The following is a 111,984-nucleotide window of genomic DNA, read 5'->3' as shown; positions in this document are numbered from 1 at the left end:
GTTGGGTGAAGAGCACCTATTTTACTGTTTTTGTTCAACTGTATGAGCCTGCCCTGTTAGCCGACCACAAAATGCAAACATCACAAAAAAATTGTATAAAAAAATGTTTTTACATGGGAGTTCAAAAAGGGAATCAACATTATTATTTAATGGAACGTTTCTTTAAAGAATTTAGCTTCTGATGAATTTGACTTAGCCTTTTTTCTTCTCCTGATTCTTTTGGTTCATAGTAAACAGCGCTCTTTAATTCGGCTGGTAAATACTCTTGATTGACCCAACCGCTTGGATAATTATGAGGATATAAATACTCTTGACCATGACCTAGCTTCGCAGCCCCTTGATAGTGAGCATCTCTCAAATGCATAGGTATATCACCCGTTTTTCCTTTTCGAACATCATCAATCGCCTTGTCTAATGCTTTGTAGGCTGAGTTACTTTTTGCAGATAAGCATAATTCAATGGTAATGACAGACAATGGGATACGTCCTTCAGGCAAACCCAAACGCTCAACAGATTCTAGTGCGGATAATACTCTTGCACATAATTCGGGATTTGCCAAGCCAATATCTTCGTAGGCAGTCACCAAAATACGTCTGCAAATCGAAATAAGGTCTCCGCCTTCTAATAACCGGGCTAGATAATGAAGGGCTGCGTCTACATCGCTCCCTCTGATGCTTTTTTGAAGACTTGATAATAAATTGTAGTAAATGTCGCCTTTTTTATCATGAGAAAAACCTTTATTCCCTATGCATTGCTTTACCGTCTCTTCTGTTACAATTGTATTGTTTTTTTCGTCTTTTTCAGAGGCCCATACGATATCCTCTAGCAAATTTAGAGCTGAACGACCGTCCCCTGTTGTTTGAGCAATTAATTTAAGAGACTCATCCGATATATGAATGTTCATCTTTCCTAAGCCATCAACACTGTTCTCTAATGCTCTTTTTAGCAATGTAAGAATAGCTGACGAAGGTAAGGGTTTAAGCTGTTTAATTTGTCCGGTTCTAGAAAGAATAGCCCCTCTAACGCTATGGTATGGATTTTCTGTAGTGGCACTAATAAGCGTAAAGACTCCTTCTTCAAGAGCTTTGAGAAGGGAGTCTTGCTGAGTTTTATTTAACAAGTGAATCTCATCAATAAAAAGAATAGCATTGCGTGTTAATCTTGCTTCTTCAATAACATCTTCTATATCTTTTTTTCCTGCCGTTGTAGCATTCAAAGCATAAAAATCTTTTTTGGTCGAACCTGCTATTGCAAAGGCAAGAGAGGTTTTTCCTGTTCCTGGTGGTCCGTATAAAAGCATAGATGGAACATGTCCATTTTGAATCATACGATAAAGAGCAGTATTAGGTCCTATGATATCTTCTTGACCTACTATCTCATCAACGCTTTTAGGCCGCATACGATGAGATAAGGGTTCGGTTTGAAACACATGAAAAACTCCTTTCAAAATACTAAAGCAAAATTCATAAATAAATTTTTCACTAATAGGCTAATCACCTTTATTAAAAACAATATAAAAGAGAAGCACTGAGAATTCCAATGGATTGCTTTAATCTGTGCTTCGTTTTAGAAAAGGGAACCAGAAAGCTGATAGAAATAAAGGATAATTTCGAATGGAGAAAACACACTCATAAACACTTGGAATTGCTGCATGAACGGGTCGAACTGTTCAGCGGGAACACCTGTGTAATGCCAAGGATATACTTGAACCTCTGACTGCATCATATCGGCCTGGAGCAGTATGTAGACAGGACGCTAGAGAGGAGCAAAGGAGTATTAAATGCGATATTAGAAGAAAAAGAACGTTCAATCTGCCAGTTTTGTGCAGAATTTTATGCACAAATCTAGTCTGTTCCGAGAGAGGAAATATCGGAAAATCAGCGTTGCATAAAATTCTGTATAAAAGTTTTAGTGAAAATCGCTGAAAACATGGTAAGAAAGGATATTCAGGAGGAGGAGTGACTTTTGACTTTGAGTGTTATATCAACTCTTTCTGTAAATATTATTCATTTTTAAATATCGTAATGGGCATGCCATTTTCATAATGTTCGTAGAGCACATCCCAGGCCGTATCAACAATCTTTCTGATTTCTTTTCCAAAATGAGTAAAAATGAATACAAATGCCTCGTCGTCTTCCAATAGTTTCCCTTCTGGTCCTTCAAAAAAAAGGAGTTCATAGGATACATCAATACCACCTTCAAACCCATCGATTCCGAAACCTCGGACATCGAAATTTACATTCAAAACTCCGGTACATTCGCTGGTGTTGCGAAATTCAAATGTTAATGAATAAGAAGCAATGTAATCATCCCATGTTTCTTTTTGATATCTTTGTAGGTCATCAGTCAAACAAATTTTTAAGTTCGTCATACTTTTTCTCCTGTTCGCTATACGTATGGAATTTGGTCTTTAGGAAGATTCAAGGAATACGGCAACGGTTTGCTGTCCTCAAAGGTCTCTGATTATCTTCTTATATCCTTCATCTGTTATGCCGTGGAGGTTTTCCGTATTGTCTCCTTGGTATAGTTAATTTCAGCATTCTTCTTCACGTTCTTCGATAAATTGAACATACTTTTGGACGGTGGGTGCATCCAGATTTGTCTCCTCAACTATTTGAGGGATGGTTTTTCCTTGTTCGTAACGTGGATAAATTATCGAAAACATTTCTACTGCTTCTGAATAAACTTTCTTATCATGCTCTCGCTGAAACTTGCCGAATGGTCCGCTGTATCTGCTTTCTTCTTCCTCAATTCTGTCAATAAGCTTAACAATTGCTTGAACGGTTGATTCGTCCATCTCGGTCTCTTCAACAATTCGAGGAATTTTTCTTCCGCGTAGATATAGCCGTGCGACCAAAATAGTCTGCTTTCTTACTTCGTATGTTATTTTTCTGATAAGGGCATCGTCAATTCCTTGATAATCGTTGATATCCATCTCTAGTCCCCCCATGTTTATTATCTTGATTTAGTTGCAAACTGACGGAGAAGCACAGATATTGTTTCTCTATTATAACGCCTCTAATTAAAATAATATATTCTTATAGATAAGCTTCGTAAGAAGCCGTAAATACCTCAAAATTTTAACTTCAACAGAGTATTTCGACCATTATTTGAGCTGGTTCCAATTCTTAGACGTTATTCAATATTCGAATGACAATACAACTGTAAGTAAAATGATTATCGCTAGCTGTCTATTATTAACGGAAGCGGCCTATGATAGCCCTAGATTATCGGGATTTTCCAATTGGGGAATTTACCAAAATTAGCAAGAGTATGGAGGGATTAGATTGGATAAAAAGACTGAGAAAATAATTGTAAAATCATTTTTCACAAAAAGTCTCCAAGACAGGGTTTTGTTTGAATTGTCTTCGGCTAAAAAACACAAAGATGTCTAAGACGTCTTTGTCATTCCTATAGAACAATTCTTCGTGAAGAGTATGTGTTTGACATTCCAAAACCAAATTTAGACTCCGTAGAAATAGCAAGGTTGTTAAAACAAAATGGTGCTGGAGACCGCTGTTATATAATTTCCTGGGATGAAGAAATTGATGGCAAGGAGTTGTCATTATTAACTGCCTTAGAATACGCTGTTGGGATGGGAATGCCGTCAATAGTTTCCTGTATATCAGATAAACTCGCGTATTTCGAAGCTGAACAAGAAGTTCTTCCTTCACCAAGGTTTTTATTAAAAAGGTAGCAGTAGATAAGGTAATACACAAAATAGGACTTCTAATTTTGGGATTCTATTGTTTGATAAAATATCAACCTTAATCTTTAACGGAGCCAAATAAAAAAATATCCCACCTAGTCAATTGTTTGAGATAGGTGGGGTTTTATTAAAAATCAATATCATCCAAGACACTTTTTTGTTTAATTTTTGATGAACTAAGATGTAAAATTCTATCTTCCACACTTGTACTTTCGGATGCTAAGCTGCGGCTTTTTAGCGTGTTTATTCTATCAAATGTTTCAATAGGGTTTTCAGATAACATACTTGTTAGTAATTCTTCCACGATAGGTGTTCGCGTTTTTCCAACTGTCAATAAATTAGTTAATGGGATTTCTTTGCTCATACTTAGTTCCATCCATTGGAATAGTGTTTCTTGATAGGAGTTAGCATTGTCTTTATACTGACTACTCTTTGATTTTTCTTTTTTCAAAAGTTCTCTAACTTCAATTAATTCTTTTTCTAACCTTTTACATTTTTTGATATATTGTTGTAACTTTATTTCATTTATCTTTAAAGCGCCAATTAATTTCTCTTTATCGCTCTTTTTTCCAGTAAAGAATTTATTAACTGTATCTTTAGTATTGACTAGGGATTCATCTTCCTCAATTTCGCTAAGAATATCGTGTTTCATCACTTGATTTGCTTTGTCAATGGCTGTTCTGCCTTCACCTTTTCTCCAGAAAAACTCCCCAATATTATGGTCGATTTCCTTATTATTAAATAATTCTTTAGAAAAACGATACATATCCATATATCTTATTTTTCCAGTTGTTTTTTGTTCTTTGGCATAACGATAGATGATATTTTGTATAAGGTCTGGAGGGAATTCTTTTTTTGGTCTACCTCTTTTATTAGCCATAATTACTCGACACCTTTTAGCATAATTGATAGATTAGTAGAAAAATTGAGCGCTTTATGCATTTTTTCATCTAATTGCTTCTTTGAAATAAATAAGTCTTTATTAATTTGAGGATGCCACTCTGCAAAATCTATTTCAACCGCTTCCTTTAAGATGATGCTGTATAAATTGCTCATTGTCTTAACTAACTGTCCAATTTCATTCTTGCTTTGCTGTAATTCTTTATCAATTTCTTTTCTTTTCAGTAAATACTCTTCTTGGCTTATTCTCCAATGGTCACAAAAATAACATTTGCTTACATAGCAATGCATATTCGGGTCAGTGCAGTATCCAATTTCTACATCTATTTTTACTGGCTCATTATTACTTTTTAAGACTTTCTCTCTTATAAATTCATCATCAAGATGATAACTATGGTTGCCAGTTGAGTAATCATTGTTCTTATTTATTTTTTTTTGAAAGTTAAGGCGGTGCATTAGTTGAAGAGTTTCCACATCAATCCAATATTCTGTGTGCTGCTGATAGTGATACTGAGCTTGTAGAGATGTATGACCACCTAGACGGGCAATTTCAACAGGATGATATCCTTGCCGCATTAAATTTAGAAAAGCGAAGTGACGAGTATCCCCAAGGCGTATTCTTTGCATATAGTCCATTTCATATTCTTTTTCAATTACTTGATTATAAAATTCCTCTAAAAGAAAATGGAGGTTATTATAGCGAAACCTATTTTCAAAATGTATTTTTCCTTTGGTTGCTTTTTTACTTTTGATAGAGGGATAAGAGATAAGCGTTTCTGTAGTGCCAAATGAATCAGTGCTCAGAATGTAATCTTGTAATTGTGCATAAAGCTCTTGGGGAATAGCTATTTTATCAACAATTTGTACTTTATGAGAATTGTTTTTCTGTTTTATCCTGGGTAATTTAATATAATATCTATTGTTTTCTTCACTTAAGGTATCTCTTTTAATAGCGCAAAATTCAGAAGGCCTCATTGGAATTAAAGTACTTAACGACCACCAAATAAATATGGGATAGTATTTAAAATAAAAATTGTTTTTCTTATTATTTTTTTTAAAAGAATCTTCAAGGACCCAGGAAAAAGTTAAAACATCGTGTGGAGAGGGAAGTTGCCGAACCATCCCGCTGACTTTTTCCATGTTTATAGATTCTTTTACATCTAAGAGCATTTTTTGATACGACAGTCCAGAATTAATTTCTGCAAAAAAGTCGATAAAGTTTAATATAGGAACACATAAATTCCAGCGTGTTCTATCATCACATTCATGGGTTAGGTAAAGCTGAGTCTTTTCCAAATATTCTTCATTGAAAATTTGGGAAATAGATAAGAACAACTCTACATATTTATAATATTTAAGAACCGATTCAATCGAACGGTAAGGAAGTAAAGTAGCAATCCAACACTTTAAAGAGAGGACGATGAGCTCATCATCTGCTTTCAAAAAAGTCAACTTTTTTCTTATATCTTTGAAATTAAAGTAGACTTCTGTATAACGAGTATCACAAATGAAGCGCCACTCATCACTATCGAGGTCACCTTTGATTAAAAGCTTCTTTTCTCTCTGCTCAGCTAATATCTCATTAGCTTGTTGACTGATGTCTTCTACATTAAATTGAAAATCATTAAATATTTCAATCGGTTCTTGTTCTGATTTCTTTTTTATCATCGACTTTTTGAACTCCTTGCTTAATATTTGGAATTGTTACATATTCTTTCATGCTTGGCAGTAAGGACAGCTCTTGCTTAACACTCTCTAACCCATTTTCAAAAAAAGGAGAGACAGATTCCTTTCCAAATTTTTTAACTGCAATGCTAATCAAATGAAGGTAGCTATACAAGTTATTTGCTAGCCGGATTTTCTCGCCATTTTTACTGGTTAAATTAAATTTTGTTTTAAATTCGTTTAGCATTAAATAAAATTCTTCGCCTAACTGTGATAAAGCATGGAAATGGGGGATTACAAAAGGACATTTCTCACAGTCTCTCAAAGGAAACCGACATTCTTGATACAGGCATTGAAACCCATCTTTTTTAGCCGGTTGCTGCCCGAGCTTTATTAAATCAAGCAGTTCCTGTCTTTTTTCTAAGGAAAAGCCTTCTAGTACACAGCGTACAATATGTTGTTCTTCCGCCAAACGGTTTAAATAGTGAGCCATTTGTTCAATTTGATAAACGTCGCCAAATACTTTTTTAACTATTAGAGAATATTGTGTTCTATTTTTTCTATCAGTTGGGGCTTCAGGTAATAGCATTTCACTCAAAGTGTCATATATATAACCAAAGTGGCCTAAATCAAAAAGTTGGTCGGTAATAAAATCTAATTGTTCTTGTGGGATATCAATATAAATATTCGTTGTTTCCTCGCTAACGTGACTGCGTACATGTTTTGTTACTTCTAATGGATTCCGGTGTGTTTTCTTTTTAATAACACTATAGATATAACTTATTAGGGTACGATTCATTTTTCTTGACTGAAAATTAAAATCTGAGTCAAGTTCTTCGAAGAAAGCCTTTTTTTGATTTTCTTTGAAAATGTGGTTCTTTGTTTCGGTTCCAAAATTAATTAACGTTTCAGCTAATGGTTGGCATATACGGCAACGTAACTCGCATAATATTAAAGAATGAACCAAAGCCTGTTTTAGCTCTTTTGAACAAAAAAAATGACGTTTTTTCTTGGTTTTAGAGTGAATAAATGACATAGCTCTTACTTGAGCAATAATAGCCTCGATTTCGTTCTCATTTAATGTGTTGTTATCTAGCCAATCTAATGCTTTATTAGGCTCCATTTCGTCAATTCTCGTTTGCTTTAAATTAATACGAGGGAAAATGGTAATGTCGTAATGTCTCCAAGCATTAGTAAGATGAAGCAGTATATAAAGCCAAGCTGAATCTCTAGATGCGTGGTTAGCTCCTTTGATTTGTGAATTAATATCTTCAATAGCTCTTTTTTTATGGTATTGAATATCTTTTGAAAATTCTAATAAACGAATATACTCGTCAATAGAGTAGATTACTTTTTCTTTTGAAACACTGATTGTTTTCTTATAAATGTTTTTAAGCCGGTTAAAATTATAATTAATTGATAAGCCGGCTTTAGTACGGCTCTGAAAAATAGACTTTAAAAATTTATACATTTCCAATTGAATAGACCAATTCACGTTCGAGTTAAATACTGCTAAGTTTAATTCTCTGTCAGTATAATCATATATTTCTTTTAGGTTTGTTAATTCTTTTAAAAGGTGTGTTGTATTAAAAAAAATTCTTGCGTCTTTCTTTATTGATTTATCGGACGCTGTGCTCTTAGCAGCTTTTCGATGTATATATTTGAACCAATACTCTTTAGTTCTTTCAGAATTTTCACTAAATTGAACGTTTGTTTCATTAAGTAAAGTTTTTAGGATATGAAACGCATTATTGGAATTGGATTGATGGATAAGGTTTTCTATGACTTTTTCTCTTTGTCTTTCTTTAAGAAGCAAAAGAACATCTTCTTTTAAATAGATTTTTTGACGACCAGTTCGAAAATTAATGTTGTCTCGAATTACATAAAGGAGCGGGGGAACATAAATTGTCTTTAATCTATTTTGGTAATGTTTTTGGCGAAATCCTGAATAAGTTATATCTAATAAGTTAACAACTTCTTTGGCTGTTAGATAATCATTACGTATTTGTTTCCATAATTCATTTTGTTTCGCGATAAGCAACTCTACATCTTCTTTTGTGAAGTAGGTTAAAGGAGAATTGTTTTCTGTTAAGGGAATAATGTTATATGCCTTTGCTGCCTTGTCTAAACTAGAAGCAGTTATCCCCAAGATTTTCGCTGTTTGTTCTTTTGTAATGTAATGAGCCTTTGTTTTTTCCAGTAGAAACGATTTCCAATCTTTTTTATTAATGTACCTAAACTCTGAATAAGATTTACTGAATTTGATGATATCTTTTGTGTATTTCTTCATCCACTCTTGTTGAAAGGTGGCTAGGGTAACACCAGCTTCATTTGCAGCATCTACCCATGAAATATGCTCATTTATAAATCGTTGTATTTCATTTTTTAGAATGAATACATTAGAATACTGGATTTTATGGTCTAGCAAGATAGTTTTTAGATAACCATCATTATGTAATTTCAAAAATTTTTCCTCGTGAACGTGTTGATATAAGTAATTAGTTTGTTTATCATAACCAAACTCTTTTAAGGCCTCGGGAACAGTATAAAAATTCTTTTTTAATTCTTCATATGATAACTGGTATTTAGCTAGAGAATAGAGAGAGTATAGTAACCGTCCATTAACTTCTTTTTTTAAAATTATTCCTTCATCGCCTAAGCGCTTGATAAATTTAATTCCAAAGTAACCTAGTAATTCAGGATTTTCTGTTTTAATTCTATTCCTTGTTTTATAAAGATTTTTATAATGCTCCAATTCAATTATACGCTTTTGGTATCCTTCAGTATGCTGAACAGCTTCCTCTATAGAAATAGGTTTTAGTTGCATTCTTTTCAATCTCCTAAGCTAAATTTTGCTGTGATTTTTTTGTCAATTGTTGCCTGTTGATTTTCTGCAGCCATTCGAATATCATCTATAGCTTCTTGAGTTAGTTTCACGGCGTTTTTTTCTTCTACATAGCTCATTACCGAGCTTAAATTTTTATCACCTCTTGCTATTGCTATTTCTGGAATACTGGCATCCATTTCAAGAAGAAAATTCGTGAAAATACCTCTTCCAATGTGTGTAGACCATCTTTTATCTGTAAGGAATAGGTAATCATCTATTCGTTTTTCCTTGCTTAAGCTTTTCAGAAACATTGATTTTACCTTGTTAAATTGTTCTTTGTAAGTTTTTCCTGACATTGCTTCACCTGTTCTTTTTGTAATAAATAGTGCGTCATTGTTTTTAATAATATTTCGGTTTTCCAATCTTTTTAAAAACAGCTTATGTTCCTTATAAACTTGAGAAAGAAGAGGGTTAGTAAGGAGGGCCTGATTGCGAGGTCTCTTTACCCCTTCATGCTGAAGATTGTTTTTACCCTTAAATAATTGTTGGTGTCTTTCTCTGACTTGTAGAATAAATTTGTTTTCACCAAATCCCTTATCATCCCAATAATAGGGTGAAGTTATTGCGTCTTTAGTCAAATTCACAACTTCTCCAGTCCTCAACCCTCCAAAAAACTGAAAGCAAACGCCCAGTACAATGTCTGGAGAAACATCTTGAGCTACTTTAATAAATTTCTCCACAAGTTCATTTCGATTTTCACCAAAATCCACTAATTTCTCTGGAAGCTTTTCGTTTCTTCCTGGATAGATGGTTCCTAGCTCCAAATCATCAAATGGGGAGCCCTCTTCTACACTTATCTGCTCCTCAATAATATGGTTAGCAGCCAACCACAGATAAAAGCTTAATATGTATTTCTCTATCCGATATACATATTCTGAAGAAAGTTCTTCTTGTCTCGCTCTTAGGGATAAGAAAGTTATGTATTGAGCAGCATGAGCACGCTTTAAGCCAAAGAGGCCCTTAGTGCTTAGTATTTGGAATTCAATGTTGCCATTTTCAGTTTGTTCTCTTACGAAATTCAAAAACTTTGTGAGCTCAGATGCTGCATTCCTTTGTGAACTTAAAGATTTTGATTTACTTCTATACTTTCCTCTTATGAAGTTGGTAAGAGGGGAAGGGAAAACTTTCCCTGTTATTTCATCTTTTATTCCAATGCCAATTGCTTTCTCACTAAAAGTCTTTCCGTTTATGTAGTGGTATGTATTGTACTCTTTCACTACAAATTTGTAATTCGTAACCAGCAATCTAGTCAACTCCGGTCTCTTAGGGTTTATGTTCAATTCACAATTAGCGTAGCAAAACTTTGGTTTGTAAACAACACCTTTTTTACCTGAAATATCTTTTTATGGATAAAAATTTTATATTTTACTATATAAGGATTGAACTACATAAAAACATATATTTTTAGTTAATTATTAATATCGTTATACAAAGTTTTTATTCTGAAAAATATATTTTTTTCTTCATTATTATTAGTGCTTTTTTTAAAAAGCAAAATTTCATTCTCTATAGTAGAAACGTTTCTGCTGGATACTGTATTTGAGAATAAAAAAATCCCTTCTTTAATGAAGGGATTAACTGGGCATACTTTATAAGCGTGTTATTTTGAACCAGATAACATATTTAAACCAGATACCGTTATACAAGTACTTCATCTAAAAGCAAAATGACAGTTCCGGACATTTTCGCTTCCGCTGCGATAATTTCCATATCTTTTTTGTTGCTGGTCACGGCATTGAGCATGCGAAACGCATACTGTGTGGTGCCTGCAATGGCACTTGCAATCGACGTTTTGCCAGTTCCCGGCGGGCCGTATAAAATCATCGAAGACAGTTTTTTAGCTTCTGTCATCCGCCTGATGATTCTGCCTTCACCTGTTAAGTGTTCCTGGCCGGCTACCTCATCAATCGTGCGCGGTCTCATTCGGTAGGCGAGCGGCTTCATATGAATCCCTCTTTCTCATTTGGTAGATTCACTTTATCATATCCCGAGTATTCCGGCATGTTTTTTGTTCCTATAAAGTGATATACTATACGGATAATTGGATTAAAGAAGAAATGAGGCACAAATAAATGAGAATCTCAACCAAAGGAAGATACGGACTGACGATTATGATTGAACTGGCCAAACGTCACGGCGAAGGACCGACTTCCCTTCGTGTGATTGCCGGGGCTCATGATTTATCGGAACACTACCTTGAGCAGTTGATTGCGCCGCTTCGCAATGCAGGTTTTGTTCGCAGTATCCGCGGTGCTTACGGCGGATATGTATTGGGACACGAGCCGCAGGACATTACAGCAGGTGATATTATCCGGGTACTGGAAGGACCGATTACGCTTGTTGAAGGAATTGAAGAAGAAGAACCGGCTAAACGGGAGCTTTGGATCCGGATTAGCGAAGCGATCAAGGGTGTGCTAGAGAATACAACACTCGATGACCTGGCAAACCACACTGTAACTGGTGAATCTGATGCATATATGTTTTATATTTAACGGGGTGTCAATATGGAGCGAATTTATTTAGATCATGCAGCGACATCGCCGGTTCATCCAGAAGCGGCCGCAGTGATGGCAGGCATTTTAACTGAGACTTATGGAAACCCATCTAGCATTCATTCGTTTGGCCGGGAATCGCGCCGGGTAGTCGATGAAGCAAGAACGGTTATTGCTGGCACCATTCGAGCTGGATTTAATGATATCATTTTTACAGGAAGCGGCACAGAAGCAGACAATATGGCCATTTTTGGTACAGCACGTGCTAAAGGGGCGGGTCACATTATTACAACCGTTATTGAACATCACGCGGTTTTGCATGCATGCGAGGAGCTTGAAAAAGAAGGCTTTGATGTAACATATTTACCCGTAAATGAAGCGGGCGTAATATCGGTTTCGGCAGTAGAAGCGGCTCTGCGCGACGACACCATTCTTGTTTCTGTTATGTACGGTAATAACGAAACAGGGGCGGTCCAGCCGATTGAGGAGATCGGCCGCTTACTTGCCGGCCACCCTGCTCTTTTTCACACAGATGCGGTACAGGCATATGGCATTTTACCCATTGATGTAAAAAAGTTAAACGTTGATTTTCTCGCCGTATCAGGGCACAAAATCAACGGACCAAAAGGGATTGGCGCTCTTTACATCAAACCGGGCACTGTTATTGCTCCGCTTTTGTACGGAGGTGAACAGGAACGGAAACGCCGTGCAGGAACAGAAAACACAGCGGCCATTGCTGGTATGGCGAAAGCGGCTGAAATCGCAGAGAAAACGCGGGAAGAGCGAGCAGTCCGTTACCTGGAAATGAAACAGCGTTTTATCGAAACACTTGCCGAGCAGGGGGTTTCGTTTGTTGTAAACAGTAAAGTTGAACAATCGCTTCCGCATGTGCTAAACTTATTTTTTCCCAAAACAGATGTAGAAGCATTTTTAGTGAACCTCGATATGGCCGGTATTGCAGCATCAAGCGGGTCAGCTTGTACAGCCGGTTCGATTGAGCCGTCGCATGTGTTGACGGCCATGTTTGGAGAGGATTCACCTAAACTTCGCTCATCAATCCGATTCAGCTTTGGGTTTAACAATACAATGAAACAAATTGAACAAGCCGCGCTAGAAACCGCGAAAATCGCGAGGCGGCTTCAATAGAAAGAGGATGAAGCAATGAAAGCACCGAAAGACACCCGTGTTGTCGTCGGTATGTCAGGAGGCGTTGATTCTTCAGTAGCAGCGCTTTTATTAAAACAACAAGGGTATGACGTTGTCGGCATTTTTATGAAAAACTGGGATGATACAGATGAATTTGGTGTATGCACTGCTACTGAAGATTATGACGACGTGATCCGTGTCTGCAACCAAATTGGCATTCCTTATTATGCAGTGAATTTTGAAAAACAGTACTGGGACAAAGTATTTACCTACTTTTTGGATGAATATAAAGCGGGCCGGACGCCGAATCCGGATGTTATGTGCAACAAAGAAATTAAATTCAAAGCCTTTCTTGACCATGCGATGAAGCTGGGCGCTGATTACCTGGCAACCGGCCATTACGCCCGTATTGACCGTTCTGGCGATGAAGTGAAAATGCTTCGTGGTGTAGACAACAATAAGGATCAAACATACTTTTTAAATCAGCTGTCTCAAAGCCAGCTGGAAAAAGTCATGTTCCCGATTGGGGAGCTTGAGAAAAAACGGGTGCGGGAATTGGCGGCAGAAGCAGGGCTTGCAACGGCTGCAAAAAAAGATTCAACGGGTATCTGCTTTATCGGCGAGCGAAATTTCAAAGAATTTCTAGGCCAGTACCTTCCGGCTCAGCCGGGGGATATGGTGACATTTGACGGCCGCAAAATGGGCCGTCATGATGGGCTCATGTACTACACAATCGGACAGCGTCATGGTCTTGGTATTGGCGGCAGTGGCGAACCGTGGTTTGTCGGCGGCAAAAACTTAGAAACAAACGAGCTGTATGTTGTACAGGGCTTTCACCATGAATCGCTTTATTCTGATTCACTCGAAGCCGTACAAGTTGGGTTCACTACAAATGAACCGATGCCAGAAACGTTCCATTGCACCGCGAAATTCCGTTACCGTCAGGCGGATACAGGTGTAACGGTTACACAAACGGGTAACGGCACAGCGCGAATCGTTTTTGATGAGCCAGTTCGTGCCATTACACCGGGTCAGGCGGTTGTACTGTATGACGGAGATGTTTGTCTTGGCGGCGGAACAATCGATAAAGTATATAAAGAAAACAAACAGCTCGATTATGTCGGCTGAATGCAGTCCGCTCCTCTCTACGTGGAGCGGTTTTCTTTGTTATAATAAAGAAAAAATGGGAGGCTTCATATGGATAAAAATCAGCAGGGTATTGAATTGTTGCAGGAAGGAAAATGGGAGGAAGCACTAAAGCTTTTTACCGAGCAAATTGAAGAAAAGCCAGAAGATCCGGCTGCTTATATTAATTTCGGCCACGTGCTGGCAGAAATGAACGATGCGGAACGGGCGTTGAAATTTTATCAAAAAGCGGTTGAAGTCGCTCCTGATTCGAGTGCAGCCCAATATGCACTTGGCTCTTTTTGTTTTACAAATGAGCGTTTTGAAGAAGCAGCACAGCGTTTTGAGAGAGCAATTCGGAGTGGAATGGAGGAAGCGGATGCTTACTTTATGCTGGGCCTGTCTTTTTTATATTTAGATCAAACCGTTATGGCGCTGCCCTATTTAATGCGTGCAGTAGAGCTGGACGGAGAAGATGTCGAAGCGCGTTTTCAGTTTGCGCTGGCACTTGCGAAAACAGAGCAATACGAAGAAGCGGAAAAAAATCTGCAGCAAGTCGTAAAACAGGACCCGGATCATGCCGATGCTTTTTATAATCTTGGTGTTTTATATGCAGGCCATTATGAAGAAGCCGAAAAAGCAGCCGAGTTTTTTGATCGGGCGTTAGAGATTCAGCCGGACCATATGCTGGCGGGCTACGGGAAAAAAATGCTGGAAAAAACGGAATAAAAAGAGGTGGTCAGCACCGTGCAGGAAAAACGGGATTTATTTACAGAAGGAGAGCAGTTTTTAAAAGGCCGGCATATCGTGACGATTTTTCGGAATAACGAAAACTTTTATACTGTTCTTCGCGTCCGCGTGGCTGAAACGGATGGCACATACGATGAAAAAGAAGCAGTAGTAACCGGGTACTTTCCTGCGGTTCATGAGCATGAAATGTACGAATTTCGCGGCCACTTCAAAGACCATCCGAAGTTTGGCCGGCAGTTTATTGCCCGCACTGCCCAAAAAGAAATGCCGCAGACGAAGCAGGGGCTTGTGGCTTATTTATCTGGGGACTTGTTTAAAGGCATCGGCAAAAAAACGGCCGAGTCGATTGTGGAGACGCTGGGGGAGCAGGCTATATCTAAAATTATTGCGGACAAAAGCTGCCTGCAGCAGGTTCCGCGTTTGCCGGCTGAAAAAGCAGAAGTGTTATACGATACGCTGATGAAGCATCAAGGACTCGAGCAAATCATGGTTGCATTGAATGAATTCGGCTTTGGCCCGCAGCTGTCCATGAAAATTTACCAAATGTACTATGAGGAGTCATTAAACGCCATTCAGGAAAATCCATATCGGCTCGTAGAAGACATTGAAGGGATCGGTTTTATCCGGGCCGATGAAATTGGTGCTCAAATTGGCATTAGTGGAGGGCATCCTGACCGGTTGAAGGCGGCCATTTTATACTCACTTGAACAGCAGTGTCTTCAAGATGGACACTGCTATATAGAAGCGGAAGATCTGTTGAAAAACGTTAAGGAGCTGCTTGATAAAAGTGCAAACGGCACAGCTGAATTTGAAGCGATTGCCAAACGGCTGATTGAGCTTGAGGAAGAAGGCAAGGTGGCGGGAGAAGAGCAGCGGGTTTATATGCCGTCTCTTTATTTTTCAGAAAAAGGGATGGTCACAAATGTGCAGCGGATAATGAAGCAGGAGTCTCACTCGTTTCCTGAGTCGGAGTTTTTGCTTGCGCTCGGTGAACTCGAAGACCGGACAGGCATTTCCTATGCACCCTCTCAAAAGGAAGCCATTCAAACCGCTCTCACCTCACCGGTCATGATTTTAACTGGCGGTCCTGGAACGGGAAAAACAACAGTCATTAAAGGGATAGTAGAGTTGTATGGTGAACTTCATGGCTTATCTCTGGACTCAAAAACATACGATAAAGACAATCCTTTCCCCATTAAGCTTTGTGCACCGACAGGCCGCGCAGCAAAGCGAATGATGGAATCTACCGGTCTTCCTGCTGTGACCATCCACCGACTTCTTGGATTTAACGGACAGGAAGATCCAGAAGAAGAAGGCAATGCAATTGGAGGACGTCTTCTTATTGTAGATGAAACATCAATGGTAGATATATGGCTCGCCCATCAGCTGTTTAAAGCGGTGCCGGATGATATGCAGGTAATATTGGTAGGGGATGAAGATCAGCTGCCATCAGTTGGGCCGGGCCAGGTGTTAAAAGACATGCTGGCATCCGGCGCGATTCCATCCGTGCGGCTGACTGATATCTATCGCCAGGAAGAAGGCTCTTCCATCATCAGCCTGGCGCACAGCATAAAAGACGGCGTGGTCCCAGATACGCTGACAAATCCACAGAAAGACCGCTCCTTTATCCGCTGTGGAACCGGACAAATTGCTGATGCGATTGAGAAAGTCGTCAAAAATGCGGCGGGAAAAGGATATGAGCCGCGCGATATTCAAGTGCTGGCACCTATGTACAAAGGACCTGCCGGAATCGATAAATTAAATGAGGTTTTGCAGCAGGTGCTGAATCCGAATGAAGATGGCCGGCGGAAGGAACTCGCGTTTGGCCCCGTTACCTATCGAATTGGCGACAAGGTGCTGCAGCTTGTCAACCAGCCGGAACAAAATGTATTCAATGGTGACATTGGCGAGATTGTGTCTATCTTTTATGCCAAGGAAAACACAGAAAAAGAAGACATGGTTATTGTTTCATACGAAGGCAATGAAGTAACCTATACACGCAATGATTTAAATCAAATTACACATGCGTTTTGCTGTTCGATCCATAAATCGCAGGGAAGTGAATTTCCAATTGTCATATTACCGGTCGTTAAAAGCTATTATCGCATGCTGCGCCGAAACCTGCTGTACACCGCCATTACAAGAAGTCGTCAGTTTTTAATCTTGTGTGGCGAGGAGGAAGCGTTTCGAATCGGCATTGCCCGTAACGATGACCTGGTACGGAAAACAGGTCTTGCAGAGCGTCTTTCCGGGAAAGAAACACTCGATAAAGGTGCGGGAGAGCTGACAGAAGATACATGGATGTCGATTGATCCGATGATCGGTATGGAAAACGTTACTCCATTTGACTTTATGGTGGTATAAGAATCTGTTTTTGCGGACATACTGATGGCAAAAACAGGAGGGATCATCGTGCAATCATGTCCGAACTGTGGAAGCCGGGAAGTAGGTCGTATCGGTTCTGATCATTATTACTGTCATGACTGCTGTGTAGAAATGTCTGAGCTTGAAGGCGGCCTTGTGATTCACCAGGTAGAAGAAGATGGGACACTCGTTCAAATTGATGACTGGTCTTGAGTCATTGACAAATGTCCTATTCCTTTTTATAATTCGGGTATATGAATTGTGACAAATCGAAGAAGGACAGGAGTACATCATAGCCCATCCAAAGAGAGAAATATTCATGGCTGAGAAATATTTCGGATGAAGAATGATGGAAAGCTGGGTCCTGAGTGCAGCAAACACTGCCGTATGCCGCGTTAAGGCGTTTTGAGAGGCCGATTTCTTTTATGAAATTAGCAATCAGGGTGGTACCGCGAACAAGCTTCGTCCCTGTTAGGGGATGGGGCTTTTTTTGCTGTCTTTTTTCGGTTGCATACATACGATAAGGAGGATTTTAATCATGAAAACATTAACTGGAGCGGAGATTCGCCGCCTCTATTTAGACTTTTTCCAGGAAAAAGGGCACCGTGTTGAGCCAAGTGCACCGCTTGTACCGATTGATGATGCAAGCTTGCTCTGGATTAACAGCGGGGTAGCGACATTAAAAAAATACTTCGATGGACGTATTATTCCAGACAATCCACGTATTACGAACGCGCAAAAATCCATCCGCACAAATGATATTGAAAATGTCGGTAAAACAGCGCGTCACCACACATTTTTTGAAATGCTCGGAAACTTCTCAATCGGTGAATATTTTAAAACGGAAGCGATTCACTGGGCGTGGGAATTTCTGACGGATAAAAAATGGATCGGTTTTGATCCAGAAAAACTGTCTGTTACGATTCATCCAGAAGATGAGGAAGCGTATCTTATTTGGAAAAATGAAGTGGGTGTGCCCGATGAACGGATTATTCGTTTGGAGGGGAATTTCTGGGATATCGGTGAAGGTCCATCCGGTCCAAATACGGAAATCTTTTATGACCGTGGCGCCGAATATGGAGATGATGAAAACGATCCAGAACTTTATCCCGGCGGTGAAAATGACCGTTATTTAGAAGTATGGAATCTTGTATTCTCTGAATTTAACCATAATCCGGATGGCACGTATACGCCGCTTCCAAAGAAAAATATTGATACAGGTATGGGTCTTGAGCGGATGGCTTCTGTTGTCCAAAATGTGCCGACTAACTTTGATACGGATCTTTTTATGCCGATCATTCGCGAAACAGAGCGGATTTCAGGTGAACAATATGGAGTAGATGCTGAGAAAGACACAGCATTTAAAGTGATTGCTGACCATATCCGGACTGTAGCATTTGCGATTGGCGACGGAGCATTGCCTTCAAACGAAGGCCGCGGCTACGTACTTCGCCGTCTGCTTCGCCGTGCTGTACGCTATGCAAAACAAATTGGTATCAATCGTCCATTTATGTACGAGCTTGTACCGGTTGTTGGTGAGGTGATGAATGATTATTATCCGGAGGTAACAGAAAAAACGGCATTCATTCAAAAAGTCATTAAAAACGAAGAAGAGCGTTTCCATGAAACGCTAAATGAAGGACTGGCAATTCTTTCATCTGTTATCCAAAAAGCAAAAGCAGCAGGTTCCGATACAATTGACGGCGCAGATGTGTTCCGTTTGTACGATACGTATGGCTTCCCCGTTGAGCTGACGGAAGAATATGCTGAAGAAGAAGGCATGAAAGCAGACCATGATGGTTTTGAGCGTGAGATGCAGCAGCAGCGTGAACGTGCCCGTGCCGCCCGCCAGGATACTGATTCTATGCAGGTGCAGGGTGGCGTGCTGTCGTCTGTGAAAGAGGAAAGTACCTTCACATATGACCGGCTGACTGTAGAGACTACAGTAGCGGTTTTGATAAAGGACGGCGACCTGACTGATGAAGTCCATGAAGGCGAAGAAATTCAATTTATTTTAAAAGAAACACCGTTTTATGCGGAAAGCGGCGGTCAAATTGCCGATAAAGGAATTATAGAATCGGAAACAGTGCGCATCATAGTAAAAGACGTTCAAAAAGCGCCAAACGGCCAAAACATACACAATGCAGTGGTTGAAAGCGGAACATTGTCAGTCGGCAGTGCTGTTACGGCAAAGGTGGATGTGTTGTCACGCGGTAAAATTATTAAAAATCATACAGCTACACACTTAATGCACCAGGCATTAAAAGATGTGCTTGGCGCGCATGTAAACCAGGCGGGTTCTCTTGTTGAAACAGACCGCCTTCGTTTTGACTTTTCTCATTTCGGACAGGTAACAGCAGATGAGATTGCTCAGGTTGAAACGATCGTAAATGAAAAGATCTGGCAGGGCATCGCAGTGGAAACAGCATTTAAGCCGATTGCAGAAGCAAAAGCGATGGGAGCAATGGCCCTGTTCGGCGAGAAATACGGCGATATTGTCCGGGTTGTTTCAGTTGGCGATTACAGCCTTGAGCTTTGCGGCGGATGCCATGTTGTGAATACAGCGGAAATCGGTTTGTTTAAAGTTTTATCTGAGAGCGGCATCGGTGCAGGAACCCGTCGGATTGAAGCCGTGACAGGTGAAGGTGCATTCCGCTTCTTGAATGAGCAGGCAGCCATTTTAAAAGAAGCAGCAGCGAAGCTCAAATCCAATCCGAAAGATATTCTAACAAAAGCAGAGAGCCTGCAGGCAGAAATGCGCGAACTGCAGCGTGAAAATGAATCACTTTCAAAGAAATTGTCAAACATAGAAGCAGGCAGCCTCACGGATAACATTCAAACAGTCAATGGCGTGCAGCTTCTGGCAGCAAATGTACAGGCGGCTGATATGAATGCTCTTCGTACAATGGCAGATGAGTTAAAACAAAAAGTTACACCAGGTGTGATTGTACTGCTTGCCGAAGCAGACGGCAAAGTAAATGTTGTGACAGCTGTTACAGGCGACTTAACTCAAAAAGGCTTCCATGCTGGGAAACTGGTTAAAGAAGTAGCCGGATGTCTTGGCGGGGGCGGGGGCGGCCGTCCAGATATGGCGCAGGCAGGTGGAAAAGACCCATCGAAAATTGACGAAGCATTGCAAATTGCCGCAGACTGGGTTAAATCCATTTGAATATGTTGTCATTTGTTGTACAATGAAACATATCGTACAGAAGCGGATATCAAGAATCCGCCTGAAGTGAGGTGCTGACAGTGAGTTCTTTTGACAAGACGATGCGGTTCAACTTTCCTGAAGAGCCGTATGAGGAAAATGTAAGAGAAGTGCTGCTGAAAGTTCATGGCGCGCTGGAAGAAAAAGGGTACAATCCGATCAATCAAATTGTCGGCTATTTGCTTTCCGGAGACCCGGCTTATATTCCGCGTCACAATGATGCAAGGAATTTAATTCGCCGGCTTGAACGGGACGAAATTATTGAGGAACTTGTCAAAACGTACCTGAAGGAACAGCAGGAGGAACCTACATCATGAGAACAATGGGCCTTGACGCCGGCACAAAAACAATCGGCATTGCCATCAGCGATGCGTTTGGCTGGACAGCACAAGGCATTGAAACGATAAAGATTGATGAAGCGGCAGGCGAATTTGGTCTTGAACGGATCGGCGAGCTTGTGCAGGAGCATGAAGTGAGCAAATTTGTTGTCGGCTTTCCAAAAAACATGAATAATACAATAGGGCCACGAGGAGAAGCTGCAAAGATGTTTGCGGGTCTTTTAGAAGATTCCTTTGGCCTTCCGGTTGTACTCTGGGATGAGCGGCTGACAACCATGGCAGCAGAACGAGTGCTTATTGATGCGGATGTAAGCCGGAAAAAAAGAAAAAAAGTAATTGATAAAATGGCTGCGGTGATGATTCTACAAGGATATCTCGACAGTCAAAAATGATGAGGTGACCATTAATGGAACATGGTGAAAAGCAAATCACAGTAATTGACGAAAACGGTAATGAACAGCTTTGTGAAGTTTTGTTTACTTTTCACAACGATGAATTTGACAAATCCTACGTGCTTTATTTCCCGGTAGGTGCAGAAGAAGATGACAATGAAGAAATTGAAATTCACGCTTCTTCTTTCACACCAGGTGATGAAGGCGAAGATGGTGAGCTTCAGCCGATTGAATCAGATGAAGAGTGGGAAATGATCGAAGAAATGCTTAATACATTTCTTGATGACGAAGAACAAGAATAATGAGCAGGAACAGGCGGCAAAATAAGCGCCTGTTCTTTTTCTTTTAGGCATCATTCTTGTATACTATAAAAAGAAAATGGTGTCGAAAGGGGATTTTTATGTCGAATGATGTTTTTCTGCCGCCTTCAGGACGTAAAAGGCGGTTGAAAAGAGCGGTTTTAACAATGTTTTTTGTCCTTCTGCTGCTGGCAGCAGCACTGGCGGCTGGGGCTTACTATGTCTGGCAGAGCGCATCAGGTCCTGCTGATGCAGGAAATGATCAAAAAGTAGAAGTGTCGATTCCGCTTGGATCAAGCCTGTCTTCTATTTCGCAGATGCTGGAAGATAAAGGGATTGTAAAAAATGCGATGTTGTTTAAGTACTATGTAAAATACAAAGGCGAAGGTGATTTTCAGGCGGGAGAATATGTGTTGTCGCCTTCTATGACCCCTGACGCTATTATGGCCTCCTTAAAAGAAGGGAAAGTACTGGGAGAGGGCAGCTTAGCCATTCCGGAAGGCTATCAGCTGGTTCAGATCGCGGAGCTGATTGCCGCTCAAACAAACCGGGAAGCAGAAGATGTACTGGCTGTACTAAACAGTGAAGCCTTTATCAATAAAATGATGACAAATCATCCGTCACTTGTAACAAATGAAGTGATGAGTGAAAAAATCCGATATCCGCTTGAAGGATATTTGTATCCGGCGACATATGATGTTGAGGATCCGGAAAAGCCGGTTGAAGAGATTGCAGAAGAAATGATTGCCAAAATGGACGAAGTCATACAGGGTTATTCTGCACAGATTCAAGCATCAGGTATGACCGTTCACCAATTCTTAACATTTTCTTCGCTGGTAGAGGAAGAAGCAACAGGCAAAACAGACCGGAAAAAAATTGCCAGTGTGTTTTATAATCGAATGAAAGCTGATATGCCGCTGCAAACAGATCCGACAGTGCTGTATGCGAAAGGAGAGCATAAAGACCGGGTTCTATACGCAGACCTCGAGGTGGATTCTCCATATAATACGTACAAAGTAAAAGGCTTAACGCCCGGTCCGATTGGCAACAGTGGAATTGACTCGATGGAGGCCGTGCTGTCACCAGAGCAAACAGACTTCTTTTACTTCCTTGCTTCACCGGCAGGAGATGTATATTATTCGAAAACACTCGAAGAACACAATAAATTAAAAGCAAAATATATCACAAACGCTCAGTAAAAAAGCGCACATAGATTTTCCGCGCTTTTTATGATAAAATAGTTCGGGCGCAAAAAGACACGGGAAAGCTTTCATAGCTTTCTCTTTTTCTTAGAAAAGAGGGTATTACTACCATGAACGACAATATACATGGCTACATTGAGTCCTTGCTTCAGCCACGGACCGGCCTGCTCGCAGAAATGGAGCAATATGCGGCCGAGCATCACGTTCCGATTATGGAGCCGGTTGGCATGGACACGCTTTTAGCAGCGATGAAGCTGCAAAAACCAGGCCGCCTGCTTGAGATTGGCACAGCGATCGGGTATTCGGCTCTGCGGATGGCAACAGCGGTTCCCGGGCTTCACATTACAACGCTTGAGCGTGATGAAGAACGATTTGATAAAGCCACTCAATACATCAGCCAGTCAGGCGAGCAAAGCCGGATCCGAATCCTGTTAGGCGATGCGCTTGAACTAGCGGAACAGGCAGCGGAAGACGGACCGTTTGACGCCATCTTTATCGATGCGGCAAAAGGACAGTATCGCCGCTTTTTTGAATTATACGAACCGATGCTAAAGCCGGGCGGCGTTATTTATTCAGACAACGTGTTGTTTAAAGGGTACGCTGCTGGAATAGAGGCACCGTCGAAACGACTTGAGAAAATGGTACAAAAAATTACAGATTATAATGAATGGCTGATGGCTCATCCTGGATATGATACATCCATTATCCCGGCCGGTGATGGAATTGCCATCAGCATAAAACGGAGTGAAGAAAAATGAAAAAACCAGAATTGCTCGTAACACCAGGCAGTGTTGATGAACTGGTCAAACAAATAAAAGCAGGTGCGGATGCTTTTCTTATTGGAGAGCAGCGTTATGGACTGCGCCTTGCAGGTGAGTTTACCCGCGAAGAGATTAAGGAATCTATTCGTATTGCACATGAACACAGTAAAAAAGTGTATGTGGCGGTTAATGCAATTTTTCATAATCATATCGCGAACGAACTGGACGACTATGTAATGTTTTTAAAGCAAGCAGGTGCGGATGCGATCGTGTTCGGTGATCCGGCAGTGATTATGGCGGTTCGCGAAACAGGCGTGGAAATTCCCCTGCACTGGAATCCGGAAACAACGGCGACCAATTATTACACAGCAAACTACTGGGGCAAACGAGGGGCGGCCCGTGCCGTGCTTGCACGGGAACTCAGCATGGATGCAGTCATTGAAACAAAAGAACAGGCGGACGTTCAAATTGAAGTGCAGGTTCACGGGATGACATGCATGTTTCAATCAAAGCGGCCCCTTTTAGGCCACTACTTTGAATATATGGGTAAAAACCTGGAGATCGAAAAGCGGCAGGGTGCAAAAAATATGCTGCTTCACGACCCAGAACGCAGCAACAAATATCCTATTTACGAAGATGCTAACGGAACCCATATTATGAGTCCGAATGATATGTGCATCATCGATGAACTACAGGAACTTGTTGAAGCAGGCATTGACTCTTTTAAGATTGACGGCGTGCTTCAAACAGAAGAATACCGCCTTGAAGCAACGAAATTGTATCGAAAAGCCATTGATTTGTGTGTTGAAGACCCAGACCAATATGATGAGGAAAAGAACAGCCTGCTTGAGGCAGCAGAAGCACTGCAGCCAGAGCATCGCCCACTTGACTCAGGCTTTTTCTTTAAAGAGACGGTTTATTAACAAAGGAGGAAACGGAAATGAACGGATTGATAAACGATGCGATCTCCGAGATTGTTGACGGCAAACGGGTCATTGTGAAAAAGCCAGAGCTTTTGGCACCGGCTGGAACACTTGAAAAATTGAAAATTGCCGTCCGCTACGGAGCAGATGCGGTATATATCGGCGGACAGGAGTATGGCCTTCGCTCAAATGCTGGTAACTTTACATTTGAAGAAATGAAAGAAGGCGTTGCGTTTGCTAAAGCTTACGGAGCAAAAGTGTATGTAACCACCAACATTTTTGCCCATAACGAAAATATCGATGGCCTGGAAGACTACCTGCGCGGGGTTGGCGAAGCAGGTGTGACCGGTATTATCGTAGCAGATCCGCTTATTATTGAAACATGCCGCCGTGTAGCACCAAATGTGGAAGTTCATTTGAGTACACAGCAGTCTCTTTCAAACTGGCGCGCAGTGAAATACTGGAAAGACGAAGGTCTTGACCGTGTTGTACTTGCCCGTGAAACAACAGGGGAAGAAATGCGCCTGATGAAAGAAAAAGTAGATATTGAAATTGAAACATTTATTCACGGAGCGATGTGTATTGCTTACTCAGGCCGTTGTGTACTAAGTAACCATATGACTGCCCGTGACTCCAACCGCGGAGGCTGCTGTCAGTCTTGCCGTTGGGATTATAACCTGGTAGAAATGGAAGATGGCACAGAAACAGCAATCACCCAGGAAAGCGATTCACCATTTGCGATGAGTCCAAAAGATTTGCGTCTGCTGCAGTCTATTCCGGGTCTGATTGAACTTGGTATTGACAGCTTGAAAATTGAAGGACGTATGAAATCGATTCACTATGTAGCGACAGTCGTTGGGGTATATCGAAAAGTCATTGATGCATACTGTGCAGATCCTGAAAACTTTACCATTAAAGAAGAATGGCTTGAAGAGCTGGAGAAATGTGCAAATCGCCCGGCAGCACCAGCATTTTTTGCCGGAACACCAGGAGCTGACGAACAGCTTTTCGGTATTCACGGTAAAAAAGCATCCCATGACTTTACGGGACTCGTTGTAGATTACGATGAAGAAACACAAATGGTCACATTGCAGCAGCGTAATTTTTTCCGTCCGGGAGATACAGTAGAATTTTTTGGTCCAAAATTGGAGACATTCCAGCAGGTAGTAGGCACGGTTATGGACGAAGACGGAAATGAACTGGATGCAGCACGTCACCCGCTTCAAATTGTTCGTTTTAAAGTAGACCGTCCTGTTTCAAAAGATGACATGATGCGGAAAGGGCTGTGAGGTTGATGAGTAAAAAGCCGATCATTATCGGCGTTGCGGGCGGCTCTGGCTCTGGTAAGACAAGCGTTGCCCGTGCGATTTATGACTTTTTTCAAGGTGGCTCAATTATGATGATTGAGCAGGATTACTATTACAAAGATCAATCGCATCTTACATTTGAAGAGCGGTTGAAAACGAATTATGATCATCCGCTTGCATTCGACAATGACTTACTGATCGAGCAGGTAAATGAGCTGATCAAGGGCCGCCCGGTTCAAAAGCCGGTATATGATTATGCAAAGCATACGCGTTCCGCAGAAACGATTCGCCTTGAGCCAAACGATGTCATTATTTTAGAGGGCATTCTTGTTCTTGAGGACGAGCGGCTGAGAGACCTCATGGATATCAAACTATTTGTAGATACAGATGCAGATTTGCGTTTTATTCGCCGGTTAACGCGTGATACAAAAGAACGAGGCCGGTCACTGGATTCCGTTGTAGAACAGTATACAGAGGTAGTCCGCCCGATGCACAATCAGTTTATCGAGCCGACAAAGCGATATGCAGATGTGATTATTCCTATTGGCGGAGAAAACAAAGTTGCCATTGATTTATTAATTGCAAAAATACAAACAATTCTTGAACAAAAAGACATTTTATAGTATGTTTTTAGAAAACAGGCATACAATGGGAAAAACGCGCGCCTTCTCTAAAGTAGAAGGGGCGCGCTCATATTTAAGTGCTTTTTTTGGTGAACATTAAAGGAGTGGAAGAAGTTGTCGAACGAAAAAGTATACCCGATGACACGGGAAGGTAAAGAAAAGCTGGAGCAGGAACTTGAGCATTTAAAATCAGTTAAGCGTAAAGAAGTAGTGGAGCGTATTAAAATTGCCCGCAGCTTCGGCGACCTGTCAGAGAACTCTGAGTATGACTCAGCAAAAGAAGAGCAGGCGTTTGTGGAAGGACGAATCGGTACCATTGAAACAATGATTCGTAACGCAAAGATTATCGAAGCGAGTGAAATGAGTGCTGATGAGGTATCGCTTGGCAAAACCGTAACATTCATTGAACTTCCTGATGGTGAAGAAGAAAGCTACACGATTGTCGGAAGCGCGGAAGCGGATCCATTTGAAGGGAAAATTTCAAACGACTCACCGATTGCCAAAAGCATGATCGGCAAACGAGTGGGCGATAAAGTGATTGTTCAAACGCCTGCTGGTGAAATGAACGTAAAAATCATTTCCATCGATTAACATAAAAAAGCGCAAAAGGCGCAGGCCTTTTGCGCTTTTTTGCGTAAAAACATTTATCCGTTAAACGAGACATGTTAAAATGAAAGCGGAATGAGGAGGAGAAGCAAATGGAACAATCGTCGCGTGCCGAGCGCAAAACAAAGCGGAGAAAAACAAATCGCATTTTAAATACAGCTATTGCGGTTGTAGTATTGCTTATTGTCATCGTTGGGTTTACCATCTTTGCAGGTGGAAATGACGAGGAAACGGCAGCGCCGGAAACAGCGCCGGAAACAAAGCAAGATCAATCAACCGCGGTTTCCGATGAGGAAACAGAAAAAGAGCAGGCTGCTGATACAACGGAGGAACCGGCTGAAACAGAGGAGCCGGTGGAGGAAAAAGAACCGAGTGAAACCGAGAAAGAATCAGCAGACGAAGAAAAAGAAGTAGTGGTTTCTGAAGGTACGGAACCGAATGTGGAAAAAGAGATTGTGGATCCGAACTGGGAGGGTGTAGGTACAACTCAATCGGGTGCGCATACATCTTCATTTGAAATGGATTCAACTGACTGGGAGGAAAAAGAACAAGCCCTGGCTTATGCAACAGGTATTCCACAGGAAGACATGACTGTATGGTACATTAGCGGAAACGGCCCTCAAGGAGCAATTGGAACAGTATCGCCGAAATCAAACCAGGATGAAGCGTATCGCGTATATATCGAATGGGTAGACGGTGAGGGCTGGAAGCCGACAAAAGTGCAAGAGCTTGAAGAAAATGATAAAGGCCGCTAAAAACCCGCTTTGCCGGCGGGTTTTTTTACGGATTTTATAAAGGGAGTGCAATGAAATGAAAGCAGCGATTATTGGAGCAATGGAAGAAGAAGTAACGATTTTACGCAGTAAAATGCAAAATACGGAAGTGACAATGATTGCCGGCAGCGAGTTTACGATTGGCCAGCTCCATGGTGTCGAAACAGTATTGCTTCGCTCGGGGATCGGCAAAGTAAATGCGGCGATGACAACAGCCGTATTAATTCATGAATTCAAACCGGATGTGCTCATCAATACAGGTTCAGCCGGTGGTTTGTCTCCTGAACTGCAGGTAGGGGATGTAGTGATCTCAACGGAAGTCCGCCATCATGATGTAGATGTAACGGCTTTTGGTTATGAATACGGCCAGGTGCCACAGCTCCCAGCCGCATTCGCAGCAGACGAACAACTAGTTGATATTGCCTTTAAAGCATCCAAAGAGGATACGGAGCTAAAAACAGTAAAAGGACTTATCGCAACAGGTGATTCCTTTATGAATGATCCGGTGCGTGTACAGGAGATTGGAGAAATTTTTCCTGGCCTTCAAGCCGTTGAAATGGAAGCGGCTGCCATTGCGCAGGTGGCTCACCAATTTGGCGTGCCGTTCGTTGTGATCCGGGCGCTTTCAGATATTGCAGGAAAAGAATCCAATGTTTCATTTGAACAGTTTTTGCCAAAAGCGGGGCTGCATTCTGCTAACCTTGTGATGAAAATCGTGGCGCAGCTTCAAAACGAGCAATAATCAAACAAAAAAAGTATATTTTATGTTAAAGTATTTGTAAGAAACAAGGCGGATGAAAAAGGAGAGATGTAACAGTGATTATGATGATTATGGGGCTTCTTTTAGCTACGGTGACAGGTGTTATGATCTCTGTTTCAATCGATTGAGGAAAAGTGATTCGAAGGGTGCTCCATATCTTTTGGAGCCCTTTTTTGTTTTGCTTGAAGCCGTTTAAACTCCTGCATCATTTTAGCCAGAGCTCTTTTCTCGATGCGGGAAACATAGCTTCTTGAAATATTCATTTTAGCTGCGATTTCACGCTGTGTTTCATCCTGATCGTTCATTAAACCGTAGCGCGCAGCAATGACAGACAACTCCCGTTCATCAAGAACAGAAAGGCACTTTTTCATTTGCTCAATATCCATTTGAAGGGACAGGCGGCCTGCGACGTCCTCATCCTCAGTTTTAAGTAAATCAAGAAGGCTGATCTCATTTCCTTCTTTGTCACGGCCAACGGGATCGTAAAGAGAGACATCCTTTTTGGTTTTCTTAAGGGAGCGGAAATGCATGAGAATTTCATTTTCGATGCATCTTGCCGCATATGTCGCCAGTTTGGTCCCTTTTTTGCCGGAATAGCTTTCGATGCCTTTAATTAAGCCAATTGTTCCGATAGAAATTAAATCCTCTGTATCATGGTGTGTTTTTTCAAATTTTTTAACGATATGAGCTACCAAACGCAAATTATGCTCAATCAGCTTGGCCCGCGCGTTGCGGTCGCCCTGTTCGTGAAGCGCTAAATACTTTTGTTCTTCTTCTGCACTGAGCGGCTGAGGAAACGCGTTATGCTTCACATAAGAGACGAAAAAAACCGCTTCTTTCAGTAAAAAAGAGAGAGCGGCTGCTAGTTCAATCATGATGATCCCTCCTTTATAGGCATCATATTCGGAGGGGGAGATGGCTATTCCTTTTTAGCACCTTTTTGCGACTGGATAGCCCGTCGTTTCATTTCTTTTTCCATTAAAGCCAGAAAGTCATCGTTTAATTTTAGCTTTGCAGCTTTTTTATAAGAAGAAAGAAGCAAGTGATCGGATAATGAGTGCATAATCTGTCATCTCCAATGTCATTAATAATTATTTTTTTTAGTTTAACAAAAAAAACCATTAAGAACAATTGTTCTTTTTTCCACAGCGTTCAGTGGATAAGTGAGGATAATGAATGGAATAACTAGAGTAAGCCCTTGAAACAGCTGTGTTAATTTGTGAATAAGGTTATCCACAGGTTAAGATAATAAGAAATATGTCGAAAAGTTTTTGTTCTTAATATTACTTTGTCACATATGAAAAAATCGGCTATGATAGGAGAAGCAAACGAATAGTAGGGGTGTACATTGTGCTGAAATTATTTTTGCCGAATGAACAGGTAAAAAGTGTGCTCGAAATCCAGCCCGAGCGTCTTAAACAAAAAGGAATAAAAGCGATCATTACCGATCTTGACAATACGCTTGTTGCCTGGGACAGACCGGATGCAACGCCTGAGCTTTTAACTTGGTTTCAAAAAATGCGTGAAGCGGGCATTAAAGTGCTGATTGTTTCAAACAATAATCAAAAGCGGGTCAGCACGTTTTCAACGCCGCTTGATTTGCCTTTTATTTTTGAAGCGAAAAAGCCGATGGGTCGTGCTTTCAGAAAAGCGATCAAGCTTTTAAATGTCCGAAAAGAAGAAACGGTTGTAATTGGAGACCAGCTGCTGACAGATGTATTTGGCGGCAACCGAAGTGGAATTTATACCATTTTGGTTATTCCGATTGCAGCGACAGATGGATTTTGGACGCGCATTAACCGGAAAGTAGAAAGACGATTGATGGCTTTTTTCCGGCGTAAAGGTATGATTCAATGGGAGGAACGAAAGCAATGAGTGAAATAATAACATGTGACGGCTGCGGCGTTCATATTCAAACAGCTGATCCAAATGCACTTGGTTATGCGCCGGCGGCTGCGCTGGAAAAAGAAACAGTTGTCTGCAAACGATGCTTCCGTTTAAAGCATTACAATGAAGTGCAGGATGTGGAACTTACCGACGATGACTTTTTGAAAATCTTAAATACAATCGGTGGAACGGATTCATTGATCGTAAAAATAGTTGATATTTTTGATTTTAATGGAAGCTGGCTGCCGGGACTGCATCGTTTTGCTGGCAAAAATCCGGTACTGCTTATTGGGAATAAGTCAGACCTACTGCCGAAATCCGTGAAAAAAGAGCGGGTTATTCATTGGATGCGCCATGAAGCAAGCCAGCTCGGATTAAAGCCGATTGATGTTCTGCTGACAAGCGCGTCAGAAGGAAAAGCGATCCGTGATGCAGCGGATGCCATTGAGCATTATCGAAATGGCCGCGATGTATATGTAGTGGGTTGTACAAATGTTGGAAAATCAACATTTATTAATCGAATCATACAGGAAATTACAGGAGAAGGGGACATTATTACAACGTCTCATTTTCCGGGTACCACGCTGGATATGATTGAGATTCCGCTTTCTGATGGCCATGCGCTTATTGATACACCGGGAATTATTAATCGTCATCAAATGGCGCACTTCGTCGACAAAGAAAATTTAAAGTATTTGCTGCCAAAGAAAGAAATTAAGCCAAAGGTATTTCAACTAAATGAGGAACAGACTTTATTTTTCGGCGGATTGGCCCGTTTTGATTATTTGTCTGGAGGACGTCGTTCATTTATTTGTCATCTTTCGAATGAAATTGATATTCACCGTACAAAGCTGGAAAAAGCAGATGCTCTGTATGAAAACCATGCCGGAGAATTGTTGAAGCCAGCCGGACATGGTGGAGCACCGCTTGAATTTGTTCGCCAGGAATGGACCGTTAAAGAGGCGAAAACGGACATTGTTTTCTCTGGGCTCGGCTGGATTACAGTAAATGAGCCAGGGGCAAAAGTAGCCGCATATGTGCCAAAGGGAGCCGCTGTTACTTTACGCAAGTCGTTAATTTAGGAGTGGGGGTTGTCGCGTGAAAAAGCTATATGGGGTTATAGGCGATCCAATTGGGCATTCTATGTCGCCTGATATGCATAATGATTCATTTAGTGCGCTTCAAATTGATGCGCACTATCAGCCCTTTCATATTAAAAGTGAAGATTTAAAAACAGCGGTTGCAGGCATGAAGGCAATCGGTCTCTCAGGCTTTAACGTGACCGTACCGCATAAAACAGCCATTATGCCGCTTTTAGATGAGATAGACCCGCTTGCTCAGGCAATTGGGGCGGTAAATACAGTTGTGCGAGAAGAGAACCGCTTCATCGGGTATAATACAGATGGAGAAGGGTTTGTTCGCGGACTGAACGAGGAGTACGGGAGCTCTGTGCTCGATAAAAAAATTGCAATCATTGGCGCGGGCGGTGCGGCACGGGCGATCTATTATACACTCAGTCAGCAGGGATCCATACGGGTAGATATCGCTAATCGAACCCCGGAAAAAGCGGAAGAACTGAAAAATCGGTGTCCATATCCGGTTGAGACGGTTCTTTTATCTCTGGAGGAGTTAGAAAAGCAGCTCGGTCATTATGATATTCTTATTCAAACAACATCCATTGGTATGTCACCGAAAGTAAGCGAAACGCCAATCAGCGTCGCAAATATTCGGCCAGATGCCTTTGTATCAGATATCATTTACAATCCAGCAGAAACCATGATTATGAAAGAAGCAAAGAAGCAGGGCGCCCGTGTGCAAAACGGTTTGAAAATGTTTGTTTATCAAGGCGCGCTTGCTTTTGAAAAGTGGACAGGCGTCCTGCCTGATCCAAAACGTATGCAAAAAATAGTAGAGGATAAACTTGGAGGTACATCATGTTAACAGGAAAACAAAAACGATTTTTACGGGCGGAAGCGCATCATTTAGACCCGATTTTTCAAGTGGGCAAAGGCGGCGTTAATGAAAATATGACAACGCAGATTGCAGAAGCACTTGAAGTGCGTGAATTGATTAAAGTGAGTATTTTACAAAACAATGAAGATGATAAACATGAGGTGGCAGAGGCATTGGCGAAGGGAGCAAAAGCAGAACTTGTTCAGTTGATCGGCCACACAGTTGTGCTATACAAAGAATCAAAAGAAAACAAAAAACTTGTTTTGCCGCGATGAAAAAAGCAGGTATTTTAGGCGGGACTTTTAATCCGCCGCATGTTGGCCACTTAATTGCTGCTAATGAGGTTTTGCATGCACTTGATTTAGACGAAATTCGCTTTATGCCAAATTCACTTCCGCCGCATAAAAAGCTGGCTGGACATGTTGAGGATGAACATCGCCTGCATATGACAGAGCTTGCCATTGAAGAAAACCCGTCCTTTCAAATCGAAACGATTGAAATAGAGCGTGCTGGCGTATCGTATACGATTGATACAATGCGGGAATTGATAAAGCGAGAACCGGATACGTCGTTTTATTTTATTATTGGAGCGGATATGATTGAATATTTGCCGAAATGGCGGGACATTGATGAATTAAGCCGGCTTGTTACCTTTGTGGGCGTCAAGCGGCCTGGTTATTCAACAAACTCTTCTTATCCGGTGCTGTTGATTGATACACCAGAAATTCATTTGTCATCGACGATTCTCCGGGAAAAAGCAGCGTCCAGCCAAACGCTCCATTATCTGATGCCGGAAACAGTCATTCGGTATATAAAGGAGAATGGCTTATATGGAGCGTAGCAGAGCACTTGAGCTTGTGAAAAAGCAGTTAACGGATAAGCGGTATATGCATACGCTGGGTGTAACAGAAACAGCTATCCAGCTGGCGAACCGCTACGGGGCAGATGTTCAAAAAGCAGAGCTGGCCGCTATTTTTCATGATTATGCAAAATTTCGTCCGAAAGAAGAAATGAAGCAGATTTTAATAAACGAGAGAGAAGACGAGCGGCTTCTTGCGTTTCACCATGAGCTTTGGCATGCGCCAGCGGGAGCTGTACTGGTGCACAGAGAAGCAGGAATCGAAGACAAAGATATACTCTCTGCTATCCGCTGGCATACGACAGGAAAACCGGGTATGACCTTGCTGGAAAAAATCATCTACCTGGCAGATTACATTGAACCAGGCCGGGCATTCCCGGTTGTGGAAGAAGTACGGGCGATTGCAAAGCAAAGTTTGGACGCGGCCGTTTTAGCAGCTGTAAAAAATTCAATTCTTTTTTTAATGAGTAAAAAACAACCGGTTTTCCCGGTAACCATGGATACGTATAATGATCTTATTCAGAATGGAGACGATGGTTAATTGACAGAGCAACAGCAATTATTACAGGTAGTAACGAAAGCAGCAGATGATAAGCGGGCGGAAAATATTACAGCCCTTAACATGGAAGGCATCTCACCAGTCGCAGATTACTTCGTTATTTGTCATGGTAATTCAGATAAGCAGGTACAGGCTATTGCCCGTGAAGTAAAAGAAAAAGCAGAAGAGCTTGGCTTTGATATCCGGCGGATGGAAGGGTTTGATGAAGCACGCTGGGTATTGATTGACATTGGTGATGTAGTCGTTCATGTTTTCCATCGTGACGAACGGGTTTATTATAATCTGGAACGCCTCTGGGGCGATGCACCACACGTTGATGTGCTGATGTCATGAGTTACAACCGGTTTGCTTCTGTTTACGATGCTCTCATGCATGATGCACCGTATGATGAGTGGGAAGCGTATTTACAAGGAGAAGTAAAGGGAGGTTCTCTTCTTGATGTCGGCTGCGGGACAGGTGAACTGGCCGTTCGTTTTGCCCGGACAGGATTTCAAGTAACCGGAATTGATCTTTCTGATGATATGCTGGCTATCGCCCACGAAAAAGCGGCAGCAAATGGGATGAACATTCCGCTGTTTCAACAGGATATGCGCGAGCTTGAGGGGATTGGTTTATTTGATACTGCAGTCATTTTCTGCGACTCGCTCAACTACTTGCAAACAGAAGATGCTGTGAAACAAACATTTCAAGCAGTATTCGATCATTTAAAAGAAGACGGTTTATTTTTATTTGATGTTCATTCGTCTTTTAAAATGAATAAAGTTTTTTTAGCGCAGACTTTTGCAGACGCGGCAGAAGATATATCCTTTATATGGAATTCATTTCCGGGAGAACATCCAAACAGTGTAGAGCATGAATTAACATTTTTCGTGCAAACGGAGAGTGGAGATTACGAGCGCTTTGACGAACTGCACTATCAGCGTACTTTTGGCACGGAAAAATACGCCCAATGGCTTAAAGAAGCCGGTTTTACTGTGGAAGCGATCACGGCCGATTTTACAAATGATGCACCGACATCGGAATCTGAGCGTATTTTTTTCAAAGCAAGAAAGAGCAGTCGTTAAGCTGCTCTTTTTTTTTGTTAAGATTGTGTAAAGATAAAAGGAAAAAGAAGAAATATGTCGAAATTAATCCATAATGCCAAATGCGGCAGATGCCTCTTTTCTATCTTCAGCAGCTTTTTGCTGTGTCATTCTGCAAAGCGATGCGAATAATTCGCCAGCCTCTGATTCAATTACCGTAAGACCCCGTCCTGTTACCCCTCCTTTTGCAGCTGTTCGTTCTGTTAACATTTCCAGCGTCCAATGTTTTTGTTTCAACAACTCCCCCAGACCAATCATCATGTGAAACGCCAGTGTCTCTGCCTGGCTTTTTGTTAATCCATATGTGACAGCCTCATCTGCATACATGACTGCCATTTTTGAAAAAAAGGCAGGTCCGCATCCAGTTAAATCGGAGGCAGCCCTTATAATGTTATCATCTGTTTCAAGCGCAACGCTGGCAATTTGGTTTAACAGCCCCGTTACTGTTTGCTGCCAATCAGTTTGGCAGGAGTCTCCAAAAGAATACAGTATCCCTCCAGAAGCTGCCGTATTTGTTACAGAAGGAATGACCTTCCCACAGGAGCAGGGAATAATGGATTCCATTTGCTTCGTTGAAACAGCGCTTGCCGTGGAAAGAACACAATGTGACTTCGTTAAAAAAGGAGCAATCGATTCAAGAAGAGGTTTTAAATCAGGCTGCCGAACACAAACAAAAATCAACTCGGCTTTTTGAATCACTTCTTTTGTATTCTGGCATACCTGCACGCCCGGAAACATGGCTTTTAAATGCATGGCTTTTTCCATTGTACGGTTATAAAGGATAATATTTTCGGGCTCGGCAGCAGAAGCAAACATGAGCGCTTCTGTCAAAACGGTGCCAATACTTCCTGTACCAATAATTCCAATGTTCATGCTTGCATTCACCCTTTCTTGTTCATCTAAACACTGTATGCGTTCTATTAATAATTATGAAAGTGAATTGGAGGAGAATGAATGAATACGCAGGAAATCATAAAAAAGTATAAAATTCCCGCTGCAGCAGGGACCGTGTTAGCCATTGCTTTTTTGTACAGCTTAACAAAAGAAGAACCTGCCCCCCTTCCTCCAGAACCGGCGGCACTTGTAGAAGAAGCAAAAGCAGAACCCGAGGCTCAGGAAGCAGCTTCCGCACAGGCCCAGCCTGTTGAGGTAGCCATCGATGTAAAGGGAGCTGTATCTATGCCAGGTATTTATGTACTGTCTAGTGATCAGCGGGTTAATGATGCCATCAACAGAGCAGGAGGACTTACTGAAAAAGCGGATGTCGATGCCATCAATTTGGCACAAAAAGTACAGGATGAAATGGTGGTCTACGTACCGGCAGAGGGAGAGGAGGTGCCGGCTGTTCAGCAGCCTCCTCTTTCATCTGCGCCCTCAGGCAATGAGACCTCCAGCGATTCAACGGCCATTAATATCAATACGGCAGATTCTTCGCTGCTTCAAGAACTGCCAGGCATAGGGGAATCTAAAGCGCAGGCCATTATCGATTTTAGAGAAACAGAAGGGGCTTTTACAGCAGTGGAGGATTTAAAGGAGATAGCAGGCATTGGTGATAAAACATTTGAAAAGCTGGCACCTTTGATTACGGTTCAATGAAGGTTTGACGAATAGAAGCGTCTATCGATAAACTAAAGAAGAAACGGGTCACAGACCGGAAGAAAAAGAAAAGAGGTTTTGAAGATGGAAAGAAAAAGCTGGGATGATTATTTTTTAAATATAGCAGAGGTGGTGGCTACTCGTTCAACCTGTAATCGGCTTCATGTAGGCTGCGTTATTGTAAAAGACAAACATATTGTGTCTACGGGCTATAATGGCTCCATTCACGGGCATGAACATTGCCAGGAAGCAGGCTGCCTATTATCAGATCAAGGACGGTGTATTCGCTGCCTGCATGCCGAGTTGAATGCAGTGCTTCACGCAGAGCGCGATAAGCTGAAAGGGGCGGCTGCTTATGTCACGCATGAACCGTGTGAAAACTGTGCAAAAACACTTGCTCAGGCTGGTGTGGCGCGAATTATCTATCGAAATGCATATCCGAACAAGTGGAACAGCCATTTTCTAAAAGACATTGAGGTTATACATGTTCCTGCTGAGTAAAGGATGATAATGTATGCTTTTTCTGCAAATGAGTACGGCAGCGCTCGCGGCGATTTTGCTTTTCACACAGCCACCGTGGCCTGCGTCTTTGCTGGTTATGTCAATAAGTGTTTTATTAGCTTTTCATGCGGACAAGCGTACATGCTTTTGGATGCTCGGTACGTTTGCACTGTTTTGCTGTACTATGTCATTTCAGGAAACAAGGAATCAGTCTGTTTTTACAGGGGAAGAAAAAGATTGGATCATTTCTTTTACGGATGATGTGCGTATCGATGGTGACCGGCTAATTGCGGGTGTAAGTGAAAGTCGATCTCAAGAGATGCTCCGGTTAACGTACCGCATCGAATCAAAAGAGGAAAAAGAGCTTTTAAAAAGTCATCTGGTTCCCGGTTTAACCTGCCGAATTCAGGCGGATGCAGACTTTCCAAACGAAGCCAGGAATCCGGGGGAATTTGATTATCGATCTTATCTTGAGTCAAGCCGGACCTTTTTTGTTCTTACCCCTGAACGAATTCCTCTTGATCAATGTGCCCTGGATCAATCGCTTCGCTATATACCTGCTGCCTGGCGCACGGCTTCTATCAGCCACATTCATAAATTTTTTCCTGAGCCGCTTTCCCATGTGGCAGCCGCCCTATTGTTTGGCGATCGTTCAGCTGGGTCAGAAGAAACAATAGAGGACTATGAGCGCCTCGGCATTGTTCATATTTTATCGATTTCCGGTTTGCACGTGACACTCCTGACAGGACTTCTTTTTTATATATTGATTCGTGCAGGTGTGACCCGGGAGCAAGCGAGGATTTTTTTATTAGCCGCACTGCCGCTTTATGTACTCCTGGCGGGTGCTTCTCCCCCAGTCGTGCGTTCTTGTTTAATGACAGGAGCCATTTTGCTTACTTCTTTTCGGACAAGAACATTATCTGCTTCTGGGGCTCTTGGCGTTTCTTTTTTGATTATGACTCTTTGGAATCCATTTGTAATCTTCCAAGCCGGTTTTCAGCTTTCTTTTCTTGTTACCTTTGCTCTCGTGTTATCTACTGGCGTTATTTTAAAACAAGCAAGAAATTCGATTGAGCTTTCTTTGTACGTTTCTGTTTTATCCCAATTAGCTGCCCTGCCAATCCTGTTGTTCCACTTTGCAGAGCTTTCCATTATTTCGCCCTTGGCGAATCTCCTGTTTGTTCCGTTTTATTCCTTTCTTATGCTGCCTGTGCTTCTTCTGTTATTTTCCCTTTCTTTTTTCATTCCTATTTCCACTGTCGCTTCCCTTACAAATAAAGGGCTGCTTGTCATGGACAAGCTGGCTGCCACGATGTCAGATTGGCCGTTTGCTGTACTTGTAACGGGGCAGCCAGGAATGAAAGCCGCCGCTTTTTTTGCCGCCGTCTCTATCCTCTCTCTTTTTTTATGGGAGCAGATGAAAAGCATGAAAGCAAGTCTTATTGTATGTAGTGCAGTATTAATCGGTTTTGTTTTATTCAATCGATATTCGCCGCATGGACAAATCACATTTTTGGATATTGGGCAGGGAGACAGTATTTTTATTCAACTACCGCACAATGAGGGCCATTACTTAATCGATACGGGCGGTCATATACCATTTGAAAAAGAAGAGTGGAGGAAGCGGAAGAAAGAATTTTCAGTAGGAAGGGATACGGTCGTTCCCTTTTTAAAAAGAGAAGGCGTGGTGAAACTCGATAAACTCATTCTTACACATGCAGACGCTGACCATGCCGGTGCAGCTGCAGAAGTTCTTCGGTCTATTCCTGCAGAAGAGATTATCATTTCACCAGGATCAGCAGAAGTAGACGTAATAGCAGATATTATTGGAGCCGGTCTGAAAGTGCGGGAAGGGATGGCGGGAGAAAGTTGGGGGACAGAAAGTGCTGTTTTTCAATTTTTAGCGCCGGATGATCGTGAATATGAAGGAAATAATGACTCGCTCGTCCTTTACGCTGAAATAGGCGGAAAAAAATGGCTGTTCACGGGGGACCTTGAAAAAGAAGGGGAAGCTGAGCTGATTGAGCAGTACAGCTTCCATGTTGACTGGCTGAAAGTAGGTCACCATGGAAGCAAAACCTCTTCCTCTGCTTCGTTCGTGCAGGCCATTCGGCCTCAAATTGCTGTTATATCGGCAGGACTGAATAATCGCTATGGACATCCACATAAAGAAGTTATTGATACGCTGGAAAAAGAAGGAGTTGCGGTATATCGTACAGACCAGCATGGGGCTGTAACATATAGATTCAAAGGGACAAAGGGAGAAATTGAAACCGTTATTCGAAAGCCATAAAAAAGCCCCGTCCTCTTAACAAGAACGAGGCTTTCGTGAATCAACCAACCAGCTGAATCACAGTGGCAAGGATAAACATCGTAGCAAAAAAGCCAAATGAAACAATAAAGCCTACACCAGAATCTACAGCATCGTTACGCTTTGATTGAACATTTTTCTCGAAATCGTTCACCATTATCCCTCCCATTTTCTTTTAAGTATAGACAATAACAGTCCAAAAATCTATATAATGCCAATGCTTTTCAATCGGCTGCAAGACAATGTTTAAAGAAGCTCCATCTTGCGTATTAGATTTATTTTTTCTAAAATGAAAACAGAAATAGAATGGAGTCGAGTGAATGGATGTATTAAAAGAATTGAAGAATGGCCGGTTTCGTTCCGTTTATTTGCTATATGGACCGGAGCAGTATTTCATAGAGGAAGCGCGCCAGCTGCTCCTAAAAGGAGCCCTGGACGGGGAAGATACGGATTTAAATGTCACTTCCTTTGATATGACAGAAGTGCCGGTAGAAGCGGCCATTGAAGAAGCGGAAACATTGCCGTTCCTGGGAGACAGGAAGCTGGTGTTTATTCAGAATCCGATTTTTTTCACAGCTGAAAAATCAAAAATAGAGCATGATACCAAAAGGCTTGAACAATACCTGCAGGACCCTGCTCCTTTTACAATTCTTGTTTTTCAAGGAAGGTTTGAAAAGCTGGACGAGCGAAAAAAATTAACAAAGCTCATTAAAAAACAGGCCGGCATCTTGGAAGCAAAACGTCCAGCTGAACGGGAATTGTCCGGCTGGATTAAAGGAAGAGCAGCAGAAGAGGGTGTCATGATAGAAGATGCAGCGATTCATCAGCTTCTGGCTATTGCCGGGTTTAATTTATCTGTTCTGTCGATGGAAATCATGAAGCTTGCTCTTCATGCTGGACGTGGAAATGAAGTGACGGAAGCGGCAGTAACCACTCTGACCGCCCGTACGCTGGAAAGTGATATCTTTCGGCTGGTAGACCGTATTGTCACAGGGCATTTACCTGAAGCGCTGCGCATTTACTATGATTTAATTCGTTTAAATGAAGAGCCGTTAAAAATTCTCGCTGTGATAGCGAGTCAGTTCCGGCTTATTTACCAGGTAAAAGAATTAATGAAAAAAGGCTATGGACAGCAGCAAATAGCCGCACAGCTGAAGGTGCATCCTTTCCGGGTAAAAATAGCGGGAGGGCAGGCCCGGGCATTTTCAGAGAGCCAGCTTGCTGTCGTTGTGCAAATGCTTGCAGAAAGTGATTATGAGATGAAAAGCAGCGCAATGGATAAAAAAATGATTGTGGAACTGTTTTTTTTCCGGCTGCAGACGCTTGTACAAGCAAAATAAAAAAAGTGTCCAGTTTGGACACTTTTTTTATTAGTTAGCCAGCTTTTTCATAAGACGGCTTTTTTGACGGTTCGCAGCGTTTTTGTGGATAAGGCCTTTTGCTGCAGCTTTATCTAGTTTGCTAACTGCTTGTACAAGCAATTCTTTTGCGTTTTCGTCATTATTAGCAGCTGCTGTTTCGAACTTTTTCACCGCGCTACGCATAGCAGATTTCGCTTGCGTGTTGCGTGCTGAACGAATTTGAGCAGTTTTTGTGCGTTTGATGGCAGATTTAATATTTGGCATTTACTGTCACCTCCTAAAATGGATCGAACTTTTATTCGTACCCGATTATCAATCATTATTGAATTAAACAACAAGAAGTATTTTAGCAAAGGAATAAAAGAAATGCAATAGAAATTCGCTGTAAAGGAATAAACTTTTACACGCATGGGCAAACTGTGAAAAAAATGGAGGGTGATGCAAATGGGAAAATGGTCTCCACGCACAGATTTGGCCATAGAATCCGCTTTAATTGCTGAACAGCAAACAGGAAGCAAAGTGCCAGGAATTGAAATGAAAGAAGAAGAAAAAGAAGGAACAAAGGTAACAACGGTTGAGATCACAAAAGAAGCCGAACAGATAACAGGCAGAAAAGCCGGGCACTATGTTACGGTCGAATCCGCTGACTTGCGTAAATCTGATTCATCCCGTCATGCAGCAATCAGCCGCGTTGTCGCAGAAGAAATTCGTTTGTTTGTAAAAGGAGCAGGTATTCCAGAAGATGCTTCTTGTTTAGTTGCAGGGCTTGGAAATGAACTGGTAACACCGGATTCTCTTGGACCGCGTGTGACAGACCGGCTGATTGTCACCAACCATTTGTTTAAGCTGCATCCTGAGCATGTTCAGCCCGGCTACCGCCCGGTCAGCGCGATTTCTCCCGGCGTTATGGGAATGACCGGGATTGAGACGGGAGATATTTTGCTTGGCTTAATTGAACGTGAAAAGCCGGATTTTCTTGTTGTCATTGATGCGCTCGCGGCTCGTTCGATCGAAAGGCTGAACGCAACGATTCAAATGACGGATACAGGCATTCAGCCGGGAGCTGGAATCGGAAACCGCCGAAAAGAAATCAGTCGTGAAACAGCAGGTATCCCGGTAATCGCCATTGGCATTCCCACTGTCATTGATGCTGCTACCGTCACGCGTGACGCAGTGGAAATGGTGATGGATCATCTGCAGGAAAAAAGCGGACGCGGAGACGAAGAATGGAAGCGGTCGTTTTTAGGAAATATTGGTCTGCTGGATGAAAATGAAAAACATCAATTAATTCATGAAGTGCTGACCCCGACAGGTTTAAATATGATCGTATCACCAAAAGAAGCAGATATGTTTATTCAAGGAGCAGCAGCGGTCGTCTCCAGTGCATTGAATGAATCCCTTCATAACCGTCCACCGGAAGAAACACGATCTTTTTTTGCAGGCTGAATCATGGTCTGCTTTTTTTCATTTATGCATAAGGTAAAAGGACAAGAGCTGAAAAGGGGATGGCGACAATCCTTTTGCACAAAAAAAAGCATATACCATACTGGCTTATTCCGGCTTACGCCTGCTTGGTGGTCATGCCGTTTTGGACGGCAGGATTTTTAACGGTTATGCCGTTTTCGTATCATTTTACCTCCCAATCTATGAGCCGGGCGGCATCGGAAATTCCCGTTGCTCACTTTTACCAGCTTCTGCATTTGGAAAACCATGCATTTCACTCGGATGAAAAAGTGGGACAAGGCACAATGGGGTGGGTAGATACTGCATTTCAATCGGCTGCTGGGATCAGCCTGCGCGATCCACGTACGTTTTTGGGAAGAGAACTGCCAGGCTTTTCGATTTACGATGGGCAAATTTTAATTGCCGGTCAAGGAACGGATTATACGAATATGCCAGTTGAATCAAACAAGCCGGATGATCTTCCAGTTCCTAAACCATCGGAGCCAGATCCAAAAGAACCGCAAGAAAACGAGCTGCCGGTAGGAGAAGAAAAAGTTCTTCTTTACTTCACGCACACGTCTGAATCTTTTACTCCTGGCAATGGACAAGCCCCTTTGAACATTACAGAAGTAGGGACAATGATTGGAAAAGAGCTTGAATCAAAAGGAATCGGTGTATCGGTCAATAAAACAGATATTGGTGCGCTGCTAAATAAGAAAGGAAAAAAATACAGTGCTTCTTATGAAGAATCCCGTGCTGTGGTAGCCGCGGTGCAAAAAAGTCAGCCTGCTTTGTCCTACCTTATTGACGTGCATCGCGATTCACAGCGCAAGGATATTACGACTGCCCGCATCAATGGGAAGGATATGGCAAAAACTGTTTTTGTGGTTGGCGGCGAGCATCCCGGGTATGAAGAAAATGCCCGGTTTGCGTCGGAGCTCCACAAACTTTTTGAACAATACTATCCCGGCCTCTCACGCGGTGTTATTGTAAAATCGGGCAGCCAGACAAACGGAAAGTTCAACCAGGATCTTTCAAACCGGGCTATGCTCATTGAAATGGGCGGCGTTGACAATACGCGTGAAGAACTAGAAAGAAGTGCGACTGCATTTGCTGATATTTTAGCTCGTTTTATTAAAGCGGAACAAAATGAATAGCTTGTTCATTTAATGTTCGTTGTCAATTGCATAACGCGCTGATATAATCACAATAGTATCTATGTGCCGATAAACAGGAGTGAACATTGACATGAACAACAACGACCGACTAGAACGGCAGGAGCGCATTCGCAATTTCTCGATCATTGCCCACATTGATCATGGGAAATCGACGCTTGCTGACCGTATTTTAGAACAAACAAAAGCTTTAACAGCACGTGAAATGAAAAGCCAGCTTCTTGATTCTATGGATCTTGAACGGGAGCGGGGCATTACGATCAAATTAAATGCCGTGCAGCTGAACTATACGGCAAAAGATGGGCAGGACTACATTTTTCACTTGATTGACACACCGGGACACGTCGATTTCACATACGAAGTTTCAAGAAGCCTTGCGGCGTGTGAAGGCGCGATTCTCGTTGTCGATGCAGCACAAGGAATTGAAGCGCAGACACTTGCTAACGTTTATTTAGCGCTTGATAATGATCTTGAAATTCTACCGGTTATTAATAAAATTGACCTGCCGGCTGCAGAACCGGAGCGTGTACGTCAGGAAGTAGAAGACGTGATCGGCCTGGATGCCTCAGAAGCGGTTCTTGCCTCTGCCAAAGCAGGTATTGGGATTGAGGAAATTTTAGAGCAGATTGTTGAAAAAGTACCTGCACCAAAGGGAGATCCGGAAGCGCCGCTCAAAGCGCTTATCTTTGACTCGCTTTACGACGCATACCGTGGGGTTATCGCGTATATTCGCGTGGTAGATGGAACAGTAAAGGTCGGCGACAAAATCAAAATGATGGCGACTGGCAAGGAGTTTGAAGTAACCGAAATTGGTGTTTTCACCCCGAAAACAACACAGCGGAAGGAACTGACAGTCGGTGATGTTGGCTACCTCGCTGCGGCGATTAAAAATGTCGGCGATACACAGGTAGGGGATACGATTACATCGGCGAAAAACGGTGCTACAGAAGCGCTTGCTGGTTATCGAAAGCTCAATCCGATGGTGTACTGCGGTCTTTACCCAATTGACTCCTCTAAATACAATGATTTACGTGAAGCGCTTGAAAAGCTTGAGTTAAATGATTCGGCTCTTCAATATGAGCCGGAAACATCACAGGCTCTTGGCTTTGGATTCCGCTGCGGATTCCTTGGTCTTCTTCACATGGAAATCATTCAAGAGCGTATTGAGCGTGAGTTTAAAATTGACTTGATTACAACAGCGCCAAGTGTTATTTACCAGGTAACAATGACAGATGGAGAAGAGCTTCGAATCGATAATCCATCTGACATGCCGGACCCACAAAAAATTGCGCACGTTGAAGAACCATATGTAAAAGCATCGATCATCGTGCCGAATGACTATGTCGGAGCAGTAATGGAGCTTGCTCAGGGGAAACGCGGCATTTTTATTGATATGCAGTATCTTGATACAAACCGCGTCAGCGTTATTTATGAAATGCCGCTGTCTGAAATTGTGTATGACTTCTTTGACCAGCTGAAGTCGAGTACGAAAGGCTATGCCTCATTCGACTACGAGCTCATTGGCTACAAGCAATCCAAGCTGGTGAAGATGGATATTTTGCTGAACGCGGAAACTGTCGATGCACTCAGCTTTATTGTTCACCGCGATTTTGCTTATGAACGCGGAAAAGTTATTGTTGAAAAGTTAAAAGAATTAATTCCGCGCCAGCAGTTTGAGGTGCCGATTCAAGCGGCGATCGGCAACAAAATTGTTGCCCGGTCCACGATCAAAGCCATGCGTAAAAACGTTCTGGCCAAGTGCTATGGCGGGGATATTTCCCGGAAACGAAAGCTGCTTGAGAAGCAGAAGGAAGGGAAAAAGCGCATGAAGCAGGTTGGATCTGTTGAAGTGCCGCAGGAAGCATTTATGGCCGTATTAAAAATGGATGACCAGCAGAAATAATAAAAAACGAAGGTGCCCGGGTTATACGGGTATCTCAGAGCGCAGACACCGGAAGAAAGCAGGCTGATTGAAAACGTCTGCCTTTCCAGGAACGAAGCCGTTCGGGAAGCGGAGTGACCTTTTCGGGTCATAAGCATTCACGCGCGGCGAGTGACGCCGAAAGCGGGCGTTTGTCAACAGCCTGAGGTGCCCGGATTACGGGCACCTTCCTTTATGTATAGAAAGGCGTGAACACAGTGACAAAAGCAGCATATGTTCATATTCCGTTTTGCCATCATATTTGTCATTATTGTGATTTTAATAAAGTATTTATGAAAAACCAGCCAGTGGAACAGTACTTGGATACACTTGATCGGGAAATGGGCATGGCTGATGTTAAGAAAGGATTACAATCGATTTTTGTTGGAGGTGGAACGCCCACATCTTTGAATGAGGCACAGCTTTTTGAGCTGGTCGAGTCAATCAAACGCCGGCTCCCTTTGTCGCCAGATGCTGAATATACATTTGAAGCGAATCCAGGCGACTTAACACCTGAAAAACTGCGCATCTTAAAAGAAGGTGGCGTAAACCGGCTCAGCATTGGCGTTCAGTCGTTTAACGACGCTCATTTAAAGCGAATTGGCCGCACCCATACAAAAGAGGATGTCCTGCGTACCGTTCGTGACGCAGAACGGGCTGGCTTTGATAATTTAAGCATTGATTTAATTTATGGCCTGCCGGAGCAGACGGTCGACGATGCAGTGGATACTGTAAAGCAGGCGCTGGCACTTGGACTTCCACATTACTCTGCTTATTCGCTTATCATCGAGCCGAAAACCGTCTTTTATAATTTAATGGCAAAAGGCCGCCTTCCGCTTCCTAAGGAAGAATCGGAAGCGGATATGTACGAAGCGGTTATGCGAGAAATGGAACTGCAGGGACTTCACCAATATGAAATCAGCAACTTCGCTCAGCCGGGATTTGAGAGTCTCCATAACATTACGTATTGGAATAATGACGAATATTATGGATTTGGTGCCGGTGCGCACGGGTATGTAAATGGTGAACGGTACGCAAATTTTGGCCCGCTTAAAAAATACATGGAGCCGCTTGAGCGTGGTGAATGGCCGCGAATGTCTTCTCAGCAGGTCACAAAGCAGGAGCAGATGGAAGAAGAAATGTTTCTGGGTCTACGTAAAACAGACGGAGTGTCTATTTCTACGTTCGAAAAACAATACGGTGAAAATCCCATTCATTTGTTCCAAAAAGCAATCGGTGAAATGACAGGCCGTGGACTGCTGCAAATAAAAGGGGATTCAATTTGTTTAACGCACCGTGGAAAGTTTCTCGGTAATGAAGTATTTCAATCTTTTTTAATTGAAGCATAAATATGAGCGTACTCGTTGACAGACAAAAAGGATTTTGATAATTTAAATGTAGATTTAGCACTCAAATACAAAGAGTGCTAACAGAGGTGATAAACGTGCTGACAGACCGCCAACTTTTCATCTTGCAGATTATCATTGACGATTTTATTCGTTCGGCGCAGCCAGTCGGTTCACGCAATCTTGCCAAGAAAGAGGATGTTTCCTTTAGTCCGGCTACCATTCGTAATGAAATGGCTGATTTAGAGGAAATGGGCTTTTTGGAAAAAACGCATACCTCATCCGGCCGTGTGCCGTCGGAAAAAGGCTATCGATATTATGTGGATCATCTGCTTTCGCCAGGCTCACTGAGGCGCAGCGAACGGACAGCTATTCATTCTATTTTCGCCGACAGGCAGGAAGGACTTGAAAAAGCTGTTCAAAATGCAGCGACGATTTTGTCGGAACTGACAAGCTACACATCGATCGTTCTTGGGCCAAAATTTAATGACCACCGGGTTAAAAACCTGCAGATTATTCCTATTGATGCCCAGTCGGCTGTTGCCATTATCGTAACGGATACAGGGCATGTTGAAAACAGAATCTTCTCGCTGCCGGAAGGAATTGAACCAGCAGACATTGAGAAAATGGTCAATATTTTAAATGACCGCCTGACCGGTGTTCCGTTGTCAGAGCTCCGCCAAAAAATTTACAAAGAAACAGCGGAATTAATGAGACGGCATCTTCGGAACTATGAGGCTGTATTGAATATGTTTGCAGAAGCATCCGGCGGTTCGCCAATTGGCAAGCTGTTTATTGGAGGCAAAACAAACATTTTCAACCAGCCGGAATTTCGAGATGTAGAAAAAGTCCGCCTCGTCATGGATATGATGGAAAAAGAACAAGACATGTATGAATTGATCCGCCCGACAGAAGCCGGTGTTCAAGTGAAAATCGGTACGGAAAATGCGGAGCAGGCAATGGAAGACTGTAGTTTGATTACAGCTTCCTACTCCGTTGGTGATGAACCGGTTGGCACTATTGCCATTCTTGGTCCAAAACGAATGGAATATTCCCGAGTGATTACACTCGTTGACTTTTTAAGTCATGATATGACGAATGTGCTGACGCGTCTTTACAATACGCGAATATAAATTGATGACGAATGTTGGAGGTGGCATCAGTGGCAGAAAAACAAAAGCCATTGACGGAAGAAAAACCAGCTGATGAGGCGGTTTCTTCCATCGAAGAACAAGAGGCCGTTGAAGTAGAGGCGGACCAAATGATTATTGAAGAAGCTGAAGAATCAAAAGAAGAGCAACTTCAAAAGCAGCTTGAAGAGTCTGAAGACCGCTATCTTCGCCTGCGGGCAGATTTTGACAATTTCCGGCGCCGGGCTAATCTAGACCGGGAAGCACAGGAAAAATACCGTGCACAAAAACTGGTAACCGAGCTTCTGCCGGTGCTTGATAATTTTGAACGGGCACTTCAGGTGACACCAGAGCATGATGAAACAAAATCTGTTCTTCAAGGGATGGAAATGGTGTATAAAACACTCGTTACCGCGCTTGAAGGCGAAGGTGTAAAGCCAATTGAAACAGTCGGCAAGCCATTTGATCCGACTGTCCATCAAGCAGTGATGACAGACAGCGATGACTCAGCTGAGCCAAATGCTGTTTTAGCAGAGCTGCAAAAAGGCTATACATTAAAAGATCGGGTTATTCGCCCATCCATGGTAAAAGTGAATCAATAAATTTATTTGATAAGCAATGATTTCAGGAGGGAACTTTAAAAATGAGTAAAATTATCGGTATTGACCTTGGAACAACAAACTCTTGCGTAGCGGTTCTAGAAGGCGGCGAAGCAAAAGTAATCCCAAATCCAGAAGGCAACCGCACAACGCCGTCTGTGGTGGCATTTAAAAATGACGAGCGCCAGGTAGGAGAAGTGGCCAAGCGCCAGGCAATTACAAATCCGAATACGATCATTTCCATTAAGCGCCATATGGGTACAAACCATACGGAAACAATTGATGGTAAAAACTATTCGCCACAGGAAATTTCGGCGATGATTTTACAACATTTAAAAGGATATGCAGAAGATTACCTTGGGGAAAAAGTAACAAAAGCCGTTATTACAGTACCAGCTTATTTTAATGATGCAGAACGCCAGGCAACAAAAGATGCTGGTAAAATTGCGGGTCTTGAAGTAGAGCGGATTATCAATGAGCCGACAGCTGCGGCGCTTGCATATGGTATGGATAAAACAGACCAGGATCAAACGATTCTTGTATATGACCTTGGCGGCGGTACATTTGACGTTTCGATCCTTGAGCTGGGCGACGGTGTATTCGAAGTGCTTTCAACTGCCGGCGACAACCGTCTTGGCGGCGATGATTTCGATGAAGTTATTATTGAGTACCTTGTAAATGAGTTTAAAAAAGAAAACGGCATTGACCTGTCTAAAGACAAAATGGCAATGCAGCGTTTAAAAGATGCTGCTGAGAAAGCGAAAAAAGATTTGTCTGGTGTTACATCTACACAAATCTCTCTTCCATTTATCACAGCGGGAGAAGCAGGGCCGCTTCATCTTGAAACAACTCTTTCACGTGCAAAATTTGATGAGTTGTCCTCAAATCTTGTAGAACGCACAATGGGGCCGGTTCGCCAGGCACTTCAAGATGCAGGAAAATCAAACGCAGATATCGATAAAGTAATCCTTGTCGGTGGTTCAACTCGTATTCCAGCTGTACAGGAAGCAATCAAAAAGCAAACAGGCAAAGAGCCGCATCGCGGCGTAAACCCGGATGAAGTCGTTGCAATGGGTGCAGCCATTCAAGGTGGCGTACTTACCGGTGATGTAAAAGACGTTGTTCTTCTAGATGTTACACCGCTTTCGCTTGGTATTGAAACAATGGGCGGCGTATTTACAAAATTGATCGACCGCAACACAACAATCCCGACGTCGAAATCACAAGTATTCTCTACAGCAGCAGACAATCAGCCGGCTGTTGACATTCATGTGCTTCAAGGGGAGCGTCCAATGTCAGCTGACAATAAAACGCTTGGCCGCTTTCAGCTTACAGACATTCCGCCAGCACCACGTGGTGTACCACAAATCGAAGTTACATTTGATATTGATAAAAACGGTATCGTAAATGTAAAAGCAAAAGACCTTGGCACACAAAAAGAGCAGGCAATTACGATTCAGTCTTCATCCGGTCTTTCTGATGAAGAGATCGAACGCATGGTAAAAGAAGCGGAAGAAAATGCAGATGCTGACAAGCAGCGCAAAGAAGAAGTAGAACTTCGCAACGAAGCAGACCAGCTTGTATTTACAACAGAAAAAACAGTAAGCGAGCTGGAAGGTAAAATAGATGAAGCAGAGCTTCAAAAAGCAACGGAAGCAAAAGATGCCCTTAAAGAAGCGATTGAAAAAGGCGATCTTGAAGAAATCCGTTCAAAACGCGATGCGTTAAATGAAATTGTGCAGGCATTGTCTATGAAGCTGTATGAGGAAGCAGCAAAAGCAGCCCAGGCACAGCAGGGTGCTGAAGGCACACCGAAAGATGATGGTGTTGTGGATGCCGAATTTGAAGAAGTAGACGATTCAAAGAATAAAAACTAAGCGAAGTCACACGAAAAAGTCAAAGTCAGCGGTTTTCCGGCTTTGGCTTTTTTCGTGAAACAATTTAATTACCAATGAAGAGTCGATGTATGTTAAAATAGCGGTTATGTGAATGAAACGGGAGTGAAAACGGTGAGTAAACGGGATTATTATGACGTATTAGGTGTCAGTAAAACAGCTTCAAAAGATGAAATTAAAAAAGCATACCGAAAGCTGTCTAAAAAATATCATCCGGATATCAACAAAGAAGCGGGCGCGGATGAAAAGTTTAAAGAGATTTCGGAAGCCTATGAAGTGCTGAGTGATGAATCTAAAAAAGCGCAATATGATCAATTTGGTCATGCAGGTCCGCAGCAGGGCGGCTTTGGCGGCGGTGGATTCTCCGGCTTCGGCGGCGGTTTTGATGATATTTTCAGCACCTTTTTCGGTGGAGGCGGAGGACGCAGACGCGATCCAAATGCACCGCGCCAGGGGGATGATCTTCAATATACGATGACGTTATCGTTTGAAGAAGCCGTTTTTGGTGTGGAAAAGGATATTATTATTCCGAAAGAAGAAGAGTGCGGTACATGCCACGGAAGCGGTGCAAAACCAGGAACTTCTCCTGAAACATGCTCACACTGTGGCGGTGCTGGTCAGGTAAACGTAGAACAAAACACACCATTTGGCCGTGTGGCGACACGCCGTACGTGTCATCACTGCAGTGGTACAGGCAAAATCATTAAAGACAAATGTTCAACATGCGGCGGTGACGGCCGTGTAACGAAAAATAAAACAATTAACGTGAAAGTACCTGCAGGTATTGATGAAGGACAGCAAATTCGTTTGTCAGGGCAGGGAGAAGCCGGCGTGAACGGCGGACCTCCAGGTGATTTATATGTGGTGTTCCGCGTGCGGGAGCATGAATTATTCGAACGTGACGGCGACGACATTTACTGCGAAATGCCAATTACATTCGTGCAGGCGACGCTCGGTGATGAAATTGAAGTGCCGACGGTCCATGGGAAAGTAAAGCTGAAAATTCCAGCAGGTACACAAAGCGGCACGAGATTCCGTCTGCGCGGTAAAGGTGTAGCGAATGTAAGAGGCTTTGGCACGGGTGACCAGCATGTTTTAGTAAAAGTCATTACACCGATCAAGCTAAATGAAAAGCAAAAACAGCTGCTTCGGGAGTTTGCAGAAGTAAGCGGCGAGCAGCCGAGTGAAGAAGACGGCTTTTTTGATAAAGTAAAACGCGCGCTCAAGCGTGATTAAATGGCATGATGGGAGCGGACACATATGAAGTGGTCAGAAATTTGCATTGAAACCGTCAATGATGCAGTTGAACCGATTTCGAATATTTTACATGAAGCAGGAGCGAGCGGTGTTGTTATCGAAGATCGTGCCGAGCTTGACAAAAAACGGGAAGGCGGCCTTTTCGGTGAATTATACGAGCTGAACCCGGATGACTATCCGGATGAAGGAGTTGCCGTAAAAGCGTACCTGCCGGTAAACAGTTTTTTACAGGAAACAGTGGACGATATTACCGCGGCTGTTCAGAATTTGTCTGAATATCAAATTGACACAGGAAAGCTTCGTGTATCTGTTAGTGAAGTGCATGAAGAAGACTGGGCAACAGCCTGGAAGCAGTACTATAACCCAGTAAAAATCTCTGAAAAATTTACGATTGTTCCTACGTGGGAAGAGTATGAGCCGTTTTCAACTGATGAACTCATCATTGAACTGGACCCGGGAATGGCATTTGGTACGGGAACGCATCCAACAACCGTTATGTGTCTGCAGGCGCTGGAAAGGTTTGTGAAACCAGACCATCACGTAGTAGATGTGGGGACCGGTTCAGGAGTACTTGCTATTGGAGCCGCGTTATTGGGAGCAACACGCGTTACAGCGCTTGATTTAGATGAGGTGGCAGTGTCAGCAGCACGTCAGAATGTAGCCTTGAATCATGCAGAAAACATTGTGTCAGTTTCTAAAAATAACTTAATTGATGGAATTGATGATCAGCCGGATGTAGTGGTGTCTAACATTTTGGCAGAAGTCATTATTTCTTTCACAGGTGACGTCGCTTCTATTTTACGTCCTGGTGGATTTTTTATTGCATCGGGTATTATTGGTCAGAAAAAAGATGAGGTTCGTAAAGCGATGACAGATGCTGGCTTATTTATTGAAGAAACAGTTGTGATGGAAGACTGGGTCTGTATCGTCGGTAAAAAAGCAGAATAATTGAGGTGCAAATATGCAGCGGTATTTTTTAACAGGCGGTCAGGATGAAGAAAGAATTCTTTTTTCAAAAGAGGATGCGCATCATATCCGGCGTGTTATGCGTATGGAAGAGGGAGATCATGTTTATACTGTTTTCCCAGATGGCAAAGCGGCCGTCGCGGTGCTGACAATGGTAACAGAGGCTTCTATTGAAGCAAGAGTAGAGGAATGGCTCGCGCAGTCAACTGAAATGCCGGTAGAAGTCGTTATGGCCTGCGGTCTTGTGAAAGGCGATAAATTCGATTATATTATACAGAAAGGAACTGAACTCGGCGCTGCCGGGTTTGTTCCATTTGAAGCGGAGCGTTCTATCGTAAAATGGGATCCTAAAAAAGGAGCCAAGAAAACCGAACGCTGGCAAAAAATTTCAAAAGAAGCGGCGGAGCAGTCACACCGAAACCGGATTCCAGATGTAGCAGAACCTGTATCTATGAAGCAAATGATTGAGCAGTCAAGCACGTTTGATGTGAAAATCTTTGCTTATGAAGAAACAGCTAAATCCGGAGAAATGACAGCATTATATGAGGCTGTTCATTCATTGAAGCCAGGCGGGCGAATGCTGGTCGTTACCGGTCCAGAAGGCGGATTTTCCGAAAAAGAAGCGGCCGAGCTGCAGGATTCAGGCTTTATTCCCTGTGCTCTTGGCCCGAGAATTCTTCGCGCAGAAACAGCCCCTTTGTATGTGCTGTCGGCGGTTTCGTTTTATTTAGAATTGAAGAGGTGATCAACATGCCAACAGTGGCATTTCATACATTAGGCTGCAAAGTAAACCATTACGAAACAGAAGCAATCTGGCAGCTGTTTGAACAGCAAGGCTATGAGCGTACAGATTTTGAAAAAATGTCTGACGTTTATGTGATTAATACATGTACCGTGACCAATACAGGTGACAAAAAAAGTCGGCAGGTGATCCGGCGCGCTGTGCGCAAAAATCCAGATGCGGTTATTTGCGTCACCGGCTGCTATGCACAGACATCCCCGGCTGAAATTATGGCGATTCCTGGAGTAGATATTGTAGTAGGCACACAGGACCGCGTAAAAATGCTTGGCTATATTGAGCAGTTTAAAGCAGAGCGCCAGCCAATCAATGCGGTAGGCAATATTATGAAGAATCGCGTGTATGAAGAACTGGATGTGCCAGCATTCACGGACCGGACTCGTGCTTCCCTTAAAATTCAGGAGGGCTGCAACAACTTCTGCACGTTTTGTATTATCCCATGGGCACGCGGCTTAATGCGTTCGCGTGATCCGGAGGAAGTGATCCGCCAGGCCAGTCAGCTTGTTGAATCGGGCTATCAGGAAATTGTTCTGACAGGCATTCACACAGGTGGTTATGGGTCTGACTTTAAGGATTACAACCTGGCCATGCTTCTTCGCGATCTTGAAGCCAAGGTGCCGGGATTAAAGAGAATTCGTATTTCCTCTATTGAAGCCAGCCAATTAACTGACGAAGTGATTGATGTGATTGATCAGTCCAATATTGTGGTACGCCATCTACACATTCCGCTTCAGTCTGGTTCAGATACGGTATTGAAGCGGATGCGCCGCAAATATACAATGGCCGCTTTTGCAGACCGCTTAAACCGGCTAAAAAAAGCACTTCCAGGTCTTGCTGTAACATCTGATGTGATTGTCGGCTTCCCGGGTGAAACAGAAGAAGAATTTATGGAGACATACAATTTTATTAAAGAACATGGCTTCTCGGAGCTGCATGTGTTTCCTTATTCAAAACGGACGGGTACGCCGGCGGCCCGGATGGAAGATCAAGTAAATGAAGAAGTGAAAAACGAGCGTGTTCATAAATTGATCGCCCTGTCCGACCAGCTTGCAAAAGAATACGCGGCGCGTTTTGAAGGCGAAGTGCTCGAAGTGATTCCGGAAGAGCCGTTTGGAGAAGGTGGAGAAGGACTTTACAGCGGTTATACCGACAATTACTTGAAAGTCGTTTTTCCGGCTACAGAAGACATGGTGGGAAAAATTGTAAAAGTAAAGATTACAAAAGCAGGCTATCCATACAACGAAGGGCAATTTGTCCGTGTTCTTGAACCAGCCCATGCATAACCAAAAGCCGGCCACTGCGCCGGCTTTTTTGCTGTTGTTTCTCGCAAGCAGCCCGGAATAATGATAAAATGAAGAGGTACGGACAACTAACTGAAAGGGGATCATGAAGATGATTACCGATACATTTGGAAATATCGCAAAAACAATTGACCATACGCTATTAAAAGCGGATGCAACAAAAGAAGAGATTGCGAAGCTGTGTGAGGAAGCAAGCCGGCACGGGTTTGCTTCTGTATGTGTAAATCCGGCGCGTGTAAAGCAGGCAGCAGAACTTCTGCGTGAATCGGAGGTAAAGGTTTGTACTGTTATTGGATTTCCGCTTGGAGCCACACTGACTGAAGTAAAAGCGTTTGAAACAAAAGCAGCCATTGAGCACGGAGCAACAGAAGTGGATATGGTAATTAATATTGGTGCTTTAAAAGACGGTGACAGAGAAACTGTTCAAAAAGATATTAAAGCGGTCGTTGCTTCCGCCCAGGGAAAAGCACTTGTGAAAGTAATTATTGAAACAAGCCTGCTAACCCAAAAAGAAAAGAAAATAGCATGCGAGCTGGCAGTAGCAGCTGGAGCTGATTATGTAAAAACATCAACCGGTTTTTCGTCGGGCGGAGCAACAGAAGAGGATATCCGCTTGATGCGTGAAACGGTTGGTCCAAAAATCGGCGTAAAAGCTTCAGGAGGCGTTCGTACGCAGCAGGATGCGATGAACATGGTGAAAGCAGGAGCAACACGAATTGGAGCAAGCTCAGGCATTGCAATCGTGACGGGTGTTGAAGGAGAAGCCGGCTATTAATTATCTACCTTTTGTAAAGAAAGTTTCTTGACCGAATATGATGCATGTATTATAATAGTGCAGTACATGGAATTTCCATCGTAATGTGTTCGGAGGGAGGGAAAAAGAAATGTCAAAAACTGTTGTTCGCAAAAACGAATCGCTTGAGGATGCTCTTCGCCGTTTCAAGAAAACTGTTTCTAAAACTGGCACCCTGCAGGAGTACAGAAAGCGCGAATTTTATGAAAAACCAAGCGTGAAACGCAAAAAGAAATCAGAAGCAGCTCGTAAACGTAAGTTCTAAGAGGAGGTTTTTATATGAGTCTTCTCGGACGTCTTAATGACGAGATGAAGCAAGCGATGAAGAACAAAGAGAAAGAAAAGCTGACAGTCATCCGCATGCTGAAAGCTGCATTGCAAAATGAAAGCATTAAAGCAGGCGGCCGCGACCTGACGGAAGAGGAAGAACTGACAGTCCTTTCTCGCGAAGTGAAACAGCGCAAAGACTCCCTCCACGAGTTTGAAAAAGCTGGCCGTGAGGATCTTGTGGCCAAAATTCAGACTGAACTGACTTACGTGAACGAATATATGCCGGAACAGCTTTCGGAAGAGGAAGTATCAGCTATTGTGGACAAAACGATTGCTGACACAGGTGCTTCTGCAAAATCAGATATGGGGAAAGTGATGGCTGCGCTTATGCCACAGGTAAAAGGCAAAGCAGATGGCTCGCTTGTCAACCGTCTTGTTCAAGAAAAGCTTTCCTAAAAAACTGCCGTCCTTCATGGGGCGGCAGTTTTTTATTTTATTTTATGAAACTTTTTGCTTGTTTATTCCGTATACACAAGAAACAATCAATAGGAAGGCGGTGAAAAGGATTTAAATGAGAAAAGAGACAGGGCTGCTTGTGAGTTTTCCAATTTTAGCTGCATTTGATTGGGAAGGCGGTTTCATTGGTTTTGCTACGCATCCAATTGTCATCATCATATTATTATCAGTTATGCTGACAGGTTTTATTTTGGAATTATTCACACCTGGCTTTGGCCTGCCTGGCATAGCAAGCACACTCGCACTCATGATCTTTACAGCGGGTCATATGATGTCAGGAGATGCCGGTGTATCAACTGTACTGCTTATTTTATTCGGTGTCTTTTTTATTCTCGCAGAAGTGATTTTGCCGGGCGGCATCGTAGGCTTTCTGGGCTTCCTGCTTTTTGCAGCGGGAGTGCTTTTTGCTGGTGCAAGCATGCTATGGATGGCTATTTCCCTGTTGATCGCCTTTTTAGTAGCAACAGTAGTACTGATTTTGATGGTAAAGGTGTTGGGAAAAGAAATGAGATTTTTTAAGAAATTCATCTTAAGCGACTCGACGAATACGGAAAGTGGTTACGTGTCAAATGTTAATCGTACAGATTTAATTGGCAAAGTGGGGAAAACAAAAACGCCGCTTCGGCCATCTGGGACAGTTGTTATTGAAGGAGAGCGTATTGATGCAGTAGCAGAAGGCGTTTTCATTGCTTCTGGAGCAGAAGTAGCTGTTGTAAAAACAGAAGGGGTCCGCGTAGTAGTGAGAGAGATTGAATCCTAGAGGAGGAATGAACGTATGGTTATAGGAAATACTGTTCTTTTGATTGCGGCCGTTATCGGCGTCATTATTGTACTTAGCATTTTATTAACGCTTGTCCCGGTGGCGCTTTGGATTTCCGCGCTGGCGGCCGGTGTGAAAATTAGTATCTTTACATTAGTCGGCATGCGCCTGCGCCGGGTTATACCAAGCCGCGTAGTGAACCCGCTTATTAAAGCATCAAAAGCAGGACTTGGATTAACAATTAACCAACTAGAAAGCCATTACCTGGCAGGCGGAAATGTTGACCGTGTTGTAAACGCGCTTATTGCAGCACACCGCGCGAATATTGAGCTAACATTTGAACGTGCGGCTGCGATTGATCTTGCCGGCCGTGATGTTCTCGAAGCTGTTCAAATGAGCGTTAATCCGAAAGTGATCGAAACGCCTTTTATTGCAGGTGTGGCGATGAATGGAATTGAAGTAAAAGCAAAAGCGCGTATCACTGTACGTGCGAATATTGACCGTCTGGTCGGGGGAGCCGGGGAAGAAACAATTGTCGCACGTGTTGGTGAAGGGATTGTTTCTACCATTGGTTCAAGTGATCACCACAAAAAAGTATTAGAAAATCCGGATATGATTTCACAAACCGTTTTAAATAAAGGGCTGGATTCCGGTACGGCTTTTGAAATTTTGTCCATTGATATTGCGGATGTAGACATCGGTAAAAATATCGGGGCCGAGCTGCAGACAGAGCAAGCTGAAGCAGATAAAAACATTGCCCAGGCAAAAGCAGAAGAGCGCCGTGCGATGGCGGTAGCAAAAGAGCAGGAAATGAAAGCGCGCGTAGAAGAAATGCGGGCAAAAGTTGTAGAAGCAGAAGCGGATGTACCACTTGCGATGGGTGAAGCACTGCGTGCCGGTAATATCGGCGTTATGGATTATTTGAATATCCAGAACCTTTCAGCAGACACGGACATGCGCGATGCCATCAGCGGCCTGGGGGATAAGAAAAAAGACCATAAGCAGGATTAATTAACGTAAGGGGGTCATCGCAATAGAAGCTTTGATCTTTGCCATTATTGCCGGTTTGATCTCGATGCTTTTCAACAAAAAGGAAAAGCAGGAAACAACTAAACCCAATAAACAGCAAGCAGAACGTAAAGCGAAAGACTTAACCAGACGGCTTGAAGAACAAAAAGCAAAAGCACAGGCAGCGATGGAGACAGAATCAAGGCAGCCGCACATACAAAAGGCAGCCAGAGCAGATGAAAAGCCGTCGCGTCCTGTCCGGGCAAGTCGAATAAAAAAACAAGAATCGATTTCTGTAATCGATACCTGGACTGGAGAAGATATGGTAAAAGGCATTGTACTGTCTGAAATCCTCGGTCCGCCAAAGTCTAAACGCAAAAAGTGATGAGGGCCCCTTTTTTTTCATACATATATGAAAAAGAAAGGGGCGTTTTTAATGAAATGGATGGGGAAAATGGCTGGACTGCCAGAAGACGCTGTCGGCCGCATTCCAAGAGTCGTAATTATTGGCATGAACAAAGTGACAGTTTACAACGCTGAAAAACTCGAGCAATTTACCGACCAAACTGTGCGCATCCAGCTGTCGGATGCTTTGCTTGAAATACAGGGGAAATCGCTGGAGGTCATTGAATTAATGCCTTCTGAAGTAGTCATTGAAGGAACGATGACAAGCGTTTGTTTAAAGGAAAAAAGAAGTGGCTGACTTTTTTTTAAAAGGCGCTGTAACCGTGCTGGTCAGAGGAGAAGAGGCCCCTTTGTTTCCTGGCAGACTGCACCAGCGCGGCGTCACGTTAAAAAATCTGCAATACAGCCGCCAGAATGAAGTCCAATTTAGCCTTTGTCTGGAAGACCTGGGAAAGCTTCGGCAGGAAGCAAGGCATTTTAAAGGCAAGGTTCGGTTTAAGGAACGGACTGGCCTTCCTTTTCTGAAAAAGCGGATTATGCGCTTTACACCATTTTTACTCACCAGCATCTGCTTTTTTATTTTGATGATTTTATTGTCCGCAATGATCATCCGAATCGATATACAGGGAGCAGATGCCGAACTGGAAAGAGACATCCGAACTTTTCTTAAAAAAGAAGGGGTTCGAGAAGGCGCTATTCAGCTGCATGATGTGAATACAGAAGAAATTTCAAGACGTGCTGTTCAAAATATACCGGGTGTGGTCCGTTTTTTGATTCAGAAAAAAGGTGTTGTTTATGTAGTAGACGTTTCTTCTGAGAAGCCGCCAGCGCTTGATACAGCAAAAACGCGACACGTAAGAGCAGCGAAATCGGGCGTGGTCCATGACATGTTCATCAAGTATGGTGTCGCGGAGATTCGACGAGGCGACTTTGTAGAAGCAGGGGACCCGTTAATTAAAGGGACGAAAAAAAAGCCGGCTGCTGGTACTGTCACAGCAGAAACATGGTATAAAGCAACCGTTACACTTGGAGGCAACGCATTAAAAACACGAAATGGGGAAAAAAGAAAACATATCTTTTTTTCAATTGGAGAAAAAGAATATAGTTTATGGGATCCTTCTTCTTTGAAAGGACCGGTTCAAACCGAAGAAAATCGTTATTCTTTTCACTTCTTTTCTTATCAGCTCCCGTTCTCATTACGGACTGAAACGGATTATTCTTTAAAACGAGCTGGCACAGTCGAATCAGAAGCGGAACAAGAAAAAAGAGTCATTCAGGCAGCGAAGGCAGCATTAATGGCTAAACTGCCTAAAGAAGCAGTTATAACAGGCGAAAACGTTTTACAGAAGCGGGCTGAAAGTGGTAAAGTAAAAGTGATTATACACTTCCAAGTACTTGAAAATATTGCAATTCACTAACGTGGCAGCTAAGGAGAATGATTGAATGCAGGAAGAATTAAAGTCAGCAGCCGTCGCCCTCGGCGACCAAAACGAAGCCGTCCTATTATTCGGCGTTTCTGATCGTCATTTGACGATCATGGAAGAGGAATTCCACGTATCAATGGTTACACGGGGAGAAGCGGTTCATTTGTCTGGAACTGCTGAAAACGTTGAAAAAGCACGGATAGTGGTAGAGCAGCTGCTTGCTGTCATTCGCAAGCAAATCAACATAAGTGAACGCGATGTCATTAATGCTGTACAGATGGCTAAAAATGGCACTATTGAATATTTAGACGAATTGTATGAAGAAGAAATCACAAAAAACGCAAAAGGCAAATCCATTCGCATTAAAACACTGGGACAGCGGGATTATATCGAAGCTATTCGCAGTAAAGATCTTGTGTTTGGTATCGGACCGGCTGGAACCGGGAAAACCTATCTCGCCGTTGTAATGGCTGTGCGTGCATTGAAAAACAGCCAGGTAAAGCGTATTATTTTAACGCGTCCAGCTGTTGAAGCAGGCGAAAGCCTTGGCTTTCTGCCAGGGGACTTAAAAGAAAAAGTCGATCCATATCTGCGCCCTCTGTACGATGCACTCCATGATGTTCTCGGAGCAGAGCATACAGAGCGTATGATTGAACGTGGAACCATTGAAGTAGCACCGCTTGCTTACATGCGGGGCCGTACGCTTGATGATGCCTTTGTTATTTTAGACGAAGCGCAAAATACAACGAATGCCCAGATGAAAATGTTTTTAACACGTCTTGGCTTCGGTTCGAAAATGGTCATTACCGGCGACCGTACACAAATCGATCTGCCAAAAGGAGCAGTTTCAGGGCTTGTTTCAGCAGAGGAGATTCTTAGCAATACGCATGGTATTTCATTTGTTCATTTATCAGGGGCAGATGTTGTGCGTCATCCGCTTGTAGCAAAAGTGATTACAGCATATGAGAAAGCGGAAAAAGGAGATGGCCGGCATGGCACTCGTCATTGATTTTTTAGACGAAACGAACGAACTTAATGAGGGAGCGGAAAAGCTTTCTGAGGAATTGCTGCAGCTAGCAGCTGTGAAGGAATCAGTACCGGATGGCAGCGAGGTTTCTGTTACATTCGTTACCAATGAACGCATTCAGGAAATTAACCGTGATTACCGGGACAAAGATGCGCCAACCGATGTGATTTCATTTGCCCTTGAGGAAATGGGGGAAGATGAAGTGGCTATTACCGGTACAGATCTGCCTCGAGTATTGGGAGATATTATTATTTCCATTGACCGGGCAAAGGAGCAGGCAGAAGAATATGGTCATTCTTTTGAACGGGAGCTTGGTTTTTTAACCGTTCATGGCTTTTTGCATCTTCTTGGCTATGACCATATGAATGAACAAGATGAAAAAAAGATGTTCAGCCGTCAAAAAGATATTTTGGATGCATACGGACTTGAAAGGTAAGTCGTCTTTTCATCCAAAAAGACTTCTTTCTTCGTTTCGGTTCGCCGGAAATGGGCTGAGGCTCGCATTATGTGAACCGAATATGCGCGTGCATATTGCTGCAGGTATTTTCATATCTGCAGCCGGTTTTATTTTCGACCTTACTCGAATGGAATGGTGTGTGCTGCTCCTGACCATCACAGGTGTTATTTCACTTGAGATGGTGAATACAGCGATTGAAAAAACAGTGGACCTTGTCACTGAGGAGTATAAGCCGCTTGCTAAAATGGCCAAAGACCTGGCAGCAGGCGCTGTTTTAATCTTTGCCATCGCCGCAATTATCATTGGCGGCCTTTTATTTATTCCAAAATTTTAATGAGGTGAATGAAATGGATCAACAGCAGCTTATGGAAGCAGCAAAGCAGGCACGCGAAAGAGCGTATGTCCCCTATTCAAATTTTAAGGTAGGAGCTGCACTGCTTACAAAAGACGGCCAGGTATTTGGCGGCTGTAATATTGAAAACGCGGCATATGGAGTTGTGAACTGTGCCGAGCGTACCGCTATTTTTAAAGCCTGGTCAGAAGGGGCAAGCGATTATGCAGCGATTGCTGTTGTAGCTGATACTAACCGCCCTGTGCCGCCGTGCGGCGCATGCCGGCAGGTAATCGCAGAGCTTTGCCCGCCGGATATGCCGGTTATTTTAACAAATTTGAAAGGCGACGTGCAAACAATGACTGTAGCAGAACTTTTGCCGGGCGCTTTTTCACCGGAGGATTTAAATGGAGAATAACACGTACAAATCAGGTTTCATTTCAATTATTGGCCGGCCAAATGTTGGGAAGTCAACATTTTTAAATCGAGTTATTGGCCAAAAAATCGCCATTATGAGCGATAAGCCGCAAACAACCCGTAATAAAGTGCAGGGTGTTTTAACAACAGATCGTGCCCAAATGGTTTTTATTGACACGCCGGGAATACATAAACCGAAGCATAAACTCGGGGATTTTATGATGAAAACCGCTGTAAATACATTAAAAGAAGTAGATCTTATTCTTTTTATGATCAATGCAGAAGAAGGGTTTGGCGGGGGCGATGAATTTATTATCGACAAGCTGAAAGATATAAAAACACCTATTTTTCTTGTGATTAATAAAATTGACCGCATTCACCCCGACCAGTTGATGGAGCTGATTGTACAATACAAAGAGTTTCTTCCGTTTGCTGAAATTGTGCCGATTTCAGCGCTTGAAGGCAATAATGTAGACCGTTTGCTTGAACAGGTGGAGAAAATGCTGCCGGAAGGTCCGCAGTACTATCCGGCTGATCAGGTAACAGACCATCCTGAGCGCTTTATCGTTTCAGAATTAATCCGTGAAAAAGTATTGCATTTAACTCGTGAAGAAGTGCCACACTCAATTGCGGTTGTGATTGATAAAATTTCAAAACGGGATGGCAAAGATATGATTGATGTCATGGCGACGATTATCGTCGAGCGGGATTCACAAAAAGGAATTGTCATTGGCAAACAGGGAGCTCTTTTAAAAGAAGTCGGTAAACGTTCACGCCAGGACATCGAGCACTTGCTCGGTTCAAAAGTATTTTTGGAATTATGGGTGAAAGTACAAAAAGACTGGCGCAACAAAGCGGCGAATTTACGTGATTTTGGATTTAAAGAGGACGAATACTAACGGCTTGAGAAGGAGTGGGCAGCATGCTTGAAAAATGGGAAGGCATCGTGCTCCGGACCAATGATTACGGGGAAACAAATAAGATCGTGACCATGCTGACACGTGAAAAAGGCAAAAGAGCTGCTGTTGCACGAGGAGCAAAAAAAACAAACAGCCGACTTTCCGGTGTTACCCAGCCGTTTACTCATGGGTATTTTCTTGTGCAGGGCGGCCGGGGACTTGGCACAATGCAGCAGGGAGAAGCGCTTGATTCGATGCGTCATATACGGGAAGATTTGCTGAAAACAGCTTATGCAGCTTATATTGTAGAGCTCACAGACCGAACGACCGAAGACGGAGAAGCAGGCGCACCGCTGTTTGAACTTGTACGTAAAAGTCTTGCGTATATCAACGATGGAATGGATCCAGCTATTGTTACCAACATTTTTGAAATGAAAATGCTGTCGCAGGTCGGGCTCCGTCCTGAGCTTTCTTCCTGTGCGGTGTGTGGAGAAACCGAAGGAAACTTCGGGTTTTCTATTCGGGAAAACGGCTTAATCTGCCACCGTTGTTTCGATAAAGATCCTTATTATTTGCCTCTTTCACCGGCCGCGATCCGACTGCTGCGGCTTTTTTATTTTTTTGATCTTGACAGACTCGGCTCTATTGACGTAAAAGAATCTACAAAAAAAGAACTGCGAGCGGCTATTTCGATGTATTACGATGAATATGCCGGCTTGTTTTTAAAGTCACGCCGGTTTTTGGAGCAAATGGAACGATTTGAAAATGTCTTTAAAAAAGATGAAGCGGATGATTGACAAAAAGGGCGATATGCATTACCGTTTAATAGACAAAAGCAAATAATCAAGTGCAGTGAAGGAAACAAGTAAGCATGATTTTCTTTCGAAGCGAGCCTGGGATGGTGCAAGCCAGGTAAAGAAAGCGGCTGAAGGGGCACTCTGGAGCACGTTTTAAAGAAAGCGGCCATTATGGCAAATAGGGTGGAACCGCGGGTAAAAGCCCGTCCCTATGTACACAATTTTGTGCTACATAGGGACGGGCTTTTTTGTTGTTAAGCAAAAATACCCGTACCCTGGAACGTCTCCAGCTTAAAGCCCCACTGAATTGGGCGTCCTGTGCTTTATCGATAAAAAGGAGGAAGTAAAATGAATATTCAAGAGATGATTTTAACGCTCCAGAAGCATTGGTCAGATCAAGGCTGCATTTTAATGCAGGCGTACGATGTAGAAAAAGGAGCAGGCACGATGAGTCCCTATACGTTTTTACGGGCTATTGGGCCAGAGCCGTGGAATGTTGCTTATGTGGAGCCGTCCCGCCGTCCTGCAGATGGACGGTATGGAGACAACCCAAACCGTTTGTATCAGCATCATCAATTCCAGGTCATTATGAAGCCGTCTCCAGATAATATTCAGGAATTGTATTTGGATTCATTAAAAGCACTTGGCATTGACCCGCTTGAACACGATATCCGTTTTGTAGAGGACAACTGGGAAAATCCATCGCTTGGCTGCGCAGGTCTTGGCTGGGAAGTATGGCTCGATGGAATGGAAATCACTCAATTTACATATTTCCAGCAGGTTGGGGGACTGGAGTGTAAGCCGGTATCTGTTGAAATTACGTATGGCATCGAACGGCTGGCTTCGTATATTCAAGACAAAGAAAATGTATTTGAACTTGAATGGACAGACGGTTTTACTGTGCATGACATTTTTTATCAGCCGGAGTTTGAGCATTCAAAATATACATTTGAAACGTCTGATCCAGATATGCTGTTTAACTTGTTCAGCGTATATGAAAAAGAAGCAAAGCGCCAAATGGACGAGGGACTTGTTCATCCAGCATACGACTATGTATTGAAATGTTCGCATGTTTTTAACGTTCTTGATGCCCGGGGAGCCATTTCGGTTACAGAACGGACAGCTTATATTGGACGGATGCGGAATCTTGCCCGTCAAGTAGCGAAAACATTTTATGAAGAGCGGGAAAAATTAGGCTTCCCGATTTTAAACCGGAAAGGAGACGCGGCTCATGAGTAAAGATCTTTTATTGGAAATCGGTCTGGAGGAAATGCCGGCCCGGTTTGTGACGCAGTCTATGAAGCAGCTTGGCGATAAAACGGTGGCTTTTTTAACAGAGCTAAACATCAGCTTTGAGGATGTTCAAACATATTCGACTCCGAGACGTCTTGCTGTCCTTGTGAAAAATGTTTCCGAAGCACAGGAAGATATTAATGAAGAAGCAAAAGGCCCGGCTAAAAAAATTGCGCAGACAGAAGGTGGAGAGTGGTCAAAAGCAGCCATTGGATTTGCAAAGAGCCAGGGGATGACAACAGATGACATTTACTTTAAAGAAATAAAGGGTGTTGAATATGCGCATTTGAAAAAGTTCGTTAAAGGGCAGGAAACAGCCGCGCTTCTTTCAGGACTTGAAGATGTTGTGCTTTCTTTAACATTCGGCAAAAACATGCGGTGGGGCTCCAATGACATCCGCTACGTGCGTCCGATTAAATGGGTATTAGCTCTGTTTGGACAAAACGTCATTTCATTAAAGGTTGCAAATGTTGAAGCCGGAAATCAAACGGCCGGACACCGATTCCTGGGCACATCAACCCTTGTTTCAGAACCAGTAGCATATGTGGATACGTTAAAAGGCGAATTTGTCATTGCCGATCCTGACGAACGCCGCAGCATGATCCTGGCTCAATTAAAAGAGCTGGAAAATCAAAACAGCTGGTCCATTCCTGTAGACGAATCGCTTTTAGAGGAAGTGAATAACCTGGTTGAATATCCAACGGCGCTTTCTGGTTCATTCAATAAAGCGTTTCTGGATCTGCCGGAAGAAGTGCTGATTACGTCGATGAAGGAACACCAGCGTTACTTCCCGGTTAAACATGCAGACGGCACACTGCTGCCTCATTTTATTACGGTTCGTAACGGCAACAGCCATGCCATTGAAAAAGTAGCGCGCGGCAATGAAAAAGTTCTGCGTGCCCGCTTAGCAGATGCCGATTTCTTTTATAAGGAAGATCAAAAAACACCGATTGCCGATTCTCTTCAAAAGCTAGAAAGAATTGTATATCACGAAAAAATTGGTACTCTGTCAGAAAAAGTGTCCCGGATTCGCCGCATTACAGCAGGTCTCGCCCAGCTAATTGGTGCAACAGACGAAGTAAAAACGCTGGCAGACCGCGCGGCAGAAATTTGCAAATTTGACCTTGTGACACAAATGGTGTACGAATTCCCGGAACTGCAGGGCGTGATGGGTGAAAAGTATGCCCGTCAAAAAGGGGAAAAAGAAGAAGTAGCTGTGGCCGTGAATGAGCATTATATGCCGCGTTCAGCCGATGATGCTGTTCCAGCAACGAAAACAGGTGCATTGGTCAGTATCGCAGACAAGCTCGATACAATCGCTGCCTGCTTTGCAGTTGGAATTATCCCAACCGGATCTCAAGACCCATATGCACTTCGCCGCCAGGCAGCGGGTATTGTGCAGACAATGCTTGAGCAAAATTGGAATGTACCGCTTGAAGACGTGATCTCTGCTGCGATCAAAGAAGTGCTTGCAGATAATGTAGGCGATAAAACAGCCGAAACACTGCAGGAAGAAATCAGTTCATTCTTCTCGCTTCGTGTCAAGCACATTCTCCAAGAAAAAGGCATTCGATATGACATTATTGATGCTGTGTTGACAAAAGCAGGCACGCTTTCCGATATGGAAGAAACAGCAGCTGTGTTGATGACGCATAAAGAAGAGGCAGATTTCAAAGAAACGATGGAGGCGTTGAGCCGGATCGTCAACATTTCCAGAAAAGCAGAGGGTGAACACACAGTAAACCCTTCATTGTTTGAAAATGATCAAGAAGCTGACTTGTACAAAGGGTATGAAAAGCTGCAAAGCGAATGGAGCCAGACAGCATCAGCAGAAGACCGGTTCAGCCTGCTTGCTTCTCTAAAGCCGGCCATTGAAGGCTATTTTGATAACACAATGGTAATGGCGGAGGACGAGGCACTAAAACAAAATCGTTTAGCGATGATGAGTCAGCTGGCCTGGTTTATTCTTGATTTTGCAGAAGTATCGGCTGTTCTCGTAAAATAAATCGGCCCATCCTGTGCTGCCCGCTGTTGAATCAGGAAAAATAAGTTATAATAGAAATACAAGATCAAACATCGGGATTTATATTGACGGGGTGGTGAAGACAATCGAACTAAATAAACGGCAGGAAAAAATTCTCGAAATTGTAAAAGAAAATGGTCCGATTACAGGAGAAAATATAGCGGACCAGCTTAACCTGACCCGTGCTACATTGCGTCCAGACCTGGCTATTTTAACAATGGCCGGGTTCTTGGATGCGCGTCCGCGTGTCGGCTATTTTTACACGGGAAAGTCTGGCCCGCAGCTTATGACAGAGAGCTTAATGAAGCTGCATGTCCGTGATTTTCAGGCAGTACCAATTGTAGTCAAGGAACAATCAACTGTATATGATGCAATAGTGACAATGTTTCTAGAAGACGTCGGTACATTATTTGTAGTGGACGAGTCCTTTTGCTTATCAGGGGTTCTTTCAAGGAAAGATCTGCTTCGGGCCAGTATCGGTAAGCAGGATTTAAATTCCCTTCCCGTCAATATTATTATGACGCGGATGCCTAATATCGCTGTTTGTGAGCGGGATGATTTACTTCTTGATGTGGCAAAAACACTGCTTGAAAAACAAATTGACTGTGTGCCAGTAGTGAAAAAAACTGACAAAGGGCAGGAAGTCACCGGCCGCATCACAAAAACGACTATTACCCGCGCCTTTATATCCTTGACAGATGACCAATAAAAGAAAGGCGGCTACCATGTATGAATGATCCGATTATTTATATTGTGTCCGACTCCGTCGGTGAAACCGCAGAACTTGTCACAAAAGCAGCTTTAAGCCAGTTTAGCGGCCCTCATGCCATTATTAAACGATTTCCATATGTAGAGGATCCATCTCACATTGATGAGGTCATTAATCTGGCCAAAGAAGATGGGGGCATTGTTGTATATACACTCGTCAAGCCGGAAATTCGTGCATACATGATTAAATCCGCTGAAGCAAATCATATAGAGGTATTTGATTTAATCGGTCCGCTCATGGACCAGCTTGAATCCATGTATACGCTGCAGCCGTTGTTTGAGCCGGGGCTTGTGCGGCGCCTGGATGAGGATTATTTTAAAAAAGTGGATGCGATCGAATTTGCAGTAAAGTATGATGATGGGCGTGATCCACGTGGATTGTTGAAAGCAGACATTATTTTAATTGGTGTTTCGCGCACATCCAAAACCCCGCTATCGCAGTTTTTGGCCCATAAGCGCGTAAAAGTGGCAAATGTACCCATTGTACCGGAAGTAGACCCTCCACAGGAGTTATTTACGATTCCGAAAGAAAAATGTATTGGGTTAAAAATTAGTCCAGAAAAGTTAAATTCTATTCGACGCGAGCGGCTGATTTCTTTAGGGCTGGATGACAGCGCCAGTTATGCAGATGTAGAGCGTATTAAAAAAGAACTCACTTATTTCGAGGAGATTACGGCAAAGATCGGCTGCGACGTCATCGATGTAACCAACAAAGCGGTGGAAGAAACAGCGAATATTATCATGAGCCTTTATCGAAGCCGAAAAAGTACATAATCGACTGATTATGTACTTTTCATTTTCATGGAAATGTTCTATAATAAAAAATTGTGATAAAAAGTGTGCGAAAAGGTTTAGACCTGCCTGCAAAAGAATAAACTATCTATGTAACCTTTAATGTGGCCGCGTTCACACAGTAAGAAGTTCTTTTCGACGAACTTTTGTGCGAAAAGAAGGATTCTACCCACGTATGTAGAATAAATAAACAAAATACGATTTTACAGCTGGTGATGTTATTTGTCCAGAAGAATTCCTGAAGAAACGATTCAGCAAATTAAACAGAGTATTGAAATTGCTGATGTAATCGGGGAGTACGTTCAACTGAAAAAGCAAGGCCGAAATTATTTCGGCTTATGCCCATTTCATGGCGAAAACTCGCCATCCTTTTCCGTATCGCCAGAAAAGCAAATTTACCATTGTTTTGGCTGCGGTGCAGGGGGGAATGCGTTTACCTTCTTAATGGAAATCGACCAGATTCCGTTTCAGGAAGCGGCGGCCAGGCTTGCTGACCGTGCTGGAATTGAGCTGGATATTTCCCCATCAGAAAGCGAAGAAACCATAAAAACAGATGAGAATGCAGATCTGTATGAGGCGCATGAACTGATGGCGAAATTTTACCGGCACCTGCTCCTGAATACAGAGGAAGGACGTGACGCGCTTTCTTATTTACACGAGCGCGGATTTACAGATGAGGATATTGATCGTTTCCAAATTGGCTGGGCATTGCCACAGCCTGAATTTGCGCTAAATATTCTTCAAAAGCGTGGTTTTTCTATTGAGCGAATGGAACAGGCTGGCCTGCTGGTTAAAAATGAAGAAACCGGCCGGTATTTTGATCGGTTTCGTGGCAGAGTAATGTTTCCTCTCCATGATCAAAGGGGACGTATATCCGGATTTTCAGGACGTGACCTTGGTCAAAGACAGCCAAAATATTTAAACTCACCCGAGACGCCTATTTTTCATAAAAGCAGTCTTTTGTACCATTTTCATGCAGCAAGAACAGCCATAAAAAAACAAAAACAATTTATCCTTTTTGAAGGCTTTGCCGATGTAATTGCAGCGGTAAGAGCCGGCTTTCATCAAGCGGTAGCTGTAATGGGCACAGCACTGACCGAGGAGCATATCAAACAGTTAAAGCGTGTTTCCGATCAAGCGGTTATTTGCTACGACGGAGACAAGGCGGGTTTAAACGCCGCGTACAAAGCGGCTAATATGCTGGATAGTCATGATATTGGAGTTAAAGTAACCGTTCTTCCGGATCAGCTCGATCCCGACGAATTTATTAAACAAAAAGGACCTGATGCTTTTTCCGCTTATGTAAAGGATTCTTCGCTTACATTAATGGCATTTAAAATGGACTTTTTAAAGCGCGGAAAAAACATGAGGGATGATGAACAAAAATTCCGCTATATTGAAGAAATGCTGACAGAAATTTCGGGATTAAAAAAAGCAGTAGAGCGTGACCACTATTTAAGACGGCTGGCTGATGAATTTTCATTGTCATTGCAGGCGCTGCAGGAGCAGGAAAAAACATTATTTTTAAAAAAGCGCCCGGCACGTATTTCGCCGCCTCAAAAAGAAGAATTGCCTGGTCATTTACCTCAGCGTGAGAGGACCATTCGGCAATATCCAAGGCATGAAACAGCCGAAAGAAGGCTGCTGGCCCATATGCTGGCTAATCCTGAGCTGTCAGAACGCATACGAATGATGCTTCAAGGTGATTCATTTTCTATTGATGAACATCAAGCACTATTTACGTATTTACTTGGGTATTATGAACAAACAACAGAACCTGATATGGCATCTTTTTTATCGGTGCTGCAGGATAGCCAGCTCAGGCGGCTCGCTGTTGATATAAGCTTGACAACTGTTAGTGAAGAACCGGGTGAAGAAGAGCTTTCCGATTATGTAAAAGAAATTCAAAAACAACACCGCCGTTTGGAAATCGAAGAGAAAAAAAGAGAGCGGATTGAAGCGGAAAAGCGTCATGATTATGTAGGGGCTGCCCGCATTTTACATGAAATTATATCGCTTGAAAAACAACTCGCCCGTTAGATTGCCAGGAAGTTGGAAGGAGGGGGACTAATGGCTGAAAAGTCAACACGTTCCAAAGAAGCTGAATTAACAATTGAAAAAGCAAAAGAACTTATTATTGAAACAGGTAAAAAAAGAGGAGAATTAACGTACAACTACGTTGCGGATAAATTGGCTTCATTTGAGGTGGATTCCGGTCAAATCGATGAATTTTATGAATCCCTTACAGAACAGGGAGTAGAGCTTGTAGAGGAAGAAGAAAGCAATGATGATGGTGATCCAAATCTTCAGGAGCTGGAAAAGGAAAACGAGGAATTTGATTTAAACGATTTGAGCGTTCCTCCTGGAGTGAAAATCAACGACCCGGTCCGTATGTACTTAAAAGAAATTGGCCGTGTTGATCTTTTGTCTGCTCAAGAAGAAATTGAACTGGCTCACCGCATTGAAGAAGGTGACGAAGAAGCAAAGCGCCGCCTAGCAGAAGCAAACCTTCGTCTTGTAGTCAGCATTGCAAAACGTTACGTAGGACGTGGTATGCTGTTTCTTGATTTGATTCAAGAAGGGAACATGGGTCTTATTAAAGCCGTTGAAAAGTTTGATTACCGTAAAGGCTTTAAGTTCAGTACGTATGCAACATGGTGGATTCGTCAGGCAATTACGCGTGCGATTGCCGACCAGGCACGAACAATCCGGATTCCGGTTCATATGGTTGAAACCATTAACAAATTAATTCGTGTACAACGGCAGCTTCTTCAAGATCTTGGGCGGGAACCAGCGCCGGAAGAAATCGCCGAAGAAATGGATTTAACACCAGAGAAAGTGCGTGAAATTTTAAAAATTGCTCAAGAGCCTGTTTCGCTTGAAACCCCAATCGGGGAAGAAGATGATTCGCACCTTGGCGATTTTATTGAAGATCAGGAAGCGACTTCTCCGTCTGAGCATGCGGCTTACGAATTGCTGAAAGAGCAGCTGGAAGACGTCTTAGATACACTTACGGATCGGGAAGAAAATGTTCTTCGTCTTCGTTTCGGTCTGGATGATGGACGAACACGAACACTGGAGGAAGTGGGTAAAGTGTTCGGTGTTACACGCGAGCGCATTCGTCAAATTGAAGCAAAAGCGCTTCGGAAGCTTCGTCATCCAAGCCGTAGCAAACGTTTAAAAGACTTTTTGGAATAAACCAAACTTTGGCCGGGTTTTCCCGGCTTTTTTTCGTGCAAAAAAGCAGGATAATCCTTCTTTATCGCGAATAGTATTGTGTATTGGGGTGTGACGCAGGGTGAAACAGAATAAAAAAGATATTATTATTCAGGAAATACTTCTCTGGAAAGACAATCATATGCTGCCTCCACATTATTGTGATTATTTACTTGCGCTTTATACACAAGGAACGGAATATACGGAAGCAGGTAGAAGAGCCAGGGTAAGGAGCATTCATCTAACAACGGCTTTGCTAGCATTATTACTACTGCCAGTTGCTGTATGTATTCTCTATTTTACGGAATTGTCTTTTCTTTTGCAAACAGTGATTTTGACAAGTTTTGTCGGAATTATGTTACTGTTAGCTATTTACTTCTCCCGCCAAAAAGTATTGGCACCTATCCTGTTTTTAGGGGCTGCGCTTATACTGCTGCTGCTTTCGCTTGAACTAAATGTGCAGGCTTTCAGAAATAATTCTTATACGTTATATGGACTGTTAGCCGTCAATTGCCTGCTTTGGATTTTTACAGGCATAAAACTAAAATTATTTTACTTTTCCATTTCTGGTGGATTGGGCTTTTTAGTACTTTTCTTTTTCTGGCTAAAGGGCTAATTTGTGACGGAATTACAACAGGGGGAAAAACTTCAAAGTAAGCCTTTTCCTAACTGTTTTTTTCAAGTAAAATGGTAAGTGTTTATACTTTTCAGTTTATTCGTACATAAGGGGAGGGGAAAAACATGAATCGTAATCCGTTAATTCCATTTTTATTAATTGCAGTATTCGGACTCGGATTGATGTTCTTTTTGTCGTTAGATGGAATCGATAACGCAAAAGAAATCGCTGAAGAAGAAAAAGCGGCTGAAGAAGGTGGCGGCGAAACGGCCGCAGGGGGCGAATTTGATCCGGAGGCCCATTATAAGTCCGCTTGTATCAGCTGTCATGGCAGCAGCTATGAAGGCGGCGCAGGCCCATCGCTGGTTGGTGTAGGAGAAAAGCTTTCCCAGGAGGAAATCCAGGATATTGTTGTAAACGGTAAAGGCGGCATGCCGCCAGGGCTTGTTCCCCAGGAAAATGCCGAAGCAATGGCCGCATGGGTAGCGGAAATTAAATAGAGAATTTGAAAAAGGCCTTTGCATATACAAAGGCCTTTTTTTGTGGAAATATGATAAGATAGGGAAGAATTTTAATAAAAAGCGGTGACATATATGAATAGTAATCAATTATCAAAAAGACTCGAAACGGTGGTTTCGTTTATTACACCAGCCAGAACAGTGGCAGACATTGGTTCGGATCACGCGTATCTGCCTTGTTATGCGGTAAAAAGAAACCTGATAGATCGGGCTATTGCGGGAGAAGTGGTTGAAGGGCCTTTTCAGTCTGCAAGGCGGCAGGTACTCTCAGAAGGATTATCAGAAAAAGTCGATGTTCGTAAAGGAAATGGACTGGCTGTACTTGAAGCGGGGGAAGTAGAGTGTATTACGATTGCCGGAATGGGCGGCCCCCTGATCGCTTCTATTTTAGAAGAAGGAAAAGCGAAGCTCGATGGCATCCCAAGGCTGGTTCTGCAGCCTAATATAGCCGGCCATGCAGTGCGGGAATGGCTGAATGCAAATGGATGGACGATTGAACAAGAAGCCATTTTAGAAGAAGATGGCCAATTGTATGAGGTGATTGCCGCTATAGCCGGCTCATCACGTGCTTTGTCACCGAAAGAACTGCTTTTTGGTCCATTATTGATGAAACAGCAAAACAATGCCTTTCGGTTGAAATGGCAGCGGGAACTTGACCAGGTTAACCACGTTCTCAGCCGTTTAGTAGATGCACAGCACACAGAGGGCACGGAAAAGAAAAAAAGTGAGCTGCAGCAAAAAAAACAGTGGATTGAGGAAGTGATAATGAATGAAAACGCCTAACGGACATGAGATCATAGGACTTTTTGAACGATTTTCACCAAAGTCCTATGCCATGGAAGGAGACAAAGTCGGATTACAGATCGGCCGGTTAAACAAGCCTTGTCAAAAAGTCATGATTGCGCTGGATGTTCTTGAAAGCGTCGTTGATGAAGCGATCGAAGAAAACATTGACTTGATTATTGCCCACCATCCACTTATTTACCGTCCGCTCGGTTCTATTCAAATGGAGCAGACAGCAGGGCGAGTCATTGAAAAACTGATTAAGCATGATATAGCGGTATACGCTGCCCATACAAATCTGGATGTAGCGAAAGGCGGAGTAAATGATCTGCTTGCGTCTGCTCTTAACCTGACGAATACTGAAGTGCTTGTTCCTACAACGGCTGAAGAGCTGAGAAAGCTGGCTGTTTTTGTGCCGCTTGATCATGCTGAAGCCGTAAGAGAGGCGCTCGGCAAAGCAGGTGCCGGAGCGCTTGGGAATTATCAAAACTGTTCTTTCTCTCAACAGGGAGAAGGGCGTTTTCAGCCGGGAGAGGAAGCCGAGCCTTTTATCGGTGAAACGGGCGGAAAACGAGAAATAGTATCGGAAGAAAAAATTGAAGTGATTTATCCTGCTCACATAGAGAGAAAAGTGCTCAAAGCCATGCTCAAAGCCCATCCTTATGAAGAGGCTGCTTACGATATTTATTCTCTTCAAAATAAGGGAGAACAGCTTGGACTTGGCCGTATCGGCCTGCTGCCGCAGGAAATGACACTTGAGCAGTTTGCTAAGCATACAAAAGAATCACTGCAATCCGGTGGAGTAAGAGTGGTTGGTGACATGACACGCCTTGTTCGAAAAGTAGCGGTGCTGGGCGGAGATGGCAATAAATACTGGCAGACGGCGCTGCGAAAGGGAGCAGATGTATATGTGACAGGTGATTTCTATTATCATACGGCACACGATGCAGACGCTGAAGGACTGGCTGTTGTTGACCCAGGACATAACGTAGAGAAAGTCATGAAAAAGGGCGTAGCAGCTATTCTTAGCGAGCAGGCAGTCAGTCAAAAATGGGCTGTTGAGTTTGTGGCTTCTGCTGTGGAAACAGATCCATTTCAATTTGTATAATTAAAAGCAGCTCCGAGAGGGAGCTGCTTTGCTGTTTCAGCGAGTTGTTAATGTGGATTTTTTTACTTTAGGCAAAATTTTCTCAAGCGGTACTTTACGCTCGCGCATCCAGGTTGCCTCATTTTTCGGATCAAATGATTCTAAAAATTGGATCACTTCTTTGACAATTGGTGTCGGAGTAGAAGCGCCAGCCGTTACAGCCACTGTTTCGGCATCTTTCAGCCATTCAATATCAATTTCAGAAACGTCAGATACCCGGTATGCCGTTGTCCCGGCAATTTCAATCGATACTTGTGCTAACCGGTTTGAATTATTACTTTTCGGATCTCCGACTACAATAAGTACATCGGCTTCGCCAGCTTGTTCAGCCACCGCTTCCTGGCGCACTTGTGTAGCAAGACAAATTTCTTTATGCATTTCAGCATGCGGATACTTTTCCTTGATCGCATCCATAATATCAATAACATCCCACTGGCTCATCGTTGTTTGATTGGTAACGATAATTTTATCATTCGTCATCTTCAATGCACTTACATCATCCGCATTTTCAACAAGGTGAACGATTTCCGGTGCAACACCAACCGCCCCTTCTGGTTCCGGATGGCCTTTTTTTCCAATATAAATAACATGATAGCCTTCTGCTTTTTTAGCCCGAATTAAGTCATGGGTAACCGTAACATCCGGACAGGTTGCATCGATCGTTGTTAAATTTTTCTGACGGGCAATTTCCCGTACTTCTGGCGAAACGCCATGAGCGGTAAAAATAATAGTGCCTTCTGATACCTGCTCAATAATGTCTTTTCGATTTTTTCCGTCAAGCGTAATAATGCCCTCCGCTTCAAAAGCATCTGTTACATGTTTGTTGTGAACGATCATGCCTAAGATGTAAATGGGACGCGGCAATGTTTTATCAAGAGCGGCATTACGGGCGATGACCATTGCATCAACCACACCGTAACAATAGCCGCGGGGTGAAATTTTTATTATCTTCATACAGCATCCTCCTCCAACTTCTTACTCCATTATAAAGGAGAAACGGAGGAAAACAAAGCGATCACTCAAGCCGGCCTGGAAACCATGGAACGGATTCGGCCGTTTGCTTTTTTTCACGTGGCCGAGGTGTAGTTTCAGCATCCTCCTGCTTCGGCCCACTGCCAGGACTGTCAGGGTCTGGCATAGATTGAACAGCGCGATAAAGCTTCCACATGGCAGGAAGATTTTTCACAAGTGGTCCGTACTGATCAATCAGCGGTCTCATTTGTTCTGCCGTCGCCATTACCTGTCTGGCTTGTTCAAGCCATTTTCCTGATTTTGCGGCTGTGCCCAAGAACGGAGACATTGGCTGAACAGGCGGGGGAGGAGGGGGAGGAGTGTAAAAAAATCCACGTCTGGCATTCGGTGCATATCGAGGCAGCAACGTAGTCACCCTTTCCTTTTTCTCTATCGTATTCATATTGGAAAGATCATGTGCGTAAACCTTCTTTTGCTTTCTTGACGCTTTTAGTATATTATCGTAACGTGCATAAACTTTGAACGTGAAAGGAATTGGATGCCATATGGCAAACTATACATTTGAACAATACGGCCTAAAGCCGTTTATTTATAAAGGAATTGAAGCGCTGCGCTTCAAAGAGCCTACGCCCATTCAACGTAAGATGATTCCGCTTATCCTAAAAGGGGAAAGCGCGATCGGACAATCCCAAACGGGTACTGGGAAAACCCATTCGTACGTACTGCCTATTTTAAACCGCATCGAAGCCGATAAAAAAGAAGTGCAGGCTGTCATTACAGCTCCGACACGTGAACTAGCCACGCAGATCTATCAGGCATTTCAAAAAGTGGCAAAAGAATCAGAGGAAGAAATTTCAATCCGTCATTTTGTCGGAGGAACGGATAAAAAACGGGATATAGAGCGGCTGAAAAACCCACCACACATCATGGTTGGAACACCGGGAAGAATTGCTGATCTTATTGGCGATAATGCCGTTTCTGTTCACAAAGCGGGCATGCTCGTTGTAGATGAAGCCGATTTAATGCTTGATATGGGCTTTATTAACGACGTAGACCGAATTGCATCCGGTATGCCAGAGGAGCTTGGCATGTTTGTTTTTTCTGCTACTATTCCGCAAAAACTAAAACCTTTTTTGAAAAAATACATGGAAAATCCGGAATACGTACACATTGAGCCAAAGCGCGCATCTGCTGCTAATATTGAACATTTGCTTGTAGCGGCAAAGAGCCGTGACAAAGTAGACGTGGTCTACGATCTACTGCAAGCATTTAATCCGTATCTGGCTGTTGTGTTCACAAACACAAAGCAAAAAGCGGATGAGGTAGCGGATAAGCTGGCGGCAAAAGGCTTGAAAACCGGCCGTATCCATGGTGACCTGCCGCCTCGTGAACGGAAAAAAATGATGAAGCAGGTTCATGATCTTGAGTACCGTTATATTGTGGCAACAGACCTTGCTGCCCGCGGTATTGATATCGAAGGCGTCAGTCATGTAATCAATTATGAGCTGCCGGCGGATCTTGACTTTTACATTCACCGGGCAGGCCGTACAGCCCGTGCCGGTGCATCCGGCATTTGTGCTACAGTTTACCTTCCCGCTGATGAAGATGCGATCGCAAAGCTGGAAAAACGCGATATTACGTTTTCGAATGGTGATATCAAAGGCGGAGAAATTGTTGAGACAGCTGATCGTAATCGCCGTAAAAAACGGGAGAAAAAAGAAGATACAATCAATCCGAAAGTCAGAGCGGTCACAAGCCGCCCGCAAAAAGTAAAGCCGGGCTATAAAAAGAAACGGAAAATAGAAGTAGCGAAAATTGAAAAACGCCAGCGCCGTATCGACGCCCGCAATAAAAAGTAACAGGGAGTTTAAGGATGTTAAAAATTGGATCACATGTTTCAATGAGCGGCAAAAAAATGCTGCTTGGGGCCAGTGAGGAAGCTGTTTCTTACGGGGCAACCACCTTTATGGTTTATACAGGCGCTCCTCAAAATACGCGCAGAAAGCCTATTGAAGATTTGAACATTGAAGCGGGGCGCCGTCATATGGAGCAAAACGGCATTATAGATATTGTCGTTCATGCCCCCTATATTATCAATCTTGGTAATACAATCAAGCCGGAAACATTTCAGCTTGGGGTAGATTTTCTTCAAATGGAAATAGAGCGTTCAACGGCTGTCGGTGCCAGTCAGATCGTTCTTCATCCGGGCGCTCATGTAGGTGCAGGAGCGGAAGCCGGACTGAAAAAGATTGCGGAAGGCTTAAATGAAGTGCTTCAGCAGGATCAAATTGTTCAAATTGCCCTTGAGACAATGGCGGGAAAAGGAACGGAATGCGGCCGCCAGTTTGAAGAGATCGCCATGATTATGGATATGGTGAATCATAACGATAAACTGTCGGTCTGCTTTGACACCTGCCATACACATGATGCGGGTTACCCTGTCCGAGAAGACTTTGATGGAGTGCTGGACCAATTTGACCGCATTATCGGTATTGACCGCTTGAAGGTGCTGCATATCAATGACAGCAAAAATGAGCGCGGTGCTGGCAAAGACCGGCATGAAAATATTGGCTTTGGCTATATTGGCTTTGATGCGCTGTCCTATATCGTGCACCATCCACAATTGACCGATATTCCTAAAATTTTGGAAACACCTTATATAGGAGAAGATAAGAATACAAAAAAACCCCCATACCTTCAGGAAATTGCCATGCTTCGCGGCAAGCAATTTGATGAAGGCATTAGGGAAAAAATTGTAGCAGGCGTTATAACTTAAGGAAGTGCATATAGGGACGGAGCATTTTTTCAAGCGCTGCGGCTTCTCGTTTACCGAGAATCCTTTCAGCTGCCTGGAAGAGCTCGGTCCTTTTTGCTTCAGAAAACAAATCAACTTCGTGATGGGCAAGCCAGTCAATAAACTGGTCTGCCTGCTTTTCATTTAAAGGTACTTGAAATTTTCTTGCTTGTTCCATCAGCTCCGCTTTTGTAATTGTTTGAACACGACGATTGACCATTTGATGAAGAGGCTGCATACCGTACTCCTTTCTCGAAATCACTTCATTTACTTGAGAGCGGCCATCCTGTATACTGGATATTGTTTAAATCGTAATCATTCTTACAATTAAAGGAGTTCTATATATGAAGGAAAAACCGCCTGTCATTGATATACGCGATGTGAACTTTCGTTATGACCGCGAAAATGTCCTCGAGCGAATCAATCTGTCGATTCCAAAAGGTGCCTTCGTTGGCCTGGTCGGGCCAAACGGATCCGGGAAATCAACATTACTAAAAATTATATTAGGCTTATTAAAAGCTAAAGAAGGGAACGTAGAGCTGTTTGGCGTTCCGCAGGATAAATTCAAGGAGTGGGACCGGATTGGTTTTGTTTCACAAAAAGCCAACTCATTCAACACCGGCTTTCCAGCAACCGTTTTTGAAGTCGTAATGGGCGGACTGGTTAAAAAAATGGGGTTGTTTCGCCGTCCAGGCCGTAAAGAAAAAGAAGCAGTGGAGCAGGCCGTCCGCGCTGTTGGCATGGAGTCCTTCTTAACACGTAATATCGGTGATTTATCAGGCGGCCAGCAGCAGCGTGTGTTTATTGCCCGGGCGATTGTATCGAATCCATCCGTTTTAATTTTGGACGAGCCAACGGTCGGAGTAGACAGTCAAAATGTCGAATCTTTTTATCATATGCTTACACATTTGAATCATGACCTGGAGATGACGCTGCTGCTTGTCACGCATGATATTGGTGCCATTACCGATAAAGTAACCCATGTAGCCTGTTTGAATAAATATCTTCATTTCCACGGCAGTATGCAGCAATTTGTAGAACTTGATGAGCAAGAATTATCCGATTTATATGGACATGGCATCCGCCTGCTTGATCATCATCACGATCACTGAAGGGAAGACCATTATGATAGAAGCTATTTTTACCTATGAATTTTTGCAGAACGCATTTTTATCCGGTGCGATTATCGGTGTGATCGCACCGCTGCTCGGTGCATTTATAGTCGTGCGGCGGCTGTCCTTAATTGCAGATGCACTAAGCCATGTTACACTCTCTGGAATTGCGGCAGGCCTGCTTCTTGGACAAACCTTCCCGGCACTTTCCGCTGTAAATCCGCTTTACTTTGGAATGGTTTTTTCCGTTGGCGGCTCTCTGCTAGTGGAAAGGCTGCGAAGCGTATATAAGCATTATCAAGAGCTAGCAATCCCTATTATGATGTCCGGAGGGATTGGGCTCGGGGTTATTTTTATTTCCATTGCAGACGGTTTTAATACAGATTTATTCAGCTACTTGTTTGGCAGTGTCAGCGCAGTGAGCCGGAATGACCTTTACGCTGTCATCGGAATCAGTATCATTGTTTTTATTACCGTGTGCTTACTGTATAAAGAATTGTTTGTTTTATCATTTGATGAAGAGTATGCAAAAGCATCGGGCATCCCGGCTAAAGCCGTACACCTGGCTTTTATTGTGTTAACAGCGCTTGTAATTGCCGTTTCTATGCGGATTGTTGGTGTTTTGCTTGTATCAGCCCTGATGACGCTTCCTGTTGCCGCGGCTATGCGGATTGCTAAAGGATTCAAGCAAACCATCTGGCTGTCCGTTTTATTCGGGGAAATTTCCGTTATTACTGGCTTGATCAGTGCGTTTTATCTTGACCTAGCACCCGGCGGCACAATTGTCGTAACGTCCATTATGATCTTGCTTGGTGTAATTTTATGGAAAAAAGAGAAAAACTAGTAAAGAGGGGTCCATCATGAACTTAACAAAAGCGATGGAAATCATGAAAGAAAAAGGCTACAAGCAAACAGGAAAGCGGGAAGAAATGCTGGCACTGTTTGCAAGGCAGGATAAATATTTAACAGCAAAAGATGTGCTTGAAGAAATGAAGGGGGACTATCCAGGCCTTAGCTTTGATACAATTTACAGGAATTTAGCACTTTTTACTGAGATGGATATTTTGGAAGAAACAGAATTATCGGGTGAGCGGCATTTCCGTTTTGCCTGCTCACATAATCATCATCATCATCATTTTATTTGCATGGAATGTGGGAAAACAAAGGAAATTAATATGTGTCCAATGAATAACGTGGAGGAACTAGCTGGCTGTGAAATCACCGGCCATAAATTTGAAGTGTATGGAAAGTGTGAAATGTGTACAAAAAAAGCGTGACCAAAAGAATTTCTTTTGGCCACGCTTTTTTATATGTGTATAAGCGGTCGGATTTCGCCTTGTTCAAGCCACTGCTGAATCCATAAATCCGCTTCATGCCAATTATTCACGCGTACGACACGATCAGGAATGGGATCTTGATTATAAGGTGTATTAAATAAAACCACTGGAATATGCAGCTCTTCTGCCAGCGTAACGGCATTATCATGCTTGTCTTCAAAGAAAATATCAACCTGATGCCGTTTTGCAGCTTCAACCTTGTCATGAGAGCCGATTAGCTCAATATGATCATAATGAATCTGCTTGTTTTGAAACCACTGCTCGGTAATATCAAAAAGATGCTTTCGTCTTGCACTGATGAAAAGCAGATGGAAGCTTTTTTGCCATTTCGCCAAAATGCTGTCTGCTCCCTCTGCTAGAGGGGAAGCGGTATAAATAGCTGGTTCTGTTTTATCAAACCAGTCCCGCATTTTATCAGGAGAAATGTTTAGAGCGTCTGAAAGATCATACTTTTTAATATCATCAAGGGTGATATTTAAAGAAAATGATTCATTAATAAATGGAACGAGGCTTGACGGACAGGTTACCGTTCCATCTATGTCAATGCCAAAGCGCTTTTTTTTCATCGTGATCATTGTTGGGCCGCAAGTGCTTGTTTGCGGTAATATTCTTCAGCAATAAGATCGATTTCTTTTTTCAATTCTTCTACCATTGTTTCCTCAGGTACCTTTCGAACTGTTTTACCGTGGCGGAAAAGAAGACCTTCACCGCGTGCACCAGCAATGCCAATATCTGCTTCACGTGCTTCTCCAGGGCCGTTTACAGCGCAGCCAAGAACAGCTACTTTAATCGGCGCTTTAATCGTTGAAATATACTCTTCTACTTCATTCGCAATCGCAATCAAGTCAATTTCGATGCGGCCGCATGTTGGGCATGAAATGAGCGTAGCAGCATTGGCAGCCAGGCCAAATGATTTCAGCAGCTCGCGTGCTACTTTCACTTCTTCAACCGGGTCGGCACTTAATGAGATACGAAGCGTATTCCCGATTCCTTTGCTTAAGATAGCTCCAAGACCTGCAGCACTTTTTACCGTTCCCGCAAAAAGAGTGCCAGATTCTGTAATTCCTAGATGAAGTGGATAATCAAATGCTTTAGCTGCTTTTTCATACGCTTCAATAGCGAGGTTTACATCGGATGCTTTCATGGAAACGATGATATCATGGAAATCAAGGTCTTCTAAAATTTTAATATGGTGAAGCGCACTTTCAACCATGCCATCTGCCGTCGGATAGCCGTATTTTTCAAGGATTTTACGTTCTAAGCTTCCCGCATTAACCCCAATACGAATAGGTACGCCTTTTGCTTTAGCCGCATTTACAACAGCTTCTACCTTTTCACGGCGTCCGATGTTGCCGGGATTGATGCGGATTTTATCAACACCTGCTTCAATCGCCTTAAGCGCCAATTTATAATCAAAATGAATATCAGCAACGAGCGGAAGATTAATCTGGCTCTTGATTGCTGCGAGGGCGTCTGCAGCACGCTCATCAGGGACCGCGACACGGACGACTTGACAGCCTGCTTCTTCGAGTCGGTTTATTTCAGCAACCGTTGCTTCAACATCGTGTGTTTTTGTAGTCGTCATACTTTGAATAACGATCTGGTCGTTTCCGCCAATCGTTAAATTGCCAACCTTCACTGGACGGGTTTTCGTGCGGTGGGTGATTTCACTCAATGGTGATTCGCTCCTTTAAAAGTTAATCTAACTATCATATCTGTTCCATTCTATCAGAGGAACGGCTGTTCAGACAACAATTCCGTTTACCTTTGCAGGAGGAAGATAACGGATGGAAAAAAGAATTATGAGAAGAACAAGCAGCCAGTCAATCCAATAAGTAGATAGGAATGTCAGGCCAATTATGTCGGCTGATACCGTTAAACAAAGCGGCAAGGTCAGAGAGTAAGCAGTTATTCTAAAGAGGTGTCGGTATTCTCCACGCTTTTTTAAAAATAAAACCAATATAAAGGCGATTAAAGCAAATAACATTATTTTTAAAAATAATGTAAATGAAAGAAAGACATAATAGGAAAAAAGGGCAGTAAGCAAAAAAATAACTTTGTTTATCGGCTGGTCCTGGTGAACGGCTGTAAAAGGGAATAGTTTCTTCATCTCTTCTGCTGCCCAGCTGGCATCTGCAGATACATATATAAAAGATGTCCAAAAAGCTGGCAGACCCATAATAAAAGAAAGAAAAAATACATAGGTGATTGTCTTTCCGATGCTTTCGAATCGAAAAGCGGCAATATATTTTGGCGAGTATAAACTCTTGCTGAATCGTTTGAGTAATGACATATAAATACCATCCTTTCTAAAAGAAATCACCGTTTATTATATAGAAAGGACTATTAATAATCTAGAAGATTCCATTTACAATAGTTAATGTTTGTAACATAAATGTAATAAATGAGCGTGATTATTAATCAAATGTAAATTTTGAGGATAAGGCCTTTACTTTAAATACATGTATTCTTCATAATTAGGGAGAATTTTGTCGAAAACATCTGAGTGGAGCTGAAAAAATGGACATTAATATCCAAGAAATGCTGTTTCAATTTTTTGGAGGACTAGGTATATTTTTGTATGGAATTAAGCAAATGGGAGATGGCCTGCAGGCTTCAGCTGGCGACCGTCTTCGTGATATTTTAGATCGGTTTACGACAAACCCGTTAATGGGCGTTTTAGCCGGGATCTTGGTAACTGTGTTGATTCAAAGTAGTTCTGGTACAACAGTCATTACAGTAGGACTGGTTAGTGCTGGTTTTATGACGCTTAGACAAGCAATAGGCGTGATCATGGGTGCAAATATTGGGACGACTATTACAGCATTTATCATCGGTATTGATATTGGTGAATATGCCCTCCCGGTTATTGCACTTGGCTCCATCCTTATTTTCTTCTTTAAGAACAAAAAAACAAGCAATATTGGACGAATTGTTTTTGGGTTTGGTTCACTCTTCTATGGCCTAGAACTGATGAGTGGAGGAATGAAGCCGCTTCGCAGCCTTGAATCGTTCCACGATTTAACGGTCAGCATGGCGTCAAGTCCTATTTTAGGAGTTGTCGTTGGTACGCTCTTTACGGTAATTGTTCAAAGTTCTAGTGCCACAATTGGTATTTTGCAGGGTCTTTTTGCTGAGGGGCTTCTTAATCTTGATGCTGCTCTTCCTGTTTTATTTGGAGACAACATTGGGACGACTATTACGGCGGTGCTTGCTTCAATTGGTGCATCTGTTGCAGCTAGACGAGCTGCTGCGACACATGTATTATTCAATATTATTGGTACGATCATCTTCTTGATTATTTTGCCGCTTTATACAGCTTTTATAAGCTATTTGCAGCAGTCTTTGGGACTCAATCCAGAAATGACGATTGCCTTTGCACACGGCACCTTCAACGTAACCAATACGCTCATTCAATTACCATTTGTAGCTGTACTTGCGGCGATTGTAACAAAGCTTATTCCGGGAAAAGATACGGTTATTGAATATAAGCCGCAGCACTTAGATCCGATTTTTATTGAACAATCTTCATCTATTGCGCTAAGCCAGGCAAAAGAAGAGGTCGTTCGTATGGGGAAATTTGCGATTAAAGGCATGGAGGAAACACACGAGTATTTAAAAACAAGACAACAAAAGCATGCTTTAAATGCAGAGCAAATTGAGGAAGCAATTGATAATCTTGATCAAAAAATTACTGATTATCTGGTGCAGGTTGGCGCAAAGCAATTGAGCTCTGCAGAATCAGAAAAGCATTCCACTTTATTAGATGCTGTTCGCGATATTGAAAGAATCGGGGACCATGCAGAAAATGTATGCGAATTGGTGGAGTATCAACAAGCAAATAAAGTGGTCATTTCAGGCCAGGCAGCTGCGGACCTTGACGAAATGTTTAAACTGACGATAGAAACTGTTTCGAAAGCAATTCGTGCACTGGATGCCAATGACCTGAATCTTGCACGTGAAGTAACAGAGGACGAAGAATTGATTGACAAAATGGAACGGAAACTCCGCAAACAGCACATTCTGCGTTTGAATGAAAGAAAGTGTACAGGACAGGCAGGCATTGCTTTTGTAGACATTATTTCAAACTTAGAGCGTATGGGTGACCATGCGGTAAATGTGGCAGAAGCCGTTCTCGGTATTCGTAATTTATAAGTAAGAAGCAGAAGCCGTCACAATGACGGCTTCTTTTTAAATAAGTGTCCTTAAACTATGGACACTGGGCAGCCATTAAAGCATCGTTTTCAGCTGTGCACATTTGATTTTTTTCTTGTGGGCATAATCATTGCGCCATGTTCACAATTTTGTTAATCTTATCTATGTTAAGTAAATCACTTTATTTTGGGAGGAATTAAACAATGGCTTTTGAACTACCACAGCTACCTTACGCGTATGACGCACTAGAACCCCACATCGACAAAGAAACGATGAACATCCATCACACCAAACATCACAACACGTACGTTACAAACTTAAATGCAGCTCTAGAAGGAAATGAAGAACTTCTTTCTAAATCAGTAGAAGAAGTGATTGCTAATTTAGATGCAGTTCCTGAATCTGCACGCACAGCTGTGCGCAACAATGGCGGCGGTCATGCAAATCATTCGCTTTTCTGGCAGCTTCTTTCACCAAACGGTGGCGGCGCGCCAACAGGTAAACTTGCAGAAGCGATTGATGCGAAATTTGGAAGCTTTGATGCGTTCAAAGAAGAATTTGCAAAAGCAGGCGCTACACGCTTCGGTTCTGGCTGGGCATGGCTTTCTGTTGCAAACGGTGAACTTGACCTGTCAAGCACACCAAACCAGGACTCACCAATCATGGAAGGCAAAACTCCAATTCTTGGTCTTGATGTTTGGGAGCATGCATACTACTTGAACTACCAAAACCGTCGCCCGGATTACATTGCAGCATTCTGGAATGTAGTAAACTGGGATGAAGTATCAAAACGTTACGAAGCAGCTCTTTAATAAAATGCCTGAAAAAAAGCCGGTCCGATTATCGGGCCGGTTTTTTGGTGGCAAAAAAACATAGATTTCGATACAATGAATAGTAGAGTAAATGAATCGAAGAAAGGGTTAGGCGGTTGAAAAAAGCGAATAGAAAGAAAAAAACACATGTGCCTTTTCGAATGAACATGCTGTTTTTTGTGGTTTTCCTATTGTTTTCGGCTCTGATATTTCGCCTGGGCATTGTACAAATTGTCCAGGGAGAAGACTACCAGCGTAAAATTGAACGAACAGAAGATGTGACGGTGAATACGAGCGTGCCACGTGGTAAAATTTATGACCGCTATGGCCAAGTTGTTGTAGACAATATGCCGCAAAACGCTATTACTTATACGCGGGCCTCTAACGCGGATCCAGAGGATATGATGAAAACAGCGGAAAAGCTGGCTCAGTTGATCGAGAAAGAGACTGATCAAGTAACAGAGCGTGACAAAAAAGATTTTTGGATCACGAAGCATCCTAAAAAAGCAGAAGCCAAAATAACGGATGCTGAATGGGCTGATTACAAAGAGGACAAGCTATCAGAAGATGAAATTTATGACATGCAGCTGGATCGAATTACAGAAAACGATTTAAAGGAGCTGACCGATGCGGAGCTGGAAGTGCTGGCCATCTACCGAGAGTTTACAGCCGGTTATGCACAAACTCCACAAATTGTTAAAAACGAAAATGTAACGGATGTCGAATATGCCGTAGTAAGCGAAAATCTATCGTCTCTTCCAGGTGTGAATACAACAACGGACTGGGAACGCTCTTATGCGTATGACGGCACGTTAAAAACGGTGCTCGGCAATATTTCCTCCTCCAAAGAGGGGCTCCCAAAAGAAATGGCTGACTTCTATTTGGCCAGAGGATACAGCCGCAATGACCGGGTAGGAAAAAGCTATCTGGAGTACCAGTATGAGGATGTACTGCGCGGCCAGAAAACCAAGATGAAAAATGTAACCGACAAATCGGGCAATATTTTAGATTCCGAGATTATTACTGAAGGACAGCGCGGGAAAGATCTTGTGTTAACGATCGATATGGACCTTCAGACAGCAGTGGAGCAAATTATTGAAGAAGAGTTAAGAAAATCAAAATCAAGCTACCATCCGCTTTTAGACCGGGCATTCGTAACGATGATGGATCCAAACACAGGTGAAGTGCTGGCGATGGCCGGCAAAAAGTACGAAGTGGTAGACGGAAAAGCGGAAATTTATGACTTTGCACTGGGCAATATGACTACTTCTTATGCAATGGGTTCTGCTGTAAAAGGAGCAACAATCCTAACAGGGTATATGACCGGTGTCAACAAACCGGGTGAATACATTGTAGATGAACCGTTGAAGTTTGCCGGCACAAATCCAAAAAGCTCCTGGTTTAACCGGGGAGGCGCATTTGGGATCAGTGACACGTACGCGCTAATGCGCTCGTCCAATGTATACATGTTTAAAACAGCGATGGAAATCGGAGGCGCCAGTTACGTGCCAAATGGCAGTTTGAAAATCAACGATGACGCTTTTCCAACAATGCGGAAATATTTTAGCCAATTTGGTCTTGGGGTGAAAACAGGTATTGATTTGCCGAACGAGCAAGCAGGCTACAAAGGCTTTATCGACCAGCCCGGTAAAATTCTCGACTTTTCTATTGGCCAGTTTGATACGTACACACCGCTGCAGCTTGCACAGTACGTGTCCACTATTGCAAACGGCGGCTATCGCATGCAGCCGCATATTGTAAAAGAAATCAGAGAACCGGTTTCTTCCACCAATACAATTGGGCCGATTGCGGAAGAAATTGAGCCGCATGTGCTAAATACATTGAAGCTGGAACCGGGCTGGATTGAGCAGGTACAGGAAGGATTTCGTCTTGTCGCACAGGCCTCTGAAGGCACAGCGACAAAGTATTTCGGCGATGCACCGTATAAAATGGCAGCTAAAACAGGAACAGCTGAAGGTGTATACGACGGACCGCTAAAAAAGAAAGGCGAGCACCAGATGACCTGGAACGTTACACTGGTTGGATATGCTCCGTATGACAATCCGGAAGTTGCAATGGCCGTAGTAGTCCCTTGGGCGTATGAAGGCTCGAGCTCCAGTCATATTAACCATGATATCGGTCGCCGGGCAATGGATAAATATTTTGAGCTGAAGAAAGAAAGAGCCAGTCAAAAACCAGCACAGGCTGTTATTGACCAGGAAATTGTGACAAAAACAGACACAGAGAACTCTGAAACAGAGGAATTAAAGGATGAATAAAAAAGAGCCTTTCCGTTTACTTTAACGGAAAGGCTCTTTTATTGAAATATTATACCTGCTTGGATGGGTTAAATGACTCTTTAAAAATTAAAGGAAGGTGTTTAAAAAATAAGAGAGCCATTACTAAATAATAGTAATCGCTTTCAATGATAAAAATCAACAAATATTTCAAGAAATCGTGCGTGATTTACAAAACCTTAACATTTCATTAAAACCTTATTAATACTCATCCTTTATTGTATTCAGTGTAGCAAACAACAAAAAAAACAAACTTGCAGGGGGAAATGAAGAATGAAACCAGTCAAAGTTCTCACACTATCAGCACTACTAGGATCGGCGCTTGTAATGGGTGCATGCGGAAACAATGCTGATAATGGAGCAGCAACAGGGGATGACGCAGAAGGACAAACAGACGCAGGTGATGCGCAGCTTCAAGGCGAAATCTCAATCGATGGTTCATCAACAGTTTATCCGATTGCTGAAGCAGTAGCTGAAGAGTTTATGCTTGAACAGCCGGATGTAAAAGTAACAGTCGGATTATCTGGAACAGGCGGCGGGTTTGAAAAGTTTATTGCTGGCGAAACACAAATGAGTAATGCATCTCGTCCAATTAAAGAAGAAGAAACAAAAGCCCTTGAAGAAGCGGGTGTTGATTTTACAGAACTAGAGCTTGCTTACGATGGGTTGTCTGTAGTCATTAACAAAGACAATGACTGGGTAGATCAATTAACAGTAGATGAACTTAAAAAAATGTGGCTTGATAACGGCCAGGTAAAAAAATGGTCTGATATTCGCGAAGGCTGGCCGGCAGAAGAAATTAAATTCTATTCTCCAGGTACAGATTCCGGCACATTCGATTATTTCGATGAAGTAATTCTTGATGGCGGCCAAATCGACAAGTCGGCTACACTTTCTGAAGATGACAACGTTCTTGTACAGGGTGTAACAGGAGATAAAAATTCAATCGGTTATTTTGGTTATGCATACTACCTTGAAAACAAAGATAATTTAAAAGTTGTACCAATTGTTAACGGAGAAGGCACGGCTGTTGAACCAAATGCTGAAACAATTGAGAGCGGTGAGTATGAGCCACTTTCACGTCCATTGTACACATATGTAAGCAATGCGGCGATTAAAGATGATGAAGCAGTAGCAGCTTACACACAATTTACACTAGAAAATGCAGCAATGCTGGCGGAAGATGTAGGCTATGTTTCTCTTCCAGAAGAGAAATACACAGAACAGCTTAAAACACTTGAAGGCTTGAAATAAGCAACAGTTTAAAATAATTGTCACTGGATCAAAAAGCGGATAAAGAAAAATACACCAATAGGAGCAGTGCTTCCTATTGGTGTACATGGGTTGAAAGGAGCAAACGGGTTGAAAACAACAAACAAAGAACTCAGTCCGGTTCAGCAGCTGCTTGAGAAAAAATACAATAGCGGCTTTTTGAACAGAAGTGAAAAAGTAATACCAGTCGTTTTATTCATTATGGCTGCCGTTTCTGTTTTAACAACACTCGGCATTGTGTTAACATTGATTTTTGAAACGATTACTTTTTTTGGTGATGTCTCTATTGTCGAATTTTTTACAGCAAAAGAGTGGTATCCATTCTCGGGGACCGATCCCGTTTATGGTATTTGGCCGCTTGTATTGGGAACGTTAAAAATAACGTTAATTGCTTCTTTATTTGCCATTCCAATTGGCCTGGCAGTAGCTTTGTACTTAAGTGAGTACGCAAGTGCACGCACGCGTAAAATAATGAAGCCAATTCTAGAAGTATTGGCTGGTGTGCCGACGATTGTTTATGGCTTTTTTGCTTTAACATTCGTTACACCACTTTTGCGTCAATTGTTTCCCTCGCTCGAATTATTCAATGCCATCAGTCCTGGTCTTGTCGTTGGGATTATGATCATTCCAACTATCGTATCTCTGTCAGAAGATGCTCTTTCTTCAGTTCCTGAGTCAGTTCGACAAGGTGCGCTAGCACTCGGATCAACAAAATGGGAAACAGCATCAAAAGTCATTTTTCCTGCGGCGCTTTCCGGTATTCTTGCGTCAATCGTTCTTGGCGTTTCCCGCGCTATCGGTGAAACGATGATCGTATCTATTGCAGCGGGTTCAACCCCATCAGCAGCCTTAGATTTAACATCATCTTTACAAACAATGACTTCCTACATCGTACAAGTCACAACTGGTGATGCAGGATTTGGCACGACTATTTACTACAGTATTTATTCAGTCGGCTTTACACTGTTTGTTTTCACCCTTTTGATGAACATACTTGCTCAATTCATCTCGAAGCGCTTTAGGGAGGAATACTGATGGAAAACACTGCTCGGGTTAAATCAGAAGAAATGGTGGGCCGTATTGACGGCCGCCTGATGAAAAACAAAGTTGTCAAAGGAATTTTCTTGACAGCAACGATCTTTACATCCATTATTTTAGTTGTCCTGCTTTATCGTATCATTTCACAGGGTGCTCCTTATTTATCGTGGGACTTTTTTCAAAATTTTGCTTCTCGCCGTCCTGAACAAGCTGGAATTAAAGCAGCCGTTATCGGTACACTTTGGATGATGAGCGTAGTCATTCCTACAGCCGCGATCCTGGGAGTCGGTACAGCTATTTACTTGGAAGAATATGCAAAGAAAAGCGCGTTGACTCGCTGGATTCAAATGAATATTTCAAATTTAGCCGGCGTGCCTTCCGTTGTATTCGGCCTTCTAGGGTTGACCATTTTTGTTCGTGTCTTTGGATTTGGAAACAGTGTATTAGCCGCTGGTTTTACAATGGCTTTACTTGTTCTCCCGGTGGTAATTGTAGCCGCTCAAGAGGCGATACGTGCTGTTCCAAACGAACTAAAAGAAGCATCTTATGGTCTTGGTGCAACAAAGTGGCAAACAATTTACCGTGTTGTTCTTCCGTACGCAATACCTGGTATCGCAACAGGAAGCATCTTAGCTTTTTCACGCGCTATCGGTGAAACAGCTCCACTGATTGTTGTAGGGATTCCAACATTTGTTGCTTTTCTGCCATCTGGATATTTAGATTCATTCACAGCACTTCCAATGCAGATTTACAACTGGACGAGCCGTCCGCAATTGGAATTCCATAATCTCGCAGCTGCCGGGATCATCATTTTGCTTGGTGTGCTTATTTTAATGAACTCTGTAGCCGTATGGATTCGCAACCGCTATCAGGCACGATAACAAATTTTGTGAAATCGCGATTGAAAACTTGGAGGTAATGTAAAATGGCGTTAACTGCAGTGAATACAACGAAAAATAATCAACCTGTTCAAAATGACGAGCTGTTTGTATACAATACAAAAAATTTAAATTTGTGGTATGGTGACCACCATGCGCTTAAAAATATTAATTTGGGTATTAAAGAGCGAGAAGTCACAGCGATCATCGGTCCATCTGGCTGTGGCAAATCGACTTACATTAAAACATTAAACCGGATGATTGACCTTGTGCCGGGTGTGAAAACAAACGGGCAGATTGAATATCGCAATCGGGATATTTTCAGTAAAGAATTTCTTGTTGAGGAATTGCGGACTCGCGTGGGTATGGTTTTTCAAAAACCCAATCCGTTTCCAAAGTCTATTTATGAAAACATTGCGTTTGGTTTGAAAATTCATGGGATTAAAAACAAGCAGATCATTACAGAAACGGTAGAAAAGAGCTTGCGAGGAGCAGCTCTTTGGGATGAAGTAAAAGATCGGATTCATGAGCCAGCTTACGGTTTATCTGGTGGACAGCAGCAGCGTCTTTGTATCGCACGCTGCCTCGCTTTAGAGCCGGATGTCATTTTAATGGACGAACCTACATCGGCCCTTGATCCTGTTTCAACATTAAAAGTAGAAGAACTGATTCAGGAACTGAAAGAAAAGTATTCGATTATTATTGTGACGCATAACATGCAGCAAGCTGCCCGCATCTCTGATAAAACAGCTTTCTTCTTGAATGGGGAAGTAGTAGAATTTGATTCGACAGATACTATCTTTAATAACCCTGCAGATAGTCGCACTGATGACTACATCTCAGGACGTTTCGGTTAAAAAAAGCCGGCGCATGTGCGCCGGCTTTTTTTTATAAAGCAGTTATTTTGTTAATGTGTCAGCCACTTCTTTTTGAGTCATGCTGGTTTTTAATGTAAAAGAGCCTACTTGCAGCTTATCGGCATACCCATTTTTCGTTAAAAACTGATTAAAGGAAGCTGGATCCTCAATAATGCCGGATTTCTTTAATTGGGCTGCAATTTCATTGGAAGACATACCGGTTTCGATCACAAACGTTACAGGTTTATTGGTGATTGTCTTCTGGGTATTCTTTTCTTTTTGAACTGCGTCAGCTTGATTTTGAGCTTGTCCAACGCTGTTGTTTTGAATTACATAGTTTTCAGCTTTTAATCGCTGTATCATTTGTTGTGTTGACAATTCAGCAGGCTGTTCAGGCAGCATTTGACCAGAAATAAACAACGCTGCTGAAGCGGCCAGAAGGCCAAACCCAAAAGCGCGAATAGATTGTTTATTCATCATGACAAACTCCCCGTTTGTACTTTCTCATTTAAAATTTCTTTTACCTGGTCAGCTGAAAGAGAAGATTGGGCAGCAATTTGGGGAATGGGCGTGCCTTGCTGATAAAGGGCCACTACCTGGTTTTGAATAATTTGATTTACAGAAGCTGCAGGCTTTCTTAGAGCTGCAGATGGGGATTCACCGATTAGCAGTTCTTCTTCAAGCACTTTTAACTTTTTATTAAACTGATAATGTTCCTGAAGCATTTTCATCGATAATTCTTCGACTTCCTTTTCCAAACGCTGTTGTTTATCAGGAAGAAAAAATGACAGCAAAATAAAAAAGACACCGGCAGAAGCCAGTCCGATGATCAATTCATCCATAGGTAATCTCCTTTCGTTTCTTTTATCCTATTGTATCATATTGCATAGCAGAGATGGAGTGGAACGCTGAGCAATTGCCGCCTGCTATTGAACGTGATACCATAATAATAGGATGATAACCAGATTAGGAAAAATTGCCAGACCGGGGTGATACATATTGATTGAGGAGATTACAAGGCTTAAGAGTAAAAAAAACTCTTGGGAACCAATAAACGATACATTGTCGATTTCAGAACAGCCGGCAAAACAAACATGGCCGCTTGAGTCACCAGGAAAATTAAAGCGGAATGTGCAAAACAGCCTGCATACTGTTTTATTGTCGAAAGATCGTCTTTATTGTAGATGGAGTATTCACCCATTTTTATTGCGGGCGGCTTTTTACTGTGAAGCTCCGTTAAATCCCAATGTGTTAGATCTGCGTATTTTTGATGTAACAGATATTTATTTTAATGGAGTAAATGCTCACTCCATGACATGTGTAAAAGTAAACAAAGAGGATTCCTTTTGGACAATAAAAGGATTAAAGAAAAATCGGTCTTATCTTTGCGAAATTGGCTATTTAACGAAAGATTATTTATTCTGGCCGATCCTGCAATCACATCCGGTTCATACCTCATATGAACGCAGCACAGACTATATACTTAAAAGAGGAGAAGCAGAAGCGTTTTATCACTATTCGTTCAAAGAGCCAGCCTGGATCGAGCATCCAGATTGCTTTCAATAAACCGATACTAGCTGAAGGAGGTAAGGGAAAATGGAGGATTCTTTTTCAAATATTTTTATGGTTAATCATCCCTTTCGGCCTCTTGCACTGGCTGGGTCGACGGCAGACAGCAAAGAAATGGCCGTATTGACGAAAGCTTATGGGGACCTGCTGGAAGCTGCAAAATGTGCCGAGCCTGGGCAGCCGGTTACTGCTGTGGTTAATTTATTTAGTTTAGGCTGGATGAATGGGGTTCGCGGCAAGATGGCAGTAAGCTCTTTTATGGCGCTTTATCCGACGCATAGGTTGTCTGCTTTTTTGCATACACATAATGGATCTCTTATTGATGCTTTCAAAGAATTAATGGCAAAACAAAAACTTCTACTTCTGCCAGTTTCCCTTAGCCAGTTTCCCTTAACGGCTTATACACTGAAGGGAGCGGCAAAAGAAGATTTAAAGCGTACAGCTGCCATATGGAAAGAATTATTTGGGGCACCGCCCTTATCCATCTGGCTTCCACGTGGGGCCTATACGCCCGGGATCGATGAACTTCTTTTGGAAGAAGGATGCCAATTCGCCTTTCTTCCGGATGATGCTTTTCCTTTGGAGGAACAAGAGCATGTTCAATGGGTTTCCCCTCGGGGTCTTACCTTCATCCCTTACGAAATAAAAAATGAAAAAAGTGATGAGAAAACTGTGACGCGTTTTTCTTTGTCTGGAAAAGCTGCTTGTAACTATTGGAGACATATGCAAAAAAGGCAGGCGCCTTCTAAGGACACATCTTTTGAGAAGCGTGTTATTCACTTTCCGCTTGTGTATGAAAAGATGAAGGAAGGCTATACATTGACTTCGGAAAAGGAGCTTCATCGTTGTGATCCTATCATTCATTTAAAAGAAGAGTGGGATGATCAATGTACACTCGCTATTTCAGAAGCATCGGGTGTATTGGATCTTGAGTGGGCTTTTTGTATTTATGCGGCCGTTCACGGTTTAGAAGAAGAATTAAAAAGTGCTGTTGACTCTTTGCGGTACTTGCTTGACGGGGCTCGTAAAGAGTTTCCAGACCTCGATTACGCTCACCAGCGTATGCGGCTTCATTACGGCGTGACGCTTCAATCGAAACCTTCTGCTGGTAATGTGGAAAAAATGGAAGGAGCCGTTTTGCTTTTATCCTGGGAATATCCACCGAATATTGTTGGCGGAATGGCACGACATGTTCATGGGCTGGCAGAAGCGCTGGCTGCTTCTGGACGTCAGGTAATCGTACTTACGTCTTCTCATCCTGATTCACCGGGCTATGAACATGTAAATGGCGTTGACGTTTATCGGTCCGGTCCGCTTCACAAAGGAGAACAGGATTTTTTAAAGCAAACCTCCGATTTAAATTTGTGTCTTTTCCAAAAAGGGATGGAGCTTGTCCACGAGCATGACATCGCACTTATTCATACCCATGACTGGCTGACAGGGGACGCAGCCATCCTGCTTTCCGAGCAAAAGCAGCTGCCGCTTATTTCTACTATTCATGCTACCGAGCATGGCCGTAATAATGGTTTGCACAACGAGCTGCAGCATTCTATCGCCTCAAAAGAAAAAAAACTTATTGAAGCCTCCGACACACTGATTGTTTGCAGTCCGCCGATGAAAGAAGAGTTGCGTGTTTATTATGAGGGTGCTGGAAAGGATATATATGTAGTGCCAAATGGCGTTGAATTCGAAGAAAACGTCCCAAGTTTAACACGTTTTCATTCTATGGAGCCGTTTATTTTTTCAATTGGACGAATGGTATTTGAAAAAGGATTTCAAACATTCTTTGAAATGAATTTAAAAGACTTGAAAAAAGAAAATATTCAGTTTATTATTGCGGGTAAGGGTCCTTTATTAGAAAACTGGCGTCAAGAAGTAAAAAAACGCGGGCTTGAGGACATTATTCATTTTGTCGGCTATGTTAGTGATGAAGAAAGAAAAGCGTTGTTTCAATCTTGTAAAGCAGCCGTGTTTCCAAGTTTGTATGAACCGTTCGGTATTGTGGCTCTTGAAGCAATGGCATTTCGAAAGCCAGTGATTGCGGCCGCAACAGGCGGATTGAAATCGTTTGTTTTACATAAACAAACTGGGCTTTTGTTTGAACCAGGCAATGCCGAAGATTTATCCCAAAAAATAACGGCTGTTTTGGATCAGCCCGGTTATGCAAATGAGCTTGGATTAAATGGACATGAAATGGCTAAAGAGCTTTACAGCTGGGCACACATTAGTGCACAAACAGAAAAGATCTACGATCAAACCGTTTTCATTAAAAAAATGGAGGGAGTTCGTACATGATAGGCATTCTGCTTGCTGGGGGCCGCGGGAAGCGACTGCGCCCAATAACTGACCACGTACCAAAGCCAATGGTCCCATTACTGGGTAAACCTCTTTTAGATTACAACTTAAATGTTTTTAAAAGAAATAAGATTTACCGCGTGATCATGACGGTTTGTTATAAAAAGGAAGTTATTCAGCAGCATGCAGGTTTCGGTCATCAAAATGGACTTGATATTCAATATATAGAAGAGTGTGAACCGCTTGGAACTGCCGGAAGCTTATTTGCTTCAGGAGGGTTATTTAAAGAAACACTGGCTGTTTTAAGTGGAGATGCACTAACAAATGTTCCTCTGCGAAAGGCATACAAATTCCATAAAGAAAAAGGTGCCCGCATTACCATTGTTACTGCAAGAGCGGAGCGTCCCGAACAGTTTGGCGTCTGCCTGGCAGACCAGAACGGAAAACTGCTTTCTTTTCTTGAAAAGCCTACTAATGTTCAGTTATGGACCAACCAGGTCAGCACAGGAATTTATTTGGTTGAGCCTTCCTTGTTTGAAGACTATACACTTTATGGAAAAGCGGATTTTGCACAGGACGTGTTTCCAATGTTGTTAGCTAATCAAGAGCCGATTTATGTTTATGAAACGAATGCCTATTGGCAGGATATTGGCACTCATCCTGCTTATAAGCTGGCTGAAAAGCGGCTTAAGCGGGGAATACCGGGAATTACAAATCGTCTGCAGCCATTTTATCCGCTTTCAAACACGTTTCCTGCTTCTGTTTTAAGCGAAAATGAGCGATTGGCAGAGCGGCTTGATGTATATTCATCAATGTTGAAAAAACAGGCTGGTATTTCTGATGAAAAGGTGCTATTATAGTAAAGTCGCAAACGACTTGAAAATAAGCGAGACAAGTTTGGAGGGAAAAACATGCGTGTAAACATTACATTAGCTTGCACTGAGAGCGGTGACCGTAACTATATTACAACTAAAAACAAACGTAACAACCCGGATCGTCTCGAGTTGAAAAAATACAGCCCGCGCTTGAAAAAAGTAACAGTGCATCGTGAAACAAAGTAAACAGCAGGAGACTTCCTGCTGTTTTTTCTTTTAGGAGGGGCAGATGAACAAAAAAAAACTAAGAGATGAAATAAAACAGCAGCTTGCTTCAATGAGCCGGCCCATTTATGAACAAGAAAGCTTTGAAATCGCCGCAAGATTGTATGCGCTTCCTGATTGGCAGAATGCAAACATGATTGCTGTCACAGTTTCAGCAGATTTTGAAGTGGATACATGGCAAATTATTCGGTCTGCCTGGCTTGCTGGAAAAAGAGTATGTGTGCCAAAGTGCTATCCAGGCACAAAAGAAATGCGGTTTTATCAATTGAACAAGTTTTCAGACCTTGAAACGGTATATGCCGGTCTTTACGAACCGATTCTCCAGGAAAAACGATATGTTAACCCGAAAGATATTGAGCTAATGATTGTGCCTGGCCTGCTTTTTAATCGAGAGGGCTTTAGAATTGGTTTTGGGGGCGGATATTATGATCGTTTTTTAGCTTCGTATATAGGGCAAACGATTTCATTGGCTTTTTCTATACAAATACATCCATGTATACCTGTTGATCATTACGATATTCCTGTTCAGAAAATTGTGACCCATCAAGAAACGATTATTTGCTGAAGCCCCTTCTTTCTTTACCGTCTGAGCGAGTTCCGTTATAGTGGTATCAACAGGACGGACGAAAGTAGTGATGAAATGACAACGCAAACAAACTTGATATTTTGGCGTCTTGCCTATTTCTTTGTTGTAGAACAGGAATATACGTTACTCAAGCTAAGTCAGGACCGTAACGAAATGCTGCTTGAAAATCGCTCGGTTAAAGAAGCAGCAGTCATTAAGCTGTCTCGACAAAATCTTGGCTGGGCTGCCTCTCTGAGGCGTGACAATGAACAAACCGTTTGGATTGGTGAACGTCTCCGTAAACAAATAGGAATGAGAAAGCTTTCTATGCTGAATGTTATCGTATCTCCTCATCAGCCGGTTGACGAATTTACACAGTTTATCAAGCCGGTCGAAAGCGGAAAAACAAAAGCTTCCATTCTTTTGTTTACTGAAGAAGACATAGCCGGCCCGCTTCAAGAGCTGGAGCAGCTCCTAATGCTTGTACCGGATAAACGGGACTTTGAGGGAGCAGAAGATGAAGCCGCTGCATATGAACGAGCTGTATTATCACATGAAGTAAAACGCAAAGAAGAAGAAAAGCGATTTTTTTATTATGGAAAGCCATTTTTTACATACATTTTTACAGCCGTTAATATTTTGATGTTCCTTCTTATGACTCTTGCTGGAGGCAGTACGACTACAGATGTGCTTGTGCAGTTTGGAGCGAAATTTAATCCTCTTATTTTAGAAGGGGAGTGGTGGCGCTTTATAACCCCAATCTTTCTTCACATTGGCCTTCTGCACCTTTTAATGAATTCAATGGCGCTATACTATCTGGGTATGGCGGTTGAACAAATATATGGCCGAATAAGATTTCTATGGATTTATTTGTTTTCTGGTTTTACAGGGAGCTTGCTGAGTTTTTTACTTACTCCTAATTTATCAGCAGGGGCAAGTGGTGCTATTTTTGGTTTGTTTGGAGCGCTTCTTTATTTCGGTGTGACAAAGCCAAAGCTGTTTTTCCGAACAATGGGAATGAACGTACTTGTTGTAGTTGGGATTAATTTAATATTTGGATTTACAGTGCCCGGAATTGATAATGCCGGCCACATTGGCGGCCTTGTTGGCGGTTTTTTAGCAACAGGTATTGTTCACTTTCCGAAAAAGCATCGTTTCATTCAACAAGTATTGTTTCTAGTGGTCGCTTTAGCCTTAACGGCAGCTGGATTATTTTTCGGATTTCAGCATGGTTACGCAGCTTTGGACGCGCAATCTGTTAATACTCAAGCTGCAAATGAGCTTGATACCGGAAACAAGCAGGAAGCTGAGCGTATTTTGACGAATTTTATTGAAAAGGGCGGCAAACCTTCTGCTGAAACTTATTTTTACTTAGGTTTTATCAAAGCAGGCGATGGCCGTTTAACAGAAGCAGCCGGCCATTTTAAACAAGCAGTTCAATTAAGAAGTAATTTTCATGAAGCACATTACAATTTAGCTCTTATTTATTCCGAACAAAGCCGTTACAAGGAAGCAGCACAAGCAGCGGAACAAGCTGTAAAATATGCTCCGGACGAGCAAGTGTATCAAGATTTAGTTCAAAAGCTGAATAATGAGTAAAAAGCAGGGTGAAAAGATGAAAACCATTTTTGATGTACAGCAGTTGCTCAAGAGATACGGTGTATTTGTTTACATTGGCAACCGTGTAGCAGATTTGCAATTAATGGAGCTTGAATTAAAGGAATTATATCAGTCTCAGCTGGTAGAGCCAAAAGAATACCAAATGGCACTGCTTTTATTGCGCCAGCACATCGCAATTGAAAAAGAAAAAGAAGAGGGGAAATGACAATGGCAGAAAAAAGGCTTGCTGCATTTGACATTGGCGGCACAACGATTAAATTAGCTTTTTTAACAACAGAAGGAAAGATTATTCGCAAGTGGTCTATCCCCACTGATCGCACAGATAAAGGCAGTCGAATTGTGGCAGATATTGCCCGTTCTTTTTACAAAGAATTGGCAGCAGACGGTCTCACACCTGCAGATGTACTGGCTGCAGGTGTAGGTGCTCCAGGTCCGGCAGATCCAGTATTAGGCACTATCTCTGGTGCTGTAAATATTGGCTGGCCAAATGGCTATCCTTTAAAAGAGCTTTTAGAAAAAGAAATTGAGCTGCCTGTCTTTATTGAGAATGATGCTAACTGTGCCGCACTCGGTGAGATGTGGAAAGGAGCTGGCGCAGGTACTGGAGACGTCGTTTGCATAACACTAGGCACAGGCGTTGGAGGCGGCGTTGTTTCAAAAGGAATGATTATTACAGGGGTAAACGGGTCAGCCGGAGAAATTGGCCATATGACAGTTGTGCCTGAAAATGGATTTCCTTGTAACTGCGGTAAATATGGCTGCCTTGAAACGGTAGCATCCGCAACAGGAATTGTGAATTTATATAAACAGCAGGGAAAAGATGCGCCAGATGCCCGAACGGTATTTGAGCATGCGGCAGCTGGAGATGAGGCTGCCAAATATGCGGTTGACCGCTGTGCATTTTATTTAGGCCTTGCTGTCGGCAATATTGCTAATGTAATAAACCCAGCTAAAATCGTGATCGGAGGCGGTGTTTCAGAAGCGGGCACTGCTTTAATAGACCCTTTAGAGGAATATGTAAGGCAATTTACTTTTCCACGCGCCCTGGAGGTGCTTACACTCGAAAAAGCTCGGCTTGGCAATGATGCCGGCGTAATTGGGGCAGCTTATTTAGCAAAAGTAATGGCCGTTTCATAATGCAAAAAACAGTTCCATTCGGAGCTGTTTTTTTATTTTATGAAACTTTTTATGAAACTATGCGTATGAATTAAAGAGCGAAATCGTCAGGAAGCTATTATAAAGCACTGCTTTTTCGTTCTGTTTGCTTTTTTGTAAAAAAAGTATTAAGATTGTGAAAGACAATTTACACTAGGTTAAAAAGAATATGATCCCCGAACACTGTTAGAGAGGTAACGAGGAGGCTGAAAAATGAAAAGAACATTACGCAGCAACATTTCGCTTATTGCTGTAACCGTTTTGTTCTTATGGATGAAAACATACATCGTCTATAAAACAAGCTTTAACATGGACATTGAAAACTCACTTCAAGAATTTATTTTGCTGATTAACCCCCTTAGCTTTATTATGCTGGCAATGGGTATTGGCTTTTTCTTTAAAAGCGACAAAGCACGCAATCGATATTTACTAGGCATGAGCTTTTTCTTAAGTTTTTTGCTTTATGCCAATGTTGTGTTTTATCGCTTTTTTAATGACTTTATTACGATGCCGCTTTTGTTTCAAACAAGCAACTTTGCGGATCTTGGTAACAGTGTAACAGAAGAGTTTAATATAGCTGATATTTTGTATTTTGCAGATGTGATTGTTTTGTTTTTCCTGCTTAAATTCAAGCCGGCATTTGTGAAGTTCCGTCCAATGCCAAAAATGAACCGCCGCGCATATTTTTTGTCAGCTGCTGCGCTTATGTTTTTAAATCTAGGATTGGCAGAAGTAGAACGGCCGCAGCTTTTAACAAGAACATTTGACCGCGAAATGCTTGTGAAAAATATTGGTACATTCAACTATCATATATATGACATTTTTCTCCAGTCTAAATCATCTGCTCAGCGTGCGCTGGCGGATGGAAGTGAATTGACTGAAATCGAAAACTACTCTGATGCAAATTATGCAGAACCAGATCCATCGCTTTTCGGGGCGGCTAAAGGTAAAAACTTAATTATGGTATCGGTTGAATCCACACAGTCGTTTGTTTTAAATAATAAAGTAAATGGCAAGGAAATTACCCCATTTTTAAATGATTTTGCAAAAGAAAGTTTAAACTTTACTAACTATTACCACCAGACAGGGCAAGGGAAAACCTCTGATGCGGAATTTTTAACAGAAAATGCTCTGTATCCACTAAGTCGTGGAGCGGTGTTTTTTACCCACTCTGGCAATGAGTTTAACTCAATGGCTGAAAAACTCAAAGAAAATGGTTATTTTTCTAATGCCATGCATGCAAACAATAAAAGCTTCTGGAATCGGGACATCATGTACGATTCAATAGGATATGAGCGTTTCTACGATGTAAACGATTATGATGTGAATGAAGATAACAGTGTAAACTGGGGCATGAAGGACATTCCATTTTTTGAACAGTCGGTTGGACTGATGCAAGATATGCCGCAGCCATTTTATTCGAAAATGATCACACTGACCAACCACCATCCATTTTACTATGACAAAGAAGACCAAATGATTGATGAGTTTAACTCAAACAGCGGTACATTAAATCGTTATTTTGTAACAGTTCGCTATACAGATGAAGCGTTAAAAACGTTTGTAGAGGATTTGAAAAAAGCAGGACTTTATGAAAACTCTGTGATTGTCCTTTATGGGGATCATTACGGTATTTCAGAGAATCATAATGAAGCAATGGCTCAGTATCTGGGCAAAGAAGTCACGCCATATGTATCAGCAGAACTTCAGAAAGTGCCGTTTATGATTCATATTCCAGGTGTTAAAGGCCAGGAAATTGATACAGTAGGTGGTCAGGTAGACGTACGTCCAACACTGCTGCATTTGCTGGGAATTGATACAAAAGGAGACATTCAGTTTGGACAAGATTTGTTGTCTGATGAGCATGAAAGCTTTGCAGCATTCCGCGATGGCCGTTTTATTACGGAGGATTACGTGTATGCTGGAGATGCGTGCTGGGATAAACAAACCGGTGAACAAACAGATGTGTCTTACTGTACGCCTTATATTGAAAAGGCAGCAGCTGAGTTGAATTATTCTGACCGGGTGATTTACGGCGATCTACTTCGCTTCTATGATCCTAATGCTGCAAGAAAAGAATAAAATTAAATGCCCATTTAAGCTGGGTTATTGAATAAAAAAACACCTGACTTTTAAGTCAGGTGTTTTTTTAATGGGCCGCTGGATAACCGTGGTGCAAAACCGTCATAATGGTAAACCAGCCAATCACACCGGCTGTACCTAGACTAAACACGATCCCAAGGAGATTTTTGTTTTTTACAGCGCTAATCGTACTGAAAACGGCAAGAATGGTAATAAGAGCAAAAATAATTGTTAACCCGTTCATTGTACCAGCCCCCTTTATATAAAAACCATAAATGACTATGTAAGCGTAAAGCATAATTTTATTGTATAAGGTTTTATTCTGTTTGTCGAGATGAAAGCGGATAATTCTTTTAACGGCTGCAGTTTCCTGTTACGATAACAAATGAATAAAGAAAAAGGTGGAGATAATATGGATTGGACTCAATTGCCGCTAGGTCCTCTGCAAACGAATTGTTATATACTTTCTCATGAGTCAAAGTGTATTGTTTTTGATCCTGGCGCAGAAGGCGACCAGCTTGTCGGCTGGCTAAAAGAAAATCAATTAGAGCCGCTGGCTGTTTTACTGACCCATGCTCATTTTGATCATATTGGGGCGATTCGTCCGCTTAAGCAAGAATTTAATATGCCAATTTACCTTCATGAGAAAGAAGCAGAGTGGCTTGAAAGTGCCGAATTAAACGGTTCCAGCCGCTTAGGCATGGGAGCTATCACCGCTCCTCCTGCTGATATTCTTATTCAGGAGGAAAAAGAGCTGTCTATCGATCTTTTTACATTTAAGCTCTTACATACACCCGGTCATTCACCAGGCAGCATTTCCTATTACTTTGAAGAAGGAGGAGCGCTGTTTGCGGGAGATACTCTTTTTATGGGCAGCATTGGGCGTACAGACCTTGCAGGGGGAGATCACGAGACGCTAATGACAAGCATTCATGAAAAAATTATGCTATTGCCGGAAGAAACCATTGTTCTTCCAGGGCATGGCCCGGTAACATCGATCATCACAGAAATGGATAACAATCCATTTTTAAATGGATTTTAAAAAACAGAGAACGCCTTTATGGTGTTCTCTGTTTTTATTAGCCTGTATATTTCATAATTTGTTTCTTTTTAGCCAGGCTTCTTAGCTTCTCAGGATTGTATCCGACTACAAGAGCTTTTCCGTCTGTTAAAATGGGGCGGCGCAGCAGTTTTGGCTCCTGAATAATTAAATCAACAACAGCTGAAAGGGGCATTTCATCTACATTCACATGTAACGATTTAAACGTTCTGCTGCGCGTAGCAAGCAATTCATCAAGGCCTTCTGACGTCATAGAAAGAAGGGTTAACAGCTCCTGACGTGTAGGCGTTTCGCGAAAAAGATGACGTTCTTGAACTTCAACGGAATGAGCAGACAACCATTTTTTTGTTTTCCGGCATGACGTACAGCTTGGGTACGTATAAAAGGTAACAGTAGACACGAATACTCCTCCTTTTTGATTATGAATCTACTATACAATACTTGTACAATAATTGTACAGCGGTGAGTTCTTTAATTGTGTCAAATTTCGAAACAGGCTCATAAGTATGACTTTTATCATTTTTCACCATAAAATTGGTGCTTATAATGATAAAAAATGATGAGATGATCTTATGAATTCAGTTTTAAAAGTGACAGGAGCCCTTGCTGACGCTACACGCTATTCTATTTATGAATATATTTTAAAAGAACATCGAGACTTAACTGTACAGGATATTGCGAATCAATTTGGCATTCATCCAAACGTAGCACGCTTCACTTAACCAAGCTCGAGGATGTAAGCTTAATCGGTTCATGTCTTCAGAAAACAGGAAAAGGAGGCCGGCCGGGTAAAATTTATAAGCCAGCGGAAAAAGCTGTACAGCTTGCATTTCCGCATCGCGATTATCAGCTTTTATCGAATATTTTGCTAGAGGCTCTTGAGCTGTTTGGAGAAGATGGGGTAAGGATGGCGGAAGCGGCGGCCCAAAAAGCCGGCCGGCGTTCCGTAGAAGCCGAAACCAATCGCACAGTTTCTTCCCTTCTGAGCAAGGAGCGCCTTCAATTGCTGAGCACACTTACAGCACGGATTGGTTATACAGTGCATTCTGAGGAATCAGAAGAGGGACTGCGTATTCAATTTGCGATTTACAATTGCCCATTTAAAGAATTACTTCAGGAAAAAGAGGCAGCCACCTGCCGTATTCATAAAGCGTTCTTACAAGGCGTGGTGGATACATTATTTGGGTCATCGGTTTTAACTCAGCCAGCTACAATGTTTGATGGATGTAAAGAATGTATGTATCAATCGTTTGCGGAAAACTGAGTAAAGAAACGCTTACATTTTTGTGTGTTATCCTTTATAATAATGATATTCATGGACCAAGCTTTGAAAAAAAGGAGGGATACATAATGGATCGAATGTTTCGCGTAATGGCATTTTGGACCGGTATTTTTTCTTTAATGTTTTATCTCGGCCATATGGATAAAACGGCTTTGCTTTTCCTTGGCCAAACAGGATTTTTCTTATTATTAGGGTATTTGCGTCTTTCTGAAAGAATGTACATTTATGTTTTCGGTGCCTACTTAACCGTTTTTTTTGCGGGCTTCACATATTGGTCAACCTTTATGATGACGCCAGGAAGCGGGGGGCATTAAAAGAAGGAGAGCCTTTAAAGCAATTTGCTTTAAAGGCTTTTTTGTTAAAGTTTTGTAAATATTCCAAAGAAATGGTGTGTAAGCTGTTATTATATAGTATGCTCAAAAGGAAGGAAGGTGATGATTTGCAGGTTGAGCAAAAAATTGATCAAATGTTACAGGAAGCTGTTCGTATGCAGGCAACTGATCTTCATTTAATGCCAAAACAAAATGGCTATTTACTTAAAATACGTGTCGGCGGCCAATTGATTAAAAGTGAAACTTTTTCCCTCCGCGAAGGAGAAAGGCTTATTGCTTACTTGAAATTTACGGCATCGATGGATATTGGTGAAAAACGAAAGCCTCAAAGCGGTTCTTTTCGTTACACTGCCCACCAGCTTCCTTTATCACTCCGTATTTCAACACTTCCAGCTGTTCCTCACAAAGAAAGCCTCGTTATCCGCCTTTTGCCACAGGAATATGCTCCGCCTCTTTCCCATTTAACATTGTTTCCTTATACAGCCTCCCAATTAATTTCCTTATTACATTATTCAAATGGCCTTATTCTCCTCAGCGGTCCGACCGGAAGCGGAAAATCTACTACACTTTACTCGATGATTCAGCATTGTGCCTCCCACTTAAACAAGCATGTGATTACACTTGAGGATCCTGTTGAAAAACAACAGGACGCTTTCGTACAAATTCAAGTAAATGAAAAAGCCGGTATTACATATTCGACGGGGTTAAAAGCTATTTTGCGCCACGACCCTGATGTAATAATGGTTGGTGAAATACGAGACGAAGAAACAGCACGAGCAGCGGTTAAAAGTGCTCTTACAGGACACCTTGTACTTTCGACGATTCATGCCCGCGATGCTGCAGGTGTCATCGGCAGGCTGATGGAGCTTGGGATAACACAGCACGAAATGACGCAGACATTGATTGGAATTACTGCACAGCGGCTTATTCGTATTCGATGTCCGAACTGTAACGGGATTTGCATAGAAACGTGCACACAATCAACCAGGCAGGCTATTGTTTGTGAGCTGCTGTCAGGGAAAGCTCTTTTCGACGCATTAAAAGAGAAGCAAATAAATGAAGAGAGGTCTTCTTATAAAAAGCTGCAGGATGAACTGCGGAAAGGAATGGCATATGGATTTGTCACAGGCGAAGAATGGGCTCGCTGGTGTTTTAGCTAAGCGGACTTCAGCCAAAAATGGAGCTGATTTTATTACAAGGCTTGGTGAAATGATGATCAAAGGATTTTCTATTGGGGATGCCGTGGAGTTTTTGCTGATGAATATTCCAGACATCAATAAAAAACAAACACGGACTATTCAAAAACAGCTCCGAGCCGGCATTCCACTTCATGAGATTTTGCCGGTCCTGCATGTTCCTTCTCTTATCTGTCTGCAGGTTTTCTTTGCAGAACAGCATGGAAATGTACAGGAAACCCTCGTTCAAGCAGGTACACAATGGAGTAAAACGGAACAAGCAAAAGAAAAGCTGATCCGGCTCCTGCAATATCCACTTTTCCTGCTTGCTCTGCTTATTATACTGCTTGCTGTATTAAATACCTTTGTCCTTCCCCAATTTCGTGATCTGCATGCTTCAATGGGCTATGAACCGCAGGGGATGATTCTACTTCTGCTCTTTTTCCTTCAATGGGCGCCCCCGGCCGTTTTAATAATCACCCCTGCATTGGCTGGTACTCTTCTCGTTTTATATACACGTTATAAACTTCTTTCACCACAAAAAAAAGCGGACATGGCAACAAAAGTTCCTTATATTAAAGCGCTGTTTCAGCTTTATTTTACACGGCTTTTCGCACGGGAATCCGCGCAGCTGCTAAACAGCGGCTTTTCCGTCAACGAACTTCTCCATGTATTTGAAAAGCAAACCATTTATCCGATGCTTTGTGAAGCATCCAAAAAAATAAACAGTCAGTTAATGACTGGTACTTCATTAAAAGAAGCAATTGCAAACATCGCCTGGTTTGACCGAAAGCTTCCCGCTCTGATTGGACATGGAGGAGCAAATGGACGAATGGGAGAGGAGCTGCTTCTTTATGCAGAATTTTGTGATCAGCTTATTGAAAGCAAAATCAAAAAAGCAACAGGGATTATCCAGCCTATTGTTTTTGTCATAATTGGCACAGTCGTTATGGCTGTTTATCTCTCAGTGATGCTGCCGATGTTTGAAATGATTGGATCTGTTTAATGAAGGAGGAAACATAATGATAAAACTTATAAGAAATGAACGTGCTTTTACATTAATAGAAATGATGATTGTCCTATTGGTCATCACTGTGCTTCTTTTTATCGCCATCCCAAATGTAGCAAAGCAAAGTAAAAATATTAATGCCAAAGGGTGTGACGCGTTTATTCATATGGTGCAAGGCCAGGTTCAGGCGTATAGGATTGACAAAGGATCACTGCCTTCCACGATTGACACCTTGGTAACGGACGGATACTTAAGAGATGACGAAACGACTTGCCCGGGTGGAGGTGCTGTTACGATCGATGCAGAAGGAATTGTGTCAGCCAGTGAGGCATAAAGAAGGCGGCTTCACACTTCTTGAAATGATGGTTGTACTGACTGTTTTCACTGTTTGCTTCGGTGCTGCGCTCGTTCCGCTTCAAGCGATTGCAGAAGATGTGAGGGATCGCCAGTTTTTTTACCAGGTAGAACGGGATTTGTTTGCAGCCCAGGCGTATGCACTATCAAAAAACAAAAATGTCATTGTCGATTTTTTTGAAGGCGGAAGCAGCTATTACCACATTTACACACACGAATATCCCCGAAAAACAGTGATAAAGCGTGAAATCCCGGAGCGATTTTTATTTGAAGCAGGAGGTTTAAACACAATTACTTTTTTACGAACAGGGATGACAAACCGTTTTGGAACATTTTATTTCATAACAAATAAAAAAAGCATCAGGCTTGTATTTTCAATTGGAAGGGGGCGTTTTTATTTTTCTGAGGAATGAACGAGGTATGACAGTAGCTGAAAGTCTGCTGGCTTTAACAGCACTTTTGATAGCGGCAGGCACTCTTCTTCCTTTTAGCTTACATTTGATTGAAGGCACGTCCTGGCGCTGGGAGCAGCAGGAAGGAATGAGAAAGCTGTATGAAGAAGCCGAATCAAGAATTTACTCGGAAGCTTCTTTTTCTTATGAATTGGATCATCCAAATTTCAGCGGGAAAATGGGCTGGGAGGAAAGTGAAGGGAAAGCATCTGCATGTGTGGAGAGCAGAGGGGAAAAAAGGTGTGTGGTGGAACAGTAATGGATTTACGCTCATTGAATCATTGATTGTATTAATGATATTCAGCGCGTACGCTGTCTCTGTTCCGCTTCTTTATGATGGTGCTTACCGGGTGATCGAATCGGGGAAAGCGGAAAAAAATACAGAATGGGAAATTTTTGTGATACAGCTGCGCAATGAAATGCATAGAGCCTCCAACTGGAAAACTTCTGAAAAAACTCTGACCTATTCAGCTGAAGGTTCAAGCGATGAACTTGTAACGATCAGTCAATATTACGATAAAATTAGAAGACAGGTGAATGGGCTGGGACATGAAGTTTTGCTTCAGCATGTAGAAACAGCCTCATTTTCAACAAAAGGAGGAAAGGTTTATATTCATGTTACCTTTTCAAACAATGAACAAGAAGGTACTGTTATGTACCCGCTTTACAAAGAAATGCCTTAAACAGCAGCAGGGAATGATTTATCCGCATATTCTGCTTATATTAGTTTTAATTATGGCAGCGTCTGTATCTGCTGCAGACGCTGCGGTAACCAAGTGGAAAACGGCAGAGGACTTAACGAATTACTATGAATTTCGGGTTGCTGAGCTGATGGCTCTGCGGCGTGTCTTGAATGAGTCGGCTCCTTTGTCTCTTCAAACAAAAACGAACCTGGGAATAACGAGTGCTACAGTAACAAAAATTGATGAAAAACACTGGAATATTCGCATTGCAACAACTCATAAAGAAGGTTTTTTTTACGCTGCCTATTTATATGATCCCCATAATAAATCCATTATTAGGCGGATTGAATATCGCTGATCACTTTTCCCGGGCAAGATAAAAAAGTCCGCCATTTAAAACAGAAACCCGTATGACTGGTTCAAAACGACGCATAATAGCGGCTTTTTCCCTCTCAAAGTGTTCAGCATTGTCTTCATCCTGTTCAAAAAAAGATTGAAGAAGTTCAAGCTCTGCTTTTTGCTTTTTGCGTGCTGTTTGGGCCCAAACATGCTCTTCTTCTAGTAAATCTCTCCACAGCTTTTGTTTGAGCCGAGTTAATCCGCTTGCAGGTGTAATAAGCGGTGAAAGCACGTAATGATAAGGGCTGATAGAGTGACTAAGAGTCAACGAGCCTGTCATTTCCAAAAAACGATCTGAAAAAGCGCCATTAATCAAATGAAGGGCAAGTGGAACAAGCTTTTCTTTTTTACCGTTAGCCTCGTAAGAAAGATGAAAATGAACAAACAGCCAGGGGTCAAGCTGAATCATTCCAGCCGTTTTTTGGGTTTCATACAATTGAACAAACGATGCTTTTTTTTGAGCGTATGAAAGAAGCTGGTGAAAACGCGGAGACCCGAATGTAATGTACTCCTCCTGGTGTTTAAGCGGGCGTCCGGGATCTTTGGTGAAAAAAGTGATTGCCATAGGATCACCAGCCTGTCCGAGCCGATCTTTATAATGCCAATAAAAAGGTCGGTTCATCAAAGCGCGGTCGGCTTCCTCAGTCAATTGGATCGTTAAAGAATGTTCGGACTCTTCAAGGATGGAACATTCACAGGCAGTAAAAAAGGAACGGATAAAAGACATCAATGTTGTTCACTCCAATGCTGCAGCAAGGTTTTGCATTTTTATTTCCCATTCTCGAACGCTTTTGGATGTATGAAAGGTGTCATGCAGATGGTCTTCAATCCAATTTTCGTCTAGGATACTATCCAGCTTTCCAATCGCTGTTTGAAAAAGGGCAATTTTTTCGTAAAGCAAAGACAACATACGATCTTCTACAGATTGTTTATAAGCAAGGTGATAAATATATACATTCTGCGTTTGACCATAACGATGAACGCGGCCAATTCGCTGTTCAAGTTTCATTGGATTCCAAGGCAGATCAAAATTGATTACATGACGGCAAAATTGAAGGTTCAGTCCCTCACTGCCTGCTTCGGTAGCGATAAGAACCCGTGCTGGGCCTTTGAATAGTTCAATCATCCAATCTTTTTTGCTTTTTTTAAACTTTCCTTGAAAGGAAACAGCCGGAATTTGTTGAGAGTGAAAAAATAGTTCCAGGTACTGCTGTGTTGCGCGATACTGGGTGAAAATAAGAACTTTTTCATCCAGCCCTTTTATGATTTCTAACGCTTTTTCTGCTTTTGAATTTCGGTCAATCGCTCGAGCCAGCTCAGCTATTTTTGTCTGGTCAAATCCTTCCTGCTTTTGCAAAGTAGCCAGCGCTGCATATTTGCTGCTGCATGCTTCCCGCTGCAGCGTCAAGAGGGTGATGGAAGCCGGTAAATATTCAGACAACGAGTCATAAAATACTTTTTCCTCTTTCGATGGATCGATCCGGATCGTCTGAATAAAACGTTTGATCGGTTCGTGTTCTACCTCTGTTCTCGTATTACGGACCATAACCTGCCTGAGCAGGGCATGAAAAGCGTCGCGATTTTGAACAGAGCGCTTTCCATCTTTGAATTGAGACTGAAAGAATCCGTTGCTGCCAAACAGTCCAGGTCTTAACAGAGAAACAAGATGAAACAATTCATCTGCATTATTTTGAACAGGTGTAGCTGTTAACAGGAGACAATACGTTTTATTTAATCGGCTGACAAATTGATGGTTTTTTGTGGCAGGATTTTTGAGCCGGTGGGCCTCATCAATAATGACCATATCGAACAAGGTATCAGAAAACACGTCGGCAAATTTTGCCTGCTTCGCTGAATCAATCGATGCAATTTGTACACCATTCCAGGTCCAGTCTGGATTTTTTCGTTGTACCAGCGCAAATATTTGAAACTTTTCACGAAGTTCTTTTGCCCACTGGCTGACCAGGGAAGCAGGTGCTAATATAAGAATGCGAGAAGCGAGCCCCCGCAGCATATACTCTTTTAATATAAGTCCAGCTTCAATCGTTTTACCAAGGCCGACTTCATCTGCTAAAATAGCGGTTCCATTCATTTCTTCCATTACCGTTTGGGCGGTTTTAAGCTGATGGGGAAGAAATTGTATATGTGGCAGAAAGCCGGGCGCCAAAAGTCCATCAAAACGGGAAGGCAGAATTTGCTGCTTCATTTGAGCGGTTAAATTAAAAAGTGCCCAGCCGCCAGGTGTTGAAGCTGTTTTCAGATTTTGATCAAGTGCATTTGCCCAGGTATCATCATACATAATAGCAGGCTTCATCCCTCTCAAAGTCTCCTTTCGCTTTCATGAGCTGTCCCTAGTCTGCCTTGAAAGAGAGAGGAATATACATAGACAAAGAAAAACAGCCCTGTGGAAGCAGGGCTGTGTTTTATTTTGCTTTAATTTTTCCCGTCCATTTTTTAAATCCGCCTTGCAGATGATAAATATCGCGATACCCTTTTCTATAAAGCATTTGTGCTGCCCGTCCGCTGCGAAGGCCGCTCTGGCAGTACAAATAAACAGGCTTGTCCGCACGAATTTCTTTCATCCGCTGCTTCATTTGAGTGACTGGAATATTCCGGGCTCCTAAAATGTGGCCACCATTATATTCGTTCGGTTCACGCACATCAATTAACTGCGCTTTCCGGTATCCTTTTATAAATTCTTCCTGGCTAAGCGGTTTTACTGCACGTTTTTGAGAAAAGTACATAAAAATCGCATACAAAATGATGGCACCGAGTACGGCGGCAATAGAATAAAGCAACGTCGTGTTCCCCTTTCGAATAAACTGCTCCCTTTATTATATCGATATGGTTATCAGAAGAAAAGAAAATTCTCTTAAAAAAAGAAGTGTGTTCGCCTT

At 42.6% G+C, this 111,984-nt stretch carries 123 protein-coding genes, 1 pseudogene and 1 other annotated feature; of the genes and pseudogenes, 98 read left to right on the top strand and 26 right to left on the bottom strand.

Translation table 11 applies throughout. The features are described from left to right. Window positions 1-142 precede the first annotated feature (142 nt). The 3 genes from VP97_RS06865 to VP97_RS06855 form a co-directional block, all read right to left on the bottom strand. Window positions 143-1,429, bottom strand: coding sequence for a replication-associated recombination protein A (locus VP97_RS06865; protein ID WP_245629852.1), 1,287 nt, complete (start codon window positions 1,427-1,429; stop codon window positions 143-145). A 573-nt stretch (window positions 1,430-2,002) separates the two neighbouring features. Further along, complete coding sequence (locus VP97_RS06860) at window positions 2,003-2,371, bottom strand: hypothetical protein (protein ID WP_050180982.1); 369 nt, start codon at window positions 2,369-2,371, stop codon at window positions 2,003-2,005. A 162-nt stretch (window positions 2,372-2,533) separates the two neighbouring features. Next, window positions 2,534-2,935: a hypothetical protein gene (locus tag VP97_RS06855; protein WP_050180981.1), complete on the bottom strand. Its 402-nt coding sequence runs from the start codon at window positions 2,933-2,935 to the stop codon at window positions 2,534-2,536. Between the two features lie 504 nt (window positions 2,936-3,439). Between VP97_RS06855 and VP97_RS24470 the strand changes: the two genes are divergently transcribed. Then, complete coding sequence (locus VP97_RS24470; RefSeq protein ID WP_245629851.1) at window positions 3,440-3,697, top strand: hypothetical protein; 258 nt, start codon at window positions 3,440-3,442, stop codon at window positions 3,695-3,697. Window positions 3,698-3,836: 139 nt separating this feature from the next. On the opposite strand, the gene VP97_RS06845 is transcribed toward VP97_RS24470, so the two are convergent. From VP97_RS06845 to VP97_RS06825, 5 genes and pseudogenes are all read right to left on the bottom strand, one after another. Beyond that, window positions 3,837-4,589 (bottom strand): hypothetical protein, encoded by a 753-nt coding sequence (locus VP97_RS06845; protein ID WP_050180980.1) that lies wholly within the window; start codon window positions 4,587-4,589, stop codon window positions 3,837-3,839. Between the two features lie 2 nt (window positions 4,590-4,591). After that, a complete protein-coding gene (locus VP97_RS06840; RefSeq protein ID WP_050180979.1) occupies window positions 4,592-6,277 on the bottom strand; it encodes a site-specific integrase in 1,686 nt (561 codons plus the stop codon). Then, entirely contained in the window at window positions 6,243-9,101 is a 2,859-nt protein-coding gene (locus VP97_RS06835; RefSeq protein ID WP_216594920.1) for a hypothetical protein, read from the bottom strand. The genes VP97_RS06840 and VP97_RS06835 overlap by 35 nt, the downstream gene beginning before the upstream one ends. Window positions 9,102-9,106: 5 nt before the next feature. Beyond that, a complete protein-coding gene (locus VP97_RS06830; protein ID WP_050180978.1) occupies window positions 9,107-10,405 on the bottom strand; it encodes a site-specific integrase in 1,299 nt (432 codons plus the stop codon). A 403-nt stretch (window positions 10,406-10,808) separates the two neighbouring features. Next, window positions 10,809-11,111: pseudogene (locus VP97_RS06825) on the bottom strand (AAA family ATPase); the annotation flags it as partial. Between the two features lie 122 nt (window positions 11,112-11,233). On the opposite strand from VP97_RS06825, the gene cymR reads away from it, so the two are divergent. From cymR to mtnN, 18 genes are all read left to right on the top strand, one after another. After that, entirely contained in the window at window positions 11,234-11,653 is a 420-nt protein-coding gene (gene cymR / locus VP97_RS06820; protein WP_050180976.1) for a cysteine metabolism transcriptional regulator CymR, read from the top strand. Between the two features lie 12 nt (window positions 11,654-11,665). After that, window positions 11,666-12,799, top strand: a complete 1,134-nt coding sequence (locus VP97_RS06815) for a cysteine desulfurase family protein (protein WP_050180975.1) — start codon at window positions 11,666-11,668, stop codon at window positions 12,797-12,799. Window positions 12,800-12,814: 15 nt separating this feature from the next. Further along, window positions 12,815-13,927: a tRNA 2-thiouridine(34) synthase MnmA gene (gene mnmA / locus VP97_RS06810; protein ID WP_050180974.1), complete on the top strand. Its 1,113-nt coding sequence runs from the start codon at window positions 12,815-12,817 to the stop codon at window positions 13,925-13,927. 69 nt (window positions 13,928-13,996) lie between these two features. Then, complete coding sequence (locus tag VP97_RS06805) at window positions 13,997-14,653, top strand: tetratricopeptide repeat protein (RefSeq protein ID WP_050180973.1); 657 nt, start codon at window positions 13,997-13,999, stop codon at window positions 14,651-14,653. 18 nt (window positions 14,654-14,671) lie between these two features. Beyond that, the gene (recD2, locus tag VP97_RS06800) at window positions 14,672-17,038 is read left to right on the top strand and encodes an SF1B family DNA helicase RecD2 (RefSeq protein WP_050180972.1); all 2,367 of its coding nucleotides are present in this window, start codon (window positions 14,672-14,674) and stop codon (window positions 17,036-17,038) included. A 48-nt stretch (window positions 17,039-17,086) separates the two neighbouring features. After that, window positions 17,087-17,251, top strand: a complete 165-nt coding sequence (locus VP97_RS24195) for a hypothetical protein (protein WP_245629850.1) — start codon at window positions 17,087-17,089, stop codon at window positions 17,249-17,251. 50 nt (window positions 17,252-17,301) lie between these two features. Then, window positions 17,302-17,511: a binding site (T-box leader), on the top strand. Window positions 17,512-17,576: 65 nt separating this feature from the next. Next, window positions 17,577-20,207: an alanine--tRNA ligase gene (gene alaS, locus VP97_RS06790; protein ID WP_050180970.1), complete on the top strand. Its 2,631-nt coding sequence runs from the start codon at window positions 17,577-17,579 to the stop codon at window positions 20,205-20,207. Window positions 20,208-20,287: 80 nt separating this feature from the next. After that, the gene (locus VP97_RS06785) at window positions 20,288-20,563 is read left to right on the top strand and encodes an IreB family regulatory phosphoprotein (protein ID WP_050180969.1); all 276 of its coding nucleotides are present in this window, start codon (window positions 20,288-20,290) and stop codon (window positions 20,561-20,563) included. Then, window positions 20,560-20,976: a Holliday junction resolvase RuvX gene (ruvX, locus tag VP97_RS06780; RefSeq protein ID WP_050180968.1), complete on the top strand. Its 417-nt coding sequence runs from the start codon at window positions 20,560-20,562 to the stop codon at window positions 20,974-20,976. The genes VP97_RS06785 and ruvX overlap by 4 nt, the downstream gene beginning before the upstream one ends. Before the next feature lie 14 nt (window positions 20,977-20,990). Continuing rightward, window positions 20,991-21,278 (top strand): DUF1292 domain-containing protein, encoded by a 288-nt coding sequence (locus tag VP97_RS06775; RefSeq protein WP_050180967.1) that lies wholly within the window; start codon window positions 20,991-20,993, stop codon window positions 21,276-21,278. A gap of 98 nt (window positions 21,279-21,376) precedes the next feature. Then, a complete protein-coding gene (gene mltG / locus VP97_RS06770; RefSeq protein WP_050180966.1) occupies window positions 21,377-22,474 on the top strand; it encodes an endolytic transglycosylase MltG in 1,098 nt (365 codons plus the stop codon). 113 nt (window positions 22,475-22,587) lie between these two features. After that, entirely contained in the window at window positions 22,588-23,235 is a 648-nt protein-coding gene (locus VP97_RS06765; RefSeq protein WP_050180965.1) for an O-methyltransferase, read from the top strand. Further along, complete coding sequence (locus tag VP97_RS06760; RefSeq protein ID WP_050180964.1) at window positions 23,232-24,161, top strand: peptidase U32 family protein; 930 nt, start codon at window positions 23,232-23,234, stop codon at window positions 24,159-24,161. The genes VP97_RS06765 and VP97_RS06760 overlap by 4 nt, the downstream gene beginning before the upstream one ends. Before the next feature lie 17 nt (window positions 24,162-24,178). After that, entirely contained in the window at window positions 24,179-25,450 is a 1,272-nt protein-coding gene (locus VP97_RS06755) for a peptidase U32 family protein (protein ID WP_050180963.1), read from the top strand. Window positions 25,451-25,455: 5 nt separating this feature from the next. Then, entirely contained in the window at window positions 25,456-26,091 is a 636-nt protein-coding gene (gene udk, locus VP97_RS06750; protein WP_050181005.1) for a uridine kinase, read from the top strand. A gap of 114 nt (window positions 26,092-26,205) precedes the next feature. Next, the gene (greA, locus tag VP97_RS06745; protein WP_050180962.1) at window positions 26,206-26,682 is read left to right on the top strand and encodes a transcription elongation factor GreA; all 477 of its coding nucleotides are present in this window, start codon (window positions 26,206-26,208) and stop codon (window positions 26,680-26,682) included. A 107-nt stretch (window positions 26,683-26,789) separates the two neighbouring features. Next, the gene (locus VP97_RS06740; protein ID WP_050180961.1) at window positions 26,790-27,452 is read left to right on the top strand and encodes a YrrS family protein; all 663 of its coding nucleotides are present in this window, start codon (window positions 26,790-26,792) and stop codon (window positions 27,450-27,452) included. 55 nt (window positions 27,453-27,507) lie between these two features. Beyond that, the gene (mtnN, locus tag VP97_RS06735) at window positions 27,508-28,212 is read left to right on the top strand and encodes a 5'-methylthioadenosine/S-adenosylhomocysteine nucleosidase (protein ID WP_050180960.1); all 705 of its coding nucleotides are present in this window, start codon (window positions 27,508-27,510) and stop codon (window positions 28,210-28,212) included. Window positions 28,213-28,346: 134 nt separating this feature from the next. Here the strand turns inward: mtnN and sigK are convergent, their stop codons facing one another. Both sigK and sda read right to left on the bottom strand, forming a co-directional pair. Continuing rightward, window positions 28,347-29,105: an RNA polymerase sporulation sigma factor SigK gene (sigK, locus tag VP97_RS06730; RefSeq protein WP_050180959.1), complete on the bottom strand. Its 759-nt coding sequence runs from the start codon at window positions 29,103-29,105 to the stop codon at window positions 28,347-28,349. Window positions 29,106-29,149: 44 nt separating this feature from the next. Further along, the gene (sda, locus tag VP97_RS06725) at window positions 29,150-29,293 is read right to left on the bottom strand and encodes a sporulation histidine kinase inhibitor Sda (protein WP_050180958.1); all 144 of its coding nucleotides are present in this window, start codon (window positions 29,291-29,293) and stop codon (window positions 29,150-29,152) included. 287 nt (window positions 29,294-29,580) lie between these two features. Between sda and VP97_RS06720 the strand changes: the two genes are divergently transcribed. The 8 genes from VP97_RS06720 to VP97_RS06685 are packed head-to-tail and all read left to right on the top strand — an operon-like array spanning window position 29,581 to window position 34,552. After that, the gene (locus VP97_RS06720; protein ID WP_050180957.1) at window positions 29,581-30,105 is read left to right on the top strand and encodes a YqeG family HAD IIIA-type phosphatase; all 525 of its coding nucleotides are present in this window, start codon (window positions 29,581-29,583) and stop codon (window positions 30,103-30,105) included. Next, window positions 30,102-31,199: a ribosome biogenesis GTPase YqeH gene (gene yqeH, locus VP97_RS06715; RefSeq protein WP_050180956.1), complete on the top strand. Its 1,098-nt coding sequence runs from the start codon at window positions 30,102-30,104 to the stop codon at window positions 31,197-31,199. Before VP97_RS06720 ends, yqeH begins: the two co-directional genes overlap by 4 nt. 16 nt (window positions 31,200-31,215) lie before the next feature. Beyond that, window positions 31,216-32,058, top strand: coding sequence for a shikimate dehydrogenase (aroE, locus tag VP97_RS06710; RefSeq protein WP_050180955.1), 843 nt, complete (start codon window positions 31,216-31,218; stop codon window positions 32,056-32,058). Beyond that, entirely contained in the window at window positions 32,052-32,345 is a 294-nt protein-coding gene (yhbY, locus tag VP97_RS06705) for a ribosome assembly RNA-binding protein YhbY (RefSeq protein WP_050180954.1), read from the top strand. The genes aroE and yhbY overlap by 7 nt, the downstream gene beginning before the upstream one ends. After that, on the top strand, window positions 32,342-32,911 hold the full coding sequence (locus VP97_RS06700) for a nicotinate-nucleotide adenylyltransferase (RefSeq protein ID WP_050180953.1): 570 nt from the start codon (window positions 32,342-32,344) through the stop codon (window positions 32,909-32,911). The genes yhbY and VP97_RS06700 overlap by 4 nt, the downstream gene beginning before the upstream one ends. Continuing rightward, complete coding sequence (gene yqeK / locus VP97_RS06695; protein ID WP_050180952.1) at window positions 32,901-33,470, top strand: bis(5'-nucleosyl)-tetraphosphatase (symmetrical) YqeK; 570 nt, start codon at window positions 32,901-32,903, stop codon at window positions 33,468-33,470. Before VP97_RS06700 ends, yqeK begins: the two co-directional genes overlap by 11 nt. Then, complete coding sequence (gene rsfS, locus VP97_RS06690; protein ID WP_050180951.1) at window positions 33,471-33,821, top strand: ribosome silencing factor; 351 nt, start codon at window positions 33,471-33,473, stop codon at window positions 33,819-33,821. Next, window positions 33,818-34,552 (top strand): class I SAM-dependent DNA methyltransferase, encoded by a 735-nt coding sequence (locus tag VP97_RS06685; protein ID WP_050180950.1) that lies wholly within the window; start codon window positions 33,818-33,820, stop codon window positions 34,550-34,552. Before rsfS ends, VP97_RS06685 begins: the two co-directional genes overlap by 4 nt. Window positions 34,553-34,615: 63 nt before the next feature. Here the strand turns inward: VP97_RS06685 and comER are convergent, their stop codons facing one another. Further along, entirely contained in the window at window positions 34,616-35,443 is an 828-nt protein-coding gene (gene comER / locus VP97_RS06680) for a late competence protein ComER (protein WP_050180949.1), read from the bottom strand. 81 nt (window positions 35,444-35,524) lie between these two features. Here comER and VP97_RS06675 point away from each other — a divergent pair, with 81 nt between their 5' ends. From VP97_RS06675 to VP97_RS06665, 3 genes are all read left to right on the top strand, one after another. Continuing rightward, entirely contained in the window at window positions 35,525-36,166 is a 642-nt protein-coding gene (locus VP97_RS06675; RefSeq protein WP_050180948.1) for a helix-hairpin-helix domain-containing protein, read from the top strand. Between the two features lie 84 nt (window positions 36,167-36,250). Then, entirely contained in the window at window positions 36,251-36,667 is a 417-nt protein-coding gene (locus VP97_RS06670; RefSeq protein ID WP_050180947.1) for a deoxycytidylate deaminase, read from the top strand. 13 nt (window positions 36,668-36,680) lie between these two features. After that, a complete protein-coding gene (locus VP97_RS06665) occupies window positions 36,681-38,960 on the top strand; it encodes a DNA internalization-related competence protein ComEC/Rec2 (protein ID WP_050180946.1) in 2,280 nt (759 codons plus the stop codon). A 40-nt stretch (window positions 38,961-39,000) separates the two neighbouring features. On the opposite strand, the gene VP97_RS23220 is transcribed toward VP97_RS06665, so the two are convergent. After that, complete coding sequence (locus VP97_RS23220; RefSeq protein WP_082220272.1) at window positions 39,001-39,132, bottom strand: YqzM family protein; 132 nt, start codon at window positions 39,130-39,132, stop codon at window positions 39,001-39,003. Between the two features lie 166 nt (window positions 39,133-39,298). Between VP97_RS23220 and holA the strand changes: the two genes are divergently transcribed. Then, window positions 39,299-40,318: a DNA polymerase III subunit delta gene (holA, locus tag VP97_RS06660; RefSeq protein ID WP_050180945.1), complete on the top strand. Its 1,020-nt coding sequence runs from the start codon at window positions 39,299-39,301 to the stop codon at window positions 40,316-40,318. A gap of 30 nt (window positions 40,319-40,348) precedes the next feature. Here the strand turns inward: holA and rpsT are convergent, their stop codons facing one another. Beyond that, window positions 40,349-40,603, bottom strand: coding sequence for a 30S ribosomal protein S20 (gene rpsT / locus VP97_RS06655; protein WP_045851032.1), 255 nt, complete (start codon window positions 40,601-40,603; stop codon window positions 40,349-40,351). Between the two features lie 180 nt (window positions 40,604-40,783). On the opposite strand from rpsT, the gene gpr reads away from it, so the two are divergent. The 35 genes from gpr (at window position 40,784) to VP97_RS06480 (ending at window position 74,392) form a co-directional block, all read left to right on the top strand. Further along, complete coding sequence (gene gpr, locus VP97_RS06650; protein ID WP_050180944.1) at window positions 40,784-41,785, top strand: GPR endopeptidase; 1,002 nt, start codon at window positions 40,784-40,786, stop codon at window positions 41,783-41,785. Between the two features lie 59 nt (window positions 41,786-41,844). Further along, window positions 41,845-42,939, top strand: a complete 1,095-nt coding sequence (spoIIP, locus tag VP97_RS06645; RefSeq protein WP_050180943.1) for a stage II sporulation protein P — start codon at window positions 41,845-41,847, stop codon at window positions 42,937-42,939. 91 nt (window positions 42,940-43,030) lie between these two features. After that, on the top strand, window positions 43,031-44,860 hold the full coding sequence (lepA, locus tag VP97_RS06640) for a translation elongation factor 4 (protein WP_050180942.1): 1,830 nt from the start codon (window positions 43,031-43,033) through the stop codon (window positions 44,858-44,860). A 236-nt stretch (window positions 44,861-45,096) separates the two neighbouring features. Further along, complete coding sequence (gene hemW, locus VP97_RS06635; protein ID WP_050180941.1) at window positions 45,097-46,227, top strand: radical SAM family heme chaperone HemW; 1,131 nt, start codon at window positions 45,097-45,099, stop codon at window positions 46,225-46,227. 95 nt (window positions 46,228-46,322) lie between these two features. Next, a complete protein-coding gene (gene hrcA, locus VP97_RS06630) occupies window positions 46,323-47,357 on the top strand; it encodes a heat-inducible transcriptional repressor HrcA (protein ID WP_050180939.1) in 1,035 nt (344 codons plus the stop codon). A 29-nt stretch (window positions 47,358-47,386) separates the two neighbouring features. Then, a complete protein-coding gene (gene grpE, locus VP97_RS06625) occupies window positions 47,387-47,956 on the top strand; it encodes a nucleotide exchange factor GrpE (RefSeq protein WP_245629849.1) in 570 nt (189 codons plus the stop codon). A gap of 41 nt (window positions 47,957-47,997) precedes the next feature. Next, window positions 47,998-49,830: a molecular chaperone DnaK gene (gene dnaK / locus VP97_RS06620; protein WP_050180937.1), complete on the top strand. Its 1,833-nt coding sequence runs from the start codon at window positions 47,998-48,000 to the stop codon at window positions 49,828-49,830. Window positions 49,831-49,962: 132 nt separating this feature from the next. Beyond that, entirely contained in the window at window positions 49,963-51,084 is a 1,122-nt protein-coding gene (dnaJ, locus tag VP97_RS06615; RefSeq protein ID WP_050180936.1) for a molecular chaperone DnaJ, read from the top strand. 24 nt (window positions 51,085-51,108) lie between these two features. After that, window positions 51,109-52,053, top strand: a complete 945-nt coding sequence (gene prmA, locus VP97_RS06610; protein WP_050180934.1) for a 50S ribosomal protein L11 methyltransferase — start codon at window positions 51,109-51,111, stop codon at window positions 52,051-52,053. A gap of 13 nt (window positions 52,054-52,066) precedes the next feature. Further along, the gene (locus VP97_RS06605) at window positions 52,067-52,816 is read left to right on the top strand and encodes a 16S rRNA (uracil(1498)-N(3))-methyltransferase (RefSeq protein ID WP_050180932.1); all 750 of its coding nucleotides are present in this window, start codon (window positions 52,067-52,069) and stop codon (window positions 52,814-52,816) included. A gap of 5 nt (window positions 52,817-52,821) precedes the next feature. Further along, window positions 52,822-54,153, top strand: a complete 1,332-nt coding sequence (gene mtaB / locus VP97_RS06600; RefSeq protein ID WP_050180931.1) for a tRNA (N(6)-L-threonylcarbamoyladenosine(37)-C(2))-methylthiotransferase MtaB — start codon at window positions 52,822-52,824, stop codon at window positions 54,151-54,153. A 109-nt stretch (window positions 54,154-54,262) separates the two neighbouring features. Next, window positions 54,263-54,946 carry a deoxyribose-phosphate aldolase gene (gene deoC, locus VP97_RS06595; RefSeq protein WP_050180930.1) on the top strand — a complete coding sequence of 228 codons (684 nt, stop codon included), beginning with the start codon at window positions 54,263-54,265 and terminating at the stop codon, window positions 54,944-54,946. A gap of 109 nt (window positions 54,947-55,055) precedes the next feature. Next, window positions 55,056-55,229, top strand: a complete 174-nt coding sequence (gene rpsU, locus VP97_RS06590; protein ID WP_018393973.1) for a 30S ribosomal protein S21 — start codon at window positions 55,056-55,058, stop codon at window positions 55,227-55,229. A gap of 14 nt (window positions 55,230-55,243) precedes the next feature. After that, window positions 55,244-55,690, top strand: a complete 447-nt coding sequence (locus tag VP97_RS06585; RefSeq protein WP_050180926.1) for a GatB/YqeY domain-containing protein — start codon at window positions 55,244-55,246, stop codon at window positions 55,688-55,690. Window positions 55,691-55,805: 115 nt separating this feature from the next. Continuing rightward, window positions 55,806-56,510 (top strand): NfeD family protein, encoded by a 705-nt coding sequence (locus VP97_RS06580; protein WP_245629848.1) that lies wholly within the window; start codon window positions 55,806-55,808, stop codon window positions 56,508-56,510. Between the two features lie 15 nt (window positions 56,511-56,525). Continuing rightward, window positions 56,526-57,521 carry a flotillin-like protein FloA gene (floA, locus tag VP97_RS06575; protein WP_050180924.1) on the top strand — a complete coding sequence of 332 codons (996 nt, stop codon included), beginning with the start codon at window positions 56,526-56,528 and terminating at the stop codon, window positions 57,519-57,521. A gap of 31 nt (window positions 57,522-57,552) precedes the next feature. Beyond that, entirely contained in the window at window positions 57,553-57,903 is a 351-nt protein-coding gene (locus VP97_RS06570) for a hypothetical protein (RefSeq protein ID WP_050180922.1), read from the top strand. Window positions 57,904-57,954: 51 nt separating this feature from the next. Continuing rightward, the gene (locus tag VP97_RS06565; protein ID WP_050180920.1) at window positions 57,955-58,221 is read left to right on the top strand and encodes a YabP/YqfC family sporulation protein; all 267 of its coding nucleotides are present in this window, start codon (window positions 57,955-57,957) and stop codon (window positions 58,219-58,221) included. Further along, the gene (locus VP97_RS06560) at window positions 58,214-59,341 is read left to right on the top strand and encodes a sporulation protein YqfD (RefSeq protein WP_050180917.1); all 1,128 of its coding nucleotides are present in this window, start codon (window positions 58,214-58,216) and stop codon (window positions 59,339-59,341) included. Before VP97_RS06565 ends, VP97_RS06560 begins: the two co-directional genes overlap by 8 nt. A 25-nt stretch (window positions 59,342-59,366) precedes the next feature. Further along, the gene (locus VP97_RS06555; RefSeq protein ID WP_050180914.1) at window positions 59,367-60,356 is read left to right on the top strand and encodes a PhoH family protein; all 990 of its coding nucleotides are present in this window, start codon (window positions 59,367-59,369) and stop codon (window positions 60,354-60,356) included. Next, a complete protein-coding gene (ybeY, locus tag VP97_RS06550; RefSeq protein ID WP_050180912.1) occupies window positions 60,340-60,810 on the top strand; it encodes an rRNA maturation RNase YbeY in 471 nt (156 codons plus the stop codon). Before VP97_RS06555 ends, ybeY begins: the two co-directional genes overlap by 17 nt. After that, entirely contained in the window at window positions 60,788-61,165 is a 378-nt protein-coding gene (locus VP97_RS06545) for a diacylglycerol kinase family protein (protein WP_050180911.1), read from the top strand. The genes ybeY and VP97_RS06545 overlap by 23 nt, the downstream gene beginning before the upstream one ends. A gap of 4 nt (window positions 61,166-61,169) precedes the next feature. Then, window positions 61,170-61,580 (top strand): cytidine deaminase, encoded by a 411-nt coding sequence (locus tag VP97_RS06540; RefSeq protein WP_281175078.1) that lies wholly within the window; start codon window positions 61,170-61,172, stop codon window positions 61,578-61,580. Next, entirely contained in the window at window positions 61,570-62,478 is a 909-nt protein-coding gene (era, locus tag VP97_RS06535) for a GTPase Era (RefSeq protein ID WP_050180907.1), read from the top strand. Before VP97_RS06540 ends, era begins: the two co-directional genes overlap by 11 nt. Before the next feature lie 23 nt (window positions 62,479-62,501). Continuing rightward, complete coding sequence (recO, locus tag VP97_RS06530) at window positions 62,502-63,275, top strand: DNA repair protein RecO (RefSeq protein ID WP_050180906.1); 774 nt, start codon at window positions 62,502-62,504, stop codon at window positions 63,273-63,275. A gap of 348 nt (window positions 63,276-63,623) precedes the next feature. Beyond that, the gene (gene glyQ / locus VP97_RS06525) at window positions 63,624-64,514 is read left to right on the top strand and encodes a glycine--tRNA ligase subunit alpha (RefSeq protein WP_050180904.1); all 891 of its coding nucleotides are present in this window, start codon (window positions 63,624-63,626) and stop codon (window positions 64,512-64,514) included. Next, window positions 64,507-66,573: a glycine--tRNA ligase subunit beta gene (gene glyS / locus VP97_RS06520; protein WP_050180901.1), complete on the top strand. Its 2,067-nt coding sequence runs from the start codon at window positions 64,507-64,509 to the stop codon at window positions 66,571-66,573. Before glyQ ends, glyS begins: the two co-directional genes overlap by 8 nt. A gap of 91 nt (window positions 66,574-66,664) precedes the next feature. Then, window positions 66,665-67,300 carry a transcriptional regulator CcpN gene (ccpN, locus tag VP97_RS06515; RefSeq protein ID WP_050181002.1) on the top strand — a complete coding sequence of 212 codons (636 nt, stop codon included), beginning with the start codon at window positions 66,665-66,667 and terminating at the stop codon, window positions 67,298-67,300. A 20-nt stretch (window positions 67,301-67,320) separates the two neighbouring features. After that, window positions 67,321-68,133: a pyruvate, water dikinase regulatory protein gene (locus VP97_RS06510; protein WP_050180899.1), complete on the top strand. Its 813-nt coding sequence runs from the start codon at window positions 67,321-67,323 to the stop codon at window positions 68,131-68,133. Window positions 68,134-68,373: 240 nt separating this feature from the next. Next, window positions 68,374-70,191, top strand: coding sequence for a DNA primase (gene dnaG, locus VP97_RS06505; RefSeq protein WP_050180897.1), 1,818 nt, complete (start codon window positions 68,374-68,376; stop codon window positions 70,189-70,191). A gap of 30 nt (window positions 70,192-70,221) precedes the next feature. After that, entirely contained in the window at window positions 70,222-71,349 is a 1,128-nt protein-coding gene (rpoD, locus tag VP97_RS06500) for an RNA polymerase sigma factor RpoD (RefSeq protein ID WP_050180894.1), read from the top strand. Between the two features lie 100 nt (window positions 71,350-71,449). Further along, window positions 71,450-71,983 carry a hypothetical protein gene (locus VP97_RS06495; protein ID WP_245629847.1) on the top strand — a complete coding sequence of 178 codons (534 nt, stop codon included), beginning with the start codon at window positions 71,450-71,452 and terminating at the stop codon, window positions 71,981-71,983. Between the two features lie 125 nt (window positions 71,984-72,108). Then, entirely contained in the window at window positions 72,109-72,483 is a 375-nt protein-coding gene (cccA, locus tag VP97_RS06490; protein ID WP_050180892.1) for a cytochrome c550, read from the top strand. 93 nt (window positions 72,484-72,576) lie between these two features. Next, window positions 72,577-73,284: a tRNA (adenine(22)-N(1))-methyltransferase gene (locus tag VP97_RS06485; protein ID WP_050180891.1), complete on the top strand. Its 708-nt coding sequence runs from the start codon at window positions 72,577-72,579 to the stop codon at window positions 73,282-73,284. Beyond that, on the top strand, window positions 73,271-74,392 hold the full coding sequence (locus VP97_RS06480) for a Nif3-like dinuclear metal center hexameric protein (RefSeq protein ID WP_050180889.1): 1,122 nt from the start codon (window positions 73,271-73,273) through the stop codon (window positions 74,390-74,392). The genes VP97_RS06485 and VP97_RS06480 overlap by 14 nt, the downstream gene beginning before the upstream one ends. 36 nt (window positions 74,393-74,428) lie before the next feature. Here the strand turns inward: VP97_RS06480 and VP97_RS06475 are convergent, their stop codons facing one another. After that, entirely contained in the window at window positions 74,429-75,385 is a 957-nt protein-coding gene (locus VP97_RS06475; RefSeq protein ID WP_050180886.1) for a 4-hydroxy-3-methylbut-2-enyl diphosphate reductase, read from the bottom strand. Window positions 75,386-75,446: 61 nt separating this feature from the next. Then, window positions 75,447-75,845 carry a VrrA/YqfQ family protein gene (vrrA, locus tag VP97_RS06470; protein ID WP_082220260.1) on the bottom strand — a complete coding sequence of 133 codons (399 nt, stop codon included), beginning with the start codon at window positions 75,843-75,845 and terminating at the stop codon, window positions 75,447-75,449. A gap of 103 nt (window positions 75,846-75,948) precedes the next feature. Here vrrA and VP97_RS06465 point away from each other — a divergent pair, with 103 nt between their 5' ends. Further along, window positions 75,949-77,262, top strand: a complete 1,314-nt coding sequence (locus VP97_RS06465; RefSeq protein ID WP_050180884.1) for a DEAD/DEAH box helicase — start codon at window positions 75,949-75,951, stop codon at window positions 77,260-77,262. A gap of 14 nt (window positions 77,263-77,276) precedes the next feature. Then, complete coding sequence (locus VP97_RS06460) at window positions 77,277-78,179, top strand: deoxyribonuclease IV (protein ID WP_050180878.1); 903 nt, start codon at window positions 77,277-77,279, stop codon at window positions 78,177-78,179. On the opposite strand, the gene VP97_RS06455 is transcribed toward VP97_RS06460, so the two are convergent. Continuing rightward, window positions 78,169-78,435 (bottom strand): DUF2624 family protein, encoded by a 267-nt coding sequence (locus tag VP97_RS06455; RefSeq protein ID WP_050180875.1) that lies wholly within the window; start codon window positions 78,433-78,435, stop codon window positions 78,169-78,171. The genes VP97_RS06460 and VP97_RS06455 overlap by 11 nt on opposite strands. Window positions 78,436-78,541: 106 nt before the next feature. Here VP97_RS06455 and VP97_RS06450 point away from each other — a divergent pair, with 106 nt between their 5' ends. The 3 genes from VP97_RS06450 to VP97_RS06440 are packed head-to-tail and all read left to right on the top strand — an operon-like array spanning window position 78,542 to window position 80,586. After that, complete coding sequence (locus tag VP97_RS06450; protein ID WP_050180874.1) at window positions 78,542-79,309, top strand: metal ABC transporter ATP-binding protein; 768 nt, start codon at window positions 78,542-78,544, stop codon at window positions 79,307-79,309. Window positions 79,310-79,322: 13 nt separating this feature from the next. After that, entirely contained in the window at window positions 79,323-80,153 is an 831-nt protein-coding gene (locus VP97_RS06445) for a metal ABC transporter permease (RefSeq protein ID WP_050180873.1), read from the top strand. Window positions 80,154-80,169: 16 nt separating this feature from the next. Continuing rightward, window positions 80,170-80,586 (top strand): Fur family transcriptional regulator, encoded by a 417-nt coding sequence (locus VP97_RS06440; RefSeq protein ID WP_050180871.1) that lies wholly within the window; start codon window positions 80,170-80,172, stop codon window positions 80,584-80,586. A 29-nt stretch (window positions 80,587-80,615) separates the two neighbouring features. Here VP97_RS06440 and VP97_RS06435 read toward each other — a convergent pair whose 3' ends face one another. The 3 genes from VP97_RS06435 to VP97_RS06425 all read right to left on the bottom strand — a co-directional run bounded on the left by VP97_RS06435 (window position 80,616) and on the right by VP97_RS06425 (window position 82,939). Continuing rightward, window positions 80,616-81,212, bottom strand: a complete 597-nt coding sequence (locus VP97_RS06435; protein WP_050181000.1) for a nucleotidase — start codon at window positions 81,210-81,212, stop codon at window positions 80,616-80,618. 5 nt (window positions 81,213-81,217) lie between these two features. Next, window positions 81,218-82,312, bottom strand: coding sequence for a flavodoxin-dependent (E)-4-hydroxy-3-methylbut-2-enyl-diphosphate synthase (ispG, locus tag VP97_RS06430; protein WP_156153433.1), 1,095 nt, complete (start codon window positions 82,310-82,312; stop codon window positions 81,218-81,220). A 78-nt stretch (window positions 82,313-82,390) separates the two neighbouring features. Beyond that, the gene (locus VP97_RS06425; protein WP_050180868.1) at window positions 82,391-82,939 is read right to left on the bottom strand and encodes a DUF1189 family protein; all 549 of its coding nucleotides are present in this window, start codon (window positions 82,937-82,939) and stop codon (window positions 82,391-82,393) included. Window positions 82,940-83,166: 227 nt separating this feature from the next. On the opposite strand from VP97_RS06425, the gene VP97_RS06420 reads away from it, so the two are divergent. The 7 genes from VP97_RS06420 (at window position 83,167) to pstB (ending at window position 91,955) form a co-directional block, all read left to right on the top strand. Next, window positions 83,167-84,801, top strand: a complete 1,635-nt coding sequence (locus tag VP97_RS06420; RefSeq protein ID WP_050180867.1) for a Na/Pi cotransporter family protein — start codon at window positions 83,167-83,169, stop codon at window positions 84,799-84,801. 203 nt (window positions 84,802-85,004) lie between these two features. Beyond that, entirely contained in the window at window positions 85,005-85,613 is a 609-nt protein-coding gene (locus VP97_RS06415) for a superoxide dismutase (RefSeq protein ID WP_050180865.1), read from the top strand. Between the two features lie 161 nt (window positions 85,614-85,774). Further along, window positions 85,775-87,892 carry a peptidoglycan D,D-transpeptidase FtsI family protein gene (locus VP97_RS06410; RefSeq protein WP_082220271.1) on the top strand — a complete coding sequence of 706 codons (2,118 nt, stop codon included), beginning with the start codon at window positions 85,775-85,777 and terminating at the stop codon, window positions 87,890-87,892. A gap of 291 nt (window positions 87,893-88,183) precedes the next feature. Next, complete coding sequence (locus VP97_RS06405; protein ID WP_050180862.1) at window positions 88,184-89,164, top strand: PstS family phosphate ABC transporter substrate-binding protein; 981 nt, start codon at window positions 88,184-88,186, stop codon at window positions 89,162-89,164. Between the two features lie 108 nt (window positions 89,165-89,272). Further along, on the top strand, window positions 89,273-90,217 hold the full coding sequence (pstC, locus tag VP97_RS06400) for a phosphate ABC transporter permease subunit PstC (RefSeq protein ID WP_050180860.1): 945 nt from the start codon (window positions 89,273-89,275) through the stop codon (window positions 90,215-90,217). After that, the gene (gene pstA, locus VP97_RS06395) at window positions 90,217-91,101 is read left to right on the top strand and encodes a phosphate ABC transporter permease PstA (RefSeq protein ID WP_050180858.1); all 885 of its coding nucleotides are present in this window, start codon (window positions 90,217-90,219) and stop codon (window positions 91,099-91,101) included. The genes pstC and pstA overlap by 1 nt, the downstream gene beginning before the upstream one ends. Before the next feature lie 44 nt (window positions 91,102-91,145). After that, window positions 91,146-91,955, top strand: a complete 810-nt coding sequence (gene pstB / locus VP97_RS06390) for a phosphate ABC transporter ATP-binding protein PstB (protein ID WP_050180856.1) — start codon at window positions 91,146-91,148, stop codon at window positions 91,953-91,955. Window positions 91,956-91,997: 42 nt separating this feature from the next. Here the strand turns inward: pstB and VP97_RS06385 are convergent, their stop codons facing one another. Together VP97_RS06385 and VP97_RS06380 are read right to left on the bottom strand one after the other, a co-directional pair. Next, complete coding sequence (locus VP97_RS06385; protein WP_050180854.1) at window positions 91,998-92,432, bottom strand: endolytic transglycosylase MltG; 435 nt, start codon at window positions 92,430-92,432, stop codon at window positions 91,998-92,000. Beyond that, window positions 92,432-92,797, bottom strand: a complete 366-nt coding sequence (locus VP97_RS06380) for a helix-turn-helix domain-containing protein (protein ID WP_050180852.1) — start codon at window positions 92,795-92,797, stop codon at window positions 92,432-92,434. The genes VP97_RS06385 and VP97_RS06380 overlap by 1 nt, the downstream gene beginning before the upstream one ends. Window positions 92,798-92,954: 157 nt before the next feature. On the opposite strand from VP97_RS06380, the gene VP97_RS06375 reads away from it, so the two are divergent. The 9 genes from VP97_RS06375 (at window position 92,955) to VP97_RS06335 (ending at window position 102,341) form a co-directional block, all read left to right on the top strand. Then, window positions 92,955-93,521, top strand: a complete 567-nt coding sequence (locus VP97_RS06375; protein WP_050180850.1) for a DUF4912 domain-containing protein — start codon at window positions 92,955-92,957, stop codon at window positions 93,519-93,521. 30 nt (window positions 93,522-93,551) lie between these two features. Beyond that, a complete protein-coding gene (locus VP97_RS06370; protein ID WP_050180849.1) occupies window positions 93,552-95,819 on the top strand; it encodes a glycosyltransferase in 2,268 nt (755 codons plus the stop codon). After that, window positions 95,816-96,679, top strand: coding sequence for a nucleotidyltransferase family protein (locus VP97_RS06365; protein WP_050180847.1), 864 nt, complete (start codon window positions 95,816-95,818; stop codon window positions 96,677-96,679). The genes VP97_RS06370 and VP97_RS06365 overlap by 4 nt, the downstream gene beginning before the upstream one ends. Before the next feature lie 51 nt (window positions 96,680-96,730). Beyond that, complete coding sequence (rpmG, locus tag VP97_RS06360; RefSeq protein ID WP_045850975.1) at window positions 96,731-96,880, top strand: 50S ribosomal protein L33; 150 nt, start codon at window positions 96,731-96,733, stop codon at window positions 96,878-96,880. A 43-nt stretch (window positions 96,881-96,923) separates the two neighbouring features. Further along, window positions 96,924-97,484 (top strand): 5-formyltetrahydrofolate cyclo-ligase, encoded by a 561-nt coding sequence (locus VP97_RS06355; RefSeq protein ID WP_050180846.1) that lies wholly within the window; start codon window positions 96,924-96,926, stop codon window positions 97,482-97,484. A 75-nt stretch (window positions 97,485-97,559) separates the two neighbouring features. After that, complete coding sequence (locus VP97_RS06350) at window positions 97,560-99,083, top strand: rhomboid family intramembrane serine protease (RefSeq protein WP_050180845.1); 1,524 nt, start codon at window positions 97,560-97,562, stop codon at window positions 99,081-99,083. Between the two features lie 16 nt (window positions 99,084-99,099). Further along, on the top strand, window positions 99,100-99,309 hold the full coding sequence (locus tag VP97_RS06345) for a YqgQ family protein (protein ID WP_050180844.1): 210 nt from the start codon (window positions 99,100-99,102) through the stop codon (window positions 99,307-99,309). Window positions 99,310-99,311: 2 nt separating this feature from the next. Further along, window positions 99,312-100,241: an ROK family glucokinase gene (locus tag VP97_RS06340; RefSeq protein WP_050180843.1), complete on the top strand. Its 930-nt coding sequence runs from the start codon at window positions 99,312-99,314 to the stop codon at window positions 100,239-100,241. Between the two features lie 231 nt (window positions 100,242-100,472). After that, a complete protein-coding gene (locus tag VP97_RS06335; protein WP_050180842.1) occupies window positions 100,473-102,341 on the top strand; it encodes an LTA synthase family protein in 1,869 nt (622 codons plus the stop codon). 67 nt (window positions 102,342-102,408) lie between these two features. Here the strand turns inward: VP97_RS06335 and VP97_RS23215 are convergent, their stop codons facing one another. Then, window positions 102,409-102,585: a DUF2759 domain-containing protein gene (locus VP97_RS23215; protein WP_082220256.1), complete on the bottom strand. Its 177-nt coding sequence runs from the start codon at window positions 102,583-102,585 to the stop codon at window positions 102,409-102,411. A 168-nt stretch (window positions 102,586-102,753) separates the two neighbouring features. Between VP97_RS23215 and VP97_RS06330 the strand changes: the two genes are divergently transcribed. Then, entirely contained in the window at window positions 102,754-103,383 is a 630-nt protein-coding gene (locus VP97_RS06330) for an MBL fold metallo-hydrolase (RefSeq protein ID WP_050180841.1), read from the top strand. Between the two features lie 37 nt (window positions 103,384-103,420). Here the strand turns inward: VP97_RS06330 and VP97_RS06325 are convergent, their stop codons facing one another. Further along, on the bottom strand, window positions 103,421-103,801 hold the full coding sequence (locus VP97_RS06325) for a Spx/MgsR family RNA polymerase-binding regulatory protein (RefSeq protein WP_050180840.1): 381 nt from the start codon (window positions 103,799-103,801) through the stop codon (window positions 103,421-103,423). Between the two features lie 172 nt (window positions 103,802-103,973). Between VP97_RS06325 and VP97_RS23750 the strand changes: the two genes are divergently transcribed. From VP97_RS23750 to VP97_RS06280, 10 genes are all read left to right on the top strand, one after another. After that, a complete protein-coding gene (locus VP97_RS23750; protein ID WP_156153431.1) occupies window positions 103,974-104,123 on the top strand; it encodes a helix-turn-helix domain-containing protein in 150 nt (49 codons plus the stop codon). A gap of 185 nt (window positions 104,124-104,308) precedes the next feature. Further along, complete coding sequence (locus VP97_RS06320) at window positions 104,309-104,665, top strand: helix-turn-helix domain-containing protein (RefSeq protein ID WP_050180839.1); 357 nt, start codon at window positions 104,309-104,311, stop codon at window positions 104,663-104,665. An 86-nt stretch (window positions 104,666-104,751) separates the two neighbouring features. Next, window positions 104,752-104,997 (top strand): DUF2626 domain-containing protein, encoded by a 246-nt coding sequence (locus tag VP97_RS06315; RefSeq protein ID WP_050180838.1) that lies wholly within the window; start codon window positions 104,752-104,754, stop codon window positions 104,995-104,997. Window positions 104,998-105,122: 125 nt separating this feature from the next. Beyond that, complete coding sequence (gene comGA / locus VP97_RS06310) at window positions 105,123-106,175, top strand: competence type IV pilus ATPase ComGA (protein WP_082220270.1); 1,053 nt, start codon at window positions 105,123-105,125, stop codon at window positions 106,173-106,175. Further along, entirely contained in the window at window positions 106,129-107,196 is a 1,068-nt protein-coding gene (gene comGB, locus VP97_RS06305) for a competence type IV pilus assembly protein ComGB (protein ID WP_050180837.1), read from the top strand. The genes comGA and comGB overlap by 47 nt, the downstream gene beginning before the upstream one ends. 16 nt (window positions 107,197-107,212) lie before the next feature. Further along, the gene (comGC, locus tag VP97_RS06300; RefSeq protein ID WP_050180836.1) at window positions 107,213-107,533 is read left to right on the top strand and encodes a competence type IV pilus major pilin ComGC; all 321 of its coding nucleotides are present in this window, start codon (window positions 107,213-107,215) and stop codon (window positions 107,531-107,533) included. Next, entirely contained in the window at window positions 107,499-107,966 is a 468-nt protein-coding gene (gene comGD / locus VP97_RS06295; RefSeq protein WP_172656737.1) for a competence type IV pilus minor pilin ComGD, read from the top strand. Before comGC ends, comGD begins: the two co-directional genes overlap by 35 nt. A gap of 7 nt (window positions 107,967-107,973) precedes the next feature. Beyond that, window positions 107,974-108,264, top strand: a complete 291-nt coding sequence (locus VP97_RS24190) for a hypothetical protein (protein ID WP_050180834.1) — start codon at window positions 107,974-107,976, stop codon at window positions 108,262-108,264. Next, complete coding sequence (comGF, locus tag VP97_RS06285) at window positions 108,248-108,688, top strand: competence type IV pilus minor pilin ComGF (RefSeq protein WP_050180833.1); 441 nt, start codon at window positions 108,248-108,250, stop codon at window positions 108,686-108,688. Before VP97_RS24190 ends, comGF begins: the two co-directional genes overlap by 17 nt. A 13-nt stretch (window positions 108,689-108,701) precedes the next feature. Beyond that, complete coding sequence (locus VP97_RS06280) at window positions 108,702-109,046, top strand: hypothetical protein (RefSeq protein ID WP_050180832.1); 345 nt, start codon at window positions 108,702-108,704, stop codon at window positions 109,044-109,046. On the opposite strand, the gene VP97_RS06275 is transcribed toward VP97_RS06280, so the two are convergent. The 3 genes from VP97_RS06275 to VP97_RS06265 all read right to left on the bottom strand — a co-directional run bounded on the left by VP97_RS06275 (window position 109,047) and on the right by VP97_RS06265 (window position 111,831). Then, on the bottom strand, window positions 109,047-109,814 hold the full coding sequence (locus tag VP97_RS06275) for a YqhG family protein (RefSeq protein ID WP_050180831.1): 768 nt from the start codon (window positions 109,812-109,814) through the stop codon (window positions 109,047-109,049). A 9-nt stretch (window positions 109,815-109,823) separates the two neighbouring features. Then, a complete protein-coding gene (locus VP97_RS06270) occupies window positions 109,824-111,401 on the bottom strand; it encodes a DEAD/DEAH box helicase (RefSeq protein WP_050180830.1) in 1,578 nt (525 codons plus the stop codon). 109 nt (window positions 111,402-111,510) lie between these two features. Continuing rightward, window positions 111,511-111,831, bottom strand: coding sequence for a rhodanese-like domain-containing protein (locus VP97_RS06265; protein ID WP_050180998.1), 321 nt, complete (start codon window positions 111,829-111,831; stop codon window positions 111,511-111,513). Between the last annotated feature and the right edge of the window lie 153 nt (window positions 111,832-111,984).

It is taken from the genome of Domibacillus robiginosus (genome assembly GCF_000966195.1).
Taxonomy (GTDB): Bacteria; Bacillota; Bacilli; order Bacillales; family Domibacillaceae; genus Domibacillus; species Domibacillus robiginosus.
Note: the sequence above shows the minus strand (reverse complement) of the source record. Positions and strands in the feature narration are given on the sequence as shown.

What these genes read in the sequence shown, in the direction of transcription:
- VP97_RS06420 (WP_050180867.1), top strand. Translation starts at nt 83,167, where the DNA reads ATGGACATTAATATCCAAGAAATGCTGTTTCAATTTTTTGGAGGACTA.
- alaS (WP_050180970.1), top strand. Translation starts at nt 17,577, where the DNA reads ATGAAAACATTAACTGGAGCGGAGATTCGCCGCCTCTATTTAGACTTT.
- VP97_RS06675 (WP_050180948.1), top strand. Translation starts at nt 35,525, where the DNA reads ATGAATACGCAGGAAATCATAAAAAAGTATAAAATTCCCGCTGCAGCA.
- cymR (WP_050180976.1), top strand. Translation starts at nt 11,234, where the DNA reads ATGAGAATCTCAACCAAAGGAAGATACGGACTGACGATTATGATTGAA.
- comER (WP_050180949.1), bottom strand. Translation starts at nt 35,443, where the DNA reads ATGAACATTGGAATTATTGGTACAGGAAGTATTGGCACCGTTTTGACA.
- VP97_RS06405 (WP_050180862.1), top strand. Translation starts at nt 88,184, where the DNA reads ATGAAACCAGTCAAAGTTCTCACACTATCAGCACTACTAGGATCGGCG.
- deoC (WP_050180930.1), top strand. Translation starts at nt 54,263, where the DNA reads ATGATTACCGATACATTTGGAAATATCGCAAAAACAATTGACCATACG.
- VP97_RS23750 (WP_156153431.1), top strand. Translation starts at nt 103,974, where the DNA reads ATGAATTCAGTTTTAAAAGTGACAGGAGCCCTTGCTGACGCTACACGC.
- vrrA (WP_082220260.1), bottom strand. Translation starts at nt 75,845, where the DNA reads ATGAATACGATAGAGAAAAAGGAAAGGGTGACTACGTTGCTGCCTCGA.
- VP97_RS06445 (WP_050180873.1), top strand. Translation starts at nt 79,323, where the DNA reads ATGATAGAAGCTATTTTTACCTATGAATTTTTGCAGAACGCATTTTTA.
- VP97_RS06740 (WP_050180961.1), top strand. Translation starts at nt 26,790, where the DNA reads ATGGAACAATCGTCGCGTGCCGAGCGCAAAACAAAGCGGAGAAAAACA.
- glyS (WP_050180901.1), top strand. Translation starts at nt 64,507, where the DNA reads ATGAGTAAAGATCTTTTATTGGAAATCGGTCTGGAGGAAATGCCGGCC.
- holA (WP_050180945.1), top strand. Translation starts at nt 39,299, where the DNA reads ATGGATGTATTAAAAGAATTGAAGAATGGCCGGTTTCGTTCCGTTTAT.
- VP97_RS06845 (WP_050180980.1), bottom strand. Translation starts at nt 4,589, where the DNA reads ATGGCTAATAAAAGAGGTAGACCAAAAAAAGAATTCCCTCCAGACCTT.
- VP97_RS06370 (WP_050180849.1), top strand. Translation starts at nt 93,552, where the DNA reads ATGGAGGATTCTTTTTCAAATATTTTTATGGTTAATCATCCCTTTCGG.
- VP97_RS06565 (WP_050180920.1), top strand. Translation starts at nt 57,955, where the DNA reads ATGAAATGGATGGGGAAAATGGCTGGACTGCCAGAAGACGCTGTCGGC.
- floA (WP_050180924.1), top strand. Translation starts at nt 56,526, where the DNA reads ATGGTTATAGGAAATACTGTTCTTTTGATTGCGGCCGTTATCGGCGTC.
- VP97_RS06670 (WP_050180947.1), top strand. Translation starts at nt 36,251, where the DNA reads ATGGAAAGAAAAAGCTGGGATGATTATTTTTTAAATATAGCAGAGGTG.
- VP97_RS23215 (WP_082220256.1), bottom strand. Translation starts at nt 102,585, where the DNA reads ATGAACGGGTTAACAATTATTTTTGCTCTTATTACCATTCTTGCCGTT.
- VP97_RS06510 (WP_050180899.1), top strand. Translation starts at nt 67,321, where the DNA reads ATGAATGATCCGATTATTTATATTGTGTCCGACTCCGTCGGTGAAACC.
- VP97_RS06755 (WP_050180963.1), top strand. Translation starts at nt 24,179, where the DNA reads ATGAACGGATTGATAAACGATGCGATCTCCGAGATTGTTGACGGCAAA.
- VP97_RS06485 (WP_050180891.1), top strand. Translation starts at nt 72,577, where the DNA reads ATGAATAGTAATCAATTATCAAAAAGACTCGAAACGGTGGTTTCGTTT.
- spoIIP (WP_050180943.1), top strand. Translation starts at nt 41,845, where the DNA reads ATGGCGACAATCCTTTTGCACAAAAAAAAGCATATACCATACTGGCTT.
- udk (WP_050181005.1), top strand. Translation starts at nt 25,456, where the DNA reads ATGAGTAAAAAGCCGATCATTATCGGCGTTGCGGGCGGCTCTGGCTCT.
- yqeK (WP_050180952.1), top strand. Translation starts at nt 32,901, where the DNA reads ATGGAGCGTAGCAGAGCACTTGAGCTTGTGAAAAAGCAGTTAACGGAT.
- VP97_RS06450 (WP_050180874.1), top strand. Translation starts at nt 78,542, where the DNA reads ATGAAGGAAAAACCGCCTGTCATTGATATACGCGATGTGAACTTTCGT.
- VP97_RS06380 (WP_050180852.1), bottom strand. Translation starts at nt 92,797, where the DNA reads ATGGATGAATTGATCATCGGACTGGCTTCTGCCGGTGTCTTTTTTATT.
- VP97_RS06440 (WP_050180871.1), top strand. Translation starts at nt 80,170, where the DNA reads ATGAACTTAACAAAAGCGATGGAAATCATGAAAGAAAAAGGCTACAAG.
- VP97_RS06555 (WP_050180914.1), top strand. Translation starts at nt 59,367, where the DNA reads ATGCAGGAAGAATTAAAGTCAGCAGCCGTCGCCCTCGGCGACCAAAAC.
- mtaB (WP_050180931.1), top strand. Translation starts at nt 52,822, where the DNA reads ATGCCAACAGTGGCATTTCATACATTAGGCTGCAAAGTAAACCATTAC.
- rpmG (WP_045850975.1), top strand. Translation starts at nt 96,731, where the DNA reads ATGCGTGTAAACATTACATTAGCTTGCACTGAGAGCGGTGACCGTAAC.
- gpr (WP_050180944.1), top strand. Translation starts at nt 40,784, where the DNA reads ATGGGAAAATGGTCTCCACGCACAGATTTGGCCATAGAATCCGCTTTA.
- rpsT (WP_045851032.1), bottom strand. Translation starts at nt 40,603, where the DNA reads ATGCCAAATATTAAATCTGCCATCAAACGCACAAAAACTGCTCAAATT.
- VP97_RS06760 (WP_050180964.1), top strand. Translation starts at nt 23,232, where the DNA reads ATGAAAAAACCAGAATTGCTCGTAACACCAGGCAGTGTTGATGAACTG.
- VP97_RS06350 (WP_050180845.1), top strand. Translation starts at nt 97,560, where the DNA reads ATGACAACGCAAACAAACTTGATATTTTGGCGTCTTGCCTATTTCTTT.
- yhbY (WP_050180954.1), top strand. Translation starts at nt 32,052, where the DNA reads ATGTTAACAGGAAAACAAAAACGATTTTTACGGGCGGAAGCGCATCAT.
- VP97_RS06425 (WP_050180868.1), bottom strand. Translation starts at nt 82,939, where the DNA reads ATGTCATTACTCAAACGATTCAGCAAGAGTTTATACTCGCCAAAATAT.
- VP97_RS06315 (WP_050180838.1), top strand. Translation starts at nt 104,752, where the DNA reads ATGGATCGAATGTTTCGCGTAATGGCATTTTGGACCGGTATTTTTTCT.
- rpoD (WP_050180894.1), top strand. Translation starts at nt 70,222, where the DNA reads ATGGCTGAAAAGTCAACACGTTCCAAAGAAGCTGAATTAACAATTGAA.
- VP97_RS06345 (WP_050180844.1), top strand. Translation starts at nt 99,100, where the DNA reads ATGAAAACCATTTTTGATGTACAGCAGTTGCTCAAGAGATACGGTGTA.
- VP97_RS06460 (WP_050180878.1), top strand. Translation starts at nt 77,277, where the DNA reads ATGTTAAAAATTGGATCACATGTTTCAATGAGCGGCAAAAAAATGCTG.
- ybeY (WP_050180912.1), top strand. Translation starts at nt 60,340, where the DNA reads ATGGCACTCGTCATTGATTTTTTAGACGAAACGAACGAACTTAATGAG.
- VP97_RS06455 (WP_050180875.1), bottom strand. Translation starts at nt 78,435, where the DNA reads ATGCAGCCTCTTCATCAAATGGTCAATCGTCGTGTTCAAACAATTACA.
- rpsU (WP_018393973.1), top strand. Translation starts at nt 55,056, where the DNA reads ATGTCAAAAACTGTTGTTCGCAAAAACGAATCGCTTGAGGATGCTCTT.
- VP97_RS06605 (WP_050180932.1), top strand. Translation starts at nt 52,067, where the DNA reads ATGCAGCGGTATTTTTTAACAGGCGGTCAGGATGAAGAAAGAATTCTT.
- VP97_RS06840 (WP_050180979.1), bottom strand. Translation starts at nt 6,277, where the DNA reads ATGATAAAAAAGAAATCAGAACAAGAACCGATTGAAATATTTAATGAT.
- VP97_RS06335 (WP_050180842.1), top strand. Translation starts at nt 100,473, where the DNA reads ATGAAAAGAACATTACGCAGCAACATTTCGCTTATTGCTGTAACCGTT.
- recO (WP_050180906.1), top strand. Translation starts at nt 62,502, where the DNA reads ATGCTTGAAAAATGGGAAGGCATCGTGCTCCGGACCAATGATTACGGG.
- lepA (WP_050180942.1), top strand. Translation starts at nt 43,031, where the DNA reads ATGAACAACAACGACCGACTAGAACGGCAGGAGCGCATTCGCAATTTC.
- era (WP_050180907.1), top strand. Translation starts at nt 61,570, where the DNA reads ATGGAGAATAACACGTACAAATCAGGTTTCATTTCAATTATTGGCCGG.
- VP97_RS06685 (WP_050180950.1), top strand. Translation starts at nt 33,818, where the DNA reads ATGAGTTACAACCGGTTTGCTTCTGTTTACGATGCTCTCATGCATGAT.
- VP97_RS06475 (WP_050180886.1), bottom strand. Translation starts at nt 75,385, where the DNA reads ATGAAGATAATAAAAATTTCACCCCGCGGCTATTGTTACGGTGTGGTT.
- sda (WP_050180958.1), bottom strand. Translation starts at nt 29,293, where the DNA reads ATGCACTCATTATCCGATCACTTGCTTCTTTCTTCTTATAAAAAAGCT.
- cccA (WP_050180892.1), top strand. Translation starts at nt 72,109, where the DNA reads ATGAATCGTAATCCGTTAATTCCATTTTTATTAATTGCAGTATTCGGA.
- glyQ (WP_050180904.1), top strand. Translation starts at nt 63,624, where the DNA reads ATGAATATTCAAGAGATGATTTTAACGCTCCAGAAGCATTGGTCAGAT.
- VP97_RS06275 (WP_050180831.1), bottom strand. Translation starts at nt 109,814, where the DNA reads ATGTCTTTTATCCGTTCCTTTTTTACTGCCTGTGAATGTTCCATCCTT.
- VP97_RS24190 (WP_050180834.1), top strand. Translation starts at nt 107,974, where the DNA reads ATGACAGTAGCTGAAAGTCTGCTGGCTTTAACAGCACTTTTGATAGCG.
- VP97_RS06805 (WP_050180973.1), top strand. Translation starts at nt 13,997, where the DNA reads ATGGATAAAAATCAGCAGGGTATTGAATTGTTGCAGGAAGGAAAATGG.
- VP97_RS06835 (WP_216594920.1), bottom strand. Translation starts at nt 9,101, where the DNA reads ATGCAACTAAAACCTATTTCTATAGAGGAAGCTGTTCAGCATACTGAA.
- VP97_RS06585 (WP_050180926.1), top strand. Translation starts at nt 55,244, where the DNA reads ATGAGTCTTCTCGGACGTCTTAATGACGAGATGAAGCAAGCGATGAAG.
- VP97_RS06320 (WP_050180839.1), top strand. Translation starts at nt 104,309, where the DNA reads ATGGCGGAAGCGGCGGCCCAAAAAGCCGGCCGGCGTTCCGTAGAAGCC.
- prmA (WP_050180934.1), top strand. Translation starts at nt 51,109, where the DNA reads ATGAAGTGGTCAGAAATTTGCATTGAAACCGTCAATGATGCAGTTGAA.
- VP97_RS06355 (WP_050180846.1), top strand. Translation starts at nt 96,924, where the DNA reads ATGAACAAAAAAAAACTAAGAGATGAAATAAAACAGCAGCTTGCTTCA.
- pstA (WP_050180858.1), top strand. Translation starts at nt 90,217, where the DNA reads ATGGAAAACACTGCTCGGGTTAAATCAGAAGAAATGGTGGGCCGTATT.
- VP97_RS06665 (WP_050180946.1), top strand. Translation starts at nt 36,681, where the DNA reads ATGCTTTTTCTGCAAATGAGTACGGCAGCGCTCGCGGCGATTTTGCTT.
- VP97_RS06545 (WP_050180911.1), top strand. Translation starts at nt 60,788, where the DNA reads ATGCATACGGACTTGAAAGGTAAGTCGTCTTTTCATCCAAAAAGACTT.
- VP97_RS06265 (WP_050180998.1), bottom strand. Translation starts at nt 111,831, where the DNA reads ATGTACTTTTCTCAAAAACGTGCAGTAAAACCGCTTAGCCAGGAAGAA.
- VP97_RS06365 (WP_050180847.1), top strand. Translation starts at nt 95,816, where the DNA reads ATGATAGGCATTCTGCTTGCTGGGGGCCGCGGGAAGCGACTGCGCCCA.
- VP97_RS06700 (WP_050180953.1), top strand. Translation starts at nt 32,342, where the DNA reads ATGAAAAAAGCAGGTATTTTAGGCGGGACTTTTAATCCGCCGCATGTT.
- VP97_RS06855 (WP_050180981.1), bottom strand. Translation starts at nt 2,935, where the DNA reads ATGGATATCAACGATTATCAAGGAATTGACGATGCCCTTATCAGAAAA.
- dnaK (WP_050180937.1), top strand. Translation starts at nt 47,998, where the DNA reads ATGAGTAAAATTATCGGTATTGACCTTGGAACAACAAACTCTTGCGTA.
- VP97_RS06410 (WP_082220271.1), top strand. Translation starts at nt 85,775, where the DNA reads ATGAACATGCTGTTTTTTGTGGTTTTCCTATTGTTTTCGGCTCTGATA.
- VP97_RS06860 (WP_050180982.1), bottom strand. Translation starts at nt 2,371, where the DNA reads ATGACGAACTTAAAAATTTGTTTGACTGATGACCTACAAAGATATCAA.
- VP97_RS06415 (WP_050180865.1), top strand. Translation starts at nt 85,005, where the DNA reads ATGGCTTTTGAACTACCACAGCTACCTTACGCGTATGACGCACTAGAA.
- mnmA (WP_050180974.1), top strand. Translation starts at nt 12,815, where the DNA reads ATGAAAGCACCGAAAGACACCCGTGTTGTCGTCGGTATGTCAGGAGGC.
- VP97_RS06385 (WP_050180854.1), bottom strand. Translation starts at nt 92,432, where the DNA reads ATGAATAAACAATCTATTCGCGCTTTTGGGTTTGGCCTTCTGGCCGCT.
- comGC (WP_050180836.1), top strand. Translation starts at nt 107,213, where the DNA reads ATGATAAAACTTATAAGAAATGAACGTGCTTTTACATTAATAGAAATG.
- VP97_RS06775 (WP_050180967.1), top strand. Translation starts at nt 20,991, where the DNA reads ATGGAACATGGTGAAAAGCAAATCACAGTAATTGACGAAAACGGTAAT.
- VP97_RS06435 (WP_050181000.1), bottom strand. Translation starts at nt 81,212, where the DNA reads ATGAAAAAAAAGCGCTTTGGCATTGACATAGATGGAACGGTAACCTGT.
- ruvX (WP_050180968.1), top strand. Translation starts at nt 20,560, where the DNA reads ATGAGAACAATGGGCCTTGACGCCGGCACAAAAACAATCGGCATTGCC.
- VP97_RS06330 (WP_050180841.1), top strand. Translation starts at nt 102,754, where the DNA reads ATGGATTGGACTCAATTGCCGCTAGGTCCTCTGCAAACGAATTGTTAT.
- mltG (WP_050180966.1), top strand. Translation starts at nt 21,377, where the DNA reads ATGTCGAATGATGTTTTTCTGCCGCCTTCAGGACGTAAAAGGCGGTTG.
- mtnN (WP_050180960.1), top strand. Translation starts at nt 27,508, where the DNA reads ATGAAAGCAGCGATTATTGGAGCAATGGAAGAAGAAGTAACGATTTTA.
- VP97_RS06480 (WP_050180889.1), top strand. Translation starts at nt 73,271, where the DNA reads ATGAAAACGCCTAACGGACATGAGATCATAGGACTTTTTGAACGATTT.
- VP97_RS06270 (WP_050180830.1), bottom strand. Translation starts at nt 111,401, where the DNA reads ATGAAGCCTGCTATTATGTATGATGATACCTGGGCAAATGCACTTGAT.
- yqeH (WP_050180956.1), top strand. Translation starts at nt 30,102, where the DNA reads ATGAGTGAAATAATAACATGTGACGGCTGCGGCGTTCATATTCAAACA.
- VP97_RS06465 (WP_050180884.1), top strand. Translation starts at nt 75,949, where the DNA reads ATGGCAAACTATACATTTGAACAATACGGCCTAAAGCCGTTTATTTAT.
- VP97_RS06280 (WP_050180832.1), top strand. Translation starts at nt 108,702, where the DNA reads ATGATTTATCCGCATATTCTGCTTATATTAGTTTTAATTATGGCAGCG.
- VP97_RS06815 (WP_050180975.1), top strand. Translation starts at nt 11,666, where the DNA reads ATGGAGCGAATTTATTTAGATCATGCAGCGACATCGCCGGTTCATCCA.
- comGD (WP_172656737.1), top strand. Translation starts at nt 107,499, where the DNA reads ATGCAGAAGGAATTGTGTCAGCCAGTGAGGCATAAAGAAGGCGGCTTC.
- VP97_RS06580 (WP_245629848.1), top strand. Translation starts at nt 55,806, where the DNA reads ATGAGAAAAGAGACAGGGCTGCTTGTGAGTTTTCCAATTTTAGCTGCA.
- VP97_RS06340 (WP_050180843.1), top strand. Translation starts at nt 99,312, where the DNA reads ATGGCAGAAAAAAGGCTTGCTGCATTTGACATTGGCGGCACAACGATT.
- comGB (WP_050180837.1), top strand. Translation starts at nt 106,129, where the DNA reads ATGGATTTGTCACAGGCGAAGAATGGGCTCGCTGGTGTTTTAGCTAAG.
- sigK (WP_050180959.1), bottom strand. Translation starts at nt 29,105, where the DNA reads ATGATTGAACTAGCAGCCGCTCTCTCTTTTTTACTGAAAGAAGCGGTT.
- VP97_RS06765 (WP_050180965.1), top strand. Translation starts at nt 22,588, where the DNA reads ATGAACGACAATATACATGGCTACATTGAGTCCTTGCTTCAGCCACGG.
- pstB (WP_050180856.1), top strand. Translation starts at nt 91,146, where the DNA reads ATGGCGTTAACTGCAGTGAATACAACGAAAAATAATCAACCTGTTCAA.